This window comes from Paenibacillus tyrphae (assembly GCF_000722545.1).
Taxonomy (GTDB): Bacteria; Bacillota; Bacilli; order Paenibacillales; family NBRC-103111; genus Paenibacillus_G; species Paenibacillus_G tyrfis.
In genome coordinates this window covers 115344-229724 of sequence record NZ_JNVM01000004.1, presented here as the reverse complement: position 1 = coordinate 229724, position 114381 = coordinate 115344, and the positions used below count along the sequence as shown (strand labels likewise).

At 56.1% G+C, this 114381-nt stretch carries 110 protein-coding genes, 2 pseudogenes and 1 other annotated feature (2 of these 113 running past the window's edge); of the genes and pseudogenes, 23 read left to right on the top strand and 89 right to left on the bottom strand.

Features of this window, described 5'->3' with window-relative positions; all coding sequences use genetic code 11:
• Positions 1 to 92 carry the beginning of a ComEA family DNA-binding protein gene (locus ET33_RS04470; protein ID WP_051775106.1) on the bottom strand. Its footprint begins 496 nt before the window's first position, so 92 of the gene's 588 nt are visible here — the first part of the coding sequence; the start codon lies at positions 90 to 92; its stop codon lies off the left edge, out of view.
• A gap of 110 nt (positions 93 to 202) precedes the next feature.
• Here ET33_RS04470 and comER point away from each other — a divergent pair, with 110 nt between their 5' ends.
• Positions 203 to 1027 carry a late competence protein ComER gene (gene comER, locus ET33_RS04465; protein ID WP_036677039.1) on the top strand — a complete coding sequence of 275 codons (825 nt, stop codon included), beginning with the start codon at positions 203 to 205 and terminating at the stop codon, positions 1025 to 1027.
• 95 nt (positions 1028 to 1122) lie between these two features.
• Here comER and leuS read toward each other — a convergent pair whose 3' ends face one another.
• The 17 genes from leuS to ET33_RS04380 all read right to left on the bottom strand — a co-directional run bounded on the left by leuS (position 1123) and on the right by ET33_RS04380 (position 18381).
• A complete protein-coding gene (leuS, locus tag ET33_RS04460; RefSeq protein ID WP_036677036.1) occupies positions 1123 to 3573 on the bottom strand; it encodes a leucine--tRNA ligase in 2451 nt (816 codons plus the stop codon).
• Between the two features lie 54 nt (positions 3574 to 3627).
• Positions 3628 to 3873 (bottom strand) — a binding site (T-box leader).
• 329 nt (positions 3874 to 4202) lie between these two features.
• Positions 4203 to 5006 carry a class I SAM-dependent DNA methyltransferase gene (locus ET33_RS04455; protein ID WP_036677032.1) on the bottom strand — a complete coding sequence of 268 codons (804 nt, stop codon included), beginning with the start codon at positions 5004 to 5006 and terminating at the stop codon, positions 4203 to 4205.
• 49 nt (positions 5007 to 5055) lie between these two features.
• Entirely contained in the window at positions 5056 to 5958 is a 903-nt protein-coding gene (locus ET33_RS04450; protein WP_036677028.1) for a CvfB family protein, read from the bottom strand.
• The gene (rsfS, locus tag ET33_RS04445; protein ID WP_036677024.1) at positions 5955 to 6302 is read right to left on the bottom strand and encodes a ribosome silencing factor; all 348 of its coding nucleotides are present in this window, start codon (positions 6300 to 6302) and stop codon (positions 5955 to 5957) included. Before rsfS ends, ET33_RS04450 begins: the two co-directional genes overlap by 4 nt.
• Positions 6303 to 6324: 22 nt before the next feature.
• The gene (gene yqeK / locus ET33_RS04440; protein ID WP_036677021.1) at positions 6325 to 6906 is read right to left on the bottom strand and encodes a bis(5'-nucleosyl)-tetraphosphatase (symmetrical) YqeK; all 582 of its coding nucleotides are present in this window, start codon (positions 6904 to 6906) and stop codon (positions 6325 to 6327) included.
• Positions 6896 to 7483: a nicotinate-nucleotide adenylyltransferase gene (locus ET33_RS04435; protein ID WP_036677018.1), complete on the bottom strand. Its 588-nt coding sequence runs from the start codon at positions 7481 to 7483 to the stop codon at positions 6896 to 6898. Before ET33_RS04435 ends, yqeK begins: the two co-directional genes overlap by 11 nt.
• 49 nt (positions 7484 to 7532) lie before the next feature.
• A complete protein-coding gene (gene yhbY / locus ET33_RS04430) occupies positions 7533 to 7826 on the bottom strand; it encodes a ribosome assembly RNA-binding protein YhbY (protein WP_036677014.1) in 294 nt (97 codons plus the stop codon).
• Positions 7827 to 8239: 413 nt separating this feature from the next.
• Positions 8240 to 9109, bottom strand: coding sequence for a shikimate dehydrogenase (locus ET33_RS04425; RefSeq protein WP_036677011.1), 870 nt, complete (start codon positions 9107 to 9109; stop codon positions 8240 to 8242).
• 25 nt (positions 9110 to 9134) lie between these two features.
• Positions 9135 to 10262, bottom strand: a complete 1128-nt coding sequence (yqeH, locus tag ET33_RS04420) for a ribosome biogenesis GTPase YqeH (RefSeq protein ID WP_036677008.1) — start codon at positions 10260 to 10262, stop codon at positions 9135 to 9137.
• Between the two features lie 7 nt (positions 10263 to 10269).
• Complete coding sequence (locus ET33_RS04415; RefSeq protein WP_371860693.1) at positions 10270 to 10785, bottom strand: YqeG family HAD IIIA-type phosphatase; 516 nt, start codon at positions 10783 to 10785, stop codon at positions 10270 to 10272.
• 108 nt (positions 10786 to 10893) lie between these two features.
• Positions 10894 to 13119, bottom strand: a complete 2226-nt coding sequence (locus ET33_RS04410) for a transglutaminase TgpA family protein (RefSeq protein ID WP_036677006.1) — start codon at positions 13117 to 13119, stop codon at positions 10894 to 10896.
• On the bottom strand, positions 13116 to 14360 hold the full coding sequence (locus ET33_RS04405) for a DUF58 domain-containing protein (RefSeq protein WP_235206639.1): 1245 nt from the start codon (positions 14358 to 14360) through the stop codon (positions 13116 to 13118). The genes ET33_RS04410 and ET33_RS04405 overlap by 4 nt, the downstream gene beginning before the upstream one ends.
• 2 nt (positions 14361 to 14362) lie before the next feature.
• Positions 14363 to 15322 carry an AAA family ATPase gene (locus ET33_RS04400; RefSeq protein WP_036677003.1) on the bottom strand — a complete coding sequence of 320 codons (960 nt, stop codon included), beginning with the start codon at positions 15320 to 15322 and terminating at the stop codon, positions 14363 to 14365.
• 300 nt (positions 15323 to 15622) lie between these two features.
• On the bottom strand, positions 15623 to 15988 hold the full coding sequence (gene spoVAE / locus ET33_RS04395) for a stage V sporulation protein AE (protein WP_029191513.1): 366 nt from the start codon (positions 15986 to 15988) through the stop codon (positions 15623 to 15625).
• A 12-nt stretch (positions 15989 to 16000) separates the two neighbouring features.
• Positions 16001 to 17014, bottom strand: coding sequence for a stage V sporulation protein AD (gene spoVAD, locus ET33_RS04390; protein ID WP_036676999.1), 1014 nt, complete (start codon positions 17012 to 17014; stop codon positions 16001 to 16003).
• A 1-nt stretch (position 17015) separates the two neighbouring features.
• Complete coding sequence (gene spoVAC / locus ET33_RS04385) at positions 17016 to 17495, bottom strand: stage V sporulation protein AC (RefSeq protein WP_036676996.1); 480 nt, start codon at positions 17493 to 17495, stop codon at positions 17016 to 17018.
• Positions 17496 to 17520: 25 nt separating this feature from the next.
• Positions 17521 to 18381 carry a DUF421 domain-containing protein gene (locus ET33_RS04380; protein ID WP_036676994.1) on the bottom strand — a complete coding sequence of 287 codons (861 nt, stop codon included), beginning with the start codon at positions 18379 to 18381 and terminating at the stop codon, positions 17521 to 17523.
• Between the two features lie 154 nt (positions 18382 to 18535).
• On the opposite strand from ET33_RS04380, the gene ET33_RS04375 reads away from it, so the two are divergent.
• The gene (locus ET33_RS04375; protein WP_036676992.1) at positions 18536 to 18742 is read left to right on the top strand and encodes a DUF1657 domain-containing protein; all 207 of its coding nucleotides are present in this window, start codon (positions 18536 to 18538) and stop codon (positions 18740 to 18742) included.
• A gap of 102 nt (positions 18743 to 18844) precedes the next feature.
• Here ET33_RS04375 and ET33_RS38875 read toward each other — a convergent pair whose 3' ends face one another.
• Positions 18845 to 18997: a hypothetical protein gene (locus ET33_RS38875; RefSeq protein WP_161783522.1), complete on the bottom strand. Its 153-nt coding sequence runs from the start codon at positions 18995 to 18997 to the stop codon at positions 18845 to 18847.
• Positions 18998 to 19090: 93 nt separating this feature from the next.
• Here ET33_RS38875 and ET33_RS04370 point away from each other — a divergent pair, with 93 nt between their 5' ends.
• A complete protein-coding gene (locus tag ET33_RS04370; protein WP_051775105.1) occupies positions 19091 to 20353 on the top strand; it encodes a glucuronate isomerase in 1263 nt (420 codons plus the stop codon).
• Positions 20354 to 20977: 624 nt separating this feature from the next.
• Here the strand turns inward: ET33_RS04370 and ET33_RS04365 are convergent.
• From ET33_RS04365 to ET33_RS04350, 4 genes are all read right to left on the bottom strand, one after another.
• Positions 20978 to 21481: a L,D-transpeptidase gene (locus ET33_RS04365; RefSeq protein ID WP_235206638.1), complete on the bottom strand. Its 504-nt coding sequence runs from the start codon at positions 21479 to 21481 to the stop codon at positions 20978 to 20980.
• Between the two features lie 102 nt (positions 21482 to 21583).
• The gene (locus ET33_RS04360; RefSeq protein WP_036677746.1) at positions 21584 to 22306 is read right to left on the bottom strand and encodes a Crp/Fnr family transcriptional regulator; all 723 of its coding nucleotides are present in this window, start codon (positions 22304 to 22306) and stop codon (positions 21584 to 21586) included.
• A gap of 117 nt (positions 22307 to 22423) precedes the next feature.
• Positions 22424 to 23281: an AraC family transcriptional regulator gene (locus ET33_RS04355; protein WP_051775104.1), complete on the bottom strand. Its 858-nt coding sequence runs from the start codon at positions 23279 to 23281 to the stop codon at positions 22424 to 22426.
• Between the two features lie 45 nt (positions 23282 to 23326).
• Complete coding sequence (locus tag ET33_RS04350; RefSeq protein WP_036676987.1) at positions 23327 to 24058, bottom strand: phytanoyl-CoA dioxygenase family protein; 732 nt, start codon at positions 24056 to 24058, stop codon at positions 23327 to 23329.
• Between ET33_RS04350 and ET33_RS38335 the strand changes: the two genes are divergently transcribed.
• Complete coding sequence (locus ET33_RS38335) at positions 24057 to 24437, top strand: hypothetical protein (protein ID WP_152570589.1); 381 nt, start codon at positions 24057 to 24059, stop codon at positions 24435 to 24437. The two genes, ET33_RS04350 and ET33_RS38335, sit on opposite strands and share 2 nt — an antisense overlap.
• A 111-nt stretch (positions 24438 to 24548) precedes the next feature.
• Here ET33_RS38335 and pfkB read toward each other — a convergent pair whose 3' ends face one another.
• The 4 genes from pfkB to ET33_RS04325 form a co-directional block, all read right to left on the bottom strand.
• The gene (gene pfkB / locus ET33_RS04340) at positions 24549 to 25478 is read right to left on the bottom strand and encodes a 1-phosphofructokinase (RefSeq protein WP_036676983.1); all 930 of its coding nucleotides are present in this window, start codon (positions 25476 to 25478) and stop codon (positions 24549 to 24551) included.
• On the bottom strand, positions 25475 to 26341 hold the full coding sequence (gene fba / locus ET33_RS04335) for a class II fructose-1,6-bisphosphate aldolase (RefSeq protein ID WP_036676981.1): 867 nt from the start codon (positions 26339 to 26341) through the stop codon (positions 25475 to 25477). The genes pfkB and fba overlap by 4 nt, the downstream gene beginning before the upstream one ends.
• 22 nt (positions 26342 to 26363) lie before the next feature.
• Positions 26364 to 27419, bottom strand: coding sequence for an SIS domain-containing protein (locus ET33_RS04330; protein ID WP_036676979.1), 1056 nt, complete (start codon positions 27417 to 27419; stop codon positions 26364 to 26366).
• 157 nt (positions 27420 to 27576) lie between these two features.
• Positions 27577 to 28470 (bottom strand): AraC family transcriptional regulator, encoded by an 894-nt coding sequence (locus ET33_RS04325; protein WP_036676977.1) that lies wholly within the window; start codon positions 28468 to 28470, stop codon positions 27577 to 27579.
• Positions 28471 to 28581: 111 nt separating this feature from the next.
• Between ET33_RS04325 and ET33_RS04320 the strand changes: the two genes are divergently transcribed.
• Positions 28582 to 29514 carry a DMT family transporter gene (locus ET33_RS04320; protein ID WP_036676974.1) on the top strand — a complete coding sequence of 311 codons (933 nt, stop codon included), beginning with the start codon at positions 28582 to 28584 and terminating at the stop codon, positions 29512 to 29514.
• 47 nt (positions 29515 to 29561) lie between these two features.
• On the opposite strand, the gene aspA is transcribed toward ET33_RS04320, so the two are convergent.
• From aspA to ET33_RS04305, 3 genes are all read right to left on the bottom strand, one after another.
• Positions 29562 to 31004 carry an aspartate ammonia-lyase gene (gene aspA / locus ET33_RS04315; RefSeq protein WP_036676971.1) on the bottom strand — a complete coding sequence of 481 codons (1443 nt, stop codon included), beginning with the start codon at positions 31002 to 31004 and terminating at the stop codon, positions 29562 to 29564.
• 143 nt (positions 31005 to 31147) lie between these two features.
• Entirely contained in the window at positions 31148 to 32113 is a 966-nt protein-coding gene (locus ET33_RS04310; RefSeq protein WP_036676969.1) for a carbohydrate kinase family protein, read from the bottom strand.
• A 137-nt stretch (positions 32114 to 32250) separates the two neighbouring features.
• On the bottom strand, positions 32251 to 32880 hold the full coding sequence (locus ET33_RS04305) for a TetR/AcrR family transcriptional regulator (RefSeq protein WP_036677742.1): 630 nt from the start codon (positions 32878 to 32880) through the stop codon (positions 32251 to 32253).
• 161 nt (positions 32881 to 33041) lie between these two features.
• On the opposite strand from ET33_RS04305, the gene ET33_RS04300 reads away from it, so the two are divergent.
• Positions 33042 to 34220, top strand: coding sequence for an MFS transporter (locus ET33_RS04300; RefSeq protein WP_036676966.1), 1179 nt, complete (start codon positions 33042 to 33044; stop codon positions 34218 to 34220).
• A 52-nt stretch (positions 34221 to 34272) separates the two neighbouring features.
• Here ET33_RS04300 and ET33_RS04295 read toward each other — a convergent pair whose 3' ends face one another.
• Positions 34273 to 35232 (bottom strand): acetylxylan esterase, encoded by a 960-nt coding sequence (locus tag ET33_RS04295; RefSeq protein ID WP_036676964.1) that lies wholly within the window; start codon positions 35230 to 35232, stop codon positions 34273 to 34275.
• 561 nt (positions 35233 to 35793) lie between these two features.
• Between ET33_RS04295 and ET33_RS04290 the strand changes: the two genes are divergently transcribed.
• The 3 genes from ET33_RS04290 (at position 35794) to ET33_RS39150 (ending at position 40841) form a co-directional block, all read left to right on the top strand.
• A complete protein-coding gene (locus tag ET33_RS04290) occupies positions 35794 to 37539 on the top strand; it encodes an ABC transporter ATP-binding protein (protein ID WP_036676961.1) in 1746 nt (581 codons plus the stop codon).
• Between the two features lie 83 nt (positions 37540 to 37622).
• Positions 37623 to 39689: an ABC transporter ATP-binding protein gene (locus ET33_RS04285; RefSeq protein ID WP_036676958.1), complete on the top strand. Its 2067-nt coding sequence runs from the start codon at positions 37623 to 37625 to the stop codon at positions 39687 to 39689.
• Positions 39690 to 39719: 30 nt separating this feature from the next.
• Positions 39720 to 40841, top strand: coding sequence for a glycine-rich domain-containing protein (locus ET33_RS39150; protein WP_036676953.1), 1122 nt, complete (start codon positions 39720 to 39722; stop codon positions 40839 to 40841).
• Between the two features lie 62 nt (positions 40842 to 40903).
• Here the strand turns inward: ET33_RS39150 and ET33_RS04275 are convergent, their stop codons facing one another.
• Both ET33_RS04275 and ET33_RS04270 read right to left on the bottom strand, forming a co-directional pair.
• Entirely contained in the window at positions 40904 to 41644 is a 741-nt protein-coding gene (locus ET33_RS04275) for a class I SAM-dependent methyltransferase (RefSeq protein WP_036676950.1), read from the bottom strand.
• A gap of 22 nt (positions 41645 to 41666) precedes the next feature.
• A complete protein-coding gene (locus tag ET33_RS04270; protein WP_036676947.1) occupies positions 41667 to 42179 on the bottom strand; it encodes a metal-dependent hydrolase in 513 nt (170 codons plus the stop codon).
• A 360-nt stretch (positions 42180 to 42539) separates the two neighbouring features.
• Here ET33_RS04270 and ET33_RS04265 point away from each other — a divergent pair, with 360 nt between their 5' ends.
• A complete protein-coding gene (locus ET33_RS04265) occupies positions 42540 to 43358 on the top strand; it encodes a glycerophosphodiester phosphodiesterase (RefSeq protein WP_036676944.1) in 819 nt (272 codons plus the stop codon).
• 91 nt (positions 43359 to 43449) lie between these two features.
• Here the strand turns inward: ET33_RS04265 and ET33_RS04260 are convergent, their stop codons facing one another.
• Positions 43450 to 44967, bottom strand: a complete 1518-nt coding sequence (locus ET33_RS04260) for a LysM peptidoglycan-binding domain-containing protein (RefSeq protein ID WP_152570588.1) — start codon at positions 44965 to 44967, stop codon at positions 43450 to 43452.
• A gap of 176 nt (positions 44968 to 45143) precedes the next feature.
• On the opposite strand from ET33_RS04260, the gene ET33_RS04255 reads away from it, so the two are divergent.
• Together ET33_RS04255 and ET33_RS04250 are read left to right on the top strand one after the other, a co-directional pair.
• Positions 45144 to 46016 (top strand): LysR family transcriptional regulator, encoded by an 873-nt coding sequence (locus ET33_RS04255; protein ID WP_036676941.1) that lies wholly within the window; start codon positions 45144 to 45146, stop codon positions 46014 to 46016.
• Positions 46017 to 46154: 138 nt separating this feature from the next.
• Positions 46155 to 47372: pseudogene (locus tag ET33_RS04250) on the top strand (MFS transporter).
• A 408-nt stretch (positions 47373 to 47780) separates the two neighbouring features.
• Here the strand turns inward: ET33_RS04250 and pruA are convergent.
• The 8 genes from pruA to ET33_RS04210 all read right to left on the bottom strand — a co-directional run bounded on the left by pruA (position 47781) and on the right by ET33_RS04210 (position 55420).
• The gene (gene pruA / locus ET33_RS04245) at positions 47781 to 49349 is read right to left on the bottom strand and encodes an L-glutamate gamma-semialdehyde dehydrogenase (RefSeq protein ID WP_036676938.1); all 1569 of its coding nucleotides are present in this window, start codon (positions 49347 to 49349) and stop codon (positions 47781 to 47783) included.
• Between the two features lie 31 nt (positions 49350 to 49380).
• On the bottom strand, positions 49381 to 50295 hold the full coding sequence (locus ET33_RS04240) for a proline dehydrogenase family protein (RefSeq protein WP_036676935.1): 915 nt from the start codon (positions 50293 to 50295) through the stop codon (positions 49381 to 49383).
• 132 nt (positions 50296 to 50427) lie between these two features.
• Positions 50428 to 50739, bottom strand: coding sequence for an EamA family transporter (locus ET33_RS04235; RefSeq protein ID WP_051775103.1), 312 nt, complete (start codon positions 50737 to 50739; stop codon positions 50428 to 50430).
• 11 nt (positions 50740 to 50750) lie between these two features.
• The gene (locus tag ET33_RS04230; RefSeq protein WP_036676931.1) at positions 50751 to 51473 is read right to left on the bottom strand and encodes an ABC transporter ATP-binding protein; all 723 of its coding nucleotides are present in this window, start codon (positions 51471 to 51473) and stop codon (positions 50751 to 50753) included.
• Positions 51470 to 52249, bottom strand: a complete 780-nt coding sequence (locus tag ET33_RS04225; RefSeq protein ID WP_036676926.1) for an ABC transporter ATP-binding protein — start codon at positions 52247 to 52249, stop codon at positions 51470 to 51472. The genes ET33_RS04230 and ET33_RS04225 overlap by 4 nt, the downstream gene beginning before the upstream one ends.
• Positions 52250 to 52268: 19 nt before the next feature.
• Positions 52269 to 53273, bottom strand: a complete 1005-nt coding sequence (locus ET33_RS04220; protein WP_051775102.1) for a branched-chain amino acid ABC transporter permease — start codon at positions 53271 to 53273, stop codon at positions 52269 to 52271.
• Between the two features lie 3 nt (positions 53274 to 53276).
• Positions 53277 to 54191: a branched-chain amino acid ABC transporter permease gene (locus ET33_RS04215; RefSeq protein WP_036676922.1), complete on the bottom strand. Its 915-nt coding sequence runs from the start codon at positions 54189 to 54191 to the stop codon at positions 53277 to 53279.
• A 62-nt stretch (positions 54192 to 54253) separates the two neighbouring features.
• Positions 54254 to 55420 carry a branched-chain amino acid ABC transporter substrate-binding protein gene (locus ET33_RS04210; RefSeq protein ID WP_036676918.1) on the bottom strand — a complete coding sequence of 389 codons (1167 nt, stop codon included), beginning with the start codon at positions 55418 to 55420 and terminating at the stop codon, positions 54254 to 54256.
• A 554-nt stretch (positions 55421 to 55974) separates the two neighbouring features.
• Between ET33_RS04210 and ET33_RS04205 the strand changes: the two genes are divergently transcribed.
• Positions 55975 to 57717, top strand: coding sequence for a sigma-54 interaction domain-containing protein (locus ET33_RS04205; protein WP_036676913.1), 1743 nt, complete (start codon positions 55975 to 55977; stop codon positions 57715 to 57717).
• 104 nt (positions 57718 to 57821) lie between these two features.
• Here ET33_RS04205 and ET33_RS38330 read toward each other — a convergent pair.
• Positions 57822 to 57926 (bottom strand): annotated as a pseudogene (locus tag ET33_RS38330) (YggS family pyridoxal phosphate-dependent enzyme); the annotation flags it as partial.
• 281 nt (positions 57927 to 58207) lie between these two features.
• Between ET33_RS38330 and cysK the strand changes: the two are divergent.
• A complete protein-coding gene (gene cysK, locus ET33_RS04200) occupies positions 58208 to 59146 on the top strand; it encodes a cysteine synthase A (RefSeq protein ID WP_036676910.1) in 939 nt (312 codons plus the stop codon).
• A 428-nt stretch (positions 59147 to 59574) separates the two neighbouring features.
• On the opposite strand, the gene ET33_RS04195 is transcribed toward cysK, so the two are convergent.
• Complete coding sequence (locus ET33_RS04195; protein ID WP_036676905.1) at positions 59575 to 60000, bottom strand: universal stress protein; 426 nt, start codon at positions 59998 to 60000, stop codon at positions 59575 to 59577.
• Between the two features lie 254 nt (positions 60001 to 60254).
• On the opposite strand from ET33_RS04195, the gene ET33_RS04190 reads away from it, so the two are divergent.
• Positions 60255 to 61205 carry an MBL fold metallo-hydrolase gene (locus ET33_RS04190; RefSeq protein WP_036676901.1) on the top strand — a complete coding sequence of 317 codons (951 nt, stop codon included), beginning with the start codon at positions 60255 to 60257 and terminating at the stop codon, positions 61203 to 61205.
• Positions 61206 to 61690: 485 nt separating this feature from the next.
• On the opposite strand, the gene ET33_RS04185 is transcribed toward ET33_RS04190, so the two are convergent.
• The 12 genes from ET33_RS04185 to ET33_RS04135 form a co-directional block, all read right to left on the bottom strand.
• Positions 61691 to 62866, bottom strand: coding sequence for a hypothetical protein (locus ET33_RS04185; RefSeq protein ID WP_036676897.1), 1176 nt, complete (start codon positions 62864 to 62866; stop codon positions 61691 to 61693).
• Positions 62867 to 62939: 73 nt separating this feature from the next.
• Positions 62940 to 63341, bottom strand: a complete 402-nt coding sequence (locus ET33_RS37215) for a metallophosphoesterase family protein (RefSeq protein WP_051775101.1) — start codon at positions 63339 to 63341, stop codon at positions 62940 to 62942.
• Between the two features lie 8 nt (positions 63342 to 63349).
• On the bottom strand, positions 63350 to 63763 hold the full coding sequence (locus ET33_RS37210) for a metallophosphoesterase (RefSeq protein ID WP_051775100.1): 414 nt from the start codon (positions 63761 to 63763) through the stop codon (positions 63350 to 63352).
• Between the two features lie 19 nt (positions 63764 to 63782).
• Positions 63783 to 64748, bottom strand: a complete 966-nt coding sequence (locus ET33_RS04175) for an ABC transporter ATP-binding protein (RefSeq protein WP_036676894.1) — start codon at positions 64746 to 64748, stop codon at positions 63783 to 63785.
• Complete coding sequence (locus ET33_RS04170) at positions 64735 to 65757, bottom strand: ABC transporter ATP-binding protein (RefSeq protein ID WP_036676890.1); 1023 nt, start codon at positions 65755 to 65757, stop codon at positions 64735 to 64737. The genes ET33_RS04175 and ET33_RS04170 overlap by 14 nt, the downstream gene beginning before the upstream one ends.
• Positions 65758 to 65771: 14 nt before the next feature.
• Complete coding sequence (locus tag ET33_RS04165; protein WP_036676885.1) at positions 65772 to 66581, bottom strand: ABC transporter permease; 810 nt, start codon at positions 66579 to 66581, stop codon at positions 65772 to 65774.
• Positions 66582 to 66589: 8 nt separating this feature from the next.
• The gene (locus tag ET33_RS04160) at positions 66590 to 67537 is read right to left on the bottom strand and encodes an ABC transporter permease (protein ID WP_036676880.1); all 948 of its coding nucleotides are present in this window, start codon (positions 67535 to 67537) and stop codon (positions 66590 to 66592) included.
• Positions 67538 to 67552: 15 nt separating this feature from the next.
• Positions 67553 to 69130 carry an ABC transporter substrate-binding protein gene (locus ET33_RS04155; RefSeq protein WP_036676877.1) on the bottom strand — a complete coding sequence of 526 codons (1578 nt, stop codon included), beginning with the start codon at positions 69128 to 69130 and terminating at the stop codon, positions 67553 to 67555.
• A 58-nt stretch (positions 69131 to 69188) separates the two neighbouring features.
• The gene (locus ET33_RS04150) at positions 69189 to 69881 is read right to left on the bottom strand and encodes an HAD family hydrolase (RefSeq protein ID WP_036676875.1); all 693 of its coding nucleotides are present in this window, start codon (positions 69879 to 69881) and stop codon (positions 69189 to 69191) included.
• A 36-nt stretch (positions 69882 to 69917) separates the two neighbouring features.
• The gene (locus ET33_RS04145; RefSeq protein ID WP_081890198.1) at positions 69918 to 71663 is read right to left on the bottom strand and encodes a CocE/NonD family hydrolase; all 1746 of its coding nucleotides are present in this window, start codon (positions 71661 to 71663) and stop codon (positions 69918 to 69920) included.
• Entirely contained in the window at positions 71660 to 72658 is a 999-nt protein-coding gene (locus ET33_RS04140) for a P1 family peptidase (protein ID WP_036676872.1), read from the bottom strand. Before ET33_RS04140 ends, ET33_RS04145 begins: the two co-directional genes overlap by 4 nt.
• Positions 72659 to 72793: 135 nt before the next feature.
• Positions 72794 to 73045 carry a hypothetical protein gene (locus tag ET33_RS04135; RefSeq protein ID WP_036676871.1) on the bottom strand — a complete coding sequence of 84 codons (252 nt, stop codon included), beginning with the start codon at positions 73043 to 73045 and terminating at the stop codon, positions 72794 to 72796.
• Between the two features lie 28 nt (positions 73046 to 73073).
• Between ET33_RS04135 and ET33_RS04130 the strand changes: the two genes are divergently transcribed.
• Both ET33_RS04130 and ET33_RS04125 read left to right on the top strand, forming a co-directional pair.
• Positions 73074 to 74375, top strand: a complete 1302-nt coding sequence (locus ET33_RS04130; protein ID WP_051775099.1) for a hypothetical protein — start codon at positions 73074 to 73076, stop codon at positions 74373 to 74375.
• Positions 74376 to 74576: 201 nt separating this feature from the next.
• The gene (locus ET33_RS04125; RefSeq protein ID WP_081890197.1) at positions 74577 to 75134 is read left to right on the top strand and encodes a PadR family transcriptional regulator; all 558 of its coding nucleotides are present in this window, start codon (positions 74577 to 74579) and stop codon (positions 75132 to 75134) included.
• A gap of 183 nt (positions 75135 to 75317) precedes the next feature.
• Here ET33_RS04125 and ET33_RS04120 read toward each other — a convergent pair whose 3' ends face one another.
• Positions 75318 to 76592 carry an MFS transporter gene (locus ET33_RS04120; RefSeq protein WP_327204051.1) on the bottom strand — a complete coding sequence of 425 codons (1275 nt, stop codon included), beginning with the start codon at positions 76590 to 76592 and terminating at the stop codon, positions 75318 to 75320.
• 164 nt (positions 76593 to 76756) lie between these two features.
• Here ET33_RS04120 and ET33_RS04115 point away from each other — a divergent pair, with 164 nt between their 5' ends.
• The gene (locus ET33_RS04115; protein WP_036676867.1) at positions 76757 to 77668 is read left to right on the top strand and encodes a LysR family transcriptional regulator; all 912 of its coding nucleotides are present in this window, start codon (positions 76757 to 76759) and stop codon (positions 77666 to 77668) included.
• Between the two features lie 77 nt (positions 77669 to 77745).
• On the opposite strand, the gene ET33_RS04110 is transcribed toward ET33_RS04115, so the two are convergent.
• From ET33_RS04110 to ET33_RS04005, 24 genes are all read right to left on the bottom strand, one after another.
• Positions 77746 to 79314: an amino acid permease gene (locus ET33_RS04110; protein ID WP_051775098.1), complete on the bottom strand. Its 1569-nt coding sequence runs from the start codon at positions 79312 to 79314 to the stop codon at positions 77746 to 77748.
• Positions 79315 to 79382: 68 nt separating this feature from the next.
• Positions 79383 to 79511 carry a hypothetical protein gene (locus ET33_RS40220; protein WP_010499887.1) on the bottom strand — a complete coding sequence of 43 codons (129 nt, stop codon included), beginning with the start codon at positions 79509 to 79511 and terminating at the stop codon, positions 79383 to 79385.
• Positions 79512 to 79612: 101 nt separating this feature from the next.
• The gene (gene eutC / locus ET33_RS04105; protein WP_036676864.1) at positions 79613 to 80590 is read right to left on the bottom strand and encodes an ethanolamine ammonia-lyase subunit EutC; all 978 of its coding nucleotides are present in this window, start codon (positions 80588 to 80590) and stop codon (positions 79613 to 79615) included.
• Between the two features lie 36 nt (positions 80591 to 80626).
• Positions 80627 to 81988, bottom strand: coding sequence for an ethanolamine ammonia-lyase subunit EutB (locus tag ET33_RS04100; protein ID WP_036676862.1), 1362 nt, complete (start codon positions 81986 to 81988; stop codon positions 80627 to 80629).
• The gene (locus ET33_RS04095) at positions 81985 to 83463 is read right to left on the bottom strand and encodes an ethanolamine ammonia-lyase reactivating factor EutA (RefSeq protein WP_036676858.1); all 1479 of its coding nucleotides are present in this window, start codon (positions 83461 to 83463) and stop codon (positions 81985 to 81987) included. The genes ET33_RS04100 and ET33_RS04095 overlap by 4 nt, the downstream gene beginning before the upstream one ends.
• A 19-nt stretch (positions 83464 to 83482) precedes the next feature.
• On the bottom strand, positions 83483 to 84076 hold the full coding sequence (locus tag ET33_RS04090) for an ANTAR domain-containing response regulator (protein WP_036676856.1): 594 nt from the start codon (positions 84074 to 84076) through the stop codon (positions 83483 to 83485).
• A gap of 53 nt (positions 84077 to 84129) precedes the next feature.
• On the bottom strand, positions 84130 to 85572 hold the full coding sequence (locus ET33_RS04085) for a sensor histidine kinase (protein WP_036676854.1): 1443 nt from the start codon (positions 85570 to 85572) through the stop codon (positions 84130 to 84132).
• 155 nt (positions 85573 to 85727) lie between these two features.
• A complete protein-coding gene (locus ET33_RS04080; RefSeq protein ID WP_036676851.1) occupies positions 85728 to 86168 on the bottom strand; it encodes a EutP/PduV family microcompartment system protein in 441 nt (146 codons plus the stop codon).
• A 3-nt stretch (positions 86169 to 86171) separates the two neighbouring features.
• On the bottom strand, positions 86172 to 86513 hold the full coding sequence (gene eutS, locus ET33_RS04075; RefSeq protein WP_036676849.1) for an ethanolamine utilization microcompartment protein EutS: 342 nt from the start codon (positions 86511 to 86513) through the stop codon (positions 86172 to 86174).
• Between the two features lie 9 nt (positions 86514 to 86522).
• Positions 86523 to 86804 (bottom strand): EutN/CcmL family microcompartment protein, encoded by a 282-nt coding sequence (locus ET33_RS04070; protein WP_025848820.1) that lies wholly within the window; start codon positions 86802 to 86804, stop codon positions 86523 to 86525.
• Positions 86805 to 86817: 13 nt separating this feature from the next.
• A complete protein-coding gene (locus ET33_RS04065) occupies positions 86818 to 87681 on the bottom strand; it encodes a hypothetical protein (RefSeq protein ID WP_036676846.1) in 864 nt (287 codons plus the stop codon).
• 6 nt (positions 87682 to 87687) lie between these two features.
• Complete coding sequence (pduL, locus tag ET33_RS04060; RefSeq protein WP_036676843.1) at positions 87688 to 88476, bottom strand: phosphate propanoyltransferase; 789 nt, start codon at positions 88474 to 88476, stop codon at positions 87688 to 87690.
• Between the two features lie 5 nt (positions 88477 to 88481).
• Positions 88482 to 88769 (bottom strand): ethanolamine utilization microcompartment protein EutM, encoded by a 288-nt coding sequence (gene eutM, locus ET33_RS04055; protein WP_010499900.1) that lies wholly within the window; start codon positions 88767 to 88769, stop codon positions 88482 to 88484.
• A gap of 78 nt (positions 88770 to 88847) precedes the next feature.
• Positions 88848 to 90344, bottom strand: a complete 1497-nt coding sequence (locus tag ET33_RS04050) for an acetaldehyde dehydrogenase (acetylating) (RefSeq protein ID WP_063761618.1) — start codon at positions 90342 to 90344, stop codon at positions 88848 to 88850.
• A gap of 18 nt (positions 90345 to 90362) precedes the next feature.
• A complete protein-coding gene (locus ET33_RS40400; protein WP_036677713.1) occupies positions 90363 to 90881 on the bottom strand; it encodes a BMC domain-containing protein in 519 nt (172 codons plus the stop codon).
• A gap of 27 nt (positions 90882 to 90908) precedes the next feature.
• Positions 90909 to 91553, bottom strand: coding sequence for an ethanolamine utilization microcompartment protein EutL (gene eutL / locus ET33_RS04040; protein ID WP_036676838.1), 645 nt, complete (start codon positions 91551 to 91553; stop codon positions 90909 to 90911).
• Positions 91554 to 91744: 191 nt separating this feature from the next.
• Positions 91745 to 91978, bottom strand: coding sequence for a hypothetical protein (locus tag ET33_RS04035; RefSeq protein ID WP_036676835.1), 234 nt, complete (start codon positions 91976 to 91978; stop codon positions 91745 to 91747).
• A 70-nt stretch (positions 91979 to 92048) separates the two neighbouring features.
• Positions 92049 to 93791: a methyl-accepting chemotaxis protein gene (locus ET33_RS04030; RefSeq protein ID WP_036676832.1), complete on the bottom strand. Its 1743-nt coding sequence runs from the start codon at positions 93789 to 93791 to the stop codon at positions 92049 to 92051.
• A gap of 246 nt (positions 93792 to 94037) precedes the next feature.
• Complete coding sequence (locus ET33_RS38870) at positions 94038 to 94214, bottom strand: hypothetical protein (protein WP_161783521.1); 177 nt, start codon at positions 94212 to 94214, stop codon at positions 94038 to 94040.
• A gap of 199 nt (positions 94215 to 94413) precedes the next feature.
• Positions 94414 to 96345 (bottom strand): heavy metal translocating P-type ATPase, encoded by a 1932-nt coding sequence (locus tag ET33_RS04025; RefSeq protein WP_036676829.1) that lies wholly within the window; start codon positions 96343 to 96345, stop codon positions 94414 to 94416.
• Between the two features lie 229 nt (positions 96346 to 96574).
• A complete protein-coding gene (locus ET33_RS04020) occupies positions 96575 to 97741 on the bottom strand; it encodes an ROK family transcriptional regulator (RefSeq protein ID WP_051775097.1) in 1167 nt (388 codons plus the stop codon).
• Between the two features lie 277 nt (positions 97742 to 98018).
• On the bottom strand, positions 98019 to 98519 hold the full coding sequence (locus tag ET33_RS04015) for an RNA polymerase sigma factor (RefSeq protein WP_036676826.1): 501 nt from the start codon (positions 98517 to 98519) through the stop codon (positions 98019 to 98021).
• 132 nt (positions 98520 to 98651) lie between these two features.
• Positions 98652 to 99365 (bottom strand): aspartate/glutamate racemase family protein, encoded by a 714-nt coding sequence (locus tag ET33_RS04010; protein WP_036676823.1) that lies wholly within the window; start codon positions 99363 to 99365, stop codon positions 98652 to 98654.
• A gap of 51 nt (positions 99366 to 99416) precedes the next feature.
• Complete coding sequence (locus ET33_RS04005; RefSeq protein WP_036676821.1) at positions 99417 to 100346, bottom strand: DMT family transporter; 930 nt, start codon at positions 100344 to 100346, stop codon at positions 99417 to 99419.
• A 241-nt stretch (positions 100347 to 100587) separates the two neighbouring features.
• On the opposite strand from ET33_RS04005, the gene ET33_RS04000 reads away from it, so the two are divergent.
• Positions 100588 to 101067: an Lrp/AsnC family transcriptional regulator gene (locus tag ET33_RS04000; RefSeq protein WP_036676818.1), complete on the top strand. Its 480-nt coding sequence runs from the start codon at positions 100588 to 100590 to the stop codon at positions 101065 to 101067.
• 74 nt (positions 101068 to 101141) lie between these two features.
• On the opposite strand, the gene ET33_RS03995 is transcribed toward ET33_RS04000, so the two are convergent.
• The 3 genes from ET33_RS03995 to ET33_RS03985 are packed head-to-tail and all read right to left on the bottom strand — an operon-like array spanning position 101142 to position 104298.
• On the bottom strand, positions 101142 to 101501 hold the full coding sequence (locus tag ET33_RS03995; protein WP_036676816.1) for a hypothetical protein: 360 nt from the start codon (positions 101499 to 101501) through the stop codon (positions 101142 to 101144).
• Between the two features lie 51 nt (positions 101502 to 101552).
• On the bottom strand, positions 101553 to 102182 hold the full coding sequence (locus tag ET33_RS03990) for a hypothetical protein (RefSeq protein WP_036676814.1): 630 nt from the start codon (positions 102180 to 102182) through the stop codon (positions 101553 to 101555).
• Positions 102183 to 102198: 16 nt separating this feature from the next.
• Complete coding sequence (locus tag ET33_RS03985; protein ID WP_051775096.1) at positions 102199 to 104298, bottom strand: hypothetical protein; 2100 nt, start codon at positions 104296 to 104298, stop codon at positions 102199 to 102201.
• Between the two features lie 214 nt (positions 104299 to 104512).
• On the opposite strand from ET33_RS03985, the gene ET33_RS03980 reads away from it, so the two are divergent.
• From ET33_RS03980 to galU, 4 genes are read left to right on the top strand one after another with little or no spacing between them, the layout of a single operon-like run.
• Entirely contained in the window at positions 104513 to 106558 is a 2046-nt protein-coding gene (locus ET33_RS03980; protein WP_036676811.1) for an ArnT family glycosyltransferase, read from the top strand.
• 17 nt (positions 106559 to 106575) lie between these two features.
• Positions 106576 to 107535: a glycosyltransferase family 2 protein gene (locus tag ET33_RS03975; protein WP_036676809.1), complete on the top strand. Its 960-nt coding sequence runs from the start codon at positions 106576 to 106578 to the stop codon at positions 107533 to 107535.
• A gap of 1 nt (position 107536) precedes the next feature.
• Complete coding sequence (locus ET33_RS03970; RefSeq protein WP_036676806.1) at positions 107537 to 107956, top strand: GtrA family protein; 420 nt, start codon at positions 107537 to 107539, stop codon at positions 107954 to 107956.
• Positions 107953 to 108855 carry a UTP--glucose-1-phosphate uridylyltransferase GalU gene (gene galU / locus ET33_RS03965; RefSeq protein ID WP_036676803.1) on the top strand — a complete coding sequence of 301 codons (903 nt, stop codon included), beginning with the start codon at positions 107953 to 107955 and terminating at the stop codon, positions 108853 to 108855. The genes ET33_RS03970 and galU overlap by 4 nt, the downstream gene beginning before the upstream one ends.
• Positions 108856 to 108964: 109 nt before the next feature.
• On the opposite strand, the gene ET33_RS03960 is transcribed toward galU, so the two are convergent.
• From ET33_RS03960 to ET33_RS03940, 5 genes are all read right to left on the bottom strand, one after another.
• A complete protein-coding gene (locus tag ET33_RS03960) occupies positions 108965 to 109285 on the bottom strand; it encodes an SCP2 sterol-binding domain-containing protein (RefSeq protein WP_036676800.1) in 321 nt (106 codons plus the stop codon).
• Between the two features lie 50 nt (positions 109286 to 109335).
• Positions 109336 to 109761, bottom strand: a complete 426-nt coding sequence (locus ET33_RS03955) for a PaaI family thioesterase (RefSeq protein WP_036676797.1) — start codon at positions 109759 to 109761, stop codon at positions 109336 to 109338.
• Positions 109762 to 109794: 33 nt separating this feature from the next.
• Positions 109795 to 111492, bottom strand: coding sequence for an AMP-binding protein (locus ET33_RS03950; RefSeq protein ID WP_036676795.1), 1698 nt, complete (start codon positions 111490 to 111492; stop codon positions 109795 to 109797).
• A 15-nt stretch (positions 111493 to 111507) separates the two neighbouring features.
• Positions 111508 to 113289 (bottom strand): acyl-CoA dehydrogenase family protein, encoded by a 1782-nt coding sequence (locus tag ET33_RS03945; RefSeq protein ID WP_036676792.1) that lies wholly within the window; start codon positions 113287 to 113289, stop codon positions 111508 to 111510.
• Positions 113290 to 113481: 192 nt separating this feature from the next.
• On the bottom strand, positions 113482 to 114381 hold the 3' portion of the coding sequence (locus ET33_RS03940) for an acetyl-CoA C-acyltransferase (RefSeq protein WP_036676790.1). It continues 285 nt past the right edge of the window; the window shows 900 of its 1185 coding nt (coding positions 286-1185); its start codon lies off the right edge, out of view; it ends in the stop codon at positions 113482 to 113484.

The following is a 114381-nucleotide window of genomic DNA, read 5'->3' as shown; positions in this document are numbered from 1 at the left end:
CAAGGACGCCAAAACAGCAGTACAATGACAACGCCAGCGGCGAGCACTAGGCCGGCAAATCGAACCAAAGCTTTTTCCGAAAAATGGGGCATTGCTCCACCTCGTTTCTTCATCGAATCTTGATCGAAAAATCGAATGCATGGTCTTGCGCTCCGTCTCATATACATGAAAAAGGCTGCAATCCAATCAGGGGGGGATGGTCATGCAAATCGGATTTATCGGAACAGGCAGCATGGGCAGTATTCTCATCGAAGCGTTCATTCAATCCGGCGCAGTCAGCCCGGATCATCTTGTTGTGACCAATCGCACCGCCCGCAAAGCGGAGCAGTTAGCGGAAAGCTACCCGGGCCTGCAAACAGCCCGTTCTAATAAGGAAGCTGCATCGGGGGCCCAGCTTCTTTTTCTGTGCGTCAAACCTATGGAATTCAAAGCGGTCATCGATGATATCCGGGATGTTGTCGCCCCCGACACGGTCGTTGTCTCCATTACAAGCCCGGTGCAGATTCGTCATTTGGAAAAACTGCTCCCCTGCAAAATCGCCAAGGTCATTCCGAGCATTACCAACTATGTGCTCAGCGGTGCGACACTGTGCATTTACGGAGACCGGATGACCGACGAGGATCAAGCGCGGCTGGAGCTGCTGCTCTCCCACATTAGCGCCCCCATCCGCATCCGCGAGGAGCATACGCGCGTCTCTTCGGACATTACAAGCTGCGGCCCGGCGTTTCTGGCCTTTTTCGTGCAAAAATTCGTCGATGCCGCCGTTGCCGCCACCGGCATCTCCGAGACGGAGGCTACGCAGCTTGCAGCCGAGATGACGCTCGGCACCGGTAGGCTGCTGACTACCGGAGGCTTTACGCCCGCTTCCCTGCAGCAGCGGGTATCCGTTCCCGGCGGCATTACCGCGGAAGGACTCCGCATAATGCAAAAAGAGCTGTACGGGGTCTTTGACGACCTGATCCGCACAACTCATGCTAAATACGATGAAGATGTGGAAAAGGTGAAGGCCCGGTTTTTCGGCCCGTAGGCCGAACAGAACGCGATGCTTTCACGTCCTTTTCCGATATGAACCGCCGTGCTCCGATTCCGGAGTGCGGTTTTTTGTTTTCCCGACGCCGCTTCTTACCCTACGACGATATTGACAAGCTTGCCTTTGACGGCAATCACCTTGCGGACGGTTTTACCCGCCATCGCTTCTTTGACTTTATCCAAGCCAAGCGCCAGCTCCTGCATCGTCGCTTCGTCGGCATCCGCCGCGATTGTAGCACGGTCGGCGATTTTGCCGTTCACTTGGATCACGATTTCCACTTCATTGTCGACCGTCCACGCTTCGTCGTACACAGGCCATGCGTCATAAGCAACGGTACCGGAATGACCGAGCTTCTCCCACAGCTCTTCCGCCAAGTGCGGCGCGATCGGAGACAGCATTTGCACGAAGTTTTCCATCGCCGCTTTCGGCAAACTGTCCGTCTTGTATGCTTCGTTGACGAAGATCATCAGCTGGCTGATTGCCGTATTGAAACGCAGCGCCTCATAGTCTTCGGTGACTTTCTTAATCGTGCGGTGCCAGGTCCGTTTGAACGCTTCGCTGCCCGCATCGCCATCCTCAGTAATTTTCGCGCTCAGCCCACCGTCTTCGCCGACGAACAAGCGCCAAACGCGGCTCAGGAAGCGGAATGTGCCTTCTACGCCGTTCGTGTTCCAAGGCTTCGTCGCTTCCAGCGGCCCCATGAACATTTCGTACATGCGCAGCGTATCCGCGCCGTACTCGCCGACGATTTCGTCCGGGTTGATGACGTTGCCGCGCGATTTGCTCATTTTCTCCATGTTCTCGCCGAGAATCATGCCTTGGTTGACCAGCTTGTAGAAAGGCTCTTTCGTTTCTACAACGCCGAGATCGTACAGTACCTTGTGCCAGAAACGGGCATACAGCAAGTGAAGCACGGCATGCTCCGCGCCTCCGATGTACAGATCGACCGGCAGCCATTTGCGCTGCAGCTCCTTGGAGCAGATCTCGTCATTGTTCTTCGGATCGATAAAACGCAGGTAGTACCAGCAGCTTCCCGCCCATTGCGGCATCGTGTTCGTCTCGCGGCGCGCTTTGAGGCCGGTCTCCGGATCTACTGTGTTCACCCAATCCGTCACATTGGCAAGCGGCGATTCGCCCGTGCCGGAAGGCTTGATTTCGTCCACTTCCGGCAGAAGCAGCGGCAGCTGATCTTCCGGAACGGTTTTCATCGTACCGTCCTCCAGATGAAGGATCGGAATCGGCTCGCCCCAGTAACGTTGACGGCTGAACAGCCAGTCGCGGAGACGATAGGTTACTTTGCCTTGACCTTTGCCATTGGCTTCGAGGTGCTCGATCATCCGCGCGATGGATTGCTCGTTATTCAAGCCGTTCAGGAAATCGGAATTGACGTGCGGGCCGTCGCCGGCATACGCTTCTTTGTTTACATCGCCGCCCTGCACCACTTCCACAATCGGAAGATCGAACTGCTTCGCAAATTCCCAGTCGCGCGGGTCGTGCCCCGGCACCGCCATGATCGCGCCTGTTCCGTATCCGGCCAGCACATAGTCGGCAATCCAGATCGGCACCTTGTTACCGTTGACCGGATTAACCGCGTAAGCGCCGGTAAAGACGCCTGTTTTTTCCTTGGCAAGATCGGTGCGCTCCAAATCGCTTTTGCGGGCTGCGCGTTCCTGATAGTCTTTCACCGCTTGGGCTTGCTCCGGCGTCGTAATACGGGCTACGAGCTCATGCTCAGGCGCCAATACGCAATAGGTGGCCCCAAACAGTGTATCCGGACGGGTCGTGAATACCTTCAGGCTATCGTTCCCGTGTCCGTCGATGGCAAACGTCACTTCGGCGCCCGTAGACTTGCCGATCCAGTTGCGCTGCATATCCTTAATGCTTTCGGACCAATCGAGCTCTTCAAGATCCTCCAGCAGGCGCTCCGCGTACTCGGTAATCTTGAGCACCCATTGGCGCATCGGCTTGCGGATGACCGGATGGCCGCCACGCTCGCTCAAGCCGTCGATGACTTCTTCGTTGGCCAGCACCGTTCCGAGCGCCGGACACCAGTTGACCGGCACCTCGTCCACGTAGGCGAGACCTTTTTTATACAGTTGAACGAAAATCCATTGCGTCCATTTATAATATTCGGGATCGGTCGTGCTGAATTCGCGGTCCCAATCGTAAGAGAAGCCGAGCGACTTGATCTGTCTGCGGAAATTATCGATATTGCGGAACGTGATGTCGCGCGGATGCTGTCCCGTATCGAGCGCATGCTGCTCCGCCGGCAAGCCGAAGGCGTCCCATCCCATCGGATGCAGAACGTTATAGCCGCGCAGCCTTTTATAGCGGGATACGATGTCCGTCGCCGTGTAGCCTTCCGGGTGCCCGACGTGAAGACCTGCGCCGGAAGGATACGGGAACATGTCAAGCGCGTAAAACTTCGGCTTGCTCTCGTCGTCCAGCACCTTGAACGTTTTGTTTTTCTCCCAATATTGCTGCCATTTCGGTTCAATCGCCAAGGGATTGTACCCTTGCTGTTCTCTAGTTTCCTGTGCCATATTTGTGTAGACCTCCTTCGATTCAAACAAAAAAGCCCTCATCGCTAGCGCAACGCTAGGGACGAGAGGCTTATTTCCCGTGGTACCACCCTAGTTGACTCAAGCATGCTTTGCCTGGGCCCACTCTCCCCTTAACGCGGGGTACGTTTATGGCTCTGACCGGCGAAGCTTGCGCTCGGTTGCGGTCTTTTGGCCAAACGGCTCGAAGATGAGTTCGCTGCCTGCTTCTACCGGTTCCCACCCGCCACCGGCTCTCTGAAAGAAAGCGCTGCAGTTACTAGTTCTTGTCACGGCCTTTTGCATATATGCTCCAATTAGGTTTCATTATATGAAAAACGATTCCTCCGTGTCAAGCCGGGCTCCCGATTTTCCCGAAGCTGCGGGATAATACGCCGCCGGCCTCATCGCAAACGGGTCCGTCCCGGTTACATTCTCCTTAACTTGGCCATACTTTGTAATAAATGTTTTCTATTCGAAGCTTATTACGGAGGATGAGCCTTATGAAAGGATTCGTCAACGGGGTCATGCTGTCGCTCCCGCTATGGGGGATGATCCTGTGCCTGCTGCAGCTGATTATCCATTTAACACGTTAACGAGATGCGCCCGTATCCGTTTGCCCCACTTCAAGCTCAATCCCGCGGCTTCACGGCCACAAAAAACGCCCGCTGCGTATCGTCCGTCGGCGCTTCGAACGAAAAGTCGGCATAGCATGCCGTCTCGGAAAATCCGGCCGCACGCAGCCGCTCCTGCACCCAATCGAGCGAATACGCCCGCTGCACATGCAGCTCCTCGATCCGGTGATACCGCTCCGTAATGGCGTCGTCAGACCCTTCCGCCCATGTGTCCCCTTCCCGCACGAACAAGGTCAACTCATGCTCGATTTCGCAGCGGCCCGGATCAAAATCGCAGGTCCAGATGTAGGCGACATCGTCGTCGTTCAGGAAAAACGGCTGCGATTCCGCATAGCTCTGAAGCTGGCTCTGCGTATGCATGTCGAACACGAACACACCGCCCGGAGCAAGCCCGTCGTATACCTGTTTGAATGTCCGCTCGATGTCTTCTTCCTCCAGCAAATAGTTCAAGCAATCGCAAAACGAAATGACCGCATCGACCGGGCGGCCAAGCTCCCATTCGCGCATGTCCTGCTGCAGCCACATCACGCCTCCGCCCGCAGGAAAAGGCTTGCTCCGCTGTGCGCTTTCCGCTTTTTGACTGGCCATGGACAGCATATCCTCCGACAGGTCGATGCCGACGACTTCGTAGCCGAGCTGCGCCAGCGGGACTGCTATGCTTCCGGTACCGCAGCCCAGATCGACCACGCTTCGGGGTGCTCCGTGCTTGTCCCAGCACTGGTGCGCAAAGTGAAGCCAGTCGTCATAGGGCATGTCCTCCATCAGCCGGTCATACAGATGGGAAAATTGTTCGTAAGCCACAGCTTGCTCCTCCTTCACCGAACAGACAAAGGCCGGCTCCGAACGACTTTCATTCGGATGCCGGCTGCGATGCCGCTTCTTTTTTCAAATAGGTCCAGCTGCCTTCCTGATAAACCAGACCTTCCTTCATCAGCTTCCCGATGGCGCGTTTGAAGGCGGACTTGCTCATGCCGAACCGCTGACTGATCAAATCAGCCGGGGTTTCGTCCGAATACGGCATCGCCTGATTCGGGCGCTCTTTCAGGAAGGCCAGAAGCTTCTCCGAATCGGTGTCGCGTCCGACTTCCTTGCGCTCGCGCATTGAGCAGTTGACGTTGCCATCCTCGCGTACGAACGAGACGCGCACCTTCACCTGTTCGCCGAGACGCAGCAGCCGGGTTCTTTCAGACGTATGAATAAAGCCGATGACGCCGAACCCGACCACGCCGCCGTCGCAAACGACGAACGAACCCATTTGCAGCGGCTTGTAGACGCGGGCGTCGACCCAGGTGTTGCGCCAGCTTGCCGGAGCGTCGAAGCACAGCCGCTTAAGCCGGTCTTCTCCGGCCACTTTGGCGACGAGCCGTCCTTGCCGGTCGTGAGCGAGTACGACGAATACGCGGTCTCCGACTTCAGGACGCAGCTCCTTAAGCTCAGGCAGCTCTTTAAAAGGAAGCAGCAAATGACGTCCGAGCCCCATTTCGAGAAAACAGCCGAAGCGCGGATGGAGGTCGACCACTTCCAGAAGCGCGACTTCTCCAAGCGTGACGAGCGGCTTGCGCATCGTCGCCGCCAGCCGATCCTCGGTGTCGTGAAACAAGAATACCTCGACCTGCCCCCCCGGCTTCACTTCCCCGGCGGCTTCGCTGTAATGGAGCAGCACGTCCTGCGTGCCGTCCGTTAAAAAATAGCCGTGCGGCGATACTTCCCTCGCCACGTCCAAACGTCGAATCGTTCCGGCTTCCAGCCTCATACCCGTTCGACCACTTTCGCGTCGGACCACAGCCGCTCGATGTTGTAATATTCGCGGTCGTCGCGGTGAAACACGTGAACGACGACGTCGCCCAAGTCGACAAGTACCCAGCGGGCCGTGTCCATGCCTTCGAGGCCGCGGATTCGTGCGCCGCGCTCTTCCGAACGTTTCTTGATCTCGGTCGCGATCGCCTGCACCTGCGTTTCGGAATTACCGTGGCAAATGACGAAGTAATCCGCAATCAAAGAAATCCCGCGCAGGTTCAATGCCGTTACATCCATCGCTTTCTTGTCTTCGGCCGCATCGACCACGAGCTTCATAAGCTCATCCGGTTGAATGGTCATATCGTTTCCTCCTGTAAGTAAATCATACCGTTTCTCCCCGCTGCTCCAGCTCCCGGATCAATCCGTTGCGAGCTTCGAAGGTCAGCGGATAAATTCGCTTGCCTTTATCTAATAAAAAACGGATCGTTCCGTCAAATCCAGTTATAAGTGCCTTCTCTAAACTATGTTCGGCGTTTTGGCGAATATTATGCACGCCCGGAAAATCCCGGCCCGGCTCCATGTAATCCGCCAGACAAACGACCTTGTCAAGCAGCGTCATCCGTGCGCGACCCGAGGTGTGATAACGTATCGCATCCAATACTTCCTCGTCGCTTACGCCGTACTGCTCCCGGGCGATCCACGCGCCCGCGTGGGCATGCCACAGTTCTTTGTCGTAATCGAGCAAATCCTGAGGCAGTCCGTTCTCGCGGATGATGCGCGCTTGCTCGTCCACACGCCAATATTTACAGACATCATGGAGAATGGCCGCCAGCTCGGCTTTGTCCGGGTCCGCCCCATAGCGCTCCGCCAGCCGCACCGCCGTTTCCATGACGCCAAGCGTATGGTTCCAGCGCTTCTCCGGCATCTGGGAGCGAACCGATTCGATCATTTCCTCACGCTTCATACAGACGGTTCACCTCGATATAATGATTTACCCGATCCGGGACCATGTAACGCACTGACCGTCCCGAAGCCCGGCGCTGCCGGATCAACGTGGACGACAGCTCGATTTGCGGCATCGGCACAAGCTTCACCGATTGCCGAATGGCATCGGGAAGCCCCTCGTACCCCGTATCATAGCCCGGCCGCTGCAATCCAGCGAAAGTAACCAGCCGGGCCAGCTCGTCGATCTTATACCACTTCGGCAAATATCGAACCATATCGGCCCCGATAATATAAGTAAACCGATCACCGGGATGCTGCGCCCGAAGCATCGTTACCGTCTCGATGCTGTACGATACGCCGCCTTTGCGCAGCTCCATATCCGATGCCCGGAAGTGCGGGTGCCCTTCAACGGCAAGCTTAACCATCTCCAGCCGCTGCCGTGGGGAAGCTCCGGGTGCCTGTTCTTTATGCGGAGGAACGTTCGTCGGCATAAACCATACTTCGTCGAGTTCGAGCCTCTCGCAGACGCTTTGGGCGGCAATCAGATGCCCGATATGAACGGGATCGAAGGTGCCGCCCATCAAACCGACCTTCATTCGGCATCCCCCTCTTTTTAGCTGAAATGCCACTTCTAGCGCTGTAGGCTTAAACCGGAAGCTCGATCGTTTTATGCTCGCGGGATTCCTTGTAGAGCACGATGATTTTGCCGATCACTTGAACCAGCTCTGCGCCGGCGCCTTGTGACAACTGCTCGGCCACTTCGCTCCGGTCCTCCATACAGTTGTTGAGCACCGTTACTTTGATCAGCTCGCGGACTTCCAGCGCCTCGCTGATGTGCCGGATCAGATGATCGTTTACTCCGCCTTTGCCGACCTGAAAGATCGGGTTCATATGATGCGCCAATGAGCGCAAATACCGTTTTTGTTTGCCTGTTAACATGGTGGTTGTTATCCTCCTTAAGTAGCACCCTCCTAAATCCTCCCTGGTAGGGAGGACCCCAAAGGGCTGCGCCCTCTGGACACCCGAAAGGGGCGTGCCTGCTGCGGGGCCGGCGTTGAAGGAACAGCGGCGTAGGAACGCTTTCGTCCCTTCGGGACACGCTCACATGCGGTGTTCTCTCCATACGTTATGCCCAGGGTGCGCTGCGTTGCGTCGTGCGTTTTTTCATTTATTGCGGGGAAGGAGCCGCCTCATGACGCTGTCATGAAGCTCTTGTTCGGCGCAAGGCGCAAACCGAGGCGTCAGGGGCTCATGACCTTGTCATGAAGCGCCCTGGACGGCAACATCTCAAACCCCAAAAGCCAAAATCCAAACCCAAATCCGTGCCTAATCCATACTTAATGTGTTCAAAATCAATGCTCCGATACCGAAAAAGATTGTTCCACCACTTCGCGCATGGCGGCGATCGGAGCGGGTTCGCCGGTCCAATATTCGAAGGCGTAGGCGCCTTGGTAAATGAACATGCCGAGGCCGCTGTGAATGACGGCGCCGCGCTGATCGCGGGCTTCGCGCAGGAAACGGGTGATCAGCGGGTTGTACACCAGATCGCTGACGACCGTCTCGGGACGAATCAGCGAAATGTCCATCGGCACCTCGTCTACGTTCGGATGCATGCCGAGCAGCGTATTGTTGACGATCAAAGCGGCCTCTCCGGCCAGCTTCGGAATCTCGTCCAGGCCGTACCCGGATACGCTGCCGAATTCGCTCATCGACGAAGCGAGGTCCAGCGCCTTCTCCTTCGTGCGGTTCGCGATGTAGATATGCTCCGCGCCTTCGCGGGCTAATGCGTAGCCGACGCCGCGAGCCGCTCCCCCTGCGCCGATCATCAGCACCTTGCGACCCTTCAGCGAGATGCCCGTCTCTTCGCGGAGCGAACGCATATAGCCGATGCCGTCGGTATTGTAGCCGATCAGCCGGCCGCCTTCGTTGACGATGGTGTTCACCGCTCCGATGGCGCGGGCTCCTTCGTCGATCTCGTCCAAATAGGACATGACCTCGACCTTGTGCGGAATCGTCACGTTGACCCCGCGGAATTGCAGCGCCCGGATGCCGGCCACCGCGTCCTTCAGCGTGCCGGGCAGGATGTGAAACGCTCCGTACGCCGCATTGATTCCCGCCGCTTCGAATGCCCGGTTCAGCATGATCGGCGATTTGGAATGCCGGATCGGATCGCCGAATACCCCGTACAAAATCGTGTGGCTGTCCAGTTTATGCTTGCTCATTGAATCCCGTTCCTCCCGCTCCCCGCTAAATGACCGATTCCCGAACGGCGACCTTCACGCCTTTAGGCACGTGAATGACCAGATCCGCTCCCGCCGTGCCGTTTACTTTGATCCAGCCGAGGCCCGAGACCGAGACGTCCAGATTCGCGTTCTTCGGAATGCGGATCGGATGCTTGGTCAGCTTAGGCAGCTCCTCCAGCTCTTCCAGGCTTGGCGGCGACAAAAGCACGCCCCGGTGCTCCTCGTACAGCTCGTCCGCCCGTTCCAGCTTCGTCCGGTGGGCCTGGAGCGCGTTGGAAACGTAGAACGTGAACGACTGCCGTTCGCCCTGCACGAAATCAAAGCGCGCGAAGCTGCCGAAGAAGATCGTCTGTTGATCGTTCAATTGGAACACCAGCGGCTTGATCGGCCTGTCCGGCATCACCTTCATCAAATCTTTCTTGCTGACGAGCTCCGTCAGACGATGCTTGTACACGATGCCCGGCGTATCGATGATCGAGGCGCCGTCGTCCAGCGGAATGCGTACAAGGTCAAGCGTCGTGCCCGGATATTGCGAAACCGTCAACTCGGCGTCCAAATCGCTGTAATCGCGAATAAGCCGGTTGATGAGCGTCGATTTGCCGACGTTCGTCGCCCCGACGACATAAATGTCGCGCCCTTTGCGGTGCAGCTCCAACGCTTCGATGACCCGTTCGAAGCCCATATTTTTTTTCGCCGAGCACAGAACGACTTCCACGACCCGAAGGCCCGCTTCCTTCGCCTGTCTCTGCACCCAGTTTACGATCCGGTTGTAGTTCGTCACTTTGGGGAGCAGATCGATTTTGTTCACGACCAGAATGACCGGGTTAGTGCCGACAAAGCGCGCCAGACCGGAAATCATACTGCCCTCGAAATCGAAAATATCGACAATGTTCACGACCAGCGAGTCTGTTCCCCCTACATGGGTGAGCAGCCGCAGAAAGTCGTCCTGGTTGAGCGTAATGCCCGAAGCTTCATTGTAATTCTTGATGCGGAAACACCGCTGGCAAATGATCGGCGTGCGCTCAAGCGCTTGAGCCGGGACATAGCCGAGCTGATCCGGCTGCTCCGTTTGGAGCGATACACCGCAGCCCGCGCAGTGGTTCGTTTCGGAATGTTGATTGTGGGCCGTCATACGTTCCCTACCTTTTCATTATAGTTAATGCGGCCTTTTCGATCCTTCGGTTTACCTTCGTAAAAAAGCCCTCGTCCGCAAGAGAAATCGGCTTGACGAGGATGGTGTAAAGCCCCATCCGGTTGCCTCCCAGCACGTCGGTCAGCATTTGATCCCCGATGACCACCGTCTGCTGCGCCCGCAGATTCATGATGCTCATGGCTCTCCGGAACGCTGCGCTTGTCGGCTTACGGGCGCGATAAATGAAAGGCAGGGACAGCGGCTCGGCGAACTTGGTAACCCGGTTGCGCTGGTTGTTCGACACGATGACGACCTGAAAGCCGATTTGCCCCACGACTTTCAGCCAATCCAGCAGCTCCGGCGTGGCAAGAGGCGCTTTGGCTCCTACCAGCGTATTGTCCAAGTCCGTTATGATGCCGCGGTATCCCTGCTCCCATAACGCTTGAAGATCTATGTCAAATATCGTGTTGACTTGTTGACGCGGAATTAGCTTTTTCAGCAAAGCGTTCACCTCGAAAGACATTAGGCTGTATACGTCAAACTATACCATAACTGTCCATTTTGTTGCAAAATGGCGAACAAAAAAAGCAAACCGCCCTCCGCAAAGGCGCGGTTTGCCGATCGTTTACCATTACATCTGCGAACGCAAGCGTTCGACGATTTGATTTGTTTTTTTCCAGTCTTCCTCCGTGATTTCCGCTTTTCCGTACTTCGCCTTCTCGAATACGTGAAGCACAGCCTCCAGCTCGTCGCTCATCCACCGGCTCTGACGGGACCAGCGGCGCACCGCTTCGCGTAGCGTCTCGTGCTCCTCGCGCACATACCCGTTGCGCCGGAAAATGCGCAGCAGACGTTCGCATTCGACGATGACCTTCTGCTTCAGCAGCGAAGCCCGGCGGCGACGCGCGCGTTCCTTCAGCAGCTCAACCACCTGCAGCTTCCAGGCGAAGAATGCGGCAACGGCGATCACGGCGGCGGCAATACTCCAAGCTGCCGCATGATGCGTTTCGACGGTTGGCTCTGCCGGCTTCGTCTCCGGCTTTGGAGCAGTTTGCGGCACCACCGGCGAAGCGGTCGTTTCTTCCAGCAGCACGGCGCGCGGCATCGCGAAGCCCGCTGTCGGCTCGAACGGAATCCAACCGTAGCCGTCGAAATAAACCTCGACCCAGGAGTGGGCGTCGGAGTTGCGCACCGTGTAAACCCCGCCGCCATCCGGGTCCATCAGCAGCTCGTTGGGGGCGAAGCCTTGCAGCTCCGTCTGCTGAAAATCCGGCGTCCCCGACGCATAGCCTTTGACCCAGCGCGCTGGCAGCCCGATCGAGCGAGACAGCACCACCATCGCGGTAGAGTAATAATCGCAGTAGCCTTCCTTAATCTCAAACAGGAACCGGTCGACAAAATCCCGGCTCTGGCCCTTGCTGACGTCGGGTTTATTCGTATACGGGAAGCTCGTCTGCAAGTATTGCTCAAGCTTCTTCGCTTTGTCGTACGGAGTAGCCGCATCCTTCGTCAGATCCGCGGCCAGCTTGCGGACCCGCTCCGGCACGCTGCTCGGCAGCTGGAAGAATTCCGCCATATCCTGCCTCAGCGGCGCAACAGGCAGCTTCCGCAGCGCTTCCTCGTTTACAACCGGCATTTGCGACACGATCGTATACGTTTGCGGGTACGGCTGTCGCTCGCTGTAGCGGATCTCGGATTGCGGAGCCGACCATTGCAGCGGGTCGAAGCCGTTTTTGGCGCCGTTCAACCCCATCACCTTCTGGATGGAGAAAGCACCGAACAATACGGGATACGGCTGCTCCGACATCAGCGTGACGGTCTGCTTCACCTCCACCGTCTTCGCCTTGGAGCCGGCTAACCGGGCGTCCGCCGGAAGCGTAGCTTCGGGCCTGATCGCGTTCCACGGCCCGCGCCGTTCGCTGTCGCTTTCCTCCCAGCCTTTGCCGGTATAGTGCGAACGCGTCTCACCCCGCCAATAAGCGCGGTGATCCGTTTCTATCTTCATGACCGGCGTATAGTCAAACCGAAAGCCGCCTCCCAGATTCGAATCGCTCCGGCTGTAGCCCGACGAGGAATCCATCGCTTCGCTGGGAGGGACGGTGACGCCCTTCCCTGTGGTGAAAGCCATCGGCTCTCCCCGGGATGCGCGCCAAGCGGTATACGGGTCGGTCACCATCGGTCCGACCTCGGGCATGAGCGATCCGGCGAGCACCGTCACCCCGATTAAGGAGGCGACCGTCATGGCGATGGAAGCCGGATATTCCGCCAAATGCCGCCAAGCGGTCGGATCTTTGTGCCGCAGCTGCGCGAAATGATTGAGAATGAGCAGCAGCAGCCCGCAGCCGACGATTGCGGCCACTTGCGGCCACAGATAGATGGACGAGAACGAGTCGCGGATGCAGAGCGCAAGCACGCTGACCACCAGCAGGATATATACCCGCCACTTTACCTCCACCCACCAAATAACCGTCACGTACACGACCCAGGCACCCATGCCGAACCACAAATACGGCGTAAGCTCGTACAGATTCAAGAACAGCTTCGAGCTCAAAAAGCTGGACGCCTTGATCGGCTCGATCTCTTCAAATTGCTCGAGCACGAGCACGTTGATGACCACGACGGAGACCAGTTGCAAAATGCCGCGAACGATCCAATGCAACCGCGTCAAATGCTCGAACGCAAAGATCGCCAGAAGCGTCAGCTTCACGATGACGACCGTCTCCGGAAGCCAGAAGCCGTCTTCTTTGGCGAACCAGTATACGAACTGGAGCAAAATCAAGCCAGATAACAGCACCGACAAGCGGTGGGGCCATTCGTCCCACAGCAGACGCTTAAGCCACATTCGCTGCTGCTTCATCCCTTCCGACCTCCCAACAGCCCGGGCAGCTCCGACAGCTGCCTTACGGCATAACAGGGAATGCCCCGCGTATGCAAATCCTTCACCCAAATCTCTTTTTCCCGGGCGGCGCCGATCCAGAGGTGGCAAGGATTCATCTGCTGCTGCTTCAGCCAGGCAAGCACCTGCAGCATCGGTTCACCGGACATCGGGCTGATCAGCGTAACGAAGCCGCCGGGTACCAACTGATGCACTTTGGTTTTGAGCACATGGCGGATATCATGGTCGCCGTCGGCTTCCACATCGATGAAATGCTTCTGCGCCGCCTGATACAGCGCTTGCCCGGTCTTGGGCTCAAGATAGACGTCGTCTGCGCCTGTAGAGACAAGCCCGAGCGCAAGCCCCCGTTCCGAGCCGTATTGAAACAAGGACGCGGCTACGGATACGGCCAATTCGAACTGATCGGGGTCATCGTAGGCTTGCCCCGCCCGGTCGAGAATCAAGTACGTTTTGGGCAGCGATTCGCGCTCGAATTCCTTCGATTTCCAGGTGCCGGTCTTGGCGGTCGCATTCCAATGAATGCGGGAGAGGCGGTCTCCGTAAATATACTCGCGAACCCCGTTGATCTGCGTCGTCTCCCGGACCGCCCGGGTCGTGGACGAGTGGTGGCTCGTTCCTTTCATCATTTGGTTGTTCTGCTGCCATTCCCGGATCGGCACGGTCTGCGGCAGCACGGCGATGCTCTGGGGCAGCTCCAGACCGCCCTTGTGCTCGAACAAGCCGAAGACGTCCTCCGTCACGCATTCCGTCTGTCCGAACGTATAGCGCCCCCGGCGCATAGCCGGGGTCCGGTATTCCCATTCCGCGCGCCGCCGCCAGTCGGGAACGACCGTCGCTTCGAACGTCAGCTCGCGCCCGCTTTTGTGAACCAAGCGGTCCTTGATAAACAAATAGGGGATCGGCCATATGCCCGGAATTTGCAGCTGAATCGTTACGCCGAGCGAGCTGCCCGCCGGCAGCAAAGAACCATAATCGCCGCTGGACAGCGTGCGTACGCCTTGGGTCCGCTTAATGCCGCTCCACTGCCCCAGCAGCAAATAAACGCTCAGAATCGTCATCATCACGAACAGCATTAAAGCGAGCTTGCCGCCCTGAAACAGCAAGAAGCCGAGACTTCCTGCAAAAGCCGTCGCCACCGCCCAAAATTTGCGGCTGAACCGCGGCCTGAACGGGAGCCTGTGAGCGAAGGAAGGTTTCATCATGCTCACTTCTCCCAACGTACCGGCACTTTCACCTGCTGCACGACCGATTGCAGGACGGATTGCACCGTAGCCCCCTCCATCCGGGCTTCGGCCGTCAGCAAAATCCGGTGGCCGAGCACGTACGGCACCAAAAATTTAATATCGTCCGGGATGACATAGTCCCGTTCCTGAATTAACGCAAGCGCTTTGGAGGCCTGCACGAGTGCAAGCGTCGCCCGCGGGCTGGCGCCGAGATAGATCGAGCCATGCTCGCGCGTCAGGCGGGTGACGGCGACCAGATAAGCGGCAACCGCTTCGTCGAGATGCACCTGCTTGACCTGCTTCTGGATCGCCAAAATCTGCTCGCTGTCCACGACCGGCTCCAACTCTTCAAGCGGATGGACGACGCTTTGCGCCAAAATCATCTTCGTTTCCGTATCCGCATCCGGGTAGCCGAGACTGAACTTCATCATAAACCGGTCCAGCTGGGCTTCCGGCAAAATGTACGTGCCCTCGAAGTCAATCGGATTTTGCGTTGCCAGCAGCAGGAACGGCTTCGGCAGGTCATACGTTTCCCCGTCGACCGTTACATGGCGCTCCTCCATCGCTTCGAGCAGCGCGGATTGCGTCTTGGTCGTCGCCCGGTTAATTTCGTCCGCCAGCAAAATATGCGTCATAATCGGTCCGGGACGGAAAATAAATACCTCGTCCTTCGGATGATAGATCGAAACCCCCGTAATATCGGTCGGTAGAAGGTCGGGATTGCATTGAATACGGCGGAACTGGCCGCGGATCGATTTGGCAAGCGCTTTGATCAGCACCGTCTTGCCGGTGCCGGGCACATCCTCAAGCAGCACATGGCCTCCTGCCAGCATGGCGGTCATCAGCAGCACAATCTCGTCCGTTTTGCCGAGGATGCAGGATGCCAAATTCGCTTGTATGCGCTTCAAGGCTTGAATATCTTCTCGTATCATCGTTTCCATCGTCCGGGCCTCCTCGAAATGTTATCGTACAAAGTATATACGTATGAACGGGAAATAAAGTTGTCAAAAATGGTTCCATATGGGGAAAATAACGTCAAATTGCAACAAAATGTAACAAATTCGGAATGATCCCTCTCACGGGTTCGGTTAACGAGCAAGGAAGCAAAGTCTATTCTTTTATTGTACAGGATTCAAAAAACGGCGTATACGGATAAAACCGATGAAATTGTTCGGTGAAATGCAAAAAAAGCCCCGGAAAATCGCCGGGGCACGCTCGGACGGGCCGTGACACAGGTCCGCTCAGCCTTGCGGTCTGAACACGAGCGCCGCAAGAAACGAAAAGATGATGGCCGCCGAGATGCCCGCACTCGTCACCTCGAAGATGCCGGTAATAATGCCGACCACCCCGTGCAATTTAAGCTCGGCTAAGGCGCCGTGGACGAGCGAATTGCCGAAGCTTGTGATCGGTACGGTCGCCCCCGCCCCGGCAAACTCGATAAACCGGTCGTACAGGCTCTTATTGCCGATCGGAATGCCGTCGACAATCGCTCCTGCGACGACCAGCGTGCTCATCGTATGCGCGGGTGACAGCCGCATGACGTCAATCAGCAGCTGCCCGATTACGCAGATGGCCCCGCCAACGATAAACGCCCAAACAAACTGCATCCAATCCATAGTCTAACGCACCTCGCTTTCGATCGCTACCGCATGGGCGATGCAGGGAATGCTTTCTCCTTGCTGGAAGGAAAGCGGAGACAGCAGCGCTCCTGTCGCCACCACAAGCACCCGCTTCAGCTCCCCCTTTTTCACGCGCTTCAAAATATGACCGTAGGTGACGACGGCAGAGCAGGCGCACCCGCTGCCGCCGGCCTGCACGTTCTGTTTCTCCCGGTCGAAAATCATCAGGCCGCAGTCTTTATAGGACGTTTGATGGATCGGCACCTTGTGCTTCTCCAGCAGCTCGCAGGCGATTTCGTAGCCGACCTTCGCCAAATCGCCGGTCACGATCAGATCGTAATAACCCGGCTCCCGCTGAAAATCGCGAAAATGCGCCTGCAGCGTATCGACCGCCGCCGGGGCCATCGCAGCCCCCATATTGAACGGGTCCTTGATGCCCATGTCGATGACACGGCCGATCGTCGCCCCGGTCACGACCGGACCCTTGCCGTGGTTCCCCACAACGGCGCAAGCTGCGCCCGTTACTGTATACTGCGCGGTCGGCGGCTTCTGCGAGCCGTATTCCGTCGGATAGCGGAACTGCTTCTCCGCCGTGGAGTTATGGCTGCAGGTGCCGGCCATGACATGGTGGCCGAAGCCGGAATCTACGATCAGCGACGCGACGGCAAGTCCCTCCATCGAAGTCGAGCAAGCGCCGAAGATGCCGAGGTACGGGATTTGCATCGTCCGGACCGCAAAGCTGTTGCTGATAATCTGGTTCAGCAGGTCGCCCCCGACATAGAACTGGATATGCTCTTTGGTCAAGCACGCATTTTCGATCGCCAGCTTCGCCGCTTCCTCCAGCATATTTTTCTCGGCCTTCTCCCAGCTGTCCTGGCCGATCGTCGTATCCGCGTGCACAATGTCGAATTCGTTGCCGAGCGGTCCGCTGCCCTCGTCCGGTCCGACGATCGTAGCCGTCCCCCGGATGACCGGCCGCTTCTTGAATTCCCAGCTTTGGGCTCCCTTCAGCATCTCATTTGACCCCCAATCCGAACAGCCAGTGAATGAGCCCGATCACAAATGCGGATACCGTCCCGTAGACGATAACCGGGCCTGCCAGCTTGAACATGTTACCTCCGACGCCCAGCACGTAGCCTTCGCTTTTATGCTCCAGCGCCGCGGAGCACATCGAGTTGGCAAATCCGGTTACGGGGACGGCGGAGCCCGCCCCCGCCCATTGGGCGATTTTGTCGTATACGCCGAGGCAGGTCAGAACGACAGATAGGAAGATCATGACCGCTACCGTCGGATTCCCCGCCGTTTTTTCGGTAAATCCGAACCAGTAAATAAAAAATTGGGTCACGAATTGTCCGATCAGACAGATGAACCCGCCCACAATAAAAGCGCGAAAGCAGTTTTGGAGCACCGGACGCGCCGGCTCTCTCTTTTTCGCAAGTTCCTGATATTCCTGCTGGGTCCAGGTCAATTTTTTCATTTTGGACTTTGTGGTCATGCTCGCTGTTCCTCCCGCATGGTTTTTATCGCTTCAACAGAGGTTCGGCCTGCTCCAAGATCCGGTTCATCTCCTTCGCGCAGCTCTCGTACACGCGCTTCGCGCCCTCGTTCTTAACCGCCAGAGCGTACAACGACAAATCCGCTTCGCATTTCTTGAGCGTTGCAAACAACAGCGGCTTTGACACATCGTCAGGCACTAGAAGCATGTCGTCGTACAAATCGACGTGCAGCCCCCCGTATGCATCCACTTGACCGAGAAACACGTTCTCCAAGGTCACGCCTATTTTTTCCAGCTCCGTGAAGAGCCATTCCCGGCTTAGTCCTGCGGTGGCCAGCGGCTCGTCCATTATGTTGCCGTCGATAATGACCGCTTGCGACTCGCGTTCGGGCGCCGTTTTGATTCCGAGATGCTTCGCCGTGAGCGGTTGATTTTCTTTTTTCAGCAGCACGCTGACTTCCCCGCTCGGTTCCAGCATGGCAAACTCCACGTCGGCCACGTTAAATACGCTTTTGGCCCGCAGCTGCTCCAGCAGCTCGTCGGCGGTATAGCGTTCCTTCTTCAAATTGTCCTCGAGAATTTTGCCTTCCTTGATGAACACCGTTCCTTTTCCCTCGAACCAGTCCCGCAGCCGCTTGCTTTTCAGCGTCAGCATCTCCAGCAGCAGCGGAACCGCGAACCAGAGCAGCAAGGCGATAAAGCCGTGCATGTAGTTCGCTTCGACGTCGGTGGACATAAAGCCCGCAACCTCGCCAAGGGTAATTCCCGTTATGTATTCGAAGAAGGTCAATTGAGATATTTGCTTTTTCCCCAAGATTCGGGTCATCAAAAACAAGATCGCGATCGTCAAAAGCGCCCGAAAAAAAATGTGCATCCAATCCTGCAACGAATCCCTCTCCTTTTCCGCGCGAGCTTAGCTTTCTTGGTGTAACGAGATCAATTAAATTATTTGCCGAAACGGAAGAGTTATGGCAGGTAGTTATTGACATTCATCAGCATCCCCATAATCGCGCACATTATCATTTGTGGAGGTGATAATGATGACCGTGGCAAGCCAAGTGAAAACGACGCTAGCTTCGCTGAAAAGCGCACAAGCCAGCTTGGAAACGTTCGCGCTGGGCACGCAAAATCAGGAAGCCAAGACGCTGTTCCAAAATTGCGCGCAGCAAACGCAGCAAATCGTTGACCAAGTCAGCTCGCGTGTGCAGCAGCTCGAGAACGAGGAGCCCCAATATAAAGGGTTTTAAGGCATGACAAAAACAGCCCGGTCCGTTTCTCCCAAACGGCTCCCGGGCTGTTTTTACTGCGCTTTGTATTCCCGCGCCGGTGCTCATGTACAGCGGTTTGCATCAGGCCAACACCATCAAAACGATCAGCAGCAAAATAAATAAGATCAGAATGAGCAGCAAGGGAGTGAACAATCCCATCGGCATCGCCCCTATCCGGATGGTTTGCAATCGTCCCTTCATGCTATGCCCGGTTAAAATAAATGGCACGGACAAAAGCCCATCTCTATCCTAAAGTGAAAATAAGTGCTATAATATTAGCATTGTTCACGTGAACATTAATCGATTTTCGGGAGGACTACCGATATCATGACGATTGCAACCAAGGAGCAGTTGACCGCCTTTGTGACCGAAACGGTGCGCACCACCCCGGTCACCGATATTCATACCCATCTGTTTGCCGAATCGTTCGGAGACCTGCTGCTGTGGGGAGTAGACGAGCTGCTGACGTACCATTATCTGATCGCCGAAACGTTCCGTTTCCGTCCGGATTTGTCTTACGACGCTTTCTGGCAGCTATCCAAGCAAGAGCAGGCCGACTTGATCTGGCGGACGCTGTTTATCGATCATTCGCCTTACAGCGAAGCGTGCCGCGGCGTCGTCACGGTATTGAACCGGCTCGGCTTCGATCTGGCGAAGCGCGACCTGGAGGAGTACCGCGCGTATTTCCGCAGCGTCAGCGCCAGCGACTACATCGACCGTATTTTGAAGCTCGCGAACGTGAAGACAGTCGTGATGACCAACGATCCGTTCGATGCTTACGAACGCGGGAAATGGGAGTCCGGCACAAGCCAGGATCCCCGCTTCCTGGCTGCGCTGCGGATTGATCCGCTGCTTAATCTGTGGGACAGCTCTTGGAGCAAGCTCAAAGAGCAGGGCTATGAGGTCAGCGCCGACTTGTCCGGCGGCACGCTCGCCGAAATCCGCCGCTTCCTTAAGGATTGGATTGCCCGAATGAATCCGCTGTATATGGCCGTTTCGCTGCCAAACGATTTTGCGTATCCGGAGGATTCCGCACGCGTCCGCATCATCGACGAGTGTATCGTGCCGGTTGCACGGGAAGCGGGAATTCCGTTTGCGATGATGATCGGCGTGAAGCGCAAAGTCAACCCGTCCCTGAAGGATGCGGGCGACAGCCTTGGCAAAAGCGACATCGGCGCGGTCGAGCGAATCGTCAGCAAGTATCAGGACGTGAAATTTCTGGTTACGATGCTGTCCCGGGAAAACCAGCACGAGCTCGCCGTCACCGCGCGGAAAAACCGCAATCTGCTCGTGTTCGGCTGCTGGTGGTTTCTGAACAACCCGAGTCTGATCGAGGAGATTACGCGGATGCGGCTTGAGCTGCTTGGCGGCAGCGTCATTCCGCAGCACTCGGATTGTCGTATTCTGGATCAGCTCTTGTACAAATGGGATCACTCGCGCGCGATTATCGGCAAAGTGCTCTGCGATAAATACAGCGACCTGTTCGACGCCGGCTGGCGGCTGGAGGAAGAGGAAATCCGCCGCGATATCGAGGATCTGCTCGGCGGCGTATTCTGGAAGTTTCTCGGCAAGCCGGACCCTGCGGCCTAATATCGGTTCTTCGATTATCATAAGAGACGGTCTTCTGCGCGGCGCAGGGGCCGTCTTTTGCATACGTCAGACAAGGTTGGAATCTTTGTTTTCCATGATCTTCCTGATCGTAGGAATCCCGGGCAAACAGGATGACAAAAAGCTTCCTGAACCCTAAGGGCGGGAAGCTTTTTGGTATGCAAGGAGGGCGAACGCCTGCAGCGGCCGTTGGTGGTTAGCCGTCAGGTGTTTGTTTTTGTTTCTGCTTTAGTAAATGCAAGAGCAGCGCCAAAGGTAACGGACAGTCATGGAGCGCCGCGAAATTCCGCGTTTTCTATCGGACGGGTAACTAGGAAAAAGGACCCCTTGCGGAGTCCTTTCCAACGGTGAACGATTTTTGGTATTTTGCCTTGAACCTCGCCTAAAGCTCGGGTCTTACCTCATTCACGATCGCAGTACGTGTACTACTCTAACGTGTCTTTGGCACATCCCTCCGCTTCTATCTCGATTCGGAAGCAACTTCCCCGGTATTTCTCGTTGAACGGTTCAACGGAACCACACCTCTCTTTTCACCGTTGATTGTAGCATGTCCCGCCTGCGACTTTTTTATTCCATGCTTTAAAAAAAAGTCGGTTTCATGCCCGTTCAATCCCGTACGATAACCACCGTACCGAGCGGGATGTGGCGGTACAGCCACTCGACGTCTCGATTGTGCATGCGGACGCAGCCCGACGAAGCGTTGCTGCCGATCGAGTACGGCCGGTTCGTTCCGTGAATGCCATAACGATACCCTCCCGAGCCCGGAACGTTGATTCCCATCCAGCGCGTCCCCAGCGGATTTCGCGGGTCACCGCCAGGAATTTGCTTCCGTACGTACCACGGCTTCACGATTTTGGTCACAATATGGAACGTCCCCGTCGGCGTCATGTCCTTCGTCCGTCCTGTCGCAACGGCAAAGCCGTATGCCGCCCTCCCGTTCACGATGACGGTCAGCCGGTTCTCCGATTTATCGATCAACAAATATACGCCTTCCTCCTCTAAACCGGCCGGGGGCGACGTCCCTGTGGAAGGCGCCGGGTCCGCTCCCAGTACGCTTCCTGCCGGCCAGACGCCGAATAAAAGCATCAGGAGAAAAAGGGATATTCTCAACAGCCATCATCCTTACTCTTTCGTGATGAAGTCACACGCCGTTTTAGTGTGCTCCAACGCGCAAGCCGCCTATTCACCCGTTTAAACCGTTCCCGGCGTCCGTCAGATCCGGCATACGTCAAGCGGACACTCGGCACAGCGAACCATCGCCTGGAAGAAGGATAGATTCGTGACCACGAATCTTCCGTTCTCCGATTCGATGGCCCCGGCTGCTTTATATTCGCTAAGCATCCGGTTTACTACCTCCCGGGTCGAACCGATCATGTTCGCCAGATCCGTATGCGTCAATTTGATCGTGATGCGAATCCCCCGTTCATCCTTTTCGCCATAAGAGTGGGTCAAGCGGATCAAGGTGGAGGCGAGCGCGCCGTTCTTGCCGAACAGCAGCAAATCCCGGAATTTGGTCTGCATGAATCGCTGCATCTGACTCATCCATTTGAATAGCTGCAGCGCCATATCGCCGTGCTTCCAGATGAGGATTTCCAAGTCTTTGATCAGAATGACGCCAAGCGACGCATCTTCCATCACAATGCCGTCATATCCGTAAGACTGCGGTTCGCAGCTTCCGAACTCGCCGAACAGATCGCCGGGCTGCGCCACTTGCAGAATGAGCGCTTTGCCGTCCTCCGTCGATTTGCTCAGCTTCACCGTACCCTTATGAACATAGTACAGCCTGTCCGCCGTATCCCCTTCCCAAAACAAATACTCGCCCTCCGCCGCTTTTTTCGGGTACATGATTTGTGTGAGCCGTTCCATGTTTTCACCCGACAAAAACTGCGGAATGTGATGAGCGGCTTCCGGCGTCGTCCGGTTAGCGGTTTCCATATACACCATCCTTATCCAGGAAACTCCTTATGATAATTGATGGTATCAAATCATTATTAGATAAATGTTAGAATTCATTTAGACATTTGTTTTATTTGCGTAACATCGTAGCGAGCGTCAATGCAGGCTGCCTTTACGCAAGCCGGAGGGCGGGCAGCCAAATCTTTTCTTGAAAGCTCGTTCGAAATGCGTCAGCGTGTTAAAGCCTGAAGCGTGGCATACTTCCGTCACCGGCAGGTCGCTTGCGGCCAGCAGCGATTTGGCAAACGTCAGACGCAGCTCCTGCAGGTAGCTCTGAAACGAAATGCCGCTCAGCTTGCGGAACGTATGGCTGAAATAATTGGGCGTCAGCTTCGCCTGCCGGGCGACTTCCTCCAGCGTCAGCGCTTCCCGGAAATGATGGTGAACGTACATAAGCGCTTTCTGCATGCCCGGGTGCGCCGATCGTAAAGCCTCTCGAATGCCCGAATCCGACGACCCGCGATCCTGCCGGCACTGCCTCGCAAGCCCGACCAGCATGCGCGTCAGCGTCGCTTTAATCATCAAGCTTCCGCCCGGCCGCGAATCGTTGAATTCCGCAAGGACACGATCAAATTCTGCCTGCATGCCGCTTGCCTCCGCAGCGTCGAGCCTTGTCTGAAGCTTCAGGATACCGGGAAACAGCAGCTCGCGCAGTTCGTCCGTCAGCACCTCCTCCAGAAAAACGAGGTTGAGAATTTCCATCGTTTCTCCGGGAGCCAGCTCGATTTCATGAAAGTCTGCGGGCGTCAGCAGAAACATGCTGCCGGGTTCAAGCCCATGCGGCTCTCCATTCACGATGTTGGTTCCGCGGCCGGACCGGACGAAGCACAGCTCGTAAAATTCGTGCCAATGCAGGTCGACGCGTCCGGCAACCGATTGACGGTAAACATGAAAAGGAGCGTTCGGCGCCACATAGTGCACGCTCCGCAACCGCTCCGGTTGTTTGGGTCCCATGACGGCCCTCCCGCTCTCATCTAAGAGTTCATTGGATAAGTCCCATTATACAGGAACGAACGGGTTTCCTGCGATGTCTTTGCCGCGCGCCAGCCATATTTTGAAGTTCGGATTTTTCTCGGGCAGCACCTTCAATTCCGTGGAAAAATAACGCATCGTGTAGCCGCAGCGGCGGTGCGGACTTGTATTCGGGGCGGCACCGTGAATAATCCGCGAATCGTGCAGCGAGCATTCGCCCCGCTCCAGCTCGAAGTATACTGCATTCCGGTCGTCAATTTGTTTAATTTGCGTCGGAAACAAGTTCCGTCCGCCGTCCACCGTCTCATACTCGGAAAATCCGTTCCGGTGCGTGCCGGGAATGACGCGCATGCAGCCATTGTCGCGGTTGCTGCGGTCTATGGCCAGCCAGACGGTAACGATTTTGTCATAGCCGCTGAGCCGCCCGTTCCAATAGGCCGAATCTTCGTGCCACGGCGTCGCCCGGCCGGTGTATGCATCCTTGCATATAAAATGGCTGGACCACAGCCCGATATTCGGACCGATCAGCGGCTCCACCAGGTCCAGCACCTCATCCGCAAGCAAAAATTTCAGCAGCCGCTCCTCGCGAAAATGCGGCGTATCCAGCTCGTCGGACAGCTTGCTTCCCTTTTGCGCCAGCTGCTCCTCGAAGATCGAGGTCAGTTCCTCCAGCTTTTCTTTCGAAAACAACGGCTTGTGGTGCAGCAGATAGCCGTTCTCGGCATAAAACGAAACCTCTTCTTGGGTTAACAAACTCATGAGTAACCGCCTCCTGTCAGCGTTCGGGTATATCCTGACTATAGGCTGTCGGGGCCCGGATTGGCTCATCGTTTGTTACGAAGTAGTACGCTTATCTTCCGATCGCAAGATTTCCCAGGCTTATGCAATCAGAACAACGGCAGATGGTGAGGAATATACGGTTGCCTGGTTTGGAGACGACAGCAAAGATTTGTCGCTGCTCGAAGAGAACCCCAGATTCGTGAAGTTCCACATCACCGAAATCGAAGGCCGGGCCAGCGGCGATTCGCTGCGAAGCTTGAGTATCAGCCCGAGCGTCGGTCTGGTCGAGACGGCGGATAAAGAGCGGCAGCCCGCGGGGATTTACTGGCTGGAGCAGCTGTATTCCGCCTCGAAGTAACGGGGTCCTCATCCTTACGAGTCCATGCAAAAAGGGAGCCACATAGAGTGACTCCCACGAATAGTAGAGGCCAGGCCGCCAGTTGTCGGTGCTGCCCTTTTTATAGTTGCGCTACCCGATCCGTTCCACGACGACTTCGCCGAGCAGCCGCTTGACGTCCTCCGGCTCGACGTAGCCCGCTCGGGCCGTCAATGCATTGGCTGTCCCGGAAGCGGTCGCCAGTCTGAGGCACTCCTCGACGGGAAGCCCTTGCGCTGTGCCGATAGCCATCCCCGCCACGTAAGCATCCCCACAGCCGACGGCATTCACCGCTTCGACCTTTGGGGCGTGCACCCGGTAGCAAACGCCGTGAAAAGCGGCCAGCGAGCCTTGCGCTCCCATCGATACGCTGATGCACGGAATGCCGGTCTCGTTCAGCCGAAGCAAGCCTTGCTTGAGCGCATTTTCGTCCTCGATCGAATGGCCGAGCCATTGCGCGACTTCATCCTCGTTCGGCTTGATGAAGTAAGGCTTCGCTTCTGCCCCCCGCAGCAACGCTTCCCCGCTCGTATCCAAAAATACGACGGCGCCCTGCCTTTGAGCGATCTCGATCAATTCCGCATAAAAGGACTTTGGCACGCCGGCGGGAAGCGAGCCGCTGAAAGCGACGACCTTCGCCCGCGCGGCAAGCAGCGCAAGCTTTTGCCGCATGGCCTCCATCTCCTGCCCGGCGATCGTCGGTCCCGGCTCCAGCAGCTCCGTCGACACGCCGTCTTGATCCATGATGTTCAGACAGATGCGGGATTCGCCCTCGATCTTCACGAAGTCATGCACAATGCCCTGCCGCGTCAATCCGCGTTCGATAAAATCCCCGTTGCTGCCGCCGGCAAATCCGGTCGCCAGCACGGGAACGCCTTGCAGCGCGACGACGCGGGCGACGTTGATCCCTTTGCCTCCCGGCTCCGCGTATACCCGGTCCACCCGGGAGACCTGCCCTGCGGCCAGCGCAGGCAAATGATAGGTCTTATCGATGGCCGCATTCAAGGTGACGGTGACAATCATCGGAGGTTTCCGGCTTTGCCGATGCAGCCGACCATGCGCATTTTTTCAATCGCCGCTTCTTTTACGGCCTTCTTGGCCGGAATCATATATTTGCGCGGGTCGTTCTCCTGCGGATTGTTCGCAAACACGGCCTTGATCGCGTCGGAGAAAACGATACGGATCTCGGTGGCAATGTTCATTTTGGCCATGCCGAGCGAGACGCAGCGCTTCACCTGCTCTTCCGGAATGCCGGAGCCGCCGTGCAGCACGAGCGGTACCGAGACGACCTCGGCAATGCGCCGGATGCGGTCGAAATCGATCTTCGGCTCGCCTTTGTAAATGCCGTGAGCCGTACCGATCGCAGGCGCCAGCGTATGAACGCCGGTCCGCTCGACGAATTCGGCGCATTCCTGCGGGTCGGCCATCAGCGCTTCGTGCTCGGCCACGACGATATCGTCTTCCACGCCGCCCACTTTGCCGAGCTCGGCTTCGACGTTGACGCCGGCTGCGCTCGCCACTTCAACGACTTGCTTCGTCAAGCGTACGTTTTCTTCGAAAGGCAGCATCGAAGCGTCGATCATCACCGACGTATATCCGGCTCGGATGCACTGCACGATCGTTGCAAAGTCCGTACAATGGTCCAGATGAAGCGCGATCGGCACCCGGGAACGGTTGGCCGCAACCGTGGCTGCCGCCGCGATATAATCGGGACCGAGATGCTTGACCGTCCCTACCGTCGATTGAAGAATTAAAGGCGATCCGGTTTCTTCTGCGGCGTCGACGACCGCTTGCAGCATCTCCAGCGTATGCACGTTGAATGCGCCGATTCCGTAGCCGCCCGCGCGGGCCGCTTCCAGCAATGAGGTGGATGATACTAATGGCATATCGATGTCATCTCGCTTCCGGCTAAATTTTGACCACTTGCGTCAGGTTGCGGGGCATATCCGGGTCCACGTTGCGTTTCATGGCCGTATAGAAGCCCAAATATTGCAGCGCCGGCAAATAAAGCACCGTCCGGGCATCGTCGCTCATCTCCGCTCCGCCGACTTCGAATACCGCATCCGCGAACGTGGTGTCTTCCCCGGCCTTCGCCGTGACGAGCAGCACGAATGCGCCGTACTCCTGCATTTCCTTGGCGACCTTCAGCTCGTAATCGCGCGCTTTCTCGGACAGCAGCAGGCAGACGAGCGTACCCGGCTCCACAATCGACTTGGGACCGTGGCGGAACTCCAGCGTACCGTACGCTTCCGTCCAGACGTAGGACATTTCTTTGATTTTCAAGCTCGCTTCCAGCGCAATGCCGTAGTACGTGCCCATGCCAAGGTAAATGACCTTTTGAAAATCGTTCGTGTCGACCAAAGGTTTAATGAAAGCGTCGGCGGCTTTGACGACTTGATCGTCCGTTTGAGCGACCGAAGCAAGCTGTTCGAATTGATCCTGCTTGCCCGCCGCCTTGGCGATCGCCGCGTGCATCAAAAACGTCATACTGCTGAACGATTTCGTCATAACGGTGCTCGTTTCTTTCCCGAGCGGGGACACCAGGCAATCCGCCAGCTTCGCCATGCTGCTCTCTTCGTAGCAGGTGATACCCGCGACCTTCACGTTAGGAAGCGGCTTCACGGCTTCCAGCGCCAGCAGCACTTCCGTCGATTCGCCCGATCTCGATACGCCGATAACCAAATAATTGCGGTTCGGAGGGAGCGTCTGCTCGCGGAACAGGAACACCTCCGAGGAAGGATAAGCCGTTGCGCTTTTACCCAGCCATGTCCGGTAGACGGACGCCATCGCTAGTGCTTGATAATAGGATGAACCGCTGCCGATGAACACCGTCTCGTCCGTTTCCGAATCGAGGAGATGCTTTTGAACCCAATCTCCCTGCTGCTGAAGCTGTGCCAGCGCCGCTTTCAGCGCCTCCGCCTGTGCCGAAATTTCAGGATACGTATATTGACCGAATGGCTTCACAATATTACCCCTTTCGTCTTATTAATGATAATATAAATCATAATTTTGATTTTTTCAATCATTTTATTCGAACATTATGAGCTTATCAGGGAACGAAAAAAGCCGGAGACAAGGAGCCGTCGTCCGGACTGTGCGGGGACTTTGTTCCTGTCCCGTTTTATGAGCCGTCATCCATTTTAGATCTCTTGTAAGCTAGCGGTGTAATCCTCATGGACTTGCGGAATTGATCGATAAAGTAGCTTGTACTATTAAACCCTACTTGGTAGGCGACTTCCGTCACATTCGATTCCGCTTGCTGCAGGAGGACTAAGCTTTTTTGGATTCGATATTCCGTTACGTAGCTTAGCGGCGTCGTCTTCAGAATTCGTTTGAAATAGCGGCAGCATTCGGAGCGGCTCAATTGGCCGGCTCTGGCGATGTCATCCAGCTTGATTTTCTCGGCATAATGGGTATGAATCCATTGCAGCATTTGCTTGATTCGCTGATTCTTCTGCATTTCCGTCCGGTCGTATTCCGGCTGAAAGCCATTCATAATGAGGGTTTGCCAAATTAACGTCAGCTGCACGGTGATACTGATTTCATAGAACGGCGGTTTTTGCCGAAGCAATCGATGGATGCTCAGGATGGCATCCAAACTATTTTTCCGCCAAGGGTCACTAGGATGCAAATGTAAGTATGAAAGATTTGTCGCTTGAATATAAGGATATACAAAGGTCGTGTAAAGCTCTTGCGATAATACGAAATGGGGAGAAACATTCAAGCAAATGTAGACGCAGCCCGATTGATCCTTCTCTTCCGCCGTGTGCAGGCAGCCGCTATTGATAAACAGCCCCTCGCCCTCCCGAACCGTTACACGATCTTCGTTGATTTGAAAAAGCGCTTCTCCTTTTACAATCAGCACCAGTTGAATTTCCTCATGCCAATGAAGCGGGATATAGCCGTGTATATTTTGATTAATTGTGGTTTCGTAGCATGCCATCGGCAGCACGACCGTCCGGTGTTCGGTCAGTTCCTTTAAGCTTGGGTCAATCTTGAAATTTTTGATTTGCATGATGACTCCGACCTCAAAATCCTTATATTTATTTATCCGATTCTAATATCTTCAAAGCCCGATTTCTCCTATTATAACACTATTATTATATTTTAAGGTGGAGACTCGTTTATGGACAGACCTGCTAGAAGAAGAGGATTAATTCTCGTGATCACCGGAGCGGTATTATGGGGAATCAGCGGCACCGTCGCCAAAAAGCTGTTTCAACATTACGCCATCGAGGTCGATTGGCTGGTCACGACCCGATTGCTCATCGCCGGCATTTTACTCTTAACCGTGCAATTTTTTACAAAAGACCGTTCCCAAATCACCAGTGTCTGGAAAAACCGAAGGGCGGCCTTTAAACTGGTTATTTTCGCGTTATTTGGCACGCTCGCGGTTCAATATACGTATATGGCTTCGATCCAGCACGGCAATGCCGCCGTCGCTACGCTGCTGCAATATTTGGCGCCGGTCATGATTATTATTTATCTCGTCCTGAGAAAACAGACGGTTTTCACCGTACAAGATCTAGTAACCGTTTCTCTCGCTTTAGTCGGCTGCTTTTTATTATTAACCAATGGCTCTATCTCCCAGCTATCGGTGCCGACGCCTGCCATCGTTTGGGGAGTGTTATCCGGGGTAACGTTAGCGTTTTATACGGTATATGCGGTTCCTCTATTGAAGCAATACGATTCGCTTGTCATCGTCGGCTGGGCGATGATCATCGGGGGCGCCGCCTTAAGCTTTATCCACCCGCCTTGGCAGGCGAACTTTGCCGATATGCCGCTGGAAGCCTGTTTATACCTGGTATTCGTGATCGTATTCGGCACCATGCTCGCCTTTTGGTTTTATATCGAAAGCTTGCAAAGTCTTTCCCCCAAAGAATCGAGCCTCGTTGGCAGTCTGGAGCCGCTGGCGGCTGTGTTAACCACGGTTCTTTGGCTGAAAGAGCCGTTTGGATATTTTCAGTGGATCGGCACGTCTTGCATCATCGGGATGATTTTATTATTGGCTTTGAAAAAAGCCCCTACGAATCAAAAAACAAACGCCACCGTCTCTTGAGACAGCGGCGCTTGTCGCCTAACCGGCCAGATGGAAGCGTTCGGCCGTTATTTTTTCTCTTCGTCGCGGTGCGTTTCGAGCAGCGATGCGCCCGCAATGCCCGGATTCGTCATTTCATACGGGTCCAAAATCAAGTTCAGCTCGTCTTCGCGCAGCACATCGTACAAGAGGCAAAGCTCGCGGACCGAGCGGCCGGTTTCGATCGCTTCGCGGGCGATTCTCGCCACCGGCTCGTAGCCCAGATGCGGGTTCAGCGCGGTAATGATGCCGACGCTCCGCTCGACGTACTCTTTGCAGCGGTCGATATTCGCTTGGATGCCGTCGAGGCAGTATTTTTTGAACACCTTGAACACTTGGCTCATCATGCTGAGCGATTGCAGCAGGTTGAACACCAGCACCGGCTCCATGACGTTCAGTTCGAGCTGTCCCGCTTCGGAAGCCAAGCAAATGGTATGGTCGTTGCCGATCACCTGGAACGCCACCTGGTTGACGACCTCGCACATAACCGGGTTCACTTTACCCGGCATGATCGAAGAGCCCGGCTGACGCGCCGGCAGATTGATCTCGGACAAGCCGGTACGCGGACCCGAAGCCATCAGCCGCAGGTCGTTCGCCACCTTCGACATGTTGATCATGCACACCTTCAATGCCGCAGACACTTCCGTATAGGCGTCGGTGTTCTGCGTCGCATCGACGAGGTGCTCCGCGCTAACCAGCGGGAAGCCGGTCAATTCGGCCAGCAGCTCCGCCACGCGCTTAATGTAGCGCGGATCGGCGTTCAAGCCGGTGCCGACAGCCGTCGCACCCATATTGATCTCGTACAAATGCTGACGCGTCTGGGTAATCCGCTTGATGTCTCTCGCGAGCACCCGGCGGTAAGCTTCAAACTCCTGGCCGAGGCGGATCGGTACACCATCCTGCAGGTGCGTCCGGCCCATTTTGATCACGCCGTCGAATTCTTTCGCTTTGGCCTCAAAGCCTTCGTGCAGCTCGTTCATCACCTCAAGCAGTTGATCGAGCAGCGTCAGAACGGAAATATGAATCGCCGTCGGGAAAGCGTCGTTCGTCGACTGCGCCATGTTCACATGGGTATTGGGACTAAGGGTAAAGTAATTACCCTTCTCGCCCCCGAGCAGCTCGATGCCTCGGTTGGCAATGACTTCGTTCGTGTTCATGTTGATCGACGTGCCTGCCCCGCCTTGAATCGGGTCTACAATAAATTGATCGTGCCATTGTCCGGCGATGATTTCTTCGGCCGCCTGAACGATGACCTTGCCAAGGTTCGGATTCAGCTGTCCGATCTCCATATTGGCGACAGCCGCCGCTTTTTTGACCGTTGCCATGGCGACAATCAGCTCTTTATGAATCCGGTATCCGGTAATCGGAAAGTTTTCCACGGCCCGCATCGTTTGAACTCCATAATAAGCATGGACCGGTACTTCCTTCGTGCCCAAAAAGTCTTTTTCCACCCGATATTGTGCGCTGGTCATGACCTGTCTCCCCTTTGTGGCTGCGATAACTTGCAATGGGATGATCTTACAAGGAATGTCATCTCCATACGTTATTGTATCTCAATTTACCATTGGTTGAAAGGGCTTGACATCAGAAATAAAACGTTTCCATGCTTGGCCCGTCAATTTCCGCGAATCCATTGGTCCAGCTCCTCCCGGGACGGCAGGGCGGGAATGGCTCCCTTCCGGGTCGTCGTAAGCGCGCCAGCCGCATTGCCCGAGCGGCAAACCTCGCCGAGCTCTTCTTCCGTCAGCTCGTCAGGGCGCTTCCCGGATTCCATCAAGCGGAATAGCGCACCGGAGAAGAATGCGTCGCCCGCGCCGGTCGTATCAACGGCTTTCACTGCAAAGCCCGGCACCCGGCCCGTCCGCTCGCCCTGACGGTAAAAGCTGCCGTCCGGCCCCAGCGTCACGAAGATCAGCGGAGTACCGTACTGCTCCTGGAGCTGCCGGGTACCCGCCTCCAAATCCCGCTCGCCGGTCAGAAAATGCAGCTCCTCCTCGGAAAGCTTCAGGACGTCGCTGTAAGTCAGCCCTTCCAGAATCAGCCGCTTTGCACGGTCCAAATCCGGCCACAGCAGCGGACGCAGATTCGGATCGAAGGAGACGAGCTTGCCTTCCCGGCGAGCATAGGCAGCCGCGCGCAGCGTCGCCGAAGCCGAGGGCTCGTGCGTCATCGAGACGGAGCCGAAGTGAAACAAGGCGGCTTCCTCGATGCGCTTCCAGTCGATCTCTGACTCCTGTAGGAGCATGTCCGCCCCTGGGTTGCGGTAGAAGCTGAAAGAACGGTCTCCGCTGGCATCAAGGCTGACAAAGGCCAGCGTCGTACCGGCTTCTCCGGTAAATACCATGCCGCCCGTATCCACCCCGTGCTTCTCCAGCTCCCCCGTCAAAAAACGGCCGAAGGCATCCTCGCCGACCTTGCCGATAAATGCCGTCCGTTTGCCCAGCTTGGTCAGCCCCGCCATCACATTGGCCGGTGCGCCGCCGGGGTTTTGCTCGTAACGCGGCAGCCCCTGCTCGGATACCCCTGCGGGCGTAAAATCGATCAGCAGCTCGCCGATGGCGACGGCATCTAATCTATTCATGTCCATCCTCCGTCCATTTTATCAAATTCCGATCGGTACACGGAACCGGTTTCCGGCTCCGCAGACGTTTAATGAAAACGTTCCATTCCTATTTTAGTCGCAGGGAATTCTAGCCGTCAACGAACAATCCGCGCGGCTTAAAGTGCAAACAAGCTTCTTGTCTGATCCGGCGGCGGGAGTTCCGCACCGAGCAGCTTCCCCATGATGCCGACGATCGTGCCGGCTTTGGCGCGGATCTCCTCCTCGGTCCGGTCAAAAAAGCCCGGGTCGAACATGAACAAAATCGCCGTGAGCATGAATTCGGCCGTTTCCGCCGGATGCTCGACCTGAAACACGCCTTCCTTTACGCCCTGCTCAAGGATATGTGCGATCGGCAGCACCATCGCGGAAATTTTCCCGGACACGAACCGCTGATGGATCATAGCGTTGCTCTCGTGGTGCAGCACCTGCAAAAAATCCCGGTAATTCGGCAGGACGGCCGGACGCTCGAGCAGCGCCGCCACCAGCTTCCGGTCCGCAGCCACCCCGGGCTGCCCGGCAACCGAATTCACATATTCCATTTGCTCTGACAGCGAACGCTCGATCAGGGCGAGGATGACGTCGTCCTTCGTTTTGAAATAGTAATAAAACGTCCCTTGAGCGACCCCCACCTGTTTGACGATGTCGCTGACGGACGTCCGCTCGACGCCTTTATCGCCGAACAATTGCACGGCCGCGTCCAACAGCTCGTTCCTGCGCACTTCAGGGTCCTTCGTTATTCTGGCCATAAGTCGCACTCCTTTGCTAATTGAGAGAAATGCACGCTTCTCGTTTTAGGGTAATCTCCATAATTTCATTTTACTTATTGACTGACGATCGGTCAATCAACTATAATGCGTAATGTACTTAATTGACTGGGAGTCAGTCAAAAGTAAAAAGGAGTGATCTCATGAAATCCCGCATCATCTTGTATTTGATCGGCTTCAGCGCCTTTGTGGCGTCTTTGGCGCAAAATTTGTACTCTCCGCTGCTGGTGGAGGTTCAGGAAAAGCTGCACACGACGCAGGCGATGGTCAACCTGACCGTCACCGTATTTACCGTAGCGCTCGCGGTCATGCAGCTTGTCTTCGGTCCGCTGTCGGACCGTAAGGGCCGCAAAATCGTCCTGCTCCCGGCCATCGGCGTCTATACGCTGGCCTCACTTGGCTGCGCCTACGCCGCCTCGGTTGATGCGCTGCTCGTCTTCCGTCTGCTTCAGGGCATCGGTGCGGCGGCCGTTCCGGTCGTGGCGGCAGCCGTAATCGGCGATGTGTTCGAAGGAAAGGAGCGGGCCCAAGGGATGGCAACTTACCAGCTGATGCTCGGATTGTCTCCGGCCGTCGGCCCGTGGGTCGGCGGACTGATCGGCGGCCGTTACGGCTATGGAAGCGCGTTTTTGCTGCTGGGCGCCATATCGCTGATCCTGCTTGCAGCCAACGCTTTCCTGCTCCCTGAAACCCGGCCGAAAGCAACAGCCGTGCGTAAAAGCGTCGGTTGGAGCTCGTTTGTCCGTCTGGCCCGCCATCCCCGGGCGGCTGCCCTGCTGACTGTCGGGTTCGTGCAGTTTTTGGTCTACTTCGTCTTTCTCGTTTACATTCCGATCATCGCCCATCACCGCTACGGCTACGAGCCGGCGCAGACGGGAACGCTGATGCTGCTCATGGCGCTCTGCTCTATGATTGGAGTCAAGGCTGGAGGATGGGTCCAAAGCCGGTTCCCCGGAGAGAGCGGCTATTTATGGGGCTGCGCGGCCAATGCCGCGACCGTGCTGCTGTTCGCTTTCACGGCCGGGCTGTCGCTGCCCGTGCTGACTGCCGTGTTCTGCCTGTTCGGCCTGACGATGGGACTTACCATGTCGATGCCGGCCACGCTCCTTACGGAAATGTTCCCCGATGACCGCGCGACCGCCGTCGGCGTCTACAATTTTGTCCGCTATCTGGGCATGGCGGCAGGCCCGATGCTCGGATCGCTCCTTTTTGTCGGAGAAAGCATTCCGCTGCTGTTCGGCGTAAGCGCCGTCTTGTATCTGGGCGGAATCGCCGTAGGCGGCCGTCTCGCCGTCCGCAAAACGGGCGCAGCTTCTTCCTGAGCGTAAACGGCAAAAAGCGCCCGGCGATGGGCCGGACGCTCTTCTTTTGCTGTTATAGGCTTTTCATAAATTGATAAATCTTGTCCTGCATTCCCGGAAGCCCTTCGTGTCCGAAGTCCGGGTAAATTTCCAGCTGCACCGGCGACGTGACTTTGTTGATCGCGGCAAACTGTGTGGAAGGCGGGCAAATCGGGTCCATCAGCCCGATGCCGATCAGCAGCTCCGCCCGAATGCGGTGCGCCAAATGCTGGATATCGATGTAGCCGAGCTTGGTAAAAATCTCCTCTTCCCGTTTATGCTGCGGATCAAAATGGCGGAAATACGTGCGCAGCTCGGCATAGGCGTCTTTGGCTAAATCCATCTCCCATACCCGCTTGTAGTCGCTCAGGAACGGATATACCGGCGCAGCCTTACGAATCCGCGGCTCCAGCGCCGCGCAGGCCATCGTCAAGGCGCCGCCCTGGGACCAGCCCGACGCCCCTACCCGGTTCTCATCCACCTCCGGAAAGCTCATCACAATGGAAGCCAGCTGCGCCGTATCCAGGAAAATATGGCGGAACAGCAAATTGTCCGGCTCGCCGTCCAGACCGCGGATAAAATGGCCGTGATGCGTCGTTCCCTTCACCCCGCCCGTATCCTCCGACAAGCCGCCTTGGCCGCGCGCGTCCATGGCCGCAACGGAGTAGCCCAGCGCCGCATACTGCAGCTTATCCTGCCAATCGCCGGAATTTCCCGTATAGCCGTGGAATTGGAGCAGGGCCGGATGCGGACCGTCGGTTCGGGTCGGGCGCACATATTTAGCGTGAATCCGCGCGCCCCGGACGCCGGTAAAATACAAGTCGAAGCATTCCGCGAACGGCGTCGTGAACTCCGACGGTACTAGCTCGACCTGAGGATCGGTCGCCCGCATTTCCTGCAGCGCCGCTTCCCAGTATTCGTCCAGATCGTTGGGACGCGGATTGCATCCTTGGTACGTTTTCAGTTGGTCCAGCGGCATATCCAGCAGCGGCATCGTCGCACCATCCTTTTTTTACAAAGTGTGGAATTCACTTCTTATTCCCAATGTAATTCAGGACGGCCGGAATCTCAAGTCTCAACTCGGACTCTATCCTGTCTTTTTTTGATCCCTTCGGCCCGATTGATTATAATCGTTTTTTCCCGTTGACAGTACGAGCCGCCCAATGGTACAGTGACATTTGTAGATTATTTCCAAAGAAAGGATGGCTGCCAAATGATGCTGCTCGCCAGAGACCGAAAGTTTCGCGCACATCTTCAATACAACCGGATTGTTCGGTGCAGCCACTCCGCGCTGGAATCGTAACGGCTCGTTCGCCGTTCCGCGAATTTCTTCCGTACACGCGGCGCATGGTTACGCACCCTCGTAATCGTGCGCCTTTTTTATCGGTCCGCAGCAGTTAGAACCCGCTTATGGTGTTTGTTGCGAACAGATAAGCATCCTTGGATAGGGATGCGCTAAGGCATATCGCTTACGAGCGGTATGCCTTTTTTGGCGTCGTTTTCCAGGCGCTGCCGCATAACCATTTTTTAGAGGACCGGAAAGGAGTACACTCGCATGTTTATCGTATTGAAAAAGCTGCGCTGGTTTTTCGCCATGCATTGGAAGCGATACAGTTCCGCGGTCCTGTTGCTGCTAATCGCCGGAATTCTGGAGGTCATTCCCCCGAAGCTGATCGGCTATTCGATCGACGGCATTCATCAAGGGACGCTGACCGACGCTCAGTTTTATCAGGTGCTTGGTTTTTGGGCCGCAGCGGCTCTGTTGTGTTACGCCATCACTTACGTCTGGATGTATCAGCTGTTCGGCGGCGCCTTTGTGCTGGAGCGGCTGCTCCGCTCGCGTCTGATGCGCCACTTCGCCAAAATGACGCCGACCTTCTACGAACGAAACCGGACGGGCGATTTGATGGCCCGGGCGACGAACGATCTGCATGCCGTCTCGGCGACCGCAGGCTTCGGGATATTGACCCTGATCGACTCCAGCCTGTACATGTTGACGATCTTGACGATGATGGCGGCGTTTATCAGTTGGAAGCTGACGCTCGCTTCCCTGCTGCCCCTGCCGATTATGGCGCTGCTGATGGGCAGTTTCGGCAAGCGGATCCACGAGCGCTTCACGAGCGCGCAGGACGCGTTTGGTCAATTGAACGACCAGGTGCTGGAGACGATCGGCGGCGTTCGGGTCATCCGCGCGTTCGTGCAGGAGAAGGCCAGCGAGGAACGGTTCCACCGTACTTCAGACGACGTATTCCGCAAAAACATCGCTGTCGCCCGCGTCGATGCGCTGTTCGATCCGACGGTGAAAATTTTGGTCGGCATCAGCTATTTGATCGGGTTATGCTACGGCGCTTATCTGGTGTTCCATAACGAAATTACACTCGGCGAGCTGGTTTCGTTCAACGTGTTCCTCGGCATGCTGATTTGGCCGATGTTCGCGATCGGCGAGCTCATTAACCTCATGCAGCGGGGCAACGCTTCGCTGGATCGGGTCAACGAAACGCTCGCCTACGAGCCGGATGTGGAAAGCCCGGCGAATCCGGTCCCGGTCGACGTGCCGAAAAGCATCGTGTTCGACCGCGTGACGTTCCGCTATCCTTCTTCGCCGATCGATAATCTCGTCGATATCTCGTTCAAGCTGGAACGCGGTCAGACGCTCGGAATCGTAGGCCGGACGGGAAGCGGCAAAACAACGCTGCTCAAGCAGCTTCTGCGCGAATACCCTTCCGGCCAGGGAGCGGTCCGGCTGTCCGGCGTGCCCGCGGATTGGATCGATCCCGATACGCTCCAAGGCTGGATCGGCTATGTGCCGCAGCAGCCGATCTTGTTCTCGCGGTCGATCCGCGAAAATGTGGCGTTCGGCCGCAGCCATGCGGACGAAACGGAAGTGCAGCGGGCGCTGGAGCTGGCCTCGTTCGCCAAGGACGTGCACTTCCTGCCCGAAGGTCTGGAGACGATGGTCGGTGAAAAGGGCGTGGCCTTATCCGGCGGTCAGAAGCAGCGCGTGTCCATCGCCCGCGCCTTGATCGTCGATCCGGAAATTCTCATGCTCGACGATGCGCTGTCCGCTGTCGACGCCAAGACGGAGGCGGAAATCATCACGGGCATTCGCCGGGAACGCGCAGGCAAGACGACCCTGATCGTCACCCACCGGCTGTCCGCCGTCCAGCATGCCGATTGGATCGTCGTACTGGACGAAGGCCGGATCGCGGAAGAAGGCACCCACGAACAGCTGCTTCAGGCCGGAGGCTGGTACAAAGAGCAGTACGACCGCCAGCAGCTCGAAGCGAACATCGGGGTGTAGATCCCCGTTCAAAATAAGCCTAGCGGACGGAAACGCACAGAAACAGCGATCCGTCCGCACAGCGGAAACGAAGGTGATTCCTCATGAAACAAACCGGTATCCGGTTATACCGCTATGCGGCGTTATTCAAGCGGCCGATCCTTATTGCGCTCGTCCTGCTGACCGCAGCCGTCTGCGCGGAGCTGGCCGGACCGCTTGTCGCCAGACAAATGATCGACCGCCATATTCTCGGCGTGGAATATCCCTGGTATGAAGCCGACGCAGGAGGCAAAGACACCGTCGTCTACGACGGCAAAACGTACAAACGACAAGACCGCTGGGTGGAAGGCGAAACGAAGGGACGCGAGGTCCGCGTGCTGCAGATTGGACGCAGCTACTATTTCGTCGACGGCCCGCTCCGCTTCGACGGTCAGCGCAGCGTGCAAGGGAACGAACTGACAGTGGCCAGCGACGGCAGGCAGGCCGTCTATCCGGTGCGGGAGCTGACGACACCGCAGCTCTACGCCTTTTACGAACCGGAATTCGGACGGCTCGTCGTGCTGGCGGCCTGTTATTTCGGCTTGATCGTGCTGAGCGCCCTGTTCGCTTACGGGGAGAAATACCTGCTGCAGACGTCCGCCAACCGGATCATTCAGACGATCCGCAAAGACGTGTTCGCTCAAGTCGGACGGCTGCCCGTCCAATATTTCGACAACCTGCCCGCGGGCAAAGTCGTCTCGCGCATTACGAACGATACGGAATCGATCCGCGAGCTGTACGTCAACGTGCTGGCGAACTTTTTCTCCGGTATCGTCTACATGGCGGCCATTCTCGGCGCGCTGTTCTTTCTCGACGTGAGGCTGGCGCTGATCGCGCTGCCCCTGGTGCCGATCCTCTACGTATGGATCGTCGTGTACCGCCGTTTCGCTTCCAAATACAATCATGCAATCCGGTCCAGACTCAGCGACATCAACGGGATGATCAACGAAGCGATTCAAGGCATGCCGATCATCCGGGCGTTCCGCCGGCAAAAGGAGACGCTTGCAGAGTTCGAGCAGCTCAACGAGCAGCATTTTACGTTCCAAAACAAGCTGCTCAGCTTAAATGCGATTACCTCGCACAACCTGGTGGGCGTCGTCCGGAACGTAATTTTTCTCACCGTCATCTGGATGTTCGGCGGCGGCTGGCTCGGTACGCTCGTCACGGTCGGAGTGCTGTACGCCTTCGTGGATTACATGAACCGGATGTTCCAACCGATCGTCGGCATTGTAAACCAGCTCAGCAACCTGGAAACGGCCCTTGTGTCGGCGGAGCGCGTGTTCGAGCTGCTGGACGAGAAAGGCACCGAGGTAGCCGACGGCAAGCTGGAGCGTTACAAAGGAAACGTCGCCTTCGAGAACGTCTCGTTCGCCTACAAGCCCGGCGAGGACGTGCTCAAAAGCATTACGTTCCACGCCCGCTCAGGCGAGACTGTGGCGCTCGTAGGCCATACCGGCTCCGGCAAAAGCTCGATCCTGAACCTGCTGTTCCGGTTCTATGAGGTCCGGGAAGGACGAATTCTGATCGACGGCCGGGATATCCGGGACATTCCGCAGCAGTTGCTCCGCCAGCATATGGGGATCGTGCTGCAGGACCCGTTCCTGTTCACCGGTACGATCGCCTCGAATGTCAGTCTGGATGATCCTTCCATTACACGGGAGCAGGTGGAGCGAGCGCTTCGCGATGTCGGAGCGTACGAGATGTTTGCCGCCCTGCCCGGAGGTATCGACGAGCCCGTCATCGAGAAAGGCAGCACGCTTTCCGCCGGTCAGCGGCAGCTTGTTTCGTTCGCCCGGGCACTGGCGTTCGACCCGGCGATTCTCATCCTGGACGAAGCGACCGCCAGCATCGACACGGAAACGGAAGCCGTTATTCAAGCGGCGCTGGAGGTGCTGAAGAAAGGCCGGACCACCTTCATCATCGCGCACCGGCTGTCGACCATCAAAGCCGCGGATCAGATCCTCGTCCTCGACCGGGGCGAAATTAAGGAAAGCGGGACGCACAACGAGCTGATGCGGCTGGGTGGGAGGTATTACCAAATGTACCAGCTGCAATCGGGAGAGTTATCGGCGGAGGAAGCTTCCGTAATCAGGACCTCCGAAGGAGAAGTTCAGGGGCCGGCTATGGTATAATATGGTCATCACGCGCTTGGGAGGTACGATATGACCTTTGTCTTTATCCTAGTCCTTGTTGTTATCGTAGTATTGATCGCTGCCTCTTCTTCCAAATCCGGAAGAACGAACCAGCGGCGGCCCGGGCCGGTCCATAGGACGAAGCTGCCTGCGCGAACGCCGGCAAAACCGGATTACCGGAGCGAGCCGCTGCCGTCCGGACTCGGACTTCAGCCCGGCGTCCCACTGAAGCCGGCTGCAGACCGGCTGGAGCAAGCGCTGCAAGCGGAATACGGTGACCGGCTGCGGAAGCGGGTGCTCGGCAAATATCCATCCATGAGCGAGGCCGAATACGAATGGAAGCTGCTGGAGCTGAAACGATACTTTTTGATGACCGCCGTACTGAAAGAAGTGCCGATGTTCAGTGAAGCGGTCGACGACATCTGGCACGAGATGCTGATGTTTACCCGGGAGTACCAGCGTTTCGGGGAAACGCTGCTCGGCGCGACGATTCACCATGCGCCGCATACGGACGGCACGCCGGACCCGGGCGGGCGCGCCTGGTTCGATTGGGTATACGCCCACTTGTTTACGTCCACGCCGTTTACGGGGCAAATCTGGGGCAGCTTTTTCCGCTATCCGCTCGATCGGCAGCGGATCGACCGTCTGAGCTCGGAGAGCGAGGAGGAGCTTGAGCAGCTGTGGTTCAACCGGAAGGCGGCGGCCCAATTCTCTGAAATCGGGCAAACGGTCCGGTGGTTAATTGAGCAAGCGAAAGATCAGCTGCGGCAGGCTGCGGTTAATCCGACCTATGCGGAGCGGCCTTCCGAATCGCACGGCCCTTCCTTAATGCCGTATCTGGCCGGCGCCATGCTGTTCTACTCAATAACGGAATTTACCGGCTTCAACGAACAGATGCAAGAGCTGCTGACCGAGGAGGAAGCCAAACGCGAGGCAGGACAGCAATCGGGAGATTCGTCCTCCTGCGCCTCCAGCGGCTGCGGCAGCGGCATCTGGTCCGACAGCGACAGCGACGACGGCGGCTCATCCGGCAGCTGCTCGTCCGGAAGCTGCTCGTCTTCAAGCTGTTCGTCCTCGAGCTGCTCATCCTCCTCAAGCTGCTCCTCTTCGTCCAGCTGTTCTTCCGGCTGCGGCGGCGGTGGGGGCGACTGATTTCTAGACAGAAAAAGCCAAGGGCCCTTTTTAGGGCCCTTTAGCTTGTTCAGAAAGTCGCTTCATTTTTTCTGCTTTTCTGCTGAGATGATTAAAAACATAGGTCTTCGAAGCTCGTCTTGCATGTCTGGCTCACGCTTTAACATTTCTTCGGAAGGAATCGGTTCCTTGACTGTTCTTATCATAAAACCTGCATGAATTAAGTCGTTGATATAGGTCGAAAACGTACGATGATATTTTATTACGTTCTCCGTTAAAAATGTCGTTTCACGCACACCTTCCGATTGATAATCGTCAACTGCCCAATGCAGACGATTCCCTTGGTCGTCGTAATACCAATCTTGTTCGTTTCGAGAAGTAAAGATGGGATGTTCAACCGAGAAAATGAATACTCCTCCAGGTTTTAAACAATCGTAAACCTTTTTGCAGATGGCTTCAAACGACTTAATATAGTGGAAAGCTAACGAGCTGATAACCACATCAAATTGAGCGTCTGAAAAATCGATGTCTTCAATAGGCATTTTGATATACGATATCAAAGGGTCGTCCGTCATTTCACGAGCTTTTTGAAGCATTTTGTCCGATATATCCACACCGATCACCGAACTTGCTTGTTGCTCGCGGGAATATCGGCAATGCCAACCAAAACCGCAGCCCAAATCAAGTACACTTTTTTTGCGCAAATCCGGTATTAACGCTTTTAATACATGCCACTCTCCCGCTGCTTCAAGTCCGTTGACCGACCTTTGCATTTTTTCATAGGCGGAAAAGAAATTCACATCATCATACTTGTTTTGTTTCATGGATACATCTCCCCTCCCAATTTCAGAATAGCCCCGAGACGGTATCCCAATAGTAACGGACCGGAAGTGCAATGCAGAGCAGCGTCAGTATGTAGCGGAATCCGGTTTCCATGAACGAACCCGTTTCGATCGCCATAAATTTCGGCAGCAGCCGGAATTTGAGCTTGATCGGCCACAGCAGCTCGACTCCCTGCTCGTTGAACAAATCGATGAAGGCGTGGGACGCGTAAGCGAGCAGAAAGCTCCAGAACAGCGGTTCCGGAAGCGGCAGCAGCAGCGCGGCAATGCCGCACAGGAACAAGACGGAGTGCGTCAGCGTCCGGTGCCGGACGTTTATGAGCCGTAGCACAAAGGACAGCGGAAAAAATACTTTGGCCATCGTCGATCCCGGTTTGTCGATGTCAGCCAAAGGCCCTGCCAAGCAGCCAAGCAGAAGCGCAGCGGCGGTTTCCCAAGACAGAAGCGGCACTTGGAAGTGCAGCAGCACCCCTTCCGCGGCCAGCAAACCGGCGACGCTGTGCGTTTTTTGCAGCATTCTTAAATCCTCCTCGTTATTCTGTGTTGTCGCGGCCCGGTCAAGAGCTTTCCCATTATACCAAACATATGATCGCATTTCTACATCTCTCACAACCGGATATAAATTCGTTCGCTGGCGGCCCCTTTTTTCTGTTCCTCCCGCCCCTTCCTTCCGCAATTGTTAAGAAACCGTTAGCGCATGCGGTTCAAATCGCCGGGACAAGCTAATTTTTATCTAACCGAAATTTGCTAAAATTTTTTTTGCCCGGATCTGAGGAATTTGTCGAATCCGGATCGTCTATGATAGAGGGCGCTAGGCGATGCCCGATTCGGAGCTTCGCGCCGTCCGAGCACTTTATTTTCATCAGGAGGCTGCTTTATGCAAAAATTCATGCTGGTGCTTGCCGTTGTATTCGCCGTCAACTTTACCGCCACAGGCTCGACGCCTGCTACGCGCGCAGACAATAGCGGCCTCGTTACCGCGCACCGCGGCAGCTCGCACACCGCGCCCGAGAACACGGCGAGCTCGATACGCCAAGCGATCAAGGACGGCGCGGGTTACGCCGAGCTTGACGTTCAAGAGACGGTTGACGGGGTAATCGTGCTGATGCACGACGATAGCGCCAAACGGACGACGGGAATCAACAAGCCTATGTGGGAAATCCCGTACGGCGAGCTGCGCCAGGCGAGCGCCGGCGACTGGTTTCACCCGCAATTTCGCCAAGAACGCGTCCCGACATTGGAAGAAATTATCGAGATCGCCCAAGGCAAAATCAAGCTCAACATCGAGCTTAAAAATAACGGCCATCAAAAGCGGCTGGCCGAGGAAACCGTCAACATTATCGAGCGCCGCAAATTCACGGCGGATTGTACGGTAACTTCGTTCGATCCGGCGCTATTGCGCAAAGTCAAGCAGCTCAATGCAAGCATTCGAACCGGCTTGATCATAGGGCAAAAATCCGCAAATCGCGAAGCGCTGTTTACGGACCGTAACTACGAAGTGCTCAGCGCCGCTTATCCTTTGGTCGACGAAGAGTTTATGCGTCTCGCCGCGCAGCATCGCAAGCAGGTGTTCGTCTGGACCGTCAACGACATAAAGACGATGAACCGCATGCTGAAGCTCGGCGTCGACAGCATTATTACGAACGAGCCCGCACAGTTGGTCGAGCTTCTGCGCCAACGCCGCGCCAAGTCCTGATTCCCCAGAGAACGGTAAAACCCGCCTTTGCTTCAGTCTGTCCGGACTGACCCGAAGGCGGGTTTGTTTTGTTCTTAGGCTTCCGATATGTTTATGTCACGCTCTTGCGAATGACGAATTCGTTCTCCATCATCGTCCAGATGCCGGGATCTTCCATACCGAGTCTCCACAAAGCGATGCCCCGGATGCCCAGACGATGGGCGAGCTGCATTTTCGACCGGATGCTGGCCGCATTTTCAAACCAAACCTCGTGCTTATTGCCGGACTCATCCGTATAAGCGAACATCGGCGTCTGCGTTTTCGCGTCGAAAATCACTTCTTTGTTGTATTTTTTTGCTAAATTCATCGCCATGGAATAGGTCGCATACGTGTTGCGCCCCGTCGTCAAGTTGAAATCGAAGCCGAACACCGACACGGCGGCCGTAATTTTGGAGGCAGGCATTTTGGTCAGCGCATATTTGACCACGCTTTCCATCCAGCCGATCGAGACGACGGGCCCCGGCCCGCTTCCCGGCCAGCCGTGCTCGTTATAAAGCATTAGCACGAGCTCGTTGACCGCTTGGCCCAGTATGGAATAGTTGAACGGCGCAGAGAACGGGTTCGTCGGTTCGTCCGAGGTGCGCGAAGGCGTATCGACGGAATAAAAATACCCATGATCGTGCAAAGCTTTGCCGAGTTCCCGGTAGAAGGCCGAAAGGCGCTCCCTGTCGTCGTAACGGACATCCTCGAAGTCAATGTTGACCCCGTCGAAGTTGTAACGCTGGATCAGCGCGATCACGCTCGAGATGAACGCCCTGCGCGTATCCGGTGTGGCCAGCATCCCGTGGATGACTTCCTTGTTGACCTCCTGATGCCCTCTTTCGTACAACAAATTATGTACCGTCGGCAGCATTTTCACATTATGGCGATGTCCGTAATCCACGACCTGCCGCATGTAAACGTCGGTGAACGTTGCCGGAAATTTCTCGATTTCCGTCGGATGGGCCCGGTTGATGCGAAAATGAAACATGCCTACGGCGGACAGCTGCGCGGTATGCTCCACAAACACTTGGTGCGAGCTGGGAAGCGTCGGTCCTTCCCTTTCCGTGTAAAAGCCCAGCACCTGCTGCACCGGGCGTTCCCCGCCATGAGGAACGATCCGGACGAGGTCCCGGAGCACCCAGCCGATCCGTCCGTCGTACAGCCGCACCTGCACCCAATCGCCTTCGATTCCGGTCACCGGCAGTCTGGCTCCCCGGTCCATCTGGTCAATGAGAGGCGATGTCGTTCCCGGATACTTGCGGACGTTCGCCGTGTTCGCGTTGACAATGGCCTCCGTATAGACGGGAATATGCAGCCTTTGTCCGACCTGCAAAGCCGTTGAAGTCAATCCGTTCAAAATCATGATCGCCTGATACGTCGTCCCGAATCTTTGAGCAATCGAATAGAGTGAATCGCCGGCCCGTACCGTGTAAGTCCTTTGCCTGAACATCGGCATGGCCAACGTCTGCCCCACATAAATGGCGTTCGAGGTCAACCTGTTCTCTTTCAGCAGCGAGTCTGCCGTGACCCCGAACTTTTGGGCAATCGAATAGAGGGAATCCCCCCGCTGAACGACATAAGTAATCATCGTCTTTCTCCTTTGTGAAGCATGTTACTACTATTCGTATTCAGCGAATGAACGCAATACGATCGGTACGGATATTTTTTTTGAATGGTTAACTTTTTTTCTAGCGCGCCTTTGCTTGATATTGGTTACAATGATAGGTATGGAATTTAGGACGAAAGTCAGGTGGAGCTTGTACTATGGTCGATTTTGAATGGTATCGAAGCTTTGTTGCGATTTACAAGCATAACTCGGTGTCGGAAGCCGCGAAATCCCGCATGATGACGCAGCCGGCCATGAGTCAGCATTTGGCTTCTCTGGAAGCGGAGGTCGGGGAAGCTTTATTTATAAGAACTTCAAGAAAAATCATCCCGACGGAACGAGGAAAGCAGCTATACTCGCAGCTGGCGCCTCTGATCGAATCGCTGGAGGAAACGACGATGGCGTTCAAATCCGCTTCCCTGCCCAGTCTTCGAACGATCCGAATCGGGTCGGCGCATGAGTTTTATATGGAAAAAGTCGTTCCTCTGCTGCCTCAGCTCAAAACGTGCACCATTTCCACTTTCGGAACGGCCGATCAATTGCTGGAGCTGCTGAAGGAAGATAAAACGGATATAATCATTACGTCCAAAAAATATGTGACGCCGGGAATTGAGTATGCGAAGCTGTACGACGAACACTTTGTCGTTGTCGCCCCTGCCCGGCTGGAAGTGCCTGAAACGGATAGTCTGAAGCGGAGAGAACAGTGGCTTGCCGCCCAAAAATGGATCAGCTACGGCTTGGAGCTGCCGATTATCCGAAGGTTTTGGCGAGAGCATTTTAAAAAACGGCCGCTGATTAAACCGATCCACGTCATTCCTAATTTACATATCATTTTAAAGGCGATCGAAATCGGCGAAGGTTTAAGCATGATGCCTACCTACCTGTTGGAAAAATCGATGAACGAGCGAACCAAAGTGATCTATGGGGATTTGTCCGTAAAAAACGAGCTGTTTTTCGCCTATAATATGAAGCATAAGCATCTGCCTGAAATTCAGGAGCTGATGCAGCTTATCCGCGAAAGCGATCTATAAATAAATTTATGAATGAAGCGCAATTTCATAATTTGTTTTATGCCTGCTTTGGATTTAAAATGTAGACTATCGATTTCAATCGGGAGGAAGGCGGACACCTGCAAAATCGCCTTCCTTACTTGTAGGGAGGGACTTTTCTTGAGATCGCATAGTTTAACTAATCCATCAAGAGCGGTGTCGAGCAAAGGCTCGACCCTAGCTTTATACGCATTAACGGTGGGTGCATTTGCCATCGGAATGACGGAATTCGTCATCATGGGGCTGCTGCCGGAGGTGGCGGCGGACCTTCAAGTCTCGATTCCGTCGGCCGGCCTGCTCATTACCGGCTACGCCCTTGGAGTCGCCTTAGGCGCTCCGTTTATTACGATGGCTACGCACAAGATGCAGCGCAAAGCGCTTCTGCTGCTGCTCATGGCCATCTTTATCGCCGGGAACGCGCTCGCCGCGCTTGCGCCGAATTACGCGGTGCTGATGGTCGCCCGCATTGTGGCTGCGTTGACGCACGGCTCCTTTTTCGGGGTCGGTTCCGTCGTCGCAGCCGAGCTGGTCCCCAAGGAAAAGCGCGCCGGCGCTATCGCCATCATGTTTACCGGGCTGACCTTGGCGAACATCCTGGGTGTCCCGATCGGGACATTCCTGGGTCAAGCGTACGGATGACGCTCGCCGTTCTGGGCCATTACCGCGATCGGCTTCGTGGCACTGCTTGGCGTCATTCTGTTGGTGCCCAGGGTGAAAGCGGCCCCGTCGAGCTTGGGGCAAGAGCTTGGCGTGCTGCGCCGGCCTGCGGTTCATGTTGCGCTGCTGATGACGGTGTTTGGCTTTGGAGGCGTGTTTACAGCCTTCACTTACATTACGCCTATTTTGGTGGACATCACTGGATTTTCGCCAGGCTCTGTATCTTACATTCTTGTTTTGTTCGGCCTCGGGATTACGATAGGCAATATTTATGGAGGAAAATTGGCGGACCGGAACCTGCTGCCCTCGCTCACCGGGATTCTCGTCCTGCTCGCAGTCGTTCTCGTCCTGTTAGGGCTGACGGATCATGTTAAGATCTTGACGTTGATCACGATATTTGTTTTTGGCGTAGCCGCATTCGGGACTGTGCCGGGGCTGCAGCTTCATATGCTGAATACGGCTAAAGAGGCACCTACTCTGGCGTCTACGCTGAACATCGCAGCCTTTAACCTCGGCAACGCCTTCGGCGCTTATCTGGGGGGCGTGGTCATCGACATGCAGCTTGGCGGAGGGCTTCGCGCCGTTCCATACGCCGCCGCTCTGGTGACGGTGGTCGGAATTTTGTTTACCCTCTGGGGCATCCGCCAACACAAAGACCCGTCAAGGGCCGGCTCCAGGTAAGAGAGAGATAGCGATATAGGCTGCCGACATCACGGCGGCCTGATTGCTTTTTTCCCTGGCTTACGAGCGGTGGCCACGTCATTTAATAAAAAAATGCCCGGCACCTAAAAAGGTACTTGGCTCACAGTGTTGAAAAAGTGGGCTTTTACAAAAATAGAGAAGTATACGGAGGTGGGGTATCCACTGGAGAAGCGATAGCGGCCGCCTTTGTCTGCGGGAAATGTCCGCTACTAGGCGGCCTCCAATCAAATTTCCCGAAGACAAGAGTGGTCGGAAGTGGATACCCCGCCCCTTCGTTACCTCTATAATCCCGTTTGACCACTTTCTCAACAAGCGAAACCCGGCACCTTAAATCGGTACCGGGCTTCGTTTGTCTCACAACCTGCACGTACGTTCGTCGGCAGGCGATCAGTTTTTACGGGAGGTTAATTTGGCTTGCGTAAACAGCAGCAAATAATCGTAGCCGCCCGCTTTGGAGTCCGTGCCGGACATGTTGAACCCGCCGAACGGATGTGCGCCGACCAAGGCACCAGTACACTTGCGGTTGATGTACAGATTGCCGCAGTGCATCGTTTCCAGCGCTTCCTCGATCCGGTCTTCGTCCGAGGAGAAGAATGCGCCCGTCAAACCGAATTCGGTATCGTTATACAGCGCAATCGCTTCTTTCCAGTCCTTCGCTTTGCCGATGGCGAGCACCGGCCCGAAAATCTCCTCTTGCATGATCCGCGCTTTGCCGTCCACGTCGGCAAATACCGTCGGCTCGATATAATAGCCGTTGCCTTCCGCCTTGCCGCCGCCAGCAAGCAGCTTGCCTTCCGTTTTACCGATCTCGATGTAATTCAAAATTTTATCGTAGGAGCCTTGATCGATAACCGGTCCTACCGGGGCATTCGTTTCCGGCAGCCCGACTTGCAGGGCTTTCGTCAATTCGGCAACCTTCTCGACCACTTCGTCGTACACGGACTCGACGATAAACGCGCGCGAGCCGGCCGAGCATTTCTGGCCTTGGAAGCCGAAAGCCGAAGCGACAATCGCTTGGGCCGCCGCTTGAAGATCGGCCGTTTCGTCAACTACAATTCCGTCTTTTCCACCCATTTCCGCAACGACGCGCTTGATCCAGATTTGGCCTGGAGCCGTCTCCGCCGCCAAACGGTTGATGCGCAGTCCGATTTCCTTGGAGCCGGTGAAGCTGACGAAGCGCGTTTTCGGATGCGTCGTCAAGTAATCGCCGACTTCCGCGCCGCTGCCCGGAATATAGTTAATGACGCCGGCAGGCAGTCCCACTTCTTCCATCAACGCCACGAATTTATGAGCGATGATCGGCGTCGTGGACGCTGGCTTGAGCAGAACGGTGTTGCCGGATACGACGGCGGCCGTCGTCATGCCTACACAAATCGCCAGCGGGAAGTTCCACGGAGGAATCACGACGCCGACGCCAAGCGGAATGTACGTCAGGTTATTCGTCTCGCCCGCGATTTTCGTCAAAGGCTGGTTTTCGTTTGTGCGGCTCAGGCGCAGCATTTCCCGGGCATAAAACTCGATGAAATCGATCGCTTCCGCAGTATCGGCATCGGCCTCAGCGTAGTTTTTGCCGGATTCCAGAATCATGAGCGCGGAAAACTCATGCTTGCGCTGACGCATCAGCTCGGCCGCTTTGAACAAATAGTCCGCGCGCTCCGCAGCCGGTACTCGTTTCCACGATTCGAACGCCTGCAAAGCAGTCTGCATCGCCTCTTCGGCCAAAGCCTGGTCGGCTTTGCTGACGTGGCCAATCACTTCATCCTTGTCCCCCGGGTTTATTGATACGATGCGCGCTTCAGTCATCACTTTTTTGCTGCCGATATGCAGCGGGTATTCCCGGCCAAGCTCGGCCTTGATCTTGGCGATTGCCGCTTCCATCGCCTGCTTGTTCTCTTCCTTGCTGAAATCCGTAAACGGCTCATTTACAAAAGGCTTAACATTGGTCAACGTATTCATCGATTAGTCCCCTCTCAATAATATCAATGGATTATTTAAACATATTTTTCAGCACAAACCATACATTCGCCGGACGTTCCGCCAGCCGCCGCATGAAGTAACCGAACCAATCGATGCCGTACGGAACGTAGACGCGCACCTTGTAGCCTTCGGCAACCAGCCGGTTTTGCAGCTCCTCGCAAATACCGTAGAGCATCTGGAACTCGAAGCGGTCGTTCGGGATGCCGTGCTCTTTGACCAGCTGCTTGGTAAACGTGATCATGTTCTCGTCATGGCTGGCAACCGCCGTATAGTTTCCGTTCAGCAGGTGCATCTTGATGATCTTCTTGTAATTTTCATCAACGTCTTTCTTTTCCGGGAAGGCTACCTTCGGAGACTCCTTATAGGCTCCCTTCACCAGGCGCAGATTGGCCCGCAGCTCGTTCAAATCCTTAATATCCTGCTCCGTGCGGAACAAGTACGCCTGAATGACGATGCCGACATTGTCGTAGGTCTGACGAAGCTCGCGGTAAATATCGAGCGACACTTGGCAGTGGGCGTAATCCTCCATATCGATGCGCACGAAATTACCATATTCCTTGGCTCTGTCCAAAATTCTGCGCATATTGCTCATGCACAGCTCTTTGTCGATATCCAGTCCAAGCGAAGTCATCTTTAGAGAAAGATTGGATTGAACGCCCGATTCCGCGATCGCATCTAACGTGCGCAGACACATTTCGGTCGATTCCATGGCCTCGGCCTCGGTGGAAATAAATTCGCCCAAATGGTCCAACGTGACGACCCGGCCGGACTGATTCAGCTTGCGAACCACTTCGATCGAATGCCCGATCGTTTCACCTGCTACGAAGCGAGCCGCGCCGAAGCGCAATCCGTATCTTTTCGCCAATTGATTCGCGGAGCGGTTCTTTCCTATCGCTTGAAACATATTCCGCATGAGCACTTCCATGGACACCGAATCCTCCTTCTAAAACCATCCATTGTTGCCGTATGAAAGCGTTGTCTGTATTTACACTATACAATCAAAAGACGAAATTGTACACATATTTTACAATAATTTTGTTTATTTTAATTAACTTGTCTATTTTTGAACACTTTTGGGCTTGATTCGAAAATAAATCCCTACGCCAAGCATGGTTAAAAGCCCCCCGGCCGCCTGAAGCCAGGTAGGCTGTTCGTTTAATAACAGATAAGCCAAAATGATCGCCAATACCGGTTCCCCGATGACCGCCATGGACACCGTCGTCGCGTTTACATAGGCTATGAACAGCATCTGCCCCATCACGGCAGGGATCAGCGCCAGCAGCACGAAAATGCCCCAGTCCGTTGGCATATACTCCGTAAGTGTATAATGATTGAACACATTAAACACAAATAACAGCAATGCGGCCATGATACGAGCCGTCAATGAACCCCGAGGTAAGCCTTGACCACGTTATCGTCCGCAAGCAGGTTGCCGGCGCTGTCTTCCATCGTAATGGAGCCCGTTTCCAGCACGTAGCCGCGATGCGCCAATTTGAGCGCCGCCTTCGCGTTCTGCTCAACCAGCAAAATCGTCGTGCCCCGCTGTTGATTGATCTGTTTGATGATCTTCATAATATCGATGACGACGATCGGGGCAAGCCCCATGGAAGGCTCGTCCAGCATCAGCAGCTTGGGCTCCGACATGAGTGCCCGGCCGGTGGCCAGCATCTGCTGCTCCCCGCCGCTTAACGTTCCCGCCATTTGCTTGCGGCGCTCGGCCAGCCGGGGAAACATTTGAAAGACCATGTCCAGATTTTGCGCCAGCTTCGCCTTGTCCCTCTTCTTGATGAAAAAGCCAAGCTCCAGGTTTTCCGTCACCGCGAGGCCTCCGAACACCCTCCGCCCCTCCGGCACGTGCACGACGCCCATTTCCACGATCGTATGAGGCTCTTTTTTCGTCAGGTCTTCGCCCATAAGCGCGATGCTGCCTTGAGCCGGACGGATCAGCCCGGATATCGTTTTCAGAATCGTGCTTTTGCCGGCGCCGTTGGCCCCGAGCAGCGCGACGATTTCACCTTGCTTCACCGTAAAATCGACACCGCGGACCGACTGAATTTTGCCGTAAAAGGTTTCCATGCGCTTCACTTCGAGAAGGGTGCTCATCCTGCCTCATCCTCCTCTTCTTTGCCCAGATACGCTTCGATCACCCGGGGATCGTTCAGCACGTCCAGCGGCGTGCCTTCCGCTAGCTTTTGCCCGTAATTCAGCACCATAATGTGATCGGACACTTTATTGATCAGTCCCATATCGTGCTCGATCAGGACGACGGGAATGCGGTAAGTCTCGCGAATTCGACCGATCAGACCGATCAAATCCCGCTTTTCACTGAAATTGAAGCCCGCCGCCGGCTCGTCCAGAAAAAGAATTTTCGGCTGGATCGCCAAGGCGCGCGCAATTTCCAGATAGCGCTGGGCGCCATAAGGCAGGTTCTTGGCCAACCTGTCGGTGTACGTTTCAATCCCGACAAAACGAATGCACTCCTCCGCCACCTGCCGAATCCAGGCTTCCTCCTTGCGGTGACCGGGTGTGCGCAGCAGCGCTCCCAGCAGCCCTTGCTTCGTTCTGGAGTGCATACCGGCCATCACGTTCTCCAGCACGGTCAGGTTCGGAAATACGCGCAGGTTCTGAAAGGTGCGGGCCATGCCCATCGACGTAATCCGGCTCGGCTTCTTCCCGACGATATTCACACCGTCGAATAAAATTTCGCCGCGTGTCGGCCGGTAAAAGCCCGTAATCATATTAAACAAGGATGTTTTCCCGGCCCCGTTCGGCCCGATGACGCTCATCACGGCATTGTCCGGAATGTAAAAGCTCAAGTTGTTCACGGCCGTCAATCCGCCGAATTGGAGATGCAGATTGGAGATTCGCATGTTCGCCATTTAGATCACCTCGGATTGCTTATTCTTTCCCCCGGCTCTCAGGAACGAGCCCTTGCGGGCGGAAAATCATCAGGATCACCAGCGCGACCCCGAAAACAAGGAAGCGGTAGCGTTCGATATCGACATCCAAATGAATGAGCTTATTCAGATCCCGAAGCGACTCGGGAAGTACAATGACGATGATCGCGCCGATCACGACGCCGGAAATCCGGCCCAGACCGCCCAAGACCACGGCCAGCAAAATCATGACCGACTGCATGAAGTTGAAGCTTTCGGGCGCGATCGCCGTCATTTTGACCGCAAACACCGCACCGGCCAAGCCACCGAAAAAAGCTCCCACCGAATAAGCGGCCAGCTTGCTGCGGACCCGGTTAATGCCCATCGCTTCCGCCGCATCCTCATCCTCCCGGATGTAAGCCCAGGAGCGCCCGATTCTCGATTGCCCGAGCCGCTTGGAAGCCACGATCGTAACGACCGCTAAAATCAGTATCGCCCAATAGCAATACGTCAGGTTGTTGATCGTAACGCCCATGAAGGTCGTTGGAGTGGGAAACGGGCTCAGGATGCCGTAAATGCCGGACGCTCCGCCGGTAAATTCGAGATTTTTGGCCGATATTTTGACAATTTCGCCGAAACCCAATGTGACGATCGCCAGATAGTCGCTGCGCAGCCGGAGGGTCGGCGCCCCAATAATGAGGCCGGCCACGGCGGCGAATATTCCGCTAAGCACAAGAGCCAGGAAAAAGTTCATTTGAAACTGCGTCATGAAAATGCCCGTCGTATAAGCGCCGACCGCGAAAAACGCGGAATACCCGAGGTCGAGCAGCCCGGCGTAGCCGACAACGACATTCAGTCCAAGCCCCAGAACGATATAGAACACGGCAAGAAAGCCGACATCCAGCCAATAAGGCCCGGCGAAGAAAGGGAAAAACGCGGCCAGCACCATCAGCGCCGCGAGCGCCGAAGATTTGGCATTCATTTTTGGGCGGTTTAAAACAACGGTTTGCTTCGTCGCATTTTCCATAGGCTACATCCTCTCCGTCACTTTTTGGCCTAAAATGCCCGTCGGTTTGACCACTAGCAAGGCGATGAGAATGAAGAACGCAAAAACATCCTTCCATTCGCCGCCGAATTGATACGTGCCGATCGTCTCCAGCACGCCCAGCGTCAAGCCGCCGAGCATCGCCCCGCGAATGCTGCCGATTCCGCCGATGACGGCGGCCGTAAAGGCCTTCATGCCAAAAATAAAGCCCATCGTAAACGTAAGGCTGCCGTAATAGCTCGCATTCATCATGCCGGCGGCGGCGGCCAGAAAAGAGCCGACGAAGAACGTCAACGAAATCACTTTCGTCACGTTGATACCGACCAGACTGCTGGCCGTCGGATCGATCGCAATCGCCCGCATCGCCTTGCCGTAAATCGTCCGGTGGACGAACAGCTGCAAAGCGAACATTAATAATGCCGAGACGGCGATGATTCCGATCTGGGCATACGTAATTTTGGCGCCGAGCAGCGAGAACCCGGTCGTCGGCAGCGTCACGGGCATAATATACGGCTTGGCGCCATAAGCTGCCATAATCGTATTTTCAAGCACCAGCGACATGCCTACCGCAGTAATCAATATCGACAAACGGGGAGCCTTCAGCAGCGGCCTGTAGGCGATCCGCTCGATTCCCATCCCCAAAAATCCGGTGATGATCATCGCGATGACAAAAGCCAATCCCATCCCCAGCAAACTTTCCCCCGTGCCGGTAAGCTTGGCCAATACCGTGTAGCCGACGAAAGCGCCAACCATGAACAAATCGCCATGGGCAAAATTAAGCAGCTTGATGATGCCGTATACCATCGAATAACCGAGCGCAATTAAGGCATAAAAGGAGCCTACGATCAAAGCGTTAATCAACTGCTGCACAAAAATGTCGGTGGTAAGCTGAAATTCCATCGGACCGCTCCTTTTTGAAAAAAATACACGGCACGCTCCTCACATGCCGCGCGTTCGAGTACTTACTTCGAAGGAGCAAATGTGCCTCCTTTGACTTGCAGTACGACAAAGTTGGATTTCTTCAGCGTGCCCTGCGGGCCGAAGGAAACTTGTCCGGTGAGCGTTTTTAAATCGGATTTGGCCAACGCTTCGGTAATCGCCTTCTTGTCGGCGGAGCCTGCGCGCGTAATGGCATCGGCCAGAACCTTAATGCCGTCATATTGAAGAGCAGAGTAAGGACCCGGCTCCTGCGAATACTTTTTCTTATAGCCGTCGATGAATTTCTTGGCATCCGGCAGGAATTCCGCCGTCGGACTGTTGGTGATGAACGTGCCTTCTGCCGCATCTTTACCGGCAATGTCGATCAGCATCTTGTCGTTCGCTCCGTCGCCGACTCCGATGATGCCGGAAACGCCTTGCTGCTTGAACTGCTTAATGAACAGGCCGCCGCCCTTGTAGTACGCCGTCCAGTACGTCGCGTCCGGCTGTGCTTGCTTCAGCTTGGACACCAGCGAGGAGAAGTCGGTTTCGTCCGGGTTCACGGCGTCGAATACGACGACTTTCGAACCGGCGCTCTCCACCTGCTTCTTCGTCACTTCCGCCAAGTCTTTGGCAAAAGCGGAGTTATCGTGAATAATCGCAACTTTTTTCGCTTGTTTTTGTTTGACCATATATTCCGTCGCCATCTGCGCCTGGTGCAGCCCGGTGCCGTTGATCATAAAAATTTCCGGAAATTTCTGATCGGCGATTTTTTGCGAGTTGGCCGCCGTAATGACCGTCGGGATACCGTTTTGATGGAATACGCCGGTGGCCGGGATCGCGGCGCCGGAGCAATAGCTGCCGACGACGGCAGTTACGCCTTCGGAGACGAGCTTGTTGGCGGCAGCCGTAGCGGTCTGCGGATCGCAGGCATCATCTTGGGCAACAAGCTTGATTTTGCTGCCGTTAATCCCGCCGGCGGCGTTGATCTCCTCGGCCGCCAGTTCCGCCGCCTGCTTCATGTCCTGGCCCATTTTGGCCTCGTTGCCGCTTAGCGCGGACATCATCCCGATTTTAATTTCCTTGCCCGAGGCCGATCCTTCCGCCGAACCTGTCACAGGCTTCGCTCCGTCGGGATTCCCTCCACAAGCCGTAATCGCTAACATGCTTAACATAACCGCACCGATTCCAATTGCCGTTTGCTTTTTCATCCTGTCAGACGACCTCCCGAATTTATAATTTTATAAAGCGACAAAGTAATCGCTTTCACAGACCTTTTGTATGGGATTCTCAGCAAGCCTTCGTTACCGCCATATAGCAAAGCGTCGCAATGTTAAAGCGAATGGATATATCAATTATGAACAACAAAGCATGAATGCCTTGATGAACAGCATGGTGTCGGAGAGAAGTAGGGTTCAATCGATGGAGTGTAGTGGACTGCTTGCGATGAAGTTTCAAATCAGATGCATGGTGTGTAGTTAAAGCTTGCAGGGATTCTTTTATGAGACGGCACAGTTCTGCAAAATCGCTTTATTTCTCTCTTAATTTCCCTTAATTATCATTTTTTTCATCTTTTATGCATCAAATTATACATACTTATCTCAAACTTGTACATACTATTGACAAAAAAACTTTTATTATTCATCATTTATGTCCAAAAATGAACATGTTTTGCATCATAAATAATCCAAAAGACCGCTTGCATTCAGTTGTAACCCGTTCTCTTTCATGTTAATTTAATTATAAAACTCATGCGAGGCCGCCTATGTTCAATGCTGAACAATTACCTATTCATCGACAACTGCATATGCTTCCTCTTCATTCGACAATCGACGAAATTTCGACATGCCTGCGGCAGGACGCCGCCGTCTGCATCCTGAAGGATCACGGCGCTTACTTGTTTACCGCCGGGGACCTTTGGCTTTTCGAGCACGGGCACGACAAAACGGTCGACGAATTGCCCGGCAGCCCGAATCTGCTGTCAGCCGTTCTCCCCTATTCGGAGGCTGCCGCCGGAAACTATGAAAGCTTCTTACGGCTGCCTGCCGCGACCCAGCGGCCTGTCGTTTTCCGGGAAGCGGACGGAACCGTGGTCGGCTACAGCTATATGGCCGAGCTGCTGACTTTTGTATATAAAGAACAGCAGCGGCTTGCCTCCTACTTCTTCACGCTGGCCGAAACGGTAACCGATGCGGTCACGGTCGTCGACCAAACCGGCACGGTGATCTGCTGGAATACCGTCGCCGAAGAGACGTACGGCATCGCCAAGAAAGATATATTGGGAAGACGCATCGGCGAGCATTTCCAGCCGGAAGCGCTTATGGTGCTCCGAATGCTGGATGAAGGCCGGATGATCCGGAATACGTATCACCGTCCGCGTCCCGGCAATCACGTGCTCGTTAACGCTTCTCCCGTTGTGGATTATAACGGCCATATTATCGGCGGGATTGCCACGGAGCAGGACATCACCCAATTGGTCCGTCTGAACGACGAGCTTTCTTCGACCCATATGGCGCGCTTCGATGAACAGTCGAGCCAAGAAGACCCCTTTTCCTTCATCAAGGGCAAAGGCGAATTAATCGGCAATGCGATCCGGCTGGCGCGAAAAGTGGCTGGGGCCGAAAATCCTTTGCTCGTCATCGGGGAATCCGGGGTGGGCAAGGAACAGCTCGCCCAAGTAATCCATCAAGCCAGTACGCGGGCCGAAAATCCGTTCATGACGCTGCATTGCGGTTCCGTTCCCGCCGGATTGCTGGAAACAGAGCTTTTCGGCTTTCAGGGGGGCGCCTTCTCGGGGAATCCGACCGGCAGCGCCGGTAAATTGGAATTGGCCGATCAAGGCACGCTGTTTCTGAACGAGATCGACCGGCTGCCGCTCGATATTCAAGCGAAGCTATCGCAGTATATTCAGACGCAAACGATCGTCCGGACAGGCGGGACAACGCCGATTCCGGTGCACGCCCGCATCATCGCGGCGACTGATCAGGATCTCCAGAAGATGGTCGAAAAGCAGCTGTTCCGGTCCGATTTATATTACGCGCTGAATGGCATTTCCATCGCGCTGCCTGCGCTTCGCGAGCGAAAGGAAGACATCCCTTCACTGGTTCAAACATTCGTCAGACAATTCGCGCTGCAGTATCAAAAGCCCGTTCCGCAGCTTGATCCCGAAGTTATGCTCGCGTTCTCCAATTACGATTGGCCGGGGAATATTAACGAGCTGATGAGCGTTGTGGAGCGATGCCTGATTCTCAGCGAAAACGAACGCATTACGATGACCGATCTCCCCCCGCATTTGCAAAAAGAGCAGCCGCAGTTGGACAAGCCCAAAGCGGAGCAGCCCGACCAGCAATTGAGAATCTTGAAAACGCGGAATACCGAAGAAGAAGAAAAATCGTTAATCGAAGACGCCTTGGCCAAGACGCTCGGCAACAAGAGCGCCGCAGCCAAGCTGCTAGGTATTTCCCGGGGAACCCTATACAACAAAATGAAGGAGCTTCATTTGGGATAACCCAACGCGCTGAAAAATATAGCGGTAACTCCGAGGGCGTGACGATGCTGGTGCCCTGCGGGGTTGCCGCTTTTGCTGTTTTTGCCGCTTTTGCCGTTTTTGCGTCAGGCTTGGTCTTCCTGCTTGCACAGAACGGAGCCAAGCCTGAGCCAGGTAGCGCCTTCTTCAATCGCGACTTCAAAATCGCCGGACATGCCCATCGACAAGTGCCGGACCCGTACCCAAGCGCCCCCGCTGGTCGATCATGAAGATTCCCTTTCTTTCTCTCTGGATGGTATACTTACGGAGTCCAGTATAAGCTCGCCTTGTTTATCGTTCAATTCAATTATTCGTATCATAATCATAGTTTGAACCTATCGTTTATTCGTCTTTGTATGCTGCAGCAGCCTTGGCCATCCGGGCGTCGTTTGACCTCGCGATCGTTGTTGCAGTATTATGATATATTGGAATTAAAAGAATAGGGTTAATCGGAATGAATGGAGGAATACAGATGAGCCGTATCGCGAAAAACTTAACGGATCTGATCGGGAATACCCCTTTGCTAGAACTGTCCAATTATCATAAAAAACAAGAATTAAAAGCAACGCTGTTGGCCAAGCTGGAATTTTTTAACCCTGCCGGGAGCGTCAAAGACCGGATCGGCTACGCCATGATCATCGACGCGGAAGAGCGGGGTCTCATTCGTCCGCAGGAGTCCGTCATCATCGAGCCGACAAGCGGCAATACCGGTATCGCCCTTGCTTCCGTAGCAGCTGCACGGGGCTATAAGCTGATCCTGACCATGCCGGATACGATGAGCCGGGAACGGATCAATCTGCTGAAGGCGTTCGGCGCGGAGGTCGTGCTGACGCCAGGCGGCGAAGGGATGCTGGGCGCGATCCGCAAAGCGGACGAGTTGGCGGCGGAAACGCCGCATTCGTTCATCCCCCAGCAGTTTAATAACCCGGCCAATCCGGCGATCCACCGGAAGACGACGGCGGAAGAAATATGGGCGGATACTGACGGCAAAGTCGATATTTTTGTCGCAGGCGTCGGGACCGGCGGAACGGTAACGGGGGTCGGCGAAGTGCTGAAGCGCCACAATCCGGCTGTACGCATCGTTGCGGTGGAGCCGCACGATTCGCCTGTGCTGTCCGGCGGCAAGCCGGGGCCTAACCGCATCCAGGGGCTCGGTGCGGGCTTCGTGCCGGAAGTGTTCGACCGGTCCGTCATCGACGAGATCGTCAAAGTGCGCACGGACGACGCTTACCGAACCTCCAGGCTGCTGGGGCAGCAGGAAGGATTGCTGGTCGGCATGTCGTCGGGCGCCGCGGCCTTTGCCGCTACGGAGCTGGCGATTCGACCCGAGAATGAGGGGAAAACGATCGTCGTGCTGCTGCCGGATTCGGGCGAGCGCTACTTGTCGACCGACTTGTTTCAGGAAGAATAGCGAGTGAGCGAAATGCGCGGCACCGAGGGCGGAGCTGCGCAATTTAAAAAGGACGTACGCGGAACGATCGCCCAAGGCGATTGCGGTTCTGGCGCACGTCCTTTTTATTTACCGTTTTTTCACAACCGCTCCGAGAACGAAGGCGGTCTCCCCACAACCGGGGCAGCGGTCGATGAACGGCGTCGTATCCGCGATGGCCATCCTGGCCTCCCCGTCCCCAGCCGACGGTCTGCCGCCAGCTTCCCGGCCTCCTACCCCTGAATAAAAAAAGAGACCTGACAGCCCAAAAATCTCAGGCTTCGGTCTCCGGTGATCCGATAGATGCGAAACAATTCCGATAAATTTGATATGAGCACGGCGTATCTGCATGATCTCGGTCGGTCAACCGCTTTATTTCAAAAACTGCCGGCCATGAACGCGCTTCGAACCTATTTTATGACAAGGACGGGAATCCGGGCGTGCTGCACGACATGATGGCTCACGCTTCCGAGCACCCATTCGTTGAGGCCGGACAAGCCCCGGCTTCCGATCACGATAAGATCCGCACCGATCTCCCCTGCATAATCCAGCACGGAGTCCGCAGGCTGACCTTGCCGCAAGCTGGCTTTTGCGTCCGGAAGCCCGGCGATTTCGCGGTTCGCTTGGTCGATGAGAGACTGCGCATGCTGTATGTACTCTTCTTCATAGCTTCGCGGAGGAGATACGACCGCTTCGCCGATGACGACAACGGGATGATGCAGCACATGAATGACGTCAAGCTTGGCGTTCGACTCTCCCGCCAGTTCTTTCGCTTTGGCCAAGGCTCTTTGAGACAGTTCGGAACCGTCGTACGCAACCAATATTCTTGTAAACATGGTAACCATCCTTTCGGAAATCAATAGCAGGCAACATAACAAGTATAGCACACCTGACGGACAAATAAACGAAAGCTTGTCCAGGCGCTGTCATCGGTATGACAGCAGCGCCGAAAGCCAGCCTGACAGAAAGCCCCCTTTTATTCCGACTATTCCAAAATGATTTGTATGGTAAGCTCGTGCCTCATGCTCTATAATAGATTTACGACAGGAAGCCAGGCTCGCATTTCACACACGGGAAGGGGCTTTTTCGATTGACAGACCTCGCCAAGCACATTCAAGGGCAGGAAAAACTCGTGCCCGATTTTCATGAGCATTTAAAAGTCATTTTACTCGGGACCGGATCGCCGCGGGCGGTCTACGGGGTCGCCAAACCGGGGGTGGCCGTGCTCGCCGGCAGCAAAGTATTTCTCGTCGATTGCGGAGCCGGAACCGTCGGCCAACTGCTTCTGGCCGGCATCATGCCCCAGCGCATTTCGGACGTGCTGTTCACGCATCACCACAGCGATCATAACTCCGGATTTTTCGACGTGTTCATCAGCAGTTGGAGAACGCATGTCGTCCCGGGCGCCGTCTACGAGAACCGCACGGTGCCGATGCAGGTGTACGGCCCGGAAACGACCCGGGACATTATCGGAAAAATGGAAGCATCGTTCGCCTTCGACGTCGATCTGCGAATCAATTACAACAAATCCGACTTGGGCGGTTCGAGAATCGAGTATCACGAGTGCAACGAAGGCGTCGTATACGATCGGGACGGCATCCGGATTACGGCCTTTGAGGTCGACCATCGTCCGGTATACCCGGCTGTCGCCTACAAATTCGAATACAACGGGCAAGCGGCCGTCATCTCGGGAGATACGCTTCCGGTAGACAATATGGTTCGTTACGCCCAAGGAGCCGACCTGCTCGTTCACGAGGCTTACAACAAGGAGTGGCTCGACGCTCTGATCGCCATGTATCCGGAGCAGGCGACAGGCCTCGGCAATCCGGCGAAATACCATACGACGACGCTGCAAGCGGCCGAAATTGCCCGACAGGCAAACGTCAAGCATCTGCTGCTCACCCACCATATTCCGGCCCCGGCCAAAACGCCGGAAGCGGAAGCCGCATATATCCGGGGCATGAGCGAGATTTATGCCGGACCAATTACGGTGGGCCGAGATTTGATAGAAGTGGATTTGGGCGCTTCCGTTTCGTCTTAACTGTCGGACGTTCTTCCATCCGCCAACGCAAAAACGCCAACCGTTTAGCGGCTGGCGTTTTTCACAGTATAAAGCGATTCGAAAAATAGCGGAACACGGATGCGTTAATCCGTTCGAGCAGTCTGGTCCGAATCGATTAGCGGAACTCCAGGTGCGCTATCGGACCAAACTTAGATCGAACGTATGTTTTTCGACAAGGATAAAGCATCCTGCTTCCTCTATACACCGACGAGCACTCCAAACGCTCTGCTTAACGCATCGCAGTTCCTTTATTATCCCAGCTTAGGCTGAACAAGGCCGCGTGTCCCCGTCAGACCAACTGCCATGCAGCACCACTATGCCCCTCTCGGCGCTTGGCGGAGCTGCGTTCCAATGACAGCGCCAGTCTTTTGCACTCGGCGGTCAGTCTCCTAACCGCGTTTCTTCCGCGGCAACAGGTCGCATGTGACGACGCCGCACATCAGCGACGAACACGGCCGCTGGAATCAGCTTTCTTTTAACTTGCGCACTTCCTCGATGCTCGGATAAAAATCCGGGCTCGCGCTCAGCAGCCAGTTGCGGTGCTGCTTCGCCGTTTCGTCCTGCTCCGGCTCGCCGTACGGCCACTCTTCCCCGATGCCGACGGCATAGTCCTTCATCAGCATGAGCAGCGCGGCGCTCCATTGGCGCGTGCCGCTGATTGTCGGCACAAGCGGGTAATACTCGTCATGAGCGGCGCGAATGAGCGCATGCGACACTTCTTGCAGCAGCGGCGGAACCTCCGCCTCGTCCAGCTTCTCGACGATTTCGGGCGGCAGCTGGACCTCGTCCGTCGAAGCGTACTGCTCGTACACTTCCGGCGACACGAGCCCCTTCTCCTTGGCCGCCCACAGCTTCACGCGGTCCAGCGCGGGCTTGTAAACAGCCGGAACGGAAATGGTCAGCTCCGGCTTCGGGTTGTCCAAGTCGATGACGAACGACTCGTTGAACTTATACAGCTTTGCATTGCCGCGGACGCCAAGCCAGCGGAGCGCCAGCAGCGCGTGCGTCCGCACCTTCGGCTCGATGGCGACGTTCCGGCAGACGCGGCGCAGCAGCTTTTCGCTTCGCGTGTCGGGCAGCATACAGAGCAGGCGCACCGCCGAGAGCGCCGAGTCCTTATCCTCGAGCCACCACTGCAGCTGCTCGTAAATCGTATCGACCGGCGCTTCCAGCAGCCAGTCCAATTGGATCGGACGCGCCGCGTACTCTTCCAGCGTCAGCATGCCGCGGCTGTGCAGCGATTCCGCGCCGTACTTCACGACCAGATCCTCGTACGCCCGTTCCGCGTCCTCCGCAATTTCCGTGAACGCCAGCTGGTCCTTTTCGGGGATGCCGTTGAATTGCACGACCCGGCGCAGCCATTCGGCCAAAGCGCGCGGATTTTGCTGCCACATCATGAAGACGAAGGTCAGCAGGTCGCGGTCGAAATCCAGCCCCGGCTGCAAGGCGAAGCGGGCGAGCGTCGTGCGGATCTCCTCCTCCCTGCGCATCAGACTGAGCGAAAGAATAAGTCCGTTCCACGCATTTCCGTTGAATTCGTTTTCTTTTATAGCCCGATAAAAGCAAAAGGCGGCCGCTCCGTACGATTCCATCTGGAGATGATGGCGGCCATACCCGGTCAGTTCGTCGTTTCGACTCATGTTCTACCCCCGTGAAATATGGATATCCCCAATATACTGGGAAACGGGCGCAGACTCAAGTTTTTTTGCAAACTCAGCCGATCTCAATCGTCGTAAAAGCGTGCGGCAGCTCCCGCCCGACGTCGTCCGGATGCCGCCACTCCTCCCGGTCTCCCAGGCAGCCGCAGACGAATTCCGTCTTACCGAGGCGCGCCCGCTTCCGGTAATGCACGTGACCGAACACCGCGTATTGCACCGCGCCGCCGTAAGCTTCGATCAGCTCGCCGTACTGCCGGCTGCCGAGAAACGCGTTGAAGTAGTCCCACTGCGGGTGCGGCGTCGGGACGATAAAATGCTCGTGCGGCACGACATGCGTCACCAAAATGATCCGTTTGCTCTTGAAGCGTTCGAGCTGCCCTTGGAGGCGGCGGTAAAACAGCTCATGGACTTGAACCGGGTCGCGGTCCCACTTGGCGTACAGCTTGTCTTTCCACACCCTGCCGCCTATTCCATCCTCCCGTAATCGTCAACGGTAAAAGCCGGACTTCCGAACGAATAGTCGTACCAGCCGATATCGCAGATCACGATCCAATCGGGACCGAGCGGATACGGCGCGTTCGTCAGATTGCTGTCGTACCGCTGCAGCGCTTCGTACGCGTGCCAGGCGTTCTCCAGCGGATGACCGATATTCCAAATATCGTGGTTTCCCGGAACGAACAAGCACGGCTTGCCCGTCCGGTGCTCGATCTCCTGCAGCACGTCCAGCGTATACCGGTAATCGTTCGAAACGTCTCCGGCTACGATCAGCAGGTCCGTTTCCTGTTCCAGAGCGATCCGGCTGACCGCTTCCTGCACGGAAGTCTGGCCGTCGATATTGTTTTTGTCCACATGCAAATCCGATATAATTCCAATTCTCATGATCCGTCTCCTGATGTCGCTAAACCAGGTGACAGCTGACCTCATGCCCCCGCTCGACCGTGCGCAGCGAAGGCGCCGCCGTCCGGCATCGTTCTTCCGCATGCGGGCAGCGCGTATGAAACGCGCAGCCCTGCGGCGCCGATAGCGGACTCGGAAGCTCACCCTCCAGCACGATCCGCTCCCGTTTCCGCCCCCGATGCTCCGACGGAATCGCCGACAGCAAAGCCTGCGTGTAAGGATGAAGCGGCTGCTCGTAAATCCGGTCAACGTCCGACAGCTCGACGATCTTGCCCAGGTACATGACCGCCACCCGGTCGCTCATATAATGCACGACGTGAAGGTCGTGGGAAATGAATAAATAGGTAAGCGCGAGCCGCTGCTGCAAGTCTTTCAGCAAATTTAAAATTTGCGACTGCACGGAGACGTCCAGCGCGGAGACCGGCTCATCCAGGATCAAAAATTCCGGATTTAGCATCAGCCCCCGCGCAATGCCGACCCGCTGCCGCTGCCCGCCGCTCAGCTCATGCGGATAAGCCTGCTCGTACGGCTCGCCGAGCCCGATCGTCCGCAGCATCTCGCGCACCTGCCCCCGCCGCTCCCGGCGGCTGCCGATGCCGTGAATCCGAAGCGGCTCCTCAAGGAGCGCGGCAACCGGATGCCTCGGGTTCAGCGACGTGTACGGGTCTTGGAACACGTACTGAATCTGCTTGCGCAGCTCCTTCGCCGCGCCGCCGCGAAGCTCCCGGATGTCGGTCCCCTTGAACCGCATCACCCCCCCGGTCGGTGCAAGCAGCCGGGCCGCCAGCTGCCCGGTCGTCGATTTACCGCAGCCGCTCTCGCCGACAAGCCCGAGCGTCTCGCCTTTGCGGATCGACAGCGATACGCCGTCGACGGCGCGCAGCACCTGCCTGCGTCCCCATAAGCCGCCCTGGACGTAATGCTTCACGAACTGCTCGATTTCCACCAAAGGCTCAACCGGCGGCATGGGAAGCACCCCCTTCCGGCACGGCGAGCAGGCAGCGAACGGCATGCCGGCCGTTCAGGTCGGTCAGCCGCAGCGGCTCGGCCAGACAGCGGTCCGAGGCTTGCGGGCAGCGGGAATAAAACCGACAGCCGCCGCCCCGCTCGTGAAGCGCGGGAACGGTGCCGGGAATCGAATACAGCCGCTCTTTTTTCTTCGCCGGCGAAGGGATCGAATTCAGCAGCCCGATCGTATACGGATGGCGGGGCGCATCGAAAATGTCCTCCACCGGTCCTTCCTCCACGATTTGTCCCGCGTACATGACGGCAATCCGGTCGCACATGTCGGCAATGACGCCGAGATCGTGGGAAACGAGCATGATCGCCGTCCGTTCCTCGGCGCTGATCCGCTTCAGCAGCTCCAAGATTTGCGCTTGAATGGTCACATCGAGCGCCGTCGTCGGCTCGTCGGCGATCAGCAGCTGCGGACGGCACGAGAGCGCCATCGCAATCATGACCCGCTGGCGCATCCCACCGGAGAGCCGATGCGGGTACTCGGACAGCAGCGCCTCGGGGCGCGGCAGCCCGACGTTCCGCAGCAGGTCCACCGCCCGGACCTCGGCTTCCCGCCGCGTCAGCCCCAGATGCAGCCGCAGCATTTCCGTCAGCTGCTCGCCGACGGTCAAGGCGGGATTGAGCGACGTCATCGGATCCTGGAACACCATCGCGATTTCTTTGCCGCGCAGACGGCGCGTCTCTTCTGGACCGAGCCGGTGGACCGGTGCGGATTGATACCAGATTTCCCCTTGCCCGATGCGCATCGCACGGGGCAGCAGCCCGACGACGGACAAGGACAGCGCGCTTTTTCCGCAGCCTGATTCTCCGACAATCCCTATCACTTCGCCCGGATAAACAGCAAGCGAAATGCCGGTAAGCACCGGCAGCGCCGCATCCTTCCTACCAGAGGGAGTCAATTCTACATGCAGATCCCGAATGTCAAGCAAGGGCTTCTGCTCTAACAGTAAGTTCGGCATGCGCCATCTCCTTTCTAAGCCCGGCGGTCCCGCAAGTCCCGGATGCCGTCCCCGAGCAGATTGAAGCCGAGCACGGTGGCCGTAATTAACATGCCTGGGGCGAGCGTAAACCACGGGGCTTTGCCGATGTAGCTCTGGGATTCGTTCAGCATGCGCCCCCAGCTCGGGTCCGGCGGCTGGACGCCGAGACCAAGGTAGCTCAGCGCTGCTTCCACCAGAATCGCCGTGGAAAAGCTGAGCGAAGCCGTCACGATGACGGACGACAGCATGTTCGGCACAATGTGGCGGACGATCACGGATGCGTGTCCGGCCCCCATCCCCCGTGCCGCCTTGACGAATTCGGCTTCCTTGAGCTGGAGGAAGCCGCTACGGATCACGCGGGCGAACGACGGCACGGACAAGATGCCGATGGCGATCATCGTTTGAAACAAGCTCGGCTTGAAGATCGAAACGAAAATCAGCGCCAGCAAAATGCCCGGAAACGCCATCAGGGCGTCGACGAGGCGCATCAGCAGCTCGTCTGTCCATTGGCCCAAATAGCCGGCGAGTGATCCGATCAGGAACCCGCCGGCCAAACCGATAGCGACGGATACGGCGCCGACGGCGAACGCGGTCTGCGTCCCTTCCATCACCCGGCTCAGAATGTCCCGGCCGAACTGATCCGTGCCCAGCAGGTGCTCGGGCCCCGGAGCCTGCAGCCGCCCGGCGATATCCATCTCGTTGACGCCGTAAGGGACATACGCCAGGCTGACGAGCATAAGCAGCAGCAAGGAAGCGACGAGCGTCACGCCGAGCCATAACGTGATGCGGTTTCTTTTGTTCATGCGACCCTCTACTTTAAGCGAATTTTGGGGTCCAACCAGCGGTAGGACAGATCGACGAGAAAATTAATCGAGATGACGGCAAACGCAATCAGCACGACCATGCCTTGAATGAGCGGATAATCCCGGTTGCCGATCGCCGAAATGAGAAGCCGGCCCACCCCGGGGAGCGTGAATACCTGCTCGATCACCAGGCTCCCCGCGAGAATTTCGCCGAAATTCATGCCGACGACGGTAATGACCGGGATCAGCGCATTTTTCAGCACGTGCTTGTAATGGATCGTAAACTCCGTCAGTCCTTTGCTGTAAGCGGTCCGCACGTAATCGAGGCCGAGCTGCTCCAGCATCGTCGTCCGCAAATAACGCACCACGATGGCGATTTGCGGAATCGCGACGGCCACGGCGGGCAGCAGCAGCGACTTGAATGCAAGCCACGGGTCCTCCGACCAAGGGACGAAGCGACTCACGGACACCCATTTTAACGTCAGGCCGAACAGCAAAATGAGAACGATGCCCGACCAGAATGACGGCACGGCCAGCCCGAGTTGCGTCCCGATCGAGACGATCAGATCCGCCGCTTTTCCCCGCGCCCGCGCCGCTGCAATCCCTAGCGGGATCGAGACGACGACCGTCATCGCAAGCGACATTAGCGCCAGCGACAAGGTGACGGGGATGCGCCCGCCGATCAAGTCGAGCACCGGCGTGGCGAAGCGCAGCGACTCCCCGAAATCGAGCACCGCGACGCCCTTGAGCCAGCGCGCAAGCTGCTCGAACAGTGGCAGGTCCGCGCCCAGCTTGGCCTGCAGCGCCTCCACCTGCTCCGGGGTCGCTTCCGTCCCCAGGATCGCCAGCGCCGGATTGCCGGGAATGATCCGAAATGCGGAGAACGTCAGCAAAATGACAAATACGACGGTTAAAAGCAGCGTCATGATCCGGCGCGTCAAGTATATGTAGTCCATCGGCGCGCTCCCCTGCTACCGGGTCAAATAAACCGACGACATGTCCTGCACATACAACGGATACTGCTTATAGCCGGACAGCGTCTTCTTGAGCGCGACATTGAGGTTCGGGTCCATGATGTAGACGGCCGCAGCCTCTTTGGTCAGAATCGTCTGCGCCTGCTTGTACGCCTCCGCCCGCTTGTTCGGATCAAGCTCGGTCAATCCTTGCTTTAACGCTTTGTCGAATTCCGAGCTTTTGTAATTGAAGAAATTGTTTTTGGAATCCGATGCGTATTTGTTCAAAATGTCGTTCGGATCGAGCTTTCCGTCCAGCCCGATAATCGTCAGATCGTAGTCCCGGCCCTTGTACACGCGGTCCAGCCATACCGCCCACTCGACCGGCTCGATCTTCAGCTTGATACCGACTTTGCCGAGCTGCTGCGCGACCACCTGCGCCGTATCGACATGGAACTGGTAGTTGGACGGCACGGACAGCGTCGCGGAGAAACCGTCCTTGTAGCCGGCCTCGGCGAGGAGACTCTTCGCTTTCTCCGTGCTGTACTTGTACGTATCCTGCAGACCGTCCAAATAATATTGGGTCATGATCGGACTCATGTTCGAGCCGAGTTTCGTGCCTTTGCCAAGCGCGACGCCCTTGATGATCTCGTCCCGGTCGACCGCGTAGTTGATCGCCTGCCGCACCCGGATATCATTGAACGGCTTCCTCGCAATATTGTAAGTCATCAGCTGCACGAGGTTTTGCGGTGCGCTGACGGTTTGAAATTCGGGGCCGAGCCCGTCCAGCTTCTCTGTGCCGATGCGGGGGAAGATGTCCGCTTCACCCGACTTCAAGGCCGCAAGCGCCGCTTCCTGATCCGGGATGATGCGGAATTCGACCTTATCCAAGGACGGCACGTCTTTGACGTAATAGTCTTTGTTTCTCTCGATGACGAGGCGCTGTCCCGGCAAATATTCGACGAATTTGAACGGGCCGGTGCCGACCGGCTTTTTGTTGCTGTCCTGATAGCCCTTCGGAATGACGAATGCCGTCAGCGAGGTCAGGAACGACGCATTGTTTTCCTTGAGCTTGATCACGACCGTCGCCGCATCCGGCGCTTCGATCGACTGCACGCTGGCAAACGCGGGCGAAAGCGGCTTGCCCGTCTCTTTGCCGGCCAGCCGTTCGTAGGAATACTTGACGTCCTCCGCCGTCACCGCGTTTCCGTTGTGAAACTTGACGCCCTCCCGCAGCTTGAACGTGTAGGTCAGCCCGTCCGGCGCAATGTCGTAGGACTTGGCGATGGCCGGGTAAATCTCGCCTTTTTCGTTCGGCTTCAACAGACCTTCGTAGACATTGAACATCATTTCCGACGTGCCGGCGGCTACCGCCAGATGCGGGTCCAGATAGTCGGGGTCTTGAGGAACGATGACGACGATGCTGCCTCCGTTAACTTTTTCCCCAGCCCCGGCCGCCTTGGCCGGCTGCGCGGTTCCTCCGCCCGAACCCGCTGCAGGCTTACCGCTGCCGCCGCTGCATGCGGCTAGCAGAGCCACGATCGCCAAACCGGTAATGGCCGTATAAAGCTTTCTATTATTTCGCTGACGTTTCATTGTGCATGTCCCCCTGCTCGTTCTTGCCTCATTTTGATGATCCGCCACTCCGGCCTTTTTACCCATGCACGATATCCGGTACCACTTCGATGGAAGCGATCGTCGGCTCGTGGGCAAACTCCTCGATCCCGAGCCGGCCGAACCGGTTGATGAGCACCGCTTCCATGCCGACCCGGGAGCTGCCGACGACATCGTCGTAATAGTTGTCCCCAACGTACAAACAATCGTTAGGTGAGACGTCCGCCGTCTTCAGGGCGTGCAGGAAAATTTCTTTACCCGGCTTCTCCGAGCCGACCTCGGACGATATGACGATGTGGTCGAAATAGCCGATCAGCCCGTTGTCCTCCAGCACGTGCCGTGCGGTCGCGTCCCAATTGCTGATGAGCCCTACGCCGACGGCATGCTTTTTGAGCCGGTCCAGCACCGTGCTTGTATAAGGGAACGACAGCCATTTCCGCTGCGACAAGCTCTGAATTTCGCGCATTCGCCCGCACTGCCTATGCAGGTCGAAGTGAAAGCCGAGCCGGTAGTTCACGATACCCAAATACCAAGGAAAAAACGTCTGCGCTTCTTTGCCCAGCGCCCCCGGATATTCCCGCATGAACAGCTTGTCGGTCAAGTGATACGCCCGCTCCACCTCTTTTAACGGAACGTCCGCCCCCTGCTCCTGCACAAACTGCCGATAGACCTCCTCCCTTTGCTGATAAACGAGCGTATAGCCCAGATCGAACCAAACGAACGATTTGCCCATGCGTTCCTCCCGATGATGTATAAAGCTCTTCTACATTTATTCCGTTTCTTGTGCCGCCCAGACGATCGGCAGCAGCACGTGCGAAGGATGCAGCCGGTCGTGATAGATCGTTTGCGTCGCGGTCGCGAAATCCACCTCCGTCGCTTCCCCCGGCGTCATAAACCGGTTCGGATTCCGATCGAATGTCGGGAACAGCGAGCTGGTCACGTCCACGCGGATCGCATGACGCTTCTTGAACACGATCGCCGTCGGACCAAGCGGAATTTCGTAGCGGACGATTTCTCCCGGCGTTACCGGCTGCGGATGCTCCAGCGAATGGCGGAAGCTGGCTCGCACGATTCCCTCCACCACGTTGTACGCCCGGCCGTCCGGGTGAACGTCGACCAGCTTCACGACAAAATCGGTGTCCTCCGCCGTCGTCGCCGCATATAGGACGGCCGTTATGTTTCCTTCGATAGCAACCTCTTCCTCAAGCGCCTCCGACGTATAGACCAGGACGTCGTTGCGCACCTCGATGGGCAGCTGGTTTTTCGGCCCCATCGGGGTCAGTTCCGGTACGGCGCCCGACCGCCCTCCGAGCGCAGGCACCGGAATCGACGGATGGTAGACGAACGTGTCCGGATGCTCGGCTTCGGGCGGCTCTGCGCTTAACGCGCCGTCGCCGCTCATCGAGTTGGCCCGGCTTGCGCTGCGCAAATAAAAGGGCGTTTCCGCCGCAGGCTGCGGCGGCCACTGCTCCGCCTGCTTCCAGCGGTTGTCACCCATAACGAAATATTGAACCGGAGCAACGCCGCTCCATTGCGAAGCGTCTCCCTTCAGCCAACGGCCGAACCATTCGAGCTGCAGCCGGTCGATCCAGTTGGCCGCCTCCGGCCCGAAATCAAGCTCTCCCACGAACCTCGACCACGGCATATGGTACCAAGGCTCGACGACCAGGTACTGGTTGTCCCGCGCCTGAGCCGTCGCTCCCTGCGCCCGCACGCCGTTAAAATTTTCAATCGTGCCGTCGACGAACAGATCGTACCAGCCGCCGACATGCAGTGCAGGCACTTCAATCGCGCCGTACCGTTCTCGCAGCGAGTGGGCCGTCCAATACGGGCCGCGGACGGGATGCTCCAGCCATTCCCGGTAATAAGGCGCCAGCTCCTCCCGGATCGCCGCCGTCCGCTTCAGCGGCAAGGAACGGTACACGCCGTGGATGCCGGCCAGACTTGCCGCGAGCTCGGCGGCCCAATCGGTCCGGCCCTTCCGCAGCGCGGTGTCCTGTGCGACGAACAGCACCCACGACTGGATGCTGGCCAAGGCGAACGCGCCGCTGCGGTACGTTTTTCCTTGATACGAATCGGACCCGATCATCGCGGGCGCAATACAGGTCAAATGCGGAGGCCGGCTGGCCGCCGCCAGCCACTGCACGGCGGCGACGTACGAGAAGCCGTACATCCCGACCTTCGGGATCGCATAGGGCAGCCCGGCCGCCCATTCGATGGTGTCGTATCCGTCTTCCGCTTCCGTCCGGTAAGGCTGAAATTCGCCTTCCGACTCCCACCGCCCGCGGGTGTCCTGCACGATCACGACATAGCCGTACTGAGCGTACCAAGACGGATGCGCGTAATTCATCGTCTGCGCGTCGGCCTTATTGTACGGGGTCCGCATCAGCAGCACGGGATACCGCTCCGATGAATCCGGCCGGTAAATGTCGGCGTACAGCATCACGCCGTCGCGCATCGGGACGGGAACCTGTTTTTCCGCGATGATTTTGTCTATTGGTATCCGATTCGTCATGGCTTAATTCCGTCTCCCTGTCGTACGTTTTTGAGATCGCGGTGTGACAGCAAGCCGCCTCCGCCCTCCGCCAACCGGACGGCACGTGCGATCGCTTCCGCAACCACCTGCGCCGACATCGCCCCGACGACGTCGACCGAAGTGTCTACCCCCCCGGTTGAAGCCGCGAATACGGCATCGCCGTCGTACATCGTATGTACCGGATAGATCGTGCGGGCAAAGCCGTCGTGCGTCATCTCGGCCACCTTCTTCAGCTCTGCTTTCGTCAGGTTGGCGTTGCTTGCGACGACGGCCAGCGTCGTGTTAGTACCCTTTGGCACCTCTGTGAACGAGAAGGGCTTGCGGATAAGCAGCTCGTGGCTATCCTCCAGACGGCCGTCCGCATTCAGCGGACCCGCCAGTACTTCGCGGGTTGCGGGATCCCGCACTTCGCCAAGCGCATTTACGGCGACGACGGCCCCGATCACCAGCCCGCCGGGCAGCCGGACGGAGGCCGAGCCGAGCCCGGACTTCATCGCTTTGGCGAACCCGCCGATCTTCCCGACCGAAGCGCCGCAGCCTGCGCCGACATTACCCTCCTGCACCGGAGCGTCCGTAGCGCGGCTCGCCGCCGCATAGCCCATCGCTTTGTCGGGCCGGACTTTCGGATCGCCGACGGACAAATCGAACAGCACGGCGGCCGGTACGATCGGCACGATGCCGTAACCGACGTCAGCGCCGATGCCCCGCTCCTCCAAATAGACGGCTACGCCTGTCGCCGCATCCAAGCCGAAGCCGGAGCCTCCGCTAAGACAGATCGCGTGCACGCGGTCCACCAGGCAGGTCGGGTCCAGCAAATCGGTCTCCCGCGTACCGGGCGCCGAGCCGCGCACATCGACACTGCACAGCGCCCCCTTCTCCCATACAATGGCCGTACAGCCCGTCCATGCCCGGGGATCATGCGCATGTCCCACCTTCGTGCCGGGTACATCCACAAGCGAACCCGCCGTTGTCATCCCATCGCCTCCAAGACATCTCGAGAACAAAAAAAGCACAAAAAAAAGATGCAGCTCGCCCCAAGGCGCAAACTACATCTCCGGTTGTCCGGTCGCTTTTTAAATTCCAATCGATTTAGTCGGTTATTTTGAAATTCATACTAGCACAGCTCTCAACTTCCGGTCAATATCCTTTTGACCGCCCCAGTCTGTAAACGGGCTCAGCAAATTCGGCATTGACAACGAAAACAAGCCCGGCTTATGATACATATGATTCATATTCCTAGTATTTCCATCGAAATTATTAATCATCGACCAGTCCACTGGAGAGACATGATTGTGCCATGCCTTCGAAGCTTGTTTCACTTCGGCGCTTGGTGCCTTGATGTCTTTTTTTAATGAGCTCATTTATTTCATCTGCTGCGGAGGGATTAGCATGTCACTGGACAACATCGAAATCGACGAGCAATGGTTAAAGGAAATCGCCGAGTTTCCCTTGGTGGAGGCGCTGTTCGGCCGCCGTTCCCGGCGTTTTTTCCGGGGAGCGGAAATTCCGGACGGAACGCTCGCTTATAAATCCAAGCACGAGCCGCTGCCGCTCGACAATCTTGAGAAGCTGCTCATTTTGCTTGCGGTCGGAGGCGTCACCGGGTGGCACCATTCCGTTACCCGGCACGACCGGTATAAACCGCATTTGTCCAATTATTCCGGATCGGCTTCGGGAAGGACGTTTCCTTCGGCCGCCGGCTTCCATACGTCGGAAATCTTTTTCACGGACGATACGGGAACGTATATTTTCCAGACGAGAGACGCCAAACCGGAAGCGGAGCGTGGCGAAGACAGCCGACACAGCATCGTCGAACTCATCGACAAGTACAAAAAGCGCATCCGCAAAATTTCGGACAAGCGGCTGCACATTCCGAACTACGAGCCCTACATGGAGGGGCACAATTCCTGGGTCGCCAATCGGCCCGGCACGTTCCTTGCGTTTCCCGTCGGCGATCTGGCGCAGCATACGATTGCCAACCTGTGCTTCTACGTGCAGAACGGGCTGAGCATCTACGACGACGTGAACAACCGGAAAATCCCGGGACTCGAGCAATTCGCCGACATCATCGACGTGGAAAATCCGCTGCCGCTGACGTTTCTCGACCAATATTCGCTGGCCGAGTTGTCGGCTGAATTATCCACGGCCACCTACGCGGGCATGCTGATGCAGCAGGCGCTCGGGCTCGGAGGCTGGATGTTCGACGGCATCGATCGGCTGACGGTGCTGGGCGCAAGCGGGGACCCGGAGGTGCCCGGGCTCGGCTTCCGGTACGATACGGACGAGCGCTGGCCGCTGCCGAATCCGACCGGGCTCGAAGGCGTATTCATCTCGTACACGCCGCCGCACTTCAAAGACATGCGCGCCGCCGTTGACGCGTTCTGCGAGCGCAAGTTCGGCCCGAACGGCCCGTTCCATCCGGACACGCCGGGACCGTGGAAGGCCCCGCGCAACGTAAGAAGCAGCGCGCAGGTGCACGATGAGCAGTTCCGCGCCGCCGTGGCGCATATCGCGCAGTATGTGTACGACACGTTCGGCAAATTCCCGGCCACCGTGCCGTCGGTGTACTCGCTGATGTATTTGCAGACGCATCATCTCGATTTGGACTATTACGACAAGTTTTTCGGGCCGCACTCGTATTTGCGCACCCATGCTGAGCATCTGGAGAAGCGGCACGGCATCAAACGATAAAGATCCGCCAAAACAAAAGCTGCCCCCTCCTGTGCGCCAAACGAGCTCTTTGAGGGGGCGGCTCTTGTGCCTAAAAATGATTGTCCATGAACATGTTGCTTTCAATAGATTTGCATCTGGGAAAATTTTGCAATAACAATCATTTTGCCTTATGATCAATAAGTGTAATTCGATCATATCCATTCGGGAGGGACACAGATCATGTCGTCAACCCGTCTGCTTATTTTGGGCGTTCTGCTCAAACGTCAACCGATTCACGGATACGATGTGCGTAAGGAGCTGGAAATTTGGCATGCCGGCAAGTGGGCGAACATCGCTTACGGGTCCATCTATTTTGCGCTGAATAAAATGGCTTCCGAAGGACTTGCGGAAACGGCCTCTTCGGAGAAAATCATCGAAAATAAAAAAGGGCCTGCCCGAATCGCTTACCAAGTAACCGAGAAGGGAAGGCAGGAATTCGAGCGGATGCTGGACAAGGCCATATGGGAATACAAGCCGGAGTTCGATTCGTTCCACATCGCGCTGATGTTCATGAACCGCTTTTCGAAGGATCATCTGCTCGGCGCCTTCCGTCATCGAATCAACCTGCTCCGCGCTGATATCGAGAGCTTTAAAGCCACCGCCGATTTCAACCTTTTTCCCGCCAATTCTCCGCATTATTTAAGCGAAAATTTACGACTCTTCTCGGCGCGGCTGGAAGCCGAGCTGCGGTGGATCGAAGGCATGGTCGGCAAAATCGAGCAAGGCTTGCTATTCTGAACCGAACTTATTTTTGCTCATTTGTACAATATTGCATAATCCGTTGTATTGTCTATCGAAACGATCGAAAAGAAACGGACGCGATGCCGAATCTTTTTCATCCGCAGCAAATGCAGGACGCCGGATAGCTCCCCGCCTCCGGCGTCCTGCAAAACCTGCGTTTACGCCGAACCTGTTCCATCGTCAGCTGGCCGCGGCGATTTTCCGCCGGCTGGCGGCTTGAATCCTGACGGACATCAAAGCCGCGATGAAGCAAGTCACTCCTGCCAACATAAACGGCAGCGTATAGCTGCCCAGCCAATCGCGCAAAACTCCCGCCGAATAGGCCGCTGTCGACGCGCCGATCTGGTGGGCGACCACAACCCAGCCGAAAATCATGCCCGCGCGCTCTTTGCCAAAAGCATCTGTCGTGAGCTTCACCGTCGGCGGGACAGTCGCGATCCAATCGAGGCCGTAAAACACGGCGAACACAAGCAGATGCGTCGGACCTAGCCCCAGCGCCTGCGGCAAGTAAATAAGCGAAAGGCCCCGCAGCGCGTAATACCAGAACAGCAGCCACCGGTTGTCGAAACGGTCGGAGAGCCAGCCCGACAGCGTGGTGCCCACCAGATCAAAAACGCCCATCAGCGCGAGCAGTCCGGCCCCGGTCACCATCGAGATGTCGAAATCGCCACAGGCTGGGATCAGGTGCGTCCCGATCAAGCCGTTCGTCGTGAAGCCGCAAAAAAAGAACGTGCCCGCCAGCAGCCAGAAGGTTAAGCTCCGGGAAGCCAAACGAAGCGAGATCAGCGGCTCCAGAAACAAGTTTCCACGAAACGAACTCGGCTTCACCAATTGTTCCTCGCCGTAAGGCGCGGCGCCCACCTCATACGGATGATTCCGCATCCAGATGACGACAACCGGCAGCAATATCAAGAGGGCGGCCACTGCCGCATAAGCGGAATACCGCCAGCCGAGCTCTTCCGTAATTTTGGCAAGCAAGGGCAGGAACAGCAGCTGTCCCGTAGCCGCGCTTGCGGTAAGCATCCCCACGACCAGCCCTTTTCGTTTGACAAACCACCGATTGGCTACCGTTACGCCAAGCACGTTAGCTAGGGTACCCGTTCCGATGCCCGCCACGATGCCCCATACAAGCTCAAACTGCCACAAGGAAGTCATGAAAGGGGTCAATGACAGGCTCGCGGCCAGCAGCAGCAGCGAGATCGCCATCGTCCGGCGAACCCCCAGCTTTTCCATCCATGCCGCCGCAAAAGGTCCGATCAAGCCGTACAAGAGAATATTGGTCGCCACGACCGTCGATATATCGGAGCGGCTCCAGCCAAACTCTTCTTGAAAAGGCAGCATAAAAAGGCTCGGCACGGAGCGGATTCCCGCCGATACTAGCAAGGTCACGAACACGATTAGTACGACGACCCACCCATAATACATTTTGGATGGTTCCGATCCGCTTTTCATCATCATCCACCCTCCTTGTCAACAAAATGCGTTCTACCGTTACCCCCTTTGCAGGGTATTATTACGATACGACAATTCGCAGCATCGGTAAAATTGAAATTATCGAACCAATCCATTGATTTTTATGATAGTATGGAACCAGACCTAACCGTAAGGCTGGTGTAATCATGGAAATACGTCATTTTATCACATTCAAAAAAATTATCGAATGCGGCAGCTTCACCCATGCAGCCGAGCAATTGGGATACACCCAATCCACCGTCACCTCGCACATTCAAGCGCTGGAAACCCATTTGGGCGCCCCTTTATTCGACCGGCTGGGACGAAAAATCCACTTGACGGAAACCGGCAGCCGCCTTTTGCAGTATTCGCAGGAAATGTTGAAAACGTATGAGAAAATCGAAAATATGGCTAACGAAACGGGAGATCTGAAAGGTGAGCTGCGGATTGCCGCTCCGGAATCGCTGACCGTCTATCGCCTGGAGCCGGTTTTAAGAGAGTACCGAAAACGATTCCCTCACGTCAGCATCAAGCTGAGCAACGCGACATGCGGAGCCAACAAAAGAGCGCTGCTGAGCGGGGATGCGGATGTCGCCTTTCTCATCGTTCCGGAGCTTCAGGAGAGCGATCTGGTCGTGCATCCGTTAGCGGAAGAGCCGATTGTCGTCATCGGAAGTCCCGATCATCCGATCACCGCCTTGGACAGCCGTTATCACAACCGGACGCTGGAGGAATGCCTCATTGCCAACGAGAGGGATTGCAGCTACCGGACGATGTTTGAAGAGTATTTGCGAGACAGGCACATTACCCCCTCACACATTATGGAGCTCTGGAGCATCGAAGCGATGAAACGCTGCGTCGCCAGCGGCTTAGGCTTCGCCTGCCTGCCCTTGCTGGCCGTAATGGAAGAGCTGCGCGATCATAAACTCAGGCTCATTCCGTTCGAAGGAAGCTTCAGAAAGGTGTTCTCACAAATGATTTATCACAAAAACAAATGGCTCTCCCCGGCTTTGACCGCGTTTATCGAAATCACACTGAGACATGCGAAGGATTGGTCCTACGAAGAGTATGCAGGTTAATAGCGTGCGCGCAAGCTCAAAAGCCTCATACCGGTAATAGCGCCGGGCATGAGGCTTTTTGGGCATCTTATGTTATATCAAGCTTTGTGCGAAAATCCTGAGCCGGTGCCGGGGCTTCCCGCTTGCTCCAATTCCCGTTCGCGGCGCAAAATGTCTTCCATCGACGTATTCAGCGCAGCCAGCGGACCGGGGAAATGATTTTTGTAATAGGCCACATCCATGATCACGAGCAGGAGGAGCATGGCGGCGAGCGCATAGCCGGCCGTTTCGTTAGGCGGAATCACCATCACGATGCAGATGAAGACGATCCAGATCAAGGCCACCACGGACACGAAATCGCTGTATTTGCCGAGGTTCCACGGGCCGAGATGCTTTTCCTGAAACCGTCCTAGCGCCTTCGCCCGGAGCTTGAGCCAAATCGGGATGCCGTAGGCCACGTATAAGCCGACGACGCTAACGGCAGTCAGAAACGCGATCGTCGTATAGGCCGCGTCTGGGTTAACCGTCTTGATAATATAATCGACGAATGCCAGCAGGAACGAAAGAATAATCGCAAGCCAGATCGCTTTGGCCGGCGTGCGGAATTTTTTGGAGATTTGCGCCCATTGGCCGCTGAACGGCATACCTTTGTCGCGCGAGAAGGCGTACATCATCCGGGAAAACGAAGTAATGGAGGACAAGCCGCAAAACCACATCGCGGCGGTAACGAGCCACAGCACGACGGAACCGAACGTACCGCCTAACGCCTGGCTGATTACATAAATAAACGCGTTCTCGGAGCCGGCAGCGGCGGCGGCATCCTTGATCGAGAGCGTGACGAAGGCGAGCATCAGGAATCCGATGGCAAACGAATACGCAACCGAGGTGAAGATGCCCCAAGGCGCGCGGACGCGGGGATTGATCGTCTCTTCGATCGTATGGGCGGAGGCGTCGTAGCCCGTGAAGGTCCACTGTGCTTGCAGCAGCCCGATCAGAAAAGCGAACAGGTAAGGCTTGTCGGAGAACGTCTCGCCCACTTTGAACAAATAATCGACGCTGTTCAAACCGTTTTTTGTAAAGAAAGCCAGGGAGACGACAAGTACTGCGACGATGATAATGTGGTACCAGGCGGAAAAATCATTGAGCTTGGCGACGATGCGGATACCGATGTGATTGAGAATACCGTGGGTAAGCAAAATGACCGTGAAGGCGATGAGGACGGTCGTATTGTTGGAGGTGTAGCCGAACACGCCGCCAAGCAGCGGATCGGCGAAGAGCGCGACGGAGTAGTCGATCCCGGCAACGATGCCGATCTGACCGATCAGATTGATCCACGCCGTGTACCAGCCCCAGCGCTTGTTTTTGAGGATGGCCGCCCAGTGGTACAGCGCCCCGGCCGTCGGAATTGCGGAAGCGAGCTCCGCCATAGCCGCAGCTACGAACATGACGAACAGCGCAACGATTGGCCAGCCGAAGCCCATCATGCCCGGCCCGCCGTACGTTAAGCCGTGACCGTATAAAGATACCGCGCCGGTCAAGATGGAGATGATCGAGAACGAAATCGCAAAGTTGGAAAAACCGCCCATACTGCGCAGCAGCTCCTGCGCGTAGCCGAACTTGTTCAAGTCTTGTTTGTCCTTGTCGTGATGATGGAGATGTTCGCTCATGGTTCCCAGCCTCCTTCATAAGGATAACAACAGGATGAGAGTGGAAGGTCCGGTCCGGTCCGGTCGGCTTATTTTCCGAGGAAGCTTTCATGCTCGCTTTCGTCATAGGTCCGAATGCTGTTTCCGGCAAGCCGGACAATCCACAAAGCAAACAAGCAAGTGACGGCGATCAATACGATTCCGATCGTCATAGCCATGCAGTCTCACCTCCCTCCCCGGCGCATTGGATTGGCAAGCTCTCTTTCACGGTTATGCGGGTTCGTCTGCGAACATGTCTTTTTTTGCAAGCGTTTTCCTATTAGATTTCCAACCGGACCCCGCTTGCTTGCTGTTCAATCATTTTTTTCAGGATCGTGCCGATGTGGGCTCCCGCTTCGACCGGAGGCGTGCCGCCGCGGTGAATGTTGGAGACGACGGTGCGGTCGCTTTCCACCGTTCCCTGCCGGGGACGGAAGCACATATAAGCGCTCATCGATTTCGACGACACGAGTCCGGGCCGCTCGCCGATCAAGAGCACGAGCACCTCCGGCTGCAGCAGCTCGCCGATCTGGTCCATAACGGCAACGCGTCCGCCGCGCACGAAAAACGGGGTGCCGGTTTTCAAGCCGTAGGCCTCGAGCGAATCCAGCAAGGACGGATAGACGTCGCGCAAATTGGCATCGACCGCGTTGGCGCTCAAGCCGTCCGAGACGACCACCTGCACCTGCGGCTTCATAACGCACTGCTTGCGGATCAGCTCTACGCCCTCGTCCGTCACGATCCGGCCCATGTCCGGGCGCTTCAAATAATTTTCGGTGTTCCCGTAGCGCGTCTCCACGGTAAACATGCCGAATTCGTCGAGCACCGCCTGATTAGCCTCACCGTAAATGGAATCGACGGCGGCGGCGTGATCGCAGCGGAATTTGAGCATTTCCCGGGTCAGCGGCCGCGTTCCCGCCCGCCATACGCCAATCCGCGCGGGCGTGTTGGCCAGCAGCTCGTTCATGCCCTCGGCCCACTTCGGATTCGGGACATTATGCGCTGCCTCTTCACCGAAGCCGAGGATACTGGGCTCCTCCGCATGGGACCCGGCGTCCATCGCAGAAGATTGGCGTGTATGCTCCTGGCTTCCGCCCCCCGTGCTTGAGGCCGTGCTTTGCTTTGAATCGCCTGCGCCCGCTGTGCCTTTAGGAGTTGACGGCTCTTTTTCGCCTGACAAGCCGTTCGCATTCGCTCCAAGCTTCTTCTCCAGCTCCGCCATCACTTGCTCGACGAGCCGGTCCAATGAAATGGTCATCGCTTCTCTCCTCCTCTCGCAGCGCTGTACGAATGATTACATAAACAATGTCGGGTCCCCAGCCAGCGGGGTCAGGCGGCCGTTTTCCATAATGCCCATCTTGACCAACCAGCGCTCGAATTCCGGCGCGGGGCGGCGCCCCATCATTTCCCGCAGCGTGGCGATATCGTGAAAGCTCGTGGACTGGTAATTCAGCATGCAGTCGTCCGCCATCGCCACGCCGATGACGAAGTTGACGCCGGCGGAGGTCAGCAGCACGGACAAATTGTCCATATCGTTCTGGTCCGCTTTCATATGGTTCGTGTAGCAGACGTCCACGCCCATCGGCAGCTGCTGCAGCTTGCCCATGAAATGATCTTCCAGTCCGGCGCGGATAACCTGCTTCGAATCGTACAAATATTCCGGCCCGATGAAGCCGACAACCGTGTTGACCATGAACGGGTTATATTTCCTGGCAAGCGCGTAGCACCGCGATTCGAGCGTCACCTGGTCGATGCCGTAATGCGCCTCGGCGGACAGCTCGGAGCCCTGCCCCGTCTCGAAATACCACAGATTCGGCCCGGTTCCCGTCCCGTCGCGCCGGATCAGGTCGTCCGCCTCGTCGAGCAGGGCGACATCGATGCCGAACGCTTTGTTGCCGGCTTCGGTGCCCGCCAAGCTTTGGAACACCATATCGGCGGGAGCGCCCTGCCGGATCGCCCGCATCTGCGTTTTCACATGCGCGAGCACGCAGTTTTGGGTCGGAATCTGCCACTTGGTCATCACTTCTTTGGTCGCGTTCAACAGCTCCTTCACGCTATCCGCCGAATCGATGACGGGATTGATGCCAAGGACGGCATCCCCGATTCCGTAGCTTAGCGCTTCGAACAAAGACGCTTTCATGCCTTGGATGTTATCCGTCGGGTGATTCGGCTGGGCCCGACCCGCGAGCACGCCCTTCTGCCCGATCGTAATGTTGCAGTGGGTCGTCACTTCCATCTTGGACGCCGCCTGCATCAAATCGAGGTTGCTCATCAGCTTGGCGGCGGCCGCTACCATTTCGCTGGTAAGCCCCCGGCTGATGCGGCGTATTTCGGAATTGCCCGTCTCGTGCCGCAGCAGCGTTTCGCGCAGCTCGGCTACGGTCCAGTTGTGGATTTCCGCGTAGATTTTCTCGTTGACGCCTTCCTCGATGATTCGTGATACTTCATCGGTTTCCGGCGGCAGCAGCGGATGGTTGCGAATGTCGGCCAACGTCAGCTCGGACAGCACCAGCTTGGCCGCCATCCGTTCCTTAGCATCCTCGGCCGCAATCCCGGCAAGCTGATCTCCGGATTTTTCTTCGTTAGCCTTGGCCATCACGTCTTTTAAATCGCGAAATTGAAATGTTTTGCCGAGTAAAGCGGTTTTCAGCTTCAATGTCGGTCCCCCTCTCTGCCATGAAACGCCAGCGTCTTGACGACCACGGGAATCATAATGCCCGCAATCGGTTCCCCTAAATCGATATAGTCACCGTGCTCGACCTTGATCTGATCGATGCACACAATCTTCGTCCGTTCTTTTAACCGTTTTTCGAGCGATTGGCCGAGCGCCTTGGCGATATCGGTGTCGCAAACGACGACCATCACCCGGCTGTCCGGAAAATAATCGGCGAAGCTTTCGCTCAGCCGGTCGGCCAACCGCTGCAGTGAGGCGTAGCCGCAATGTTCGAGCCCGGCCAAAGCCAGCGCAAACGGCGGCGAAGCGTCCCGCTCAAACAAGGCTGCGCCGCTCTGCATCGTCTGCCCGACGGCCGCGGCAAGCGAGGCCGGCTGTTCGAGCAGCGAAAGCGTCAGCTCCAGCTTGCACACCGGGAGGTTGCGGATCGGCAGCAGCGTAGGGTCCAGATGAACGGTAGCTCCACTGATCTCCGTGCTCTGCATGCCCGCTCCGATAACCGTCGCCCGGACGGTCTGCTCGGGCACCGCCAGCCGGATCGGATACCGCGCGGCGCATGCTTTAAGCGTATGCGCCAGCAGCGGTCCGATATCGCCGTGCTTGGCGGCTTCGGCCAAGCTCTGCGGCTTCGCTTCCTCCATCAGGCGTCCGATACCGCCGGATACCGTCCATTCTTCGATCGGCTGCACTTGCGGCAGCGGAGCACCCAGCGTCAGCTTGCGAACCGCATCGCGCTCTTCGGGAGCCGTCATGCCCGCCAAATCGTCGAGCATGGCGAGGCTCATCGCCCGGCACAGGTCCTCAAGTAGCGCGTAGCTGACGGTATGCCCCGGCTCCAGCCGGTATCCGGCAGCCTCCAGCCATGGGCGGATCGACGGCGAGACACTCGTCACCGTCCCCCCGGCGTTCAGCTCGATTAGGCGTCCGCCGATATGATACGTCACCGTGCCGACCGCTTTTCCTCGGTAAAACACAGCCGCATTGGCCGTCCCTCCGCCGATATCGATATTGGCGACGGCGCCGCGCACCTCCAGCGAGCGGCGATCCGCTCCGGCGCCTTTGCCGGCCAGCAGTCCTTCGAGGTCGGCTCCGGCCGTCGCGACGACGAAATCCCCGGACCGCTCGGCCAGCAGGTGCACGATCCGGCGCGCGTTCGCTTTCGTCGCCGTCTCGCCGGTGATGATCACCGCGCCCGATTTCAACTCTTCCGGCCGGACGCCTGCCTGCTCGTACTCTTCGGTCAGAATGACCCAGATCCGCTCCGCATCCACCTCGTCTTCGCCGAGCAGCGGCGTGCTGTGGATCGGGCTCGCGTAGATCAATTCCCGCTGCGCGATATCAAAGCGGGGAAGACTGAGCGCGCCTGACGTCCGCACCAGCTTCAGACGGCTGACGATCATTTTGGTCGTGCTCGTGCCGATATCGATGCCTACGCTGGTAATCCATTGTGGCTCCATGCGTCCGCTCACCGCTCTTTCAAGGACCGAACCAGCGCTGCGGTCCGTCCTTCAATATTCCATCCGCCAGCTTGATCAGCGGCATGCTTTCCGCCATTGAGGCGGCGCGCATTTTCCGGTACGCTTCTTCTTCATCCAGCGCGAAGGTTTTCATGACGATCCCTTTCGCTTTTTCGATCCGTTTCCGCTCCTCGATCGACTGCTTGAGCTGCTCCAGGTCTTTTTTGAGCGAGTCGATCCTTTCCTTCTGACTGAGCGCAATTTCGACCGCCGGGATCAAATCCTCCTCCGATACCGGTTTGACCAAATAAGCGGCAACCCCCGCACTGCGAGCGTCCTGCACCAGCTCTTTCTGGCTGTACGCCGTCAGCAGCAGGACGGATGTTTCCGTGTCATGCAGACTGCGAATGATGCGGGACGCTTTGATGCCGTTCATCACCGGCATTTTCACATCCATAATGACCAGGTCGGGCTTGAGCGCGGCGACGAGCTCGATCGCTTCCTCGCCGTTCTTCGCTTCCCCTGCCACCGCATAGCCTTCTTCCTCCAGCATTTCACGGATATCCATTCGAATGATCGGGTCGTCATCCACGACGACGATCGAGTTCTTCATCCTGACACCTCCTCATAAGTCCGACGAATATGACGCCGCTTGATCAGCGACGTTTAGATCGGTTTCGGCTCGGCCGGGAAAAGCGGGAACGTAATCGTAACCTGTGTGCCTTCCCCGGTGGAAGCCATCTGCAGGAGGCCTCCGAGATTTTCGCGCACGAGCGTTTCCGTTATTTTCAACCCGAGATGGCCTTTGCGGGCGGTATCGCCCGCTACGGGCAGCCCGATGCCGTTATCCGCTACCTCCATGCGGACGATTTGACCGCTGCAATACAGCGAGATCCGAATGTCTCCCTGCTCGCGGTCGATGAACGCATGCGTCACGCAATTTTGCACGAGCTCGTTGGAGACGAGCGCCAGCGTGGTGGCCATGTCGGACGGCAGCGTCAGGGTATCCCCCGAAATGGAGATGCGTATCGCTTGATCCGGTTTGGCCGTGGAGGAGACGACATTTTTAGCGATGCGATCCAGCACGTCGTTGAATTGGATCGTTTCCAGCCCGTCGTAGGCCAGCATCTCGTGGATGACGGCGATGCTGTTGATGCGGTTGATGCTGTCGCGGTATATTTTCTCGACCTCGTCCAGCTTCGTGCGGCGCATTTGCAGCCGGAGCAGGCTGGAGACGGTCTGCAGATTGTTTTTGACCCTGTGGTGAATCTCCTTGATGACAGCCGATTTAATGACGAGCTGCTTCTCTTTTTCCTTCAAGTCCGAAATATCCCGGATCAGCATCAGCCCAAGGGCTCCCTGCTGCTGCCGGTTAATCGAGACGGTTTTCAGCTCTAACGCGACATGCCCGATCACAAGCTCCTGACGGACGATTCCGGTCGGCGCGAGCAATGAAGCGCGATCAAGCTTGCCGTAAAACAGCTCGACCAGACTTGAGCCTTCCGGCACGCCGCTGTGCCCGATCTCCTGCAGCATTTCCCGGGCTCGCGGGTTCGTATAGGTGATATGCGCCTGCCCGTCGAACAGCACGATGCCCTCATGCATGAGCGATTGGACGCTGCTTTCCGATAAAGCGACCGCAAGCAGTGTTTCGCTGAGCTGCTCCGTCGTTTCGCGCAGCCGCTCCACGTTTTTTTCCTGCTCGACAATCTCCGAAATGTCCTGCTCCATGATCAGCACGCCGATCACGCGGCCGTTTTTGGCCCGGATCGGGACGACATTTTGCCGCATGGCGATCTGCTCCTGAGATATCCCGCGGGAACCGATGACCGGCTGGCCGGACAGCAGGCAAAACATGACGGCCGGCTCGTTGTGCGCATAAGCGTGCATGCCGACCACCGACGAGCGGTAGAGCGACGGAGCCGTCGTCGGCTGGGCCTCGGCAACGACGAGCGCCGTGCCTTGATCCGCAAGCGGACAGTCGATGAACACGTCCGACTGGAACACGTCGGCGAACAATTGCAAATGTCGCGATAAATCTATAATAACTTCCACTTCTTCTTCAGATAAAAGGGTGCGCTCCGCGCACAGTTCGGCAATCGATGGCATAAGCAATCCCTCACGACGTATCGATTTGTACATGCATCGATTTTATTGTCACACAAACCGCGCTGCGAAGAAAGCCCTTACACAAGTGAATTTCTTCCTCTATCCTGCGCTTCCCGGTAGGTTTCCCTTTCGTACCCATTGCTACACGCTCGAAGCTATCGGTTCACGATGCCCAGCAGCAGCTCCTTCAGCTCTGCGATGCCTTCGCCGCCGGCCGCCGACGTCAAAAGGATCTCGCCTTGAGGCAGCGATGACCGGAGCAGCGAGACTGCCCGGTCCGGATCGGCCTTCGGGTGATCGATTTTCGTAACGGCCCCGATGGCCGGAATCGGAAAGCCCCCTGCAAACCCGGGCGGAAAATAGTTCCGCTCGCGGGTCGCGTCCTGTATGAGCAAAATCGCCGCCGCTTGATGCGATGTCGCCATCAGCGAACGATAGTAGAGCGGATTCTCGCTGTATTCGCCCGGCGTATCGATCAGCCAGTCGTGGAATACGAGGCTTTGCGTTTTGACCGCCGCTGCCTGCTCGCCCATGAGCGCTTTGACCAACGTCGATTTGCCGGCGCCCACAGCGCCGATGATCATGACTTTACGCATCGCTTACGACCTCGTCAAAGGAGCGATTGAAAATTTCAGCTTCTCGTGTAAAAATTCGTTGACCGATTCGATGGCCATTTCGACCGCGGATACGTCGCCTACGATGACCAGAGAGCCGGTGAAGCGGTCCAAATAGCCGATATCGACGTTCGCCGCTTTCGTGGCAATATCCGCCGCGATGATCGCCGTTTCCGTCGGCGTCAACGTCAGAATGCCGATCGCGCTCGCCTTCTCGATCCCGAGTTTCGTATACAGTACGGGATCGGGGTTGGCGATAACATGCGCGAGCGTAAGTTGTTTGCCGGGCACATATTCCTGAATGACCCGCTGTTTCTCCTGTTCCATACGCTCCTCCTAACCGCCGCTGTCGTCGCCGACTTCGAAGCTGTCTACAATGCCGACGATCATGGCGTCGATGGGCACCATTTTACCGCTGAACAGCACGCGGGCCGGACTTCCCCGGGACACGATCACATTCTCGCCGACGCCCGCTCCGATGCGGTCTGCGGCGATAACCGGCTGCCCCGCTTCGCGGTCCTTGAAATCGATCGGCTGGACGACCATAAGCTTCAGGTTGTCCATGCCTTCTTCCTTCTGCGTGGCCCACACGCTGCCGATCACTTTCCCCATAAACATAGGACTTCACCCTTTACTCCGCATACTGGACCGCGACGTCTTTCTCCTTCAGCAAGTCCGCCGCCAGCGGCGAAACGATCGTTCCCTTACCAAGGATCAGCTTCCGCACGTCCGGCGCGGTATCCGTCTGCCGCTTCACCCATTCGGCGGTCAGCAGCTTACCTTCGAACACGGAGCTGCCTGCCGCTGTCGTACTGACGTTAGCGACTTCGGAATGAGCACCACCGGCCGCTTCCGGCGACGATGTACCGCGAGCCGGCGCCTCGTTACCCGTCTGGTGCTGCGCCACGCCGCATTTGCGCACGACCGCTTCCGCCAGCAGCTTCTGCGGAGCGAACTCCGCGCCGAGGGCCGCAAGCTCGCGCTTATAGCGCTCGAACAGCTTGATGTAAGGCTTCGGCAGCGTCAGCGTTTTCAGCGTACGCCGGTCCGCCCGTTTCAATCCGGGTATATCGTCCCCGATCAGCACGAACTTATTCAGGACGAGCGCGGAAAACAAAATCTCCGCCTTCACGGTCCCTTTCAGCCCCTGCGCGGCCCGCGCGGCATTGTCCACATCGATCTCGGGAATGACGATGCCGTCGTATTCGAGCGGCAGCTCCAGCGGCGCGGGCGCATATTCGTCGGCGGCAATGATTTTGCCCGGACCGGCGCATTCGATTTTATGCAGGCCGAGCCATGAAGATGTTTCTCCGTCGAGAAACAGCATATCGTAGCAGATTCCGCTGTTTTTGAGCAATATAAAATGGTCCGTGAACGCCTCGTGCGCGGTGCTGTCGCAAAACAGATACAGCACTTTGGGCTTTTTCGCCTGCTCCGCCTGCATCGCCTGCACAAGCTCACGGACGATCGATTCGATCATCGGTTTGATCTCCAACTTTCGCTACCCCCTTTCCGCACGCGTGAAGACGCCGTTTTTGCCGATCATTTGCACCGTATCTCCGGTGTTCAATTGAGCGGCGTTCGCTTCGTCCGTATCGAGATGAACGTCAAGCGCATAGCGCGGATTCACCCGGACCACAACATCCATAAACGCCAGCGGCCGGTCGCCGCGGGTTTGCAGGATGATGCGGTCCCCGTCGGACACCTCAAGCCTCTGAGCGTCGTCAGGCGACATATGGACATGGTTTTTGGCGACGATCAAGCCCTGGGTCAGCACGACCGCGCCCTTCGGGCCGGCCATCGTAATGCCGGGCGTACCTTCCAGATCGCCCGACAGCCGGACAGGAGGCTTCACGCCGAGCGCAAAGCCGTCCGTCCGGGATATCTCCACCTGGGACACCCCGCGCGAAGGTCCGAGAATGCGCACGTTCTGCAGAACACCCTTCGGACCGATCAGCGTAACCGTTTCCTGTGCGGCAAATTGTCCGGGCTGCGACAGCTCCTTCAGCGGGGTAAGCTGGTAGCCTTCGCCGAACAGCGCCTCGACATGCTCCGGCGACAGATGCACGTGCCGGCCCGAGACGCCGACGGGAAGGAGCGGCGCTTTGGGCGCCGGCTCCACAGGCAAGGCCGCCGGAGCTTCGGCCTTCAGACGCTGAATGGCGATGCCCCGGCTTTTCAGAAAATCATTGGCCGCCGGCGTCAGCAGGTCCCCGGCCGCAATCGGATACGGATTCGGGAGCCCCTGCGCCAGCCGGCTGCGCAGACTCGTTTCCGTAATCAGCGCCATAGGGATTAGCCTTCAAGCTTCGGCAGAATGAATTCAATATCTGTGTGAGGACGCGGAATGACGTGTACGGAGACCAGCTCCCCGATTTTTTCCGCAGCTGCCGCGCCGGCATCTGTAGCCGCTTTCACTGCGCCTACATCGCCGCGCACCATGACCGTTACCAAACCGCCGCCGACATGCACTTTTCCGATCAGCTTGACATTTGCCGCTTTAACCATGGCATCCGCCGCTTCGATCGATCCTACGAGTCCTTTCGTTTCTACCATTCCGAGTGCTGCCAATTCTCCTGCCATTGTCTATTCCTCCCTGGAATAAAAGTTTAGTTGATGATTCAAAATTGAATTTATCGGATTAAATTTACTGAATTAAACTTATTTGGCTTCGAGCTGCAATTCGGATAGCACGCTGCGGACGATCTGCAGAACATCCTCCCGCGAAATCCCCGGATTGCCGGAGGCTTCCGGCGGCAGCTTCTCCATCGTCCGCTCTACCGCCTGCGCCGCCGCGGGGGCGATATCCATCTCGCGGATGCCGAAGGCAACGCGCTTGATGTTGAGCAGATGCTGCGGACCAATGTTGTCCGACGTAATATTGTTGCCGAATGAGCCGCAGCCCAGTGTAAACGACGGCGTAATGCCCGTCGTGGCGCCGATGCCACCGAACGTCGTGCCCGAGTTGACGACGATGCGCGAGGCCGGCTTCTCCAGCCCGAACGCCTCGATGACGGATTCGTTCTCGCAGTGAATGCCGAGCGTATGTCCGAGTCCGCCGAGCTCCAGCAGCTCCATACAGCGGCTGCAGCCCTCCAGCCAATCTTTTACGGTGTAGAGCGCCAACACCGGGCTTAGCTTCTCTACGGAGAACGGATACGCGTGTCCGACGCCCGTTTCTTCCGCAATCAATACCCGCGCCTCCGGCGGAACAGTAAAGCCCGCCATCTCCGCAATGACCTGCGGCGACCGGCCGACGACCTTCGGGTTCAACCCTTTGCCGATCGTCAGAATCGAGCCGACCTTGCGCTTCTGCTCCTCATCCAGAAAATAAGCGCCCTGCCGCTTCAGCTCTTCGACGAGCTGCGGCTTGATCGACGCGTCGGCGACGATCGCCTGTTCCGAAGCGCAAATCGTGCCGTAATCGAACGTCTTGCTTTGTAAAATCAAACTGACCGCGCGGGACAGGTTTGCGCTGTGGTGCACGTACACCGGGACGTTGCCCGGCCCGACGCCATACGCGGGCTTGCCCGAGCTGTAAGCGGCCTTGACCATCGCCGTGCCGCCGGTCGCCAGGATCACGTCCGTCCGCTTGTGCCTCATGAGCTCATTGCTCGCCTCAACCGAGGGCTTCGACAAGCAGTGGATCAAGCCGGCGGGAGCCCCCGCCTTCTCTGCCGCCTGCCGCATCACCTTGGCCGCTTCTAGCGAGCAGCGCAGCGCCGACGGATGCGGGCTGATGACGATCGCATTGCGAGCCTTCAGCGCGATCATGCACTTGAACATGACGGTCGATGTCGGATTGGTCGACGGGATGATCGCGGCAACGACGCCGACCGGCTGCGCCACCTCCCACACCTTGCGCTCATCGTCCTTGCGGACGATCCCGACTGTCTTCATGTCTTTCATCGACTCGTAAACGTTTCGGGCGACGAAAAGATTTTTAGCCGTCTTATCGGCAACTTTGCCGTACCCGGTCTCTTCCACGGCCATTTCGGCCAGCCGTACGGCTTCCACCTCGGCCGCCCGGGCCATCGCAGCAACGATGTCGTCAATCTGCGACTGGGTCATTTTTTCCAGCAGCTTCTGGGCTTGACCCGCTTCCTGCAGAAGGCTACGCACTTCCTGTATCGCCTGCAAATCGGCGTCCAGCTTCATATCGGGTTCTCACTCCCTTCAGTCCTTCTTCTCCGTAAGCAGCCGGATCAGCTCGGCCTTCGCCGCCGTGTTGATGCCGGAAGCGTTCAGCGGGAATCCGGGGGTGGTGCGGGCCAGCTCGCGCAATTGCTGAAGCGAAAGCTTGGCCAGCGCCTCAGCGGAGTCCCCGCCGGAAAGGCTCGCCGCTTCGTCCGCTGCCGCCTCGGAAGCAGTCGGCTCCACAGACGGCTTCGGCTCCGCCGGGGCTTCCTTCCGCCATATGCTTTCCAGCATCGCCGAAACGGAAAGATCCGGCCGCGGAATCACATGCGTCCCGACCAGCTTGCCTACTCTGCGGGCTTCCTCTCCGCCTGCCTCCACCGCCGCACGGACAGAGGCGACATCCCCTACGATATATACGGTAATAAGTCCGGCATCCGCTTTTTCATACGTCATGACCCGGACGTCCGCCGTCTTCGCCGCAGCATCGGCCGCAGCGATCAAGGCGGGTACGCCGATCGTCTCGATAAGTCCCAGCGCTGTCATCGACTGTGTCATCTCCATCACCCGCTTTCGTTAACCAGATTATTTCGGCTCCCGCGCGACGCTGAGAACGGCATCGGCAAAAGCGCTCGCCGCCGCGGTACAAGCGGACTGGCTGCCCGTCAGCAAGCCGCCGCCGAAGTTCGTCTCCGTCGGCGGGCCGTAAAATTGGCACAGCCTGACGTCCGCCGCCTTCAATGCGGCATCCAAGCCGTACACCGCTTCGAGCGGCGGTGCGATCAAATACGCGAGCGGCTCGCCTTCGGCGATGCCTGCCACTTGGGACAAGTAAGAACCCGTTCTCGAAATGACATGAGCGTAATACGCGTGCGTGCCCTCGCTGTTCAGGGAATAAAAGCACGCGCCGTTCTCCATCAAAGCAATAGCCGCGTCCAACCCGCTTTTCACTTCGGCCGGCGTCCGGCCGCCGAGCATCCCGATAAATTCCCCCGACAGCGGGCCCGAGGCATGCGCCGACCCTGCGTAAAAGGAACGGGCATACACCACTTCCACCGCCGCCTTCTTGGTCGCCTCGTCCAGCGCCGTATAGCCGACGTCGTCGATACTCGACGTTAACATCCCCAAACTCCGGATGTCCGGCTTCAGCTCCAGCTTCCGGGCCAACTCCGCGTCCACATTCGGAATGATGCGGACGGCCAGCGGCACGGCTCGAATCGGCTGCTTCACTTGGTTCACCTCCGCTGCGTACATCAAAAGACGACAAAAAGGCGCCCCGGACTGAAGAACGCGCGAACGCATTCTCCGATCCAAAGGCACCGTTGCCTTCATGCTATTTTTTTATTGGTGTTCATATTTGAATTGTAAAACAAATCACTCGATATTGCAAGCGCTGTCATCGGAGTAGGCCATCTCAATTTTTACCTCAACCGCTCGAATCGGCTTATTCGCCTATCTTTCTTCTCCCGTTCGGCCGCCTCGTCCTCAAGCTCGGACATCCATAACAGGCCCATAGATAGCGCAAACGTTATGCCCACGAGCGCGATGCCAAGCATCAGCTCGCCTACGATTTGCAGATATAGCAACACGGCGGCGGAGGCCAACATGCAGCCAAAGATGACCCATCCGATCCGCCGTGCCGTAACTCGCTTCATTTTCGTTCCTCCCCCGTTTCCGAATATCCATACTACAGCTTATTCGGGGAAACGGGGCTTTAGAAGCATATCAAAGCTTGAAGGCATTCACCTGCCGCTGCAGCAGAATGGACATTTCCTTCAAATGGCCCGAGGCACTGGAAATCTCCTCCATGGCCGCCAGTTGTTCCTCCGAGGATGCCGCCACATTCTGCGTATTGTCCGCGGCCTCTTGGGCGATACGGGACAGCTCTTCCAGGGAAGCCGCGACTTCTTCGGTACCTGCCGACATTTCCTCGGATGCCGCCGACACCTCCTGCACTTGACCGGCCACCTGCTGAATAGCATGCAGGATGCGTCCGAACACTTCGCCGGCTTGCCCCGCGGCCGTCGTACCTTTGGACGTTTCGTTCACGCCTGCGTCCATCGAGGCGACCGCCCGCTTCGTGTTGGCTTCGATCTCCCGCAGCAGAGCGGCAATATGCTCGGACGATTCCTTGGACTTCTCCGCAAGCTTCCTCACCTCAACGGCGACCACCGCGAACCCTTTGCCGTGCTCTCCTGCCCGGGCCGCTTCGATGGACGCATTGAGCGCCAGCAGATTCGTCTGATTCGCGATATCGGCAATCAGCGTCATAATCTCGCCGACTTCCTCCGAGCGGGTCCGCAGCTCGTGGATAACGCCGCCGGTCTCGGTCATGACCGACTCGATGCGGTTCATCTGCGCGATCATCTGCTGTACCACCTCGTTGCCCTGCGCCGCATCCCGCGACGTCTCAGCGGACAGATCGGCGACGACGCCCGCCGATTCGGCAATCCGTTCGATACCTGTGGCCATCTCCACCATCGCCCGCTTGCATTCCTCGGCGCTCTGCAGCTGATTCTCCGCACCGGCGGCAACCTCTTCGACCGCACGGGCCGCTTCGCCGGTCGCCTCGGCCGTTTGCTTCGCGCTGACGGTCAGCAGATCGGACGATTCCGCCACTTCGTCAGAATGGGTTTTAATACTGCCCACCAGCTTGCGGATACTTTCGACCATATGGTTGAAGTTCTCGGAGACAAGACCGATCTCGTCGCGTCCGTTCACCGGCACGGAAACGGACAAATCCCCTTCGGCGGCAAGCTTCGACACCTCCGCCATCCGTTTGAGCGGACGGACCGTTCGAATCAACAGCCAAATCATCAGCCCGATAAACAGACCGCCAATGACAAGACCGATCAAAATATTGAGCAACAGCGCGTGGTTCAAATCCGACTGAATCGAGCCGTAGTTGAAGTCGAGGCCGAACACGGCGACCGTCTCGCCCTTATCCGTGCGAATGGAGCTCAAAATGGATATCCACGTGCCCGAGGCATCCGTATACACGTCGGTCATGCCCGTCCCCTTTTTCAACGCATCCTCATACGCCCGCTGAAACTGAGCCGACAGCTCGTAATCCTCCAAAACCCTCGCTCCGTGTTCGTTCAAGGTCCGATTGGCCTGCATCATCTTCGCATAGTGCTTATTGTCCTTCGTCGTCATCTCGGTTGACATCAAGTAGCTGTTGGTGACGATATTGCTTGTGAGCATCTTCTCCAGCTGCGCCTGAATACGAACGTTCGCCGGGTCGGCCATATACTTGTCGTAGCTGAGCGACATCTTTTGTCCGGCCGCCTGGATATCCGCGCTCTGCAGCTCCAGTTGAGCGTCCATCGCCTCTTCAATATGCAATAACGATTCGAAATACATAGCTCTTTCCCGAAGATACGACATCGAGGTAAATGCGGCCGACATGGCTATCAGCAGGATCACCAACACCAATCCGGCTTTGACGACTAAACTGCGATTTCTCATAACAAGCACTCCTTCATCCGTTAAACTATACTGCTCTGGCCCGCCGTATCTACCGTGCGGAGCAGCGCTGTCGTTTAGTAATATTATCGTTGAGAATCGCCCTTAACTTTAGAAAAATTATACAAATCCACAAAATTCCCGCAGTGAATCGCTTTCTCGGCTCTGGGACCAACGCAAAAAACCACCGGTTTTCCCGGTGGCAGGCGATTTATTGTTGTTCTATGGTCAAAACCGTTTCTGGCCGATTTAAGCGAAGCTCTCGGTACTGCGTTTGGAAGAATCGTCCGATTCCCGCGTCCGCTGCGAGGAGAGGCCTTTCGAGTTGAATTCGCGAACGCGCCGGTCATTTTCAATGGATATGAACAAGCAGACGCTTCCCAAGATAACTAAGACGACCGTAGTAATCGGAAGTAACAGATCCATCCTTTTCTCTCCCTTGTCTTCCCTTTGTAAAAATGATAATCATTATCATTATTGTAACGTATTTTTACGAAATTACAATGGTTTTTTATGACCGCCGGAAAGAAGGCAGGGAATTCCCTCGGAACGCAATAAAAAAGCCCCCGTCTTTCGCGGGGGCGACGAATCCGGCCGCAGCCGGAACGGTATGTTATACAGCCGCTTAGGAGCGAAGCAGCCGGAGTCCGTTCAAAATGACCAGAATCGTGCTTCCTTCATGGCCTACGACCCCAAGCGGCAGCGGAATTCCTTTGAAAAAATTGGCGGCGATCAGGAAGGCGATTACCGTAACGGCAAAAGCAATGTTCTGCTTGATGATCCGGGTCGTGCGTCTTCCCAAAACAATCGCTTCCTTGATTTTGTCCAAATCGTCGTTCATCAGTACCAAATCGGCCGTTTCCAACGCCGCATCGCTGCCTGCCGCCCCCATCGCGATGCCGACGGATGCCGCGGCCAAGGCCGGAGCGTCGTTGATTCCATCCCCAACCATGGCAACGTGGGTATATTTCTCTTTCAAGGTTTTGACGATGTTCAACTTGTCTTCCGGAAGCAGCCCGGCATACACCTGATCGATGCCGGCCTCTCTGGCAATCGCCTCGGCCGTCAGCCGTTGGTCTCCCGTCAGCATGACGACTTGCACGCCCAGCTCCTTCAGCTTGGCGACGGTCTCCCTGGCTTGCGGCCTGATGGCGTCCTGAAGAGCGATCATCCCGGCAATGCCGGCGGCGTTTTGAATTAAAATGACGGTTTTGCCTTCCTGCTCAAGCTTGCGGACATCGGAGAAAATCTGCTCGCCAATCCCGGTTTCTTCAAAGAAGCCCGGCTTTCCGATTTTCCAGAATTCCCCGGCTAACCCGGCTTGAACGCCCCACCCGGCCAGCGCCTGAAAATCGGAAGGCCGCTCCAGCTCCAACGATAATTCTTCGGCCCTGTCTACAATCGCTTTGGCGATCGGATGCGTGGATAAGCTTTCGACGGAAGCCGCTATCCGCAGCAGCGCCTCTTCGCTCCAAGCCTGGTAAGTCAGGAAATCCGTCACCGACGGTTTGCCGTACGTCAAGGTGCCGGTTTTGTCGAACGCGATAGCGCGAATGTGCGATGCACGTTCCAAGTGGGCGCCGCCTTTAAAGAGCAGCCCTTTTCTCGCACTGTTGGATATGGCGGAGAGCATCGCCGGCATGATGGAAGCCACAAGCGCGCACGGCGAGGCTACGACCAAAAACACCATCGCCCGGTAAAGCGTATCGTTCCAGCTCCATCCGAACAACAACGGCGGGAGCGCGATGAGAAGCAGCGTCGCCAAAATAATGGCTCTGGCATAAATGCGTTCGAACCGTTCGATAAACCGCTGGGATTTCGGCATTTCGCTTTGCGCTTCTTGAACCAGGCGGATGATCTTCGAGAAAAGCGTCGACTCGCTGGATTTCGTCACTTGCACGAACAACGCGCCCTGACCGTTCAGGGTGCCGGCGAACACTTCGTCCCCCGCCGCTTTATCCACCGGAATGCTCTCACCGGTAATCGAAGCCTGGTTGACGGCCGAGCTTCCTTCCTGTACGATCCCGTCGGCGGGAAGGCGCTCACCCGGTTTGACCAGCACCAGATCGCCAACCCGCAGCTGTTCGACGGGAACCCGCTTTTCCGCCCCTTCTTCCCATACGATGGCCGTTTCCGGCTTCAAATCCATTAAGGACGAAATGTCTCTGGAGCTCTTCTCCATCGTGAACGTCTCCAAAGCGCCGCTGAGCGAGAAGATAAAGATCAATACGGCACCTTCCGTCCAGTAACCGATGCTGGCAGCGCCGATGGCCGCGACGATCATGAGCAGGTTGACATCCAGATCCTTTTCACGGACAAGCGTGAGCCATCCTTCCTTGGCCTTGACGAATCCTCCAATAAGAAAAGCGAAGCAATAAAGCCATATCGAGAAGGTCGGGGACGAGTGTCCCGCGACCCAGGCGGCCGCAATCAAGACGCCGCTTGCCAAAGCTGCGATCGCTTCGCCGTAACGCGACAGCACGGAAGCGATCGTACCTTTCTTCATCTTTACTTCCGGTTTGTCGATAGGTTGAGCAGTATCTGCCGAGTGGACCATGTTCAGCAACTCCTTTTTCGTTGAGAATGACTATCGTTTTTATTCCCCTAAAAATGACTCATGCTGTTCCCTAATAAGGGAACAGCATGGAAGTGAGAATGATTTTCATTTTTGTATTGGCACATCATTTTTGTGCTGGGGCAACATTTTAAAGTAATTATAAGGCTCCGGCCTGCGAAAGTAAAGCGGATATTTTGCCTTCTTTAATTTCCTTTGCGGGAGGCGGCGCTCAGCTTTGATTTACGTAATTGTTCAGCACGAGCGATGCCGCGCCGATGACGATGGATTGCTCCTTCAAATCGGAAGCGAGGATCTTGAATCCGCCGCGGAACGGCTCCCAAACGACCTGTGCGCACTGCTCCTCGATCAGAGGGACGATGTCGCTGTAATTTTCCACCATGTTGCCGCTCAGGATGACAGCGTCGGGGTTATACATGCACACGATATTGTTGATCGCAATGCCGATATACAGCGAGGTCCGCGAAATAATCTCCTTCGCCCAGCTCTCGTCGCTGCGGGCCGCTTCGAACAGCTGTCCGATATCGCCGATCTCGACGATCCGATTCGCCTCGTGTAAAATCGCCGATTCGTCGATATACGTCTGCAGACAGCCCCGCTTCCCGCATTCGCATAAATTGCCGTTCGGATCGAGTGTCGTATGTCCGAGCTCTCCGGCGCTGTTGGAGCCGCCGCGAAAAATCTCCCCGTCGATGATAAGCGAGGAGCCGACCCCGGTGCCAAGCTCGATCAACGCCGTTTTCTTCGAGCCCCGAGCGGAGCCGCACAAGTACTCGGCCAATATTTTGACCTTCAGGTCGTTGTCTATCACCGTATCGATCCCCGTCCGCTCCTTAATTTGGGCGGCGAGCGGCACGTTTCTCCAGCCCAGCGTCGACGAATACTGAACAACCCCACGCTCGTGGTCGATAACGCCGGGCACGCCGATGCCGATGCCGATCAGCTTCGAGCTGTCCAGGCCCTGCTCCTTCACCAGCCGGTTGATCGTGTCAGCAATGAGATCGATCGTGCGGTCGGCTTCCGTTTCGATGGCGGTATGCCCGACCGGAAGCTCGTACAGCAGTTTGCCGCTGAACTCCATCACGCCGAAGCGTACGATCTTCTTGCCGATATCGACGCCGATCGAAAAGACGGCCTGCGGATCGATATCGAGCATAATGGCCTTGCGCCCGACGCCGCCGGACGAAAGCTCCGTTTCCCGGACGAGCCCCTGCTCGCACAGCTCGGCGACAATGCGCCCGACGGAGGTCGGACTGAGCTTCGTAATTTTCGTGATTTCCGCCCGCGAAATGGGCCGCTTTTCCTTAATAATATCAAGGATCATCTGCTTGTTATGCTGCCGGATGACATCTTGATCGTGCTTCACAATTTTTTTCATACGCCAAAACCTCTTTATTCCACCCATGTTAATTAGAGTCTTACCAAGCTCAACTACCAAGTCATTGCAAGACATAAAAATGTGGACCGCCAAACTGAAAGCGGTTAAAATTAATTGGACTTCTATAATTAATCCATCGGTGTTAATAATTGAATCATAGCATGGATTTTTCATTTGTCAATATTTGTTTGTAAATCATGGAAGTTGTCAAAAGGCCCCGGCCCTAAGCGCGGATGCCTAAGACCGGAGCCTCTTATTTTATTTCGTAGGATTCCGGTCATGCCGGGAGCGGACACGATCCTTGAAGCAGCTTCATCCGGGCGTGGTAAAGCCGGCTCCTCACTTCGCCCTCCTCGACGTTCAAGAGCGAGGCGATCTGCGGGATTGTGAGCTGCTGGCAATACATAAGCGCCATGACGATACGGTACGGCAGCTCCAGCGTCATGACGGACCGCAGCAAGTCGCTATGACCCGGAAGCACACTGTCGGCGTCGGTCAACATCTCCTGCCGCAGCTGCTTCCCGGCGGCGTCGAGGACGGAGCAGGCGATCCTGTCGTCCAGCCAGGTGCGGAACGCGCGAATGTCCTTTCGCTTAAGCGTCCGGTACGTCTCGACGAATACGCGCTGCACCGCTTCCTCGGCCAACGGCTGCGAGCCCAGAATCGCCAGCGCCGTGCTGAAGGCCCGTTGCTCGTACGGACGAACCAGCTCCCGGAACGCCTTCGTATCTCCTGTTCTAACCTTTTTCATCAAGCTGAATTCATCCGTACGATCCATGGTGCGCCTCCTGTTCATTGCCACTTCATATTATTAGACAATGAACGGATGCATTTGGCTTCGAAACGACGAAATTTTTTTGCAGATAAAAAAATCGATCCGGATCCCCGATAAGGGAACCGGACCGATTGGTTACGGCGTTGCGGCTAAGTCCTTGCTTAAAGCAAAGTCGACGGCACATTCCGCATGGATTCGGGTTGTATCGTACAGTGGGATACGGCAATCCTCCTGCGATACCAGCATCGTGATTTCCGTACATCCAAGAATGACGGCTTCCGCTCCTTGTTGCCCAAGACTATCCATGATCCTTAAGTAAGATTTCTTGGATGCTTCGTTCACGATTCCAAGACAAAGCTCTTGATAGATGATGTCATGTACAATCTTTCTATCCGTTTCATTGGGCACGATAACTTCAAGCCCGAACTTTTCCATGAGTCGGCCTTTGTAAAAATCTTGTTCCATCGTAAAAGAAGTCCCCAGCAAAGCGACTTTCTTCATGCCATCCTTCACGATTTCTTGTCCCGTTGCATCCGCGATATGAAGCAATGGGATCGAAACCGATTCCGCCACTTCTTGGGCCATCTTGTGCATCGTATTCGTGCATATGACGATGACATCGGCTCCGGCAGCTTCCAGTTTACGTGCCGAATCGATCATGATGTTGGTAGCTTCATCCCATTTCCCTTGATGCTGAAGCGTCTTGATTTCTTGGAAATTTACCGAATACATGAGACTTTTGGCGGAATGATGCCCGCCTAGCTTTTCTTTCACACGCTGATTGATGATTTGGTAGTAGAGCAAGGACGACTCCCAGCTCATACCGCCAATAAGACCTATGGTTTTCATCAGATTTAGCACCTCTAACTATGATTATCGTTTACATGGCTCCTCAACATCTTAAATCCTACTTCGCCAATGAGCAAGAACGTGCCGTTGATTGCTTGCCGTAACCGCTTTTGTCTTGAAGGTCGAGAACAAATAGCATCCGATGATCACCACGCAGCCCCCGATCGCTTGAAGCCACGTCATTTGTTCCCCTAAAAATAAAAACGCTAAAATCGCCGTGAATACCGGATTAAAATTCAAAAACATCCCCGCTGTCGTCGCACCTAATTTTTGGACTCCGATATTCCAAAACACGATACAGACCACGGTAGAGATAACACCTGTATATAAAATCGATTGGATGAACGAACCATTCATATTGGACACAGTGAAGTCAGAGAGATTAAACGGAAGAAGAATAATAAGCCCAAATATCCCGGAATAAAGCGTAGACTTCATGGGTGATGTGTTGTTCTTCATGGCCCATCTGCTGCAAACGGAATAAATTCCCCACACGCACACGGAGCCCATCATCCATAAATCGCCCGTATTAAAACGAAAAGACAGCAGCAGATCGGCATTTCCTTTGGAAAGAACAAGAATCACGCCAACCAGCGAAAAAACCATAGAAAATATTTGCGGCATATTGATTCTTTCTTTTAGAAACAAAAAGGAGCAAACGGAAATCGAAATCGTATTCAATGCGGAAATTAATCCGACATTTGTCGCCGTTGTCCGTTCCAATGCCATAAATTGAAATAGATTAAATAGAACGACGCCTGTAATTCCCATTAAAAACAACGGAAGTAGGGCAGCTCGTGAAGGGAGTATCGTTTTTTCTTTCCGCCAGACGATGGGGAACAGACACAAAACGGCAATGATCCATCTAATGCTCGTCAACGTCATCGGAGAAGCATGATCGACAAGCGATTTGCCAACTACAAAATTTCCTCCCCACAGCAAGCTTGTTAATAACAGCAACAAAACGTACCTATTCGGCATGTCATTAGCTCCTTTACTTTTTCGCCGTGACAGCGAAAAGTGGAAGCCATTGTGCACAATGACATTTACTTCGAGTTCACTAACGATCATATCATTTTTATTGATCGGACTGTAGATCATTTTGTAAGATATAGATAAATCAAAATAATATAAGTTAAGAATGTCGTCTTGTTGAATTATATTCGTTTTCCAGTTGGAAACCGTCCTGTTTTCCGAATATTGTAAAGGGAGAGAAGATCGCATGGAATCTTTTGTAAGAAAAGTTCTGGATGAAGTGGATATTCAAATTTTAGATCTGATGCAAAAAGAAGCGCAGTTAAGCAATGCCGAGCTGGCAAGGCGGGTAAACTTGTCTCCGCCGGCTACGCATGCGAGGGTGAAACGGTTGGAAAGCGAAGGGTTTATCGAACGCCAAGTCGCGATCTTAAACCAGGAAAAGCTTGGCTTTGATTTATTGTGCTTTATTTTTATGAGTACGAATATCCATCAAGCCGAACAACTGGAAGTGCTGGAGAAGGCATTAAGCTCCATACCTGAAGTATTGGAGTGTCATTGTTTAACGGGAGAGTATGACTATCTTTTAAAGGTAGCGAACAAAGACCGTAAGGAATTGGAGGGCTTTATCCGAAAGCTGAATAAGCTCGGCATCGCGCGAATCCAAACGAGCCTGGCGTTAAGAGAAATTAAATATTCAACCGTTTTGCCTATAGTCGACCAATAATAGGTCAAAAATGTCCGGCTCAAGCCATGATTTCCCGAGACCGGAACCTTTCCTTTTAACCCTTTTTAATAAGCCTAATTCTGCTTTCCAAACTCCGTATTCAAAGACAATCTGTACAACTGACCGCCACTCGTAAAGTTAGCTATGACAGTATCCTTGCCCTCGCTGCTGAACTTATAGTCTCCCCAATCGTTATCTACGGTTAGCGTATAGCCTGTCAGATCGGTTCCGTAAATTTGTTGAACGGCAGCCTGTACGATAGCCGTAGCTTGTGCCTCGGTCAACGATTGTTTCGTTTTGTCGGCCAGTGCCTTCAGGAATTCCACCCGGTACACTTTTCTCGCCTTGGCGCCGATCGTTGCAGACGCCACCAGCTGCTTGCCGTCTTCATCAATGCCTAATGCTTTGTCATTTCCGACCACAAGCCGCTTCAATTCCCACACTTCTCTTTCATCGTCACGCTGGAACTCGGCATCGGTGAAAGGCTAATCATCCGCCTTCGATAGAAGCCTCAGCGCCTGCCCGGCCGTCGAAACGGCCTGCGGATCGACATCCGCCAGCTTATATTGGAGGAAGACGGCTGTCGCTTCATTCTTCACGGCATCCACCCTTACAAATTGGCGGTCGTTCGTGGAAAAATGGAAGTCGTTCGTACCCAGCGTCTCATCCCTGAAAAAGTGAGCCTTCTCGAACTTCACATCCGCATTCTCGTACAATTGCCGAACGGCCGCTTCCGCCGTCGGCAAATATTTGGCGTACTTCCCCGTCATTTCGGCAAGCTCGAAGTTCACGCTGACCGTCAGCACTTTGTTCGAGTCGGCGTCGACCGTGACAATCGCATCGCGGGTTTTCGACTGAATGACCCAGCGTACTATTTTCGTAGTATCATCTACAAAATATTCGTCCTTTAACGCCTCTTCCAGTTGGAACGATTTGCCGTTGCCGTATTGCTCGACGGCTTTTTGGGCTGTCGTCACATAGCGCTGGTCCACTTTTGCGATCTGGATAAGTCCGGGATCGCGGTAAGGTTCCTCCACATTTGCGGCGATTGCCGGTGTGGCGGAAAGGATGCTTAAAGCAAGCATCGGTGCGAGTAATTTTTTTGTTGTTTTCATAGAAAAGTCCTCCTCCTTATTCGCTCTTGCCTTGCTCGGATTCAACTCGGTATTCCCAAAAGTCGCCTTTGGCATTGACCTTTGCTTTTACGGTCGCCGCTCCTTGCTTCGTAAACGTGTACTCGTTCAGTTGAGCACTGGCCCGATAGCCCCCCAGATCGATTCCGAACAGCTTCTTCACCTCCGGACCGACAGCTCCCAGAGCTTTCTCCGCCGTATAGTACGGGGTCGCGAAGAGCGTCCGGGCTTTCGCCTCGTCTCCGAATGTATCGTCTTTATAGGTGAAGCCAGCCGATGTCACTTGACGGGTTACCGCTCCAATACTTACGTTGAAACGGTTCCCCAGGACAGCGAGTTCCCAGACGTCTTTCAGCGGTGTTTTTACCCGCTCCACACTTCCTATGCGCATCTCCTTGCCGTTCGACAGCGCTGCGTATGCTTGCCCGGCGGCTGTTTTAATTTGCTCGTTCACCTCCTTGGGAGAATATTTTAAGGCAGCTTTCGTCACGGCTCCCGTGACCGCATCGATAACGACTTCGGCACGCTCTCCGGAAATGATCCACTCGTTGTGGTCCTTCATCTTGAGCCGCTCTCCCCATTCGAACCACCGGTTCTGTCCAGAGTCCAGCTCCCGCATCGCCTGCTCCGCCTTTTGCCGCAGCGCCCCGTCCAGCTTGTCGTACGTATAATGGCGGCGAAGAATAAACGGCTCGCCTGTTGCTTTATCTACGATGGCCATGCCGGCATCTTCCCCCTTCAAATGGAGGAACCACCGGTCGTCCAGCTCCGTCACCCCGTACATTTCGACAGGCTCGCCCGGAACAAGCTCACGCACGGCTTTCTCTGCTTTGGCTACGATTTCGGGTTTGTTCAGGTCCTCTATGGTCATATCGTATACTTTGGGCACTTCCGGCAGCGCCGGATCGGACGACGGTTCGAGCGGAATGCTCCAGCTTACCGGATTGGCCTTCGTATACCGGTTGTAGGTCATCGTCACACGATCGGGAACGGCAGCGTCGTCCTGGAAGAAAAACAGCGTTCGGTTGCGGTAATTGCCCTGCTCGTCCTGCGATAGCAAAGCCACTTGTTGCCCGGGAGTCATTTCGCTGCCTTGGCTGTCTTGCAGCGCCCACTTCAAATCAAGCGTATCCGCGCCAAGCTGCTGGTCGGCTTCAATGACCCACCCTTTCCCCTGGAACGCTTCGCGGCCGTCGGACAAGCGCTCCTTGGCTTCCTCCGTTTTCATACGCGCCGTAAAGGCCATCTCTTTGCCCTCGATCTCTTTCGTCAGAGGCTGCTTCATAACTTCCTTCGGGTCAAACGAGACGGAGAAATCCTTAGCCATTCGCTCCTCCGTGTACAGCGTCGTTAATTCCAGCTTCAAGTTTTTGGCTTCTTGGAAGGGCAGGAACGCATGCCAATAGCGCATTTTTCCGCTGGTGCCCTGCCCGATTGCAAATTGCGGGATGGCGTTTTTGCTTTCGATGGCCAGGTCATGCAACGGTAAAAAATCCTCCGCTGCAATCACGCGGCCTTGTCCGTCCTTAATCTGATAACGGAAGGAAGGGTCGACTTGATACGATCGTTTCCACTTCTGCGTTTCATTGACTTGAACAAGCATCTCCGACTTGCTCGGTCCGTGGCGGAGCTGAAGGAAGTCGAGACTGAATCCGAACGGCGACTCATACCGTTTGTTCAGCGGGATGACCATGGTCGACGCCTTCGCCTTGGACAGATCGACCGGCACGTTCAGATGCCATTTCCCCGCCGTTTCTCCGATTTGATTGATATTGAAATCGATGAAAAGCTTGTTCGGAAGGTCGGTCAAGGACTTCACTTCTTTCCCGGGCGCGACATCATCCAGCGAAAGGTAAAGCATCCTGTCGTTCCCGACTTTTTGCCAATGCCGGCTAAGATTTAACTCCTTCCCGTTCTCATCCGTAAACGTATATTCGTTCACGTACGGGTCTTGCTCGGGATCGGTCGGCGTAAAGTTCTCGAACAACAGGTCGGTATCCAGCGGCTTCCCGTCCTTTTCCAGTCCGTACACAATCGACAGGCGGAAGACGTCGTTCACCACTTCCTTGACCTTAAGCGTAATGCCTTGATCCGTCACCTCGCGGTTTACCAGCTCGGCGAAGCCTTAGGCTCCTCCACAGCTGCATCGAATATTTTCCTTTTTATCCAGATGAAGCTTCATACGGCTCCATTTTCAGCAAATATTCAGCGAATCCTCAAGTAAAGCTTAGCTGCCACTCATGTTCCTTTAAGATTCGAACCTTAAGATTTGAACTAAGAAATCAATGACGGCAGGAGTGAGTAAATGACCTATGAGACAACATCCTATACGGCGTATCGATCCGGCTCTTATCGGTATTGCCTTGATATCCGCTTTTTTGAATCTGTTCAACATTTGGAAAGACCAGTATGCGAACGCCTACTATACTTCAGCTGTCGCGAGCATGCTGCAAAGCTTCCATAACTTCTTTTACGCTTCCTTCGATCCGGCCGGCTACGTCACGGTCGACAAACCGCCTGTGACGTTCTGGATTCAAACCGTCAACGCTTATCTCTTCGGGCTGCACGGCTGGAGTGTGATTTTGCCGCAGGCTTTGGCGGGGATCGGTTCCGTGCTGTTGGTGTATGCACTGGTGAAGCCTTCGTTCGGCCGTCCGGCTGCGCGCTTGGCGAGTCTGATCTTCGCTTGTACGCCAATTGCCGCCGCAGTAAGCCGGACCAACAATGTCGACAGCCTCTTGGTATTTACGCTTCTGCTCGGCACCTGGATGCTGTTCCGGGCCATTCGCCGGGAAAGCTGGTTTTGGGCGGTGGGGGCATTTGGCGTCATCGGAATAGGCTTTAATGAGAAAATGCTTCAGGCCTACATGGTCGTCCCTGCGTTTGTCGTGCTTTATCTTCTCGCCTACAAGGCAGAATGGAAAAAGAAGCTGACCGTCCTGGCCGGCGCCACCGCCGTTATGGTTATGCTCTCGCTTTCTTGGGCGCTCATTGTCGATACCGTTTCTCCCGATAGCCGCCCCTACATCGGAAGCAGCCAGACGAATTCGGTAATTGAGCTGGCTCTCGGGTATAACGGAGTATCCCGATTGACCGGCATGAACCGGGGCCCGGATGACAAAGCCAGAGAGCCATTCCAAGGCGAGGGGCCGACGCAGGATCGGCACATGTCCGGTGGCAGGTCCGCGGAGCAAAGCGGTTCGGTGGGCCCAGGCCCTGGATCTATGCCCGGAGGAGACGGCAATCCGCTGCGGCCCCCGGGGATGAATGGCGAAGGGCCTTTTGGCCAAAAGGGCGGCGGCATGTTTAACACCGGGCAACCGGGTCCGCTGCGGCTCTTCCAAACCGAGCTTTCGGGTCAGATCAGCTGGCTGCTGCCTTTTGCAGCGTTCGGCACCGTCGGCCTGCTCGCAGGTATTCGCAGACGGAAGCGACTGACGGAACGGGAACAGGAAACGTTGTTTTGGCTGTCCTGGCTGCTTCCGGCAATGGCATTTTTCAGCGTAGCGGGCTTTTTCCATCAATATTATCTCATTATGCTGGCTGCGCCGATTGCGGCGCTGTCCGGAAGCGGCTGGGTGACGCTTTGGCAGTTCTATCGCCTCCGCGAAGGGTGGAAACGCTGGCTTTTGCCCGCAGGTCTCTTGGCGACGACCGCATTTGAGCTCGTCGTGCTACAGCCGTACAGTTCGCAAATCGGCATAGGCTGGCTGGCCGGCATCGGAGCGGCGGGCGTGGTGGTATCGCTTCTGTTATTCCTGTACGGGATGAGAGAAAAACTCGCCTCGATCGCGGCTGTAACCGGCATCCTCGTTCTACTGGTCGCGCCGCTTTACTGGGCGGTCACGCCGCTCCTGTATGGCGGGAACAGTGTGCTGCCTGAAGCGGGGCCGCAGTTGAGCCGTTCGGGGACTAAAAACGGTATGCCGCGTATGGGGATGACGGAAAGCAGAACCGATGCCAAGCTGCTGGACTACGTGACGAAGAACAATACGGGAGAAACCTACTTGTTTGCCACAACAAGCGCCACTTCCGCGGCGCCCTACATTATCCAGACCGGTAAGGCGGTCATGGCCATGGGCGGGTTCTCGGGCTCGGACCCGATTCTGACCGTCAGCAAGCTGCAAAAGCTGGTCGACGACAAAGAAGTGAAATATTTCTTGATTCCGTCCGGCTCCGACTCCGGCTTCCGGATCGGAGGAGACATGGGCGGAAGCACCGAGGTTCTGAGCTGGATTCGGGAGCACGGCAAGGAAATAGCGAAAGAGCAGTGGCAGTCCGGCACGGACGAGGCCGCAGAATCGCCTATGGGCAAAGGTCCGGGCGGTGCGATGGCGCTTTATGAAATCCAATCCTAGAATAGGAGGAACTGGAGATGATCACTTATTCCGTTATTATTCCCGTATACAACGAGGAAGCCGTTCTGCGTGAAACGTACCGGCGGCTCAAGCAGGTCATGAGCCATACAAACGAGTCTTATGAGCTATTGTTCGTAAATGACGGCAGCCGGGATCGAAGCGGGGCGATTATCAAGGAAGTCAGCGCTTGGGACGAGACGGTGAAGCTCATTAATTTCTCGCGAAATTTCGGCCATCAGATCGCGATCACTGCCGGTATGGACTACGCGTCCGGGGAAGCGGTCATCGTCATCGATGCCGATCTTCAGGACCCGCCCGAGCTGATCCTGGAGATGATCGCCAAGTGGCAGGAAGGCTACGACGTCGTGTACGCGAAGCGGCTGGAACGGAAAGGCGAAACCTTTTTCAAAAAGCAAACGGCGCGCCTGTTCTATCGCGTGCTACGGGCGGCCACGGATATTTCGATTCCGTTGGACACGGGGGATTTCCGCCTCATCGACCGGAAAGTGTGCGACGAAATGAAGCGGCTGCCGGAGAAAAGCCGGTTTGTCCGCGGACTGGTGAGTTGGGTCGGCTTTCGGCAAACCGCCGTCGAATATGTCCGCGACGAGCGTCTGGCGGGAGAAACGAAATATTCGCTCAAAAAGATGATCAAGCTTTCCATGGACGGGCTGACTTCGTTTTCCTTTAAACCGTTGAAATTGGCAGGTTACGCAGGAGGGCTTCTGTCGCTCTCCGGCCTGCTCTACTTGGCAGTTGTGCTTTACTTCAAATTATTTGACGGCAAAGCGATCGCCGGATGGCATGTGCTTGCGATTTTACAGCTGTTTTTGACCGGTTTTATGCTCATCATGTTCGGTATGCTTGGCGAATACATCGGACGTATTTACGACGAAGCCAGGGACCGTCCGCTATATATTGTACGGGAATGCTACGGCTTGGAAAAGAAAGCAAAAAAACTGAAGGGCATTGGTTGATATGAACAGGAAGTGGGTTTCAATCGTAAGGTTTTGTGTGACCGGTGCGATCAATACGGGAATCGATCTGACGGTATTTACCGTGCTTACATTGAGCAGCATGCCCTACCTGGCCGCGCAGGGCGCCGCTTTCGTCTGCGGGCTGCTGAATAGCTACTTCATGAACCGGACATGGACCTTCGGCCAAAAAGGAAAGTCCCGTCCGGCGGAATGGATGAAATTTTGCGCGCTCAACCTGTTGATTTTTTCTATGAGCACGGCTTTGCTGGTCTGGTTGCACGAGTACAAGCAGTTGCCAATGCCGGTTAGCAAGTTAGGCGCGATGGGCGCAGGAATGATCGTCAATTATTTAGGGAGCCGATTCTGGGTGTTTGCCGCATCGGGACCGGCGAATCTGATCCAAAGGAGTGAGTCCGCATGAAAGTCAAAAAAGCCGTAATTCCTGCAGCCGGTTTGGGTACCCGGATTTTGCCTGCGACGAAGGCGCAGCCCAAGGAAATGCTGCCGGTCGTCGATAAACCGGCGATCCAGTATATTGTCGAGGAGGCCGTTCAAGCTGGCATTGAGAGCATTCTCATCGTCACGGGACGAAACAAAACGTCTATTCAGGATCATTTTGATAAGTCGTTCGAGCTGGAACAATCGCTGGAGGAAAAAGGAAAATGGGAGCTGCTGACTCAGGTTCAAAAGATCAGCGGGCTCGCGAATATCCACTACGTTCGCCAAAAGGAGCCGCTCGGGCTGGGGCATGCCGTTTTGTGCGCGGAGCCGTTTGTCGGGGAGGAACCGTTTGCCGTGCTGCTTGGCGATGACATCATGGTGTCCGACCCTCCGGCAATAAAGCAGTTGATGCATGTATTTGACGTTTGCGACCAGCAGGTCGTCGGCGTCAAGCCGGTTCCTCGGGAGGAGGTCAACAAGTACGGGATCGTTGCGCCTGTGGAGCAGCAAAACGGAGTTTTCAAGGTGGGAAATCTTGTGGAAAAGCCTGCTCCGGAGTCGGCCCCATCCCAATTGGCAATTATGGGAAGATACGTATTGAAGCCCTCGATTTTTTCCTTTCTGCGAACGATCACGAGGGGAGCGGGGAACGAGTTTCAGCTCACGGACGCACTGCAACTAGCGTGCCGCCAGGAAGGCCTGCTTGCGCTGGAACTGCAGGGGACGCGCTACGACATCGGAGACAAATTCGGGTATATCCGGGCGATGATGGAGATTGGACTGCAGAGAGAGGAGCTGCGCCCGCAGCTCTTGGCTTATTTGAGTCAGCTTGTGCAAAGCGAGCTTGGCAATAAAAGCAAGAGCAGAGCGGCTGGCTGAACGACGCCGGTCGGCGTGAACATCCACAGGGCCTCTTCTTTCAAATTTGAATGGCAGTCTAGACGAGCGAAAGCCGCCTCCCGGTAAAATGCCGGGGGCGGCCGCCGATTCAATACGCCTTCAAAATTTCCTGAAGCTTCAAAGCCAGGCCTACACGCCCGTCCACTTTGAGCGAGCCGAGCATGAACGCCATCGTCGTGTTCAAATCGTTGCGAAGCAGCTTAACGAAATTGGACGCCGACAGCTTGAGCGTGCAGTCGGCCGGATGGGGCGTTCCTTCCAGCACCTCGACGGTGCCGGAATCGAAGCGGACCTGAAACGGCTCGTTTTCGTCTAAATCGAACTGATATACGTAATGAAGCGGCCGGATCGGCTCCGGATTCTCCTGCATCCGCTCCACCAACTCCTGTAAACTTTCCTTAACCGTCATTTGCCGTCCTTCCCTCCTTCCTCCTCACGATAGTGCCGCGTCAACCCGGTTTATGGATTCCCCCGCCATTCGACGATGCGGAACGTTCCGGTGCCGAAGGCGCACAACTGCCCTTCTTCGTTATACACATGTCCTTGCGCGGTGATCATACGCCCGGAGCTGTGTATGATCTCGGCGGTGACTTTCATCTCCCCCTTGGCAATCGGGGCCATATAATGCAGATTCAGGTTCGTCGTGACGACGTTCTCGTTCGGCTTCGCAGCCATGGCGACAAGCCCCATGGCGGAGTCGAGCAGCGTAGCGTGGACGCCGCCGTGCACGATGCCGATCAGATTATGATGATGCGGCTGGATGCTCAGCGATACGGACGCCCGATCCGGAGCGAACGTATCGATCCGGGCTCCGATATGTTCCCAGAACGATCCGCGTGCCGCTTGTTCCAGGCGTTTGATAAATGCCGATGCTTGATTGTCCATACCAGGCCCTCCCGGAAATAAAATGTAAGCGTCCTAGCCGTTTTTCTTGAGCTTCTCCGCTTCTTCCTCCGCCAGCTTGTGGCGAAGCACTTTCCCTACCATCGTTTTTGGCAAGCTGTCCCGGAACTCATACTGCTTCGGCACCTTGTACGCCGCAAGCCGCTCCTTGCACCAAGCCTTGAACGAATCGGCATCACCCTTCGCCCCCGGCTTCAGTACGATATACGCCTTGACCGTTTCTCCGCGATAGGTATCGATGATTCCTGCGACGACGGCCTCCTCCACATCGGGATGCTCGTACAATACTTCTTCGACCTCGCGCGGATAAATGTTGTAACCGCTCGCAATAATCATGTCCTTGCGCCGGTCCAAAATGTAAAAGTACCCTTCCTCGTCCATTCGGGCCAAGTCACCCGTATAGAGCCAGCCGTCCTTCAATACTTTCCCGGTTTCCTCCGGCTTGTTCCAATAGCCCTTCATGACTTGCGGACCGCGGACCGTCAGCTCTCCGATTTCGCCGAGCCGCATTTCCTCGCCCGTCTCCGGGTTCACGATCCGGGCATCCGTATCGGGGAACGGGATCCCGATGGAGCCGAGCTTGCGCTTCTCCCAAATGTTATTGGCATGCGTCACGGGGGACGCTTCGGTCAAGCCGTACCCTTCGATCAGCTTGCCGCCCGTAATCGATTCGAACGATTCCTGTACTTCCAGCGGCAGAGATGCCGAGCCGCTGATACAGAACTGGATGGACGACAAGTCGAAACGCTTGATGTTCTGATGGTGAATGAGCGAAATATACATCGTCGGCGCGCCGGGAAAAACGGTCGGCTTCAGCTTGTCGATCGTTTGCAGCACTTGATTCACCTCGTAGCGGGGAATCAAAATCAACGTGCCTGCCGTATACACGGCTTGATTGAGCAGCACCGTCATCCCGAACACATGAAAAAAAGGCAGGACCGCCAAATACGTTTCCTTCGCAATTTGCGAGCGGTACGACCAAAGCCTGCTTTGCATCGTATTGGCGATCAGATTCGTATGTGTCAGCATGACGCCCTTCGGAATGCCGGTCGTGCCGCCCGTATATTGAAGCAGCGCCAGATCGCGGTCGGCCTCGACCGTCGCCTCGTGCGGCGTTGCCGTCGCCTGCTCCAGCAGCTCCATAAACGAAGCGACGCCGTTTCCGTAGACAACGTCTCGTTTCAAATTGTCTTTCTTGGCCTTTAACGGATAAAGCACATTCTTGGGAAAAGGAAGATAATCTTTGATGGAAGTAACGATCACTTGCTTGATCCCGGTCAGCGGGACCACCTTCGCGACGCGCTCGTACAGCAGATCGAGCGTGACGATCACATGGGCCCCGGAGTCCTTCATCTGGTATTCCAGCTCCCGCGGCATATACATCGGATTGGTCATGACGACGATGCCGCCCATGAGCAGCGTCCCGTAATAGGCAATCACCGCCTGCGGGCAGTTAGGCAGCATCACCGCGACCCGGTCCCCCCTGCGAACGCCCAGGTTCGCAAGGGCGTTCGCAAAGCGGTAAGCGGAATGAAGCAATTGACGATACGTTATTTTTTTGCCCAAAAAGTATAAGGCCGTATGGTTCGGATAGTCCGAAGCCGTTTGTACCAAAAAATGCGCTAAGTTTTGCTTCGGGTATTCGCAGGTCGATGGCACTTCGACAGGATAATGTCTTAACCATGGCTTGTCGGACAAGTTCGACCACCCCATTTGTCAGGTTTCAGCTTAAACTACGTATTTTTCGGCTTCGATGACGCGAGAAGCGATCTCACGCTTGATTTCGATCGCATTGATCGGGGTTTTGCGAGTCAGTTTTTTCAGGACAGACAATTGGGTACGCAGCATATCGCCGGATTCCATCGCGGCCAGCGCTTCTTTCGCCCATTCCTCGATCCGCGCGAACGATTCGTGGATGAAAACGGTCGTCATGTCCGTGGCGTTCAGGGCTTTGCCTTCGCCGCCTGCGGCGATCTGCTTCTTCGCGCGCAGCAGCGCGCTTTCCATCCCGAAGACGGAAATCATGATGTCGGCCAAGTGGCTCAAAATTTCCTGCTCCTGGTCCAGCTTCGTTTGATATTTTTGCACCGCTTGCGCACCGACCATAAGAAATATTTTTTTCGCCATAGCCAGCAAATGGTTCTCCTGCTCCAGCGTTCCTTCGAACGTTTGCCCCGGCACCAGCGAGAGCAGCTCGGATTGCAGTCCCATCGCTTTTTGCATCAAAGGCAGCTCCCCCTTCATGGCGCGCTTGATCAGCGTTCCGGGGATCAGAAGCCGGTTAATTTCGTTCGTGCCTTCGAAAATGCGGTTAATGCGGGAATCCCGGTAAATGCGCTCGATCCGGTATTCCTGAGTAAACCCGTAGCCGCCGTGAATCTGCACGCCCTCGTCGGCCACGAAGTCCAGCGTTTCGGAGCCGAACACTTTGTTGATCGAGCATTCGAGCGCATACTCGGCGATCGCTTTGGCCGATTGCTGCCCGACGTTGGCGCTGCCGTGATCGACTTCGTTCAAGCCTTCGTCGAACAAGCCTGCGGTCCGGTACACCATGCTTTCCAGCACATACGTGCGGATGTTCATGTCGGCCAGCTTGGCTCCGATGAGCGGGAAGGACGAAATTTTGCGTCCGAATTGCGTACGCTCGTTGGCATATTTGGCCGAAAGCTCAATCGCATCCTTGGCGGCTCCGACGCAGCCTGCGGCAAGCTTGAAGCGGCCGATGTTCAGGATGTTGAAGGCAATCAGGTGGCCCTTGCCAACCTCCCACAGCAAGTTCTCCACCGGCACCTTCACGTCTTCCAGAATAAGCGGGCACGTGGACGAGCCTTTGATGCCCATTTTCTTCTCTTCCGGCCCGATGCTTACGCCTTCCATCGTCCGTTCGACGATGAACGTGCTGAAGTCGGTTCCGTTCACTTTGGCGTACACGATGAACACGTCGGCAAAGCCGGCGTTCGTAATAAACTGCTTTGTACCGTTAAGAATATAATGGGTGCCGTCCTCGGACAAGACCGCCGTCGCTTTCGCGCCCAACGCGTCGGAGCCGGAGGACGGCTCGGTCAGGCAGTAGGCAGCGACTTTCTGGCCGGTCGCAAGCAGCGGCAAATATTTTTTCTTCTGCGCTTCGGTGCCGAAATACACGATCGGCAGCGTGCCGATCCCGACGTGCGCGCCCACGGTCAGCGCGAAGGCGGAAGCCTTGGTCAGCCGCTCGTTGATCAGCGTCGAGCTGACCTTGTCAAGGCCGAGCCCGCCGTACGCTTCCGGTACTTCCGCGCCGAGCAGGCCGAGCTCCCCGGCCTTGCGCAGCATTTTCACGGACAGCTCGTAATCGAGCTTCTCGATCTCTTCGTCGTGCGGAGCGATGTCGCCGGCGACGAAGTCTTCCGTCGTCTTCGCGATCATGCGATGCTCTTCCGTAAAGTCCTCCGGGGTCACGACCCGGGTAAAATCGATATCTTCGATAATAAAGCTTCCGCCGACCACTTTGCTCATCATTTTGCTCATGTCCGAATCTCTCCTTCGTTTATTTGGGATGGGTGAAAAAGAATGCTGCATGAGCGGATCATTCTTCCGATCGCTGTTGTCCCCGGAGTCTTTGATTATATAACCCATTTAGTGGTTAGAATCCGGGAACAAAGGCGAGCGCTGACGCTTCTCCAGAATGATTCCGCTCCCTCCGCTTTTTTTCACATGGTTTTAGCCCGCATGAACCTCGAACACACCGGCCGCGCCCATGCCGCCGCCGATGCACATCGAGACGACACCGATGCCGCCGCCTCTACGGCGCAGCTCGTGAATCAGCGTCGTAGTCAGCTTCGTCCCCGTGCATCCGAGCGGATGGCCGAGCGCGATCGCGCCGCCGTTCACATTGACCTTCTCTTCGTCCAATCCGAGCTCACGGATGATGTGCACGCATTGGGACGCGAACGCTTCGTTAATTTCGAACAAATCGACATCGCCGATCGAAAGCCCGGCCATACGGAGCGCTTTCGGAATGGCCTCCACCGGCCCGACGCCCATAATTTCCGGATCGACCCCGGCCAGCGCGAACGAACGGAACGTCGCGAGCGGCTTTAAGCCGAGCGCTTCCGCGCGCTCCTTGCTCATCAGCACGGCTGCGGCTGCGCCGTCGCTCATTTGGGACGAGTTGCCCGCCGTTACCGTGCCGCTCAGCTTGAAGGACGGCTTCAGCTTGCCCAGTACCTGGGCCGTCGTCTCGGCGCGCACGCCTTCGTCCGTATCGAACGCGAACGACTCGCTCTTGACCTTCCCGCTGTCGTCCACCTGCGTCCATTGCGTCTTCAGCGGAACGATTTCGTCGCGGAATTTCCCGTCGCGGATCGCAGCCGCCGCTTTTTCGTGGGAACGCGCGGAGAACCGGTCCTGATCCTCACGGGAAATGCCGAACCGATCGGCGACATTTTCGGCCGTATGGCCCATGCCGATATAGACCTCCGGCATTTGCTCCACAATCTTCGGATTCGGCGACAGCTTGAATCCGGTCATCGGCACGTGGCTCATGCTCTCGACGCCGCCGGCGACGATCACGTCGGCCGAACCGAGCATAATCCGCTCCGCCGCGAAAGCGATCGATTG

What these genes read in the sequence shown, in the direction of transcription:
- comER (WP_036677039.1), top strand. Translation starts at nt 203, where the DNA reads ATGCAAATCGGATTTATCGGAACAGGCAGCATGGGCAGTATTCTCATC.
- leuS (WP_036677036.1), bottom strand. Translation starts at nt 3,573, where the DNA reads ATGGCACAGGAAACTAGAGAACAGCAAGGGTACAATCCCTTGGCGATT.
- ET33_RS04450 (WP_036677028.1), bottom strand. Translation starts at nt 5,958, where the DNA reads ATGAGGCTGGAAGCCGGAACGATTCGACGTTTGGACGTGGCGAGGGAA.
- rsfS (WP_036677024.1), bottom strand. Translation starts at nt 6,302, where the DNA reads ATGACCATTCAACCGGATGAGCTTATGAAGCTCGTGGTCGATGCGGCC.
- yqeK (WP_036677021.1), bottom strand. Translation starts at nt 6,906, where the DNA reads ATGAAGCGTGAGGAAATGATCGAATCGGTTCGCTCCCAGATGCCGGAG.
- ET33_RS04435 (WP_036677018.1), bottom strand. Translation starts at nt 7,483, where the DNA reads ATGAAGGTCGGTTTGATGGGCGGCACCTTCGATCCCGTTCATATCGGG.
- yhbY (WP_036677014.1), bottom strand. Translation starts at nt 7,826, where the DNA reads ATGTTAACAGGCAAACAAAAACGGTATTTGCGCTCATTGGCGCATCAT.
- ET33_RS04425 (WP_036677011.1), bottom strand. Translation starts at nt 9,109, where the DNA reads ATGAGCAAGCATAAACTGGACAGCCACACGATTTTGTACGGGGTATTC.
- yqeH (WP_036677008.1), bottom strand. Translation starts at nt 10,262, where the DNA reads ATGACGGCCCACAATCAACATTCCGAAACGAACCACTGCGCGGGCTGC.
- ET33_RS04415 (WP_371860693.1), bottom strand. Translation starts at nt 10,785, where the DNA reads ATGTCTTTCGAGGTGAACGCTTTGCTGAAAAAGCTAATTCCGCGTCAA.
- ET33_RS04410 (WP_036677006.1), bottom strand. Translation starts at nt 13,119, where the DNA reads ATGAAGCAGCAGCGAATGTGGCTTAAGCGTCTGCTGTGGGACGAATGG.
- ET33_RS04405 (WP_235206639.1), bottom strand. Translation starts at nt 14,360, where the DNA reads ATGATGAAACCTTCCTTCGCTCACAGGCTCCCGTTCAGGCCGCGGTTC.
- ET33_RS04400 (WP_036677003.1), bottom strand. Translation starts at nt 15,322, where the DNA reads ATGGAAACGATGATACGAGAAGATATTCAAGCCTTGAAGCGCATACAA.
- spoVAE (WP_029191513.1), bottom strand. Translation starts at nt 15,988, where the DNA reads ATGCAGTTTGTTTGGGCGTTTATCGTTGGCGGGGCCATCTGCGTAATC.
- spoVAD (WP_036676999.1), bottom strand. Translation starts at nt 17,014, where the DNA reads ATGCTGAAGGGAGCCCAAAGCTGGGAATTCAAGAAGCGGCCGGTCATC.
- spoVAC (WP_036676996.1), bottom strand. Translation starts at nt 17,495, where the DNA reads ATGACCACAAAGTCCAAAATGAAAAAATTGACCTGGACCCAGCAGGAA.
- ET33_RS04375 (WP_036676992.1), top strand. Translation starts at nt 18,536, where the DNA reads ATGACCGTGGCAAGCCAAGTGAAAACGACGCTAGCTTCGCTGAAAAGC.
- ET33_RS04370 (WP_051775105.1), top strand. Translation starts at nt 19,091, where the DNA reads ATGACGATTGCAACCAAGGAGCAGTTGACCGCCTTTGTGACCGAAACG.
- ET33_RS04360 (WP_036677746.1), bottom strand. Translation starts at nt 22,306, where the DNA reads ATGGAAACCGCTAACCGGACGACGCCGGAAGCCGCTCATCACATTCCG.
- ET33_RS04355 (WP_051775104.1), bottom strand. Translation starts at nt 23,281, where the DNA reads ATGGGACCCAAACAACCGGAGCGGTTGCGGAGCGTGCACTATGTGGCG.
- ET33_RS38335 (WP_152570589.1), top strand. Translation starts at nt 24,057, where the DNA reads ATGAGTAACCGCCTCCTGTCAGCGTTCGGGTATATCCTGACTATAGGC.
- ET33_RS04350 (WP_036676987.1), bottom strand. Translation starts at nt 24,058, where the DNA reads ATGAGTTTGTTAACCCAAGAAGAGGTTTCGTTTTATGCCGAGAACGGC.
- pfkB (WP_036676983.1), bottom strand. Translation starts at nt 25,478, where the DNA reads ATGATTGTCACCGTCACCTTGAATGCGGCCATCGATAAGACCTATCAT.
- fba (WP_036676981.1), bottom strand. Translation starts at nt 26,341, where the DNA reads ATGCCATTAGTATCATCCACCTCATTGCTGGAAGCGGCCCGCGCGGGC.
- ET33_RS04325 (WP_036676977.1), bottom strand. Translation starts at nt 28,470, where the DNA reads ATGCAAATCAAAAATTTCAAGATTGACCCAAGCTTAAAGGAACTGACC.
- ET33_RS04320 (WP_036676974.1), top strand. Translation starts at nt 28,582, where the DNA reads ATGGACAGACCTGCTAGAAGAAGAGGATTAATTCTCGTGATCACCGGA.
- aspA (WP_036676971.1), bottom strand. Translation starts at nt 31,004, where the DNA reads ATGACCAGCGCACAATATCGGGTGGAAAAAGACTTTTTGGGCACGAAG.
- ET33_RS04310 (WP_036676969.1), bottom strand. Translation starts at nt 32,113, where the DNA reads ATGAATAGATTAGATGCCGTCGCCATCGGCGAGCTGCTGATCGATTTT.
- ET33_RS04305 (WP_036677742.1), bottom strand. Translation starts at nt 32,880, where the DNA reads ATGGCCAGAATAACGAAGGACCCTGAAGTGCGCAGGAACGAGCTGTTG.
- ET33_RS04300 (WP_036676966.1), top strand. Translation starts at nt 33,042, where the DNA reads ATGAAATCCCGCATCATCTTGTATTTGATCGGCTTCAGCGCCTTTGTG.
- ET33_RS04295 (WP_036676964.1), bottom strand. Translation starts at nt 35,232, where the DNA reads ATGCCGCTGCTGGATATGCCGCTGGACCAACTGAAAACGTACCAAGGA.
- ET33_RS04290 (WP_036676961.1), top strand. Translation starts at nt 35,794, where the DNA reads ATGTTTATCGTATTGAAAAAGCTGCGCTGGTTTTTCGCCATGCATTGG.
- ET33_RS04285 (WP_036676958.1), top strand. Translation starts at nt 37,623, where the DNA reads ATGAAACAAACCGGTATCCGGTTATACCGCTATGCGGCGTTATTCAAG.
- ET33_RS39150 (WP_036676953.1), top strand. Translation starts at nt 39,720, where the DNA reads ATGACCTTTGTCTTTATCCTAGTCCTTGTTGTTATCGTAGTATTGATC.
- ET33_RS04275 (WP_036676950.1), bottom strand. Translation starts at nt 41,644, where the DNA reads ATGAAACAAAACAAGTATGATGATGTGAATTTCTTTTCCGCCTATGAA.
- ET33_RS04270 (WP_036676947.1), bottom strand. Translation starts at nt 42,179, where the DNA reads ATGCTGCAAAAAACGCACAGCGTCGCCGGTTTGCTGGCCGCGGAAGGG.
- ET33_RS04265 (WP_036676944.1), top strand. Translation starts at nt 42,540, where the DNA reads ATGCAAAAATTCATGCTGGTGCTTGCCGTTGTATTCGCCGTCAACTTT.
- ET33_RS04260 (WP_152570588.1), bottom strand. Translation starts at nt 44,967, where the DNA reads ATGATTACTTATGTCGTTCAGCGGGGGGATTCCCTCTATTCGATTGCC.
- ET33_RS04255 (WP_036676941.1), top strand. Translation starts at nt 45,144, where the DNA reads ATGGTCGATTTTGAATGGTATCGAAGCTTTGTTGCGATTTACAAGCAT.
- pruA (WP_036676938.1), bottom strand. Translation starts at nt 49,349, where the DNA reads ATGAATACGTTGACCAATGTTAAGCCTTTTGTAAATGAGCCGTTTACG.
- ET33_RS04240 (WP_036676935.1), bottom strand. Translation starts at nt 50,295, where the DNA reads ATGGAAGTGCTCATGCGGAATATGTTTCAAGCGATAGGAAAGAACCGC.
- ET33_RS04235 (WP_051775103.1), bottom strand. Translation starts at nt 50,739, where the DNA reads ATGGCCGCATTGCTGTTATTTGTGTTTAATGTGTTCAATCATTATACA.
- ET33_RS04230 (WP_036676931.1), bottom strand. Translation starts at nt 51,473, where the DNA reads ATGAGCACCCTTCTCGAAGTGAAGCGCATGGAAACCTTTTACGGCAAA.
- ET33_RS04225 (WP_036676926.1), bottom strand. Translation starts at nt 52,249, where the DNA reads ATGGCGAACATGCGAATCTCCAATCTGCATCTCCAATTCGGCGGATTG.
- ET33_RS04220 (WP_051775102.1), bottom strand. Translation starts at nt 53,273, where the DNA reads ATGGAAAATGCGACGAAGCAAACCGTTGTTTTAAACCGCCCAAAAATG.
- ET33_RS04215 (WP_036676922.1), bottom strand. Translation starts at nt 54,191, where the DNA reads ATGGAATTTCAGCTTACCACCGACATTTTTGTGCAGCAGTTGATTAAC.
- ET33_RS04210 (WP_036676918.1), bottom strand. Translation starts at nt 55,420, where the DNA reads ATGAAAAAGCAAACGGCAATTGGAATCGGTGCGGTTATGTTAAGCATG.
- ET33_RS04205 (WP_036676913.1), top strand. Translation starts at nt 55,975, where the DNA reads ATGTTCAATGCTGAACAATTACCTATTCATCGACAACTGCATATGCTT.
- cysK (WP_036676910.1), top strand. Translation starts at nt 58,208, where the DNA reads ATGAGCCGTATCGCGAAAAACTTAACGGATCTGATCGGGAATACCCCT.
- ET33_RS04195 (WP_036676905.1), bottom strand. Translation starts at nt 60,000, where the DNA reads ATGTTTACAAGAATATTGGTTGCGTACGACGGTTCCGAACTGTCTCAA.
- ET33_RS04185 (WP_036676897.1), bottom strand. Translation starts at nt 62,866, where the DNA reads ATGAGTCGAAACGACGAACTGACCGGGTATGGCCGCCATCATCTCCAG.
- ET33_RS37210 (WP_051775100.1), bottom strand. Translation starts at nt 63,763, where the DNA reads ATGAGAATTGGAATTATATCGGATTTGCATGTGGACAAAAACAATATC.
- ET33_RS04175 (WP_036676894.1), bottom strand. Translation starts at nt 64,748, where the DNA reads ATGCCGCCGGTTGAGCCTTTGGTGGAAATCGAGCAGTTCGTGAAGCAT.
- ET33_RS04170 (WP_036676890.1), bottom strand. Translation starts at nt 65,757, where the DNA reads ATGCCGAACTTACTGTTAGAGCAGAAGCCCTTGCTTGACATTCGGGAT.
- ET33_RS04165 (WP_036676885.1), bottom strand. Translation starts at nt 66,581, where the DNA reads ATGAACAAAAGAAACCGCATCACGTTATGGCTCGGCGTGACGCTCGTC.
- ET33_RS04160 (WP_036676880.1), bottom strand. Translation starts at nt 67,537, where the DNA reads ATGGACTACATATACTTGACGCGCCGGATCATGACGCTGCTTTTAACC.
- ET33_RS04155 (WP_036676877.1), bottom strand. Translation starts at nt 69,130, where the DNA reads ATGAAACGTCAGCGAAATAATAGAAAGCTTTATACGGCCATTACCGGT.
- ET33_RS04150 (WP_036676875.1), bottom strand. Translation starts at nt 69,881, where the DNA reads ATGGGCAAATCGTTCGTTTGGTTCGATCTGGGCTATACGCTCGTTTAT.
- ET33_RS04145 (WP_081890198.1), bottom strand. Translation starts at nt 71,663, where the DNA reads ATGACGAATCGGATACCAATAGACAAAATCATCGCGGAAAAACAGGTT.
- ET33_RS04140 (WP_036676872.1), bottom strand. Translation starts at nt 72,658, where the DNA reads ATGACAACGGCGGGTTCGCTTGTGGATGTACCCGGCACGAAGGTGGGA.
- ET33_RS04135 (WP_036676871.1), bottom strand. Translation starts at nt 73,045, where the DNA reads ATGAGCTCATTAAAAAAAGACATCAAGGCACCAAGCGCCGAAGTGAAA.
- ET33_RS04130 (WP_051775099.1), top strand. Translation starts at nt 73,074, where the DNA reads ATGTCACTGGACAACATCGAAATCGACGAGCAATGGTTAAAGGAAATC.
- ET33_RS04125 (WP_081890197.1), top strand. Translation starts at nt 74,577, where the DNA reads ATGTCGTCAACCCGTCTGCTTATTTTGGGCGTTCTGCTCAAACGTCAA.
- ET33_RS04120 (WP_327204051.1), bottom strand. Translation starts at nt 76,592, where the DNA reads ATGATGAAAAGCGGATCGGAACCATCCAAAATGTATTATGGGTGGGTC.
- ET33_RS04115 (WP_036676867.1), top strand. Translation starts at nt 76,757, where the DNA reads ATGGAAATACGTCATTTTATCACATTCAAAAAAATTATCGAATGCGGC.
- ET33_RS04110 (WP_051775098.1), bottom strand. Translation starts at nt 79,314, where the DNA reads ATGAGCGAACATCTCCATCATCACGACAAGGACAAACAAGACTTGAAC.
- ET33_RS40220 (WP_010499887.1), bottom strand. Translation starts at nt 79,511, where the DNA reads ATGGCTATGACGATCGGAATCGTATTGATCGCCGTCACTTGCTTGTTT.
- eutC (WP_036676864.1), bottom strand. Translation starts at nt 80,590, where the DNA reads ATGACCATTTCATTGGACCGGCTCGTCGAGCAAGTGATGGCGGAGCTG.
- ET33_RS04095 (WP_036676858.1), bottom strand. Translation starts at nt 83,463, where the DNA reads ATGGAGCCACAATGGATTACCAGCGTAGGCATCGATATCGGCACGAGC.
- ET33_RS04090 (WP_036676856.1), bottom strand. Translation starts at nt 84,076, where the DNA reads ATGAAGAACTCGATCGTCGTCGTGGATGACGACCCGATCATTCGAATG.
- ET33_RS04085 (WP_036676854.1), bottom strand. Translation starts at nt 85,572, where the DNA reads ATGCCATCGATTGCCGAACTGTGCGCGGAGCGCACCCTTTTATCTGAA.
- ET33_RS04080 (WP_036676851.1), bottom strand. Translation starts at nt 86,168, where the DNA reads ATGCGTAAAGTCATGATCATCGGCGCTGTGGGCGCCGGCAAATCGACG.
- eutS (WP_036676849.1), bottom strand. Translation starts at nt 86,513, where the DNA reads ATGGAACAGGAGAAACAGCGGGTCATTCAGGAATATGTGCCCGGCAAA.
- ET33_RS04070 (WP_025848820.1), bottom strand. Translation starts at nt 86,804, where the DNA reads ATGTTTATGGGGAAAGTGATCGGCAGCGTGTGGGCCACGCAGAAGGAA.
- pduL (WP_036676843.1), bottom strand. Translation starts at nt 88,476, where the DNA reads ATGGCGCTGATTACGGAAACGAGTCTGCGCAGCCGGCTGGCGCAGGGG.
- eutM (WP_010499900.1), bottom strand. Translation starts at nt 88,769, where the DNA reads ATGGCAGGAGAATTGGCAGCACTCGGAATGGTAGAAACGAAAGGACTC.
- ET33_RS04050 (WP_063761618.1), bottom strand. Translation starts at nt 90,344, where the DNA reads ATGAAGCTGGACGCCGATTTGCAGGCGATACAGGAAGTGCGTAGCCTT.
- ET33_RS40400 (WP_036677713.1), bottom strand. Translation starts at nt 90,881, where the DNA reads ATGACACAGTCGATGACAGCGCTGGGACTTATCGAGACGATCGGCGTA.
- ET33_RS04035 (WP_036676835.1), bottom strand. Translation starts at nt 91,978, where the DNA reads ATGAAGCGAGTTACGGCACGGCGGATCGGATGGGTCATCTTTGGCTGC.
- ET33_RS04030 (WP_036676832.1), bottom strand. Translation starts at nt 93,791, where the DNA reads ATGAGAAATCGCAGTTTAGTCGTCAAAGCCGGATTGGTGTTGGTGATC.
- ET33_RS38870 (WP_161783521.1), bottom strand. Translation starts at nt 94,214, where the DNA reads ATGGATCTGTTACTTCCGATTACTACGGTCGTCTTAGTTATCTTGGGA.
- ET33_RS04025 (WP_036676829.1), bottom strand. Translation starts at nt 96,345, where the DNA reads ATGGTCCACTCGGCAGATACTGCTCAACCTATCGACAAACCGGAAGTA.
- ET33_RS04020 (WP_051775097.1), bottom strand. Translation starts at nt 97,741, where the DNA reads ATGAAAAAAATTGTGAAGCACGATCAAGATGTCATCCGGCAGCATAAC.
- ET33_RS04015 (WP_036676826.1), bottom strand. Translation starts at nt 98,519, where the DNA reads ATGGATCGTACGGATGAATTCAGCTTGATGAAAAAGGTTAGAACAGGA.
- ET33_RS04010 (WP_036676823.1), bottom strand. Translation starts at nt 99,365, where the DNA reads ATGAAAACCATAGGTCTTATTGGCGGTATGAGCTGGGAGTCGTCCTTG.
- ET33_RS04005 (WP_036676821.1), bottom strand. Translation starts at nt 100,346, where the DNA reads ATGCCGAATAGGTACGTTTTGTTGCTGTTATTAACAAGCTTGCTGTGG.
- ET33_RS04000 (WP_036676818.1), top strand. Translation starts at nt 100,588, where the DNA reads ATGGAATCTTTTGTAAGAAAAGTTCTGGATGAAGTGGATATTCAAATT.
- ET33_RS03990 (WP_036676814.1), bottom strand. Translation starts at nt 102,182, where the DNA reads ATGAAAACAACAAAAAAATTACTCGCACCGATGCTTGCTTTAAGCATC.
- ET33_RS03980 (WP_036676811.1), top strand. Translation starts at nt 104,513, where the DNA reads ATGAGACAACATCCTATACGGCGTATCGATCCGGCTCTTATCGGTATT.
- ET33_RS03975 (WP_036676809.1), top strand. Translation starts at nt 106,576, where the DNA reads ATGATCACTTATTCCGTTATTATTCCCGTATACAACGAGGAAGCCGTT.
- ET33_RS03970 (WP_036676806.1), top strand. Translation starts at nt 107,537, where the DNA reads ATGAACAGGAAGTGGGTTTCAATCGTAAGGTTTTGTGTGACCGGTGCG.
- galU (WP_036676803.1), top strand. Translation starts at nt 107,953, where the DNA reads ATGAAAGTCAAAAAAGCCGTAATTCCTGCAGCCGGTTTGGGTACCCGG.
- ET33_RS03960 (WP_036676800.1), bottom strand. Translation starts at nt 109,285, where the DNA reads ATGACGGTTAAGGAAAGTTTACAGGAGTTGGTGGAGCGGATGCAGGAG.
- ET33_RS03955 (WP_036676797.1), bottom strand. Translation starts at nt 109,761, where the DNA reads ATGGACAATCAAGCATCGGCATTTATCAAACGCCTGGAACAAGCGGCA.
- ET33_RS03950 (WP_036676795.1), bottom strand. Translation starts at nt 111,492, where the DNA reads ATGGGGTGGTCGAACTTGTCCGACAAGCCATGGTTAAGACATTATCCT.
- ET33_RS03945 (WP_036676792.1), bottom strand. Translation starts at nt 113,289, where the DNA reads ATGAGCAAAATGATGAGCAAAGTGGTCGGCGGAAGCTTTATTATCGAA.